Source organism: Pseudomonas sp. LW8 (assembly GCF_041956865.1).
GTDB lineage: Bacteria > Pseudomonadota > Gammaproteobacteria > Pseudomonadales > Pseudomonadaceae > Aquipseudomonas > Aquipseudomonas siliginis.
The window spans coordinates 405,658-521,000 of record NZ_CP168138.1; the positions used below are offsets into that span (position 1 = coordinate 405,658).

Annotated in this window: 89 protein-coding genes, 2 tRNA genes and 1 riboswitch (2 of these 92 only partly in view); of the genes, 63 read left to right on the top strand and 28 right to left on the bottom strand. The window is 60.3% G+C overall.

All coding sequences use genetic code 11. From position 1 onward, the window contains the following. The 12 genes from AB9L16_RS01985 to AB9L16_RS02040 form a co-directional block, all read left to right on the top strand. On the top strand, positions 1–222 hold the 3' end of the coding sequence (locus AB9L16_RS01985) for a lipopolysaccharide kinase InaA family protein (RefSeq protein ID WP_041477623.1). The gene continues 513 nt to the left of window position 1, outside the view; 222 of the gene's 735 nt are visible here — the last part of the coding sequence; its start codon lies beyond the left edge, outside the window; it ends in the stop codon at positions 220–222. Beyond that, complete coding sequence (locus AB9L16_RS01990) at positions 219–971, top strand: lipopolysaccharide kinase InaA family protein (protein WP_041477624.1); 753 nt, start codon at positions 219–221, stop codon at positions 969–971. Before AB9L16_RS01985 ends, AB9L16_RS01990 begins: the two co-directional genes overlap by 4 nt. Beyond that, positions 971–2,422 (top strand): lipopolysaccharide kinase InaA family protein, encoded by a 1,452-nt coding sequence (locus AB9L16_RS01995; protein WP_375123028.1) that lies wholly within the window; start codon positions 971–973, stop codon positions 2,420–2,422. The genes AB9L16_RS01990 and AB9L16_RS01995 overlap by 1 nt, the downstream gene beginning before the upstream one ends. Positions 2,423–2,629: 207 nt before the next feature. Next, positions 2,630–2,932: a YceK/YidQ family lipoprotein gene (locus tag AB9L16_RS02000; protein WP_375123751.1), complete on the top strand. Its 303-nt coding sequence runs from the start codon at positions 2,630–2,632 to the stop codon at positions 2,930–2,932. Then, a complete protein-coding gene (locus AB9L16_RS02005) occupies positions 2,892–3,791 on the top strand; it encodes a DUF3800 domain-containing protein (RefSeq protein WP_252879312.1) in 900 nt (299 codons plus the stop codon). Before AB9L16_RS02000 ends, AB9L16_RS02005 begins: the two co-directional genes overlap by 41 nt. 225 nt (positions 3,792–4,016) lie before the next feature. Further along, complete coding sequence (locus AB9L16_RS02010) at positions 4,017–5,774, top strand: carbamoyltransferase (RefSeq protein WP_024011327.1); 1,758 nt, start codon at positions 4,017–4,019, stop codon at positions 5,772–5,774. Beyond that, a complete protein-coding gene (locus tag AB9L16_RS02015) occupies positions 5,758–6,888 on the top strand; it encodes a glycosyltransferase (protein ID WP_375123029.1) in 1,131 nt (376 codons plus the stop codon). The genes AB9L16_RS02010 and AB9L16_RS02015 overlap by 17 nt, the downstream gene beginning before the upstream one ends. Further along, entirely contained in the window at positions 6,888–7,784 is an 897-nt protein-coding gene (locus AB9L16_RS02020) for an antimicrobial resistance protein Mig-14 (RefSeq protein ID WP_252879313.1), read from the top strand. The genes AB9L16_RS02015 and AB9L16_RS02020 overlap by 1 nt, the downstream gene beginning before the upstream one ends. Before the next feature lie 8 nt (positions 7,785–7,792). Continuing rightward, the gene (locus AB9L16_RS02025) at positions 7,793–9,193 is read left to right on the top strand and encodes a PIG-L deacetylase family protein (protein ID WP_375123752.1); all 1,401 of its coding nucleotides are present in this window, start codon (positions 7,793–7,795) and stop codon (positions 9,191–9,193) included. Between the two features lie 81 nt (positions 9,194–9,274). Then, positions 9,275–10,231 (top strand): glycosyltransferase, encoded by a 957-nt coding sequence (locus tag AB9L16_RS02030; protein WP_375123030.1) that lies wholly within the window; start codon positions 9,275–9,277, stop codon positions 10,229–10,231. A 54-nt stretch (positions 10,232–10,285) separates the two neighbouring features. Further along, positions 10,286–11,047 (top strand): hypothetical protein, encoded by a 762-nt coding sequence (locus AB9L16_RS02035; protein WP_056787489.1) that lies wholly within the window; start codon positions 10,286–10,288, stop codon positions 11,045–11,047. A 54-nt stretch (positions 11,048–11,101) separates the two neighbouring features. After that, positions 11,102–12,196, top strand: a complete 1,095-nt coding sequence (locus AB9L16_RS02040) for a glycosyltransferase family 4 protein (protein ID WP_375123031.1) — start codon at positions 11,102–11,104, stop codon at positions 12,194–12,196. On the opposite strand, the gene AB9L16_RS02045 is transcribed toward AB9L16_RS02040, so the two are convergent. Then, positions 12,191–12,757: a lipopolysaccharide kinase InaA family protein gene (locus tag AB9L16_RS02045; protein ID WP_224787295.1), complete on the bottom strand. Its 567-nt coding sequence runs from the start codon at positions 12,755–12,757 to the stop codon at positions 12,191–12,193. The two genes, AB9L16_RS02040 and AB9L16_RS02045, sit on opposite strands and share 6 nt — an antisense overlap. Before the next feature lie 150 nt (positions 12,758–12,907). Between AB9L16_RS02045 and AB9L16_RS02050 the strand changes: the two genes are divergently transcribed. The 3 genes from AB9L16_RS02050 (at position 12,908) to hldE (ending at position 17,422) form a co-directional block, all read left to right on the top strand. Next, a complete protein-coding gene (locus AB9L16_RS02050) occupies positions 12,908–14,080 on the top strand; it encodes an O-antigen ligase family protein (protein WP_375123032.1) in 1,173 nt (390 codons plus the stop codon). A gap of 15 nt (positions 14,081–14,095) precedes the next feature. After that, a complete protein-coding gene (msbA, locus tag AB9L16_RS02055; protein ID WP_016771984.1) occupies positions 14,096–15,901 on the top strand; it encodes a lipid A export permease/ATP-binding protein MsbA in 1,806 nt (601 codons plus the stop codon). A 99-nt stretch (positions 15,902–16,000) separates the two neighbouring features. After that, positions 16,001–17,422 carry a bifunctional D-glycero-beta-D-manno-heptose-7-phosphate kinase/D-glycero-beta-D-manno-heptose 1-phosphate adenylyltransferase HldE gene (hldE, locus tag AB9L16_RS02060; protein ID WP_041477636.1) on the top strand — a complete coding sequence of 474 codons (1,422 nt, stop codon included), beginning with the start codon at positions 16,001–16,003 and terminating at the stop codon, positions 17,420–17,422. A gap of 84 nt (positions 17,423–17,506) precedes the next feature. Here the strand turns inward: hldE and AB9L16_RS02065 are convergent, their stop codons facing one another. The 4 genes from AB9L16_RS02065 to AB9L16_RS02080 form a co-directional block, all read right to left on the bottom strand. After that, positions 17,507–18,475: a hypothetical protein gene (locus AB9L16_RS02065; RefSeq protein ID WP_041477637.1), complete on the bottom strand. Its 969-nt coding sequence runs from the start codon at positions 18,473–18,475 to the stop codon at positions 17,507–17,509. 32 nt (positions 18,476–18,507) lie between these two features. Further along, on the bottom strand, positions 18,508–19,320 hold the full coding sequence (locus AB9L16_RS02070) for an aldo/keto reductase (RefSeq protein WP_095180984.1): 813 nt from the start codon (positions 19,318–19,320) through the stop codon (positions 18,508–18,510). Then, positions 19,317–20,492, bottom strand: a complete 1,176-nt coding sequence (locus AB9L16_RS02075; RefSeq protein WP_375123033.1) for an NAD(P)/FAD-dependent oxidoreductase — start codon at positions 20,490–20,492, stop codon at positions 19,317–19,319. The genes AB9L16_RS02070 and AB9L16_RS02075 overlap by 4 nt, the downstream gene beginning before the upstream one ends. 202 nt (positions 20,493–20,694) lie before the next feature. Further along, positions 20,695–21,027 carry a multidrug efflux SMR transporter gene (locus tag AB9L16_RS02080; protein WP_150638310.1) on the bottom strand — a complete coding sequence of 111 codons (333 nt, stop codon included), beginning with the start codon at positions 21,025–21,027 and terminating at the stop codon, positions 20,695–20,697. 108 nt (positions 21,028–21,135) lie between these two features. On the opposite strand from AB9L16_RS02080, the gene AB9L16_RS02085 reads away from it, so the two are divergent. Then, the gene (locus AB9L16_RS02085) at positions 21,136–22,032 is read left to right on the top strand and encodes a LysR family transcriptional regulator (RefSeq protein WP_236168145.1); all 897 of its coding nucleotides are present in this window, start codon (positions 21,136–21,138) and stop codon (positions 22,030–22,032) included. Between the two features lie 11 nt (positions 22,033–22,043). Next, on the top strand, positions 22,044–23,318 hold the full coding sequence (gene waaA / locus AB9L16_RS02090; protein ID WP_375123034.1) for a lipid IV(A) 3-deoxy-D-manno-octulosonic acid transferase: 1,275 nt from the start codon (positions 22,044–22,046) through the stop codon (positions 23,316–23,318). Between the two features lie 91 nt (positions 23,319–23,409). Here the strand turns inward: waaA and AB9L16_RS02095 are convergent, their stop codons facing one another. Next, entirely contained in the window at positions 23,410–24,843 is a 1,434-nt protein-coding gene (locus tag AB9L16_RS02095; RefSeq protein WP_122707700.1) for a TolC family outer membrane protein, read from the bottom strand. 204 nt (positions 24,844–25,047) lie between these two features. Further along, positions 25,048–25,153: riboswitch (TPP riboswitch) on the top strand. 145 nt (positions 25,154–25,298) lie between these two features. Here AB9L16_RS02095 and thiC point away from each other — a divergent pair. Together thiC and cytX are read left to right on the top strand one after the other, a co-directional pair. After that, the gene (gene thiC, locus AB9L16_RS02100; protein WP_375123035.1) at positions 25,299–27,188 is read left to right on the top strand and encodes a phosphomethylpyrimidine synthase ThiC; all 1,890 of its coding nucleotides are present in this window, start codon (positions 25,299–25,301) and stop codon (positions 27,186–27,188) included. Positions 27,189–27,328: 140 nt separating this feature from the next. Next, on the top strand, positions 27,329–28,621 hold the full coding sequence (cytX, locus tag AB9L16_RS02105; protein ID WP_310219226.1) for a putative hydroxymethylpyrimidine transporter CytX: 1,293 nt from the start codon (positions 27,329–27,331) through the stop codon (positions 28,619–28,621). Here cytX and AB9L16_RS02110 read toward each other — a convergent pair. Further along, entirely contained in the window at positions 28,590–29,336 is a 747-nt protein-coding gene (locus AB9L16_RS02110) for an RsiV family protein (protein ID WP_016771974.1), read from the bottom strand. The two genes, cytX and AB9L16_RS02110, sit on opposite strands and share 32 nt — an antisense overlap. Positions 29,337–29,563: 227 nt before the next feature. Here AB9L16_RS02110 and AB9L16_RS02115 point away from each other — a divergent pair, with 227 nt between their 5' ends. From AB9L16_RS02115 to AB9L16_RS02155, 9 genes are all read left to right on the top strand, one after another. Further along, entirely contained in the window at positions 29,564–30,181 is a 618-nt protein-coding gene (locus AB9L16_RS02115; RefSeq protein WP_024011344.1) for an NUDIX domain-containing protein, read from the top strand. Next, positions 30,172–30,624 (top strand): DUF1249 domain-containing protein, encoded by a 453-nt coding sequence (locus AB9L16_RS02120; protein ID WP_016771972.1) that lies wholly within the window; start codon positions 30,172–30,174, stop codon positions 30,622–30,624. The genes AB9L16_RS02115 and AB9L16_RS02120 overlap by 10 nt, the downstream gene beginning before the upstream one ends. A gap of 97 nt (positions 30,625–30,721) precedes the next feature. Further along, the gene (gene cpdA, locus AB9L16_RS02125; RefSeq protein WP_056787517.1) at positions 30,722–31,537 is read left to right on the top strand and encodes a 3',5'-cyclic-AMP phosphodiesterase; all 816 of its coding nucleotides are present in this window, start codon (positions 30,722–30,724) and stop codon (positions 31,535–31,537) included. Between the two features lie 290 nt (positions 31,538–31,827). Further along, a complete protein-coding gene (locus AB9L16_RS02130; RefSeq protein ID WP_095180976.1) occupies positions 31,828–32,436 on the top strand; it encodes a YqiA/YcfP family alpha/beta fold hydrolase in 609 nt (202 codons plus the stop codon). Positions 32,437–32,477: 41 nt separating this feature from the next. Further along, positions 32,478–34,385, top strand: a complete 1,908-nt coding sequence (gene parE, locus AB9L16_RS02135; protein WP_095180975.1) for a DNA topoisomerase IV subunit B — start codon at positions 32,478–32,480, stop codon at positions 34,383–34,385. Next, positions 34,385–35,374: an esterase-like activity of phytase family protein gene (locus AB9L16_RS02140; RefSeq protein ID WP_375123036.1), complete on the top strand. Its 990-nt coding sequence runs from the start codon at positions 34,385–34,387 to the stop codon at positions 35,372–35,374. The genes parE and AB9L16_RS02140 overlap by 1 nt, the downstream gene beginning before the upstream one ends. Then, positions 35,371–35,895 carry a TIGR02281 family clan AA aspartic protease gene (locus AB9L16_RS02145; protein ID WP_150741673.1) on the top strand — a complete coding sequence of 175 codons (525 nt, stop codon included), beginning with the start codon at positions 35,371–35,373 and terminating at the stop codon, positions 35,893–35,895. The genes AB9L16_RS02140 and AB9L16_RS02145 overlap by 4 nt, the downstream gene beginning before the upstream one ends. A gap of 7 nt (positions 35,896–35,902) precedes the next feature. After that, complete coding sequence (gene parC, locus AB9L16_RS02150) at positions 35,903–38,167, top strand: DNA topoisomerase IV subunit A (protein ID WP_024011349.1); 2,265 nt, start codon at positions 35,903–35,905, stop codon at positions 38,165–38,167. 185 nt (positions 38,168–38,352) lie between these two features. After that, positions 38,353–39,063, top strand: a complete 711-nt coding sequence (locus AB9L16_RS02155; protein ID WP_024011350.1) for a membrane integrity-associated transporter subunit PqiC — start codon at positions 38,353–38,355, stop codon at positions 39,061–39,063. A 231-nt stretch (positions 39,064–39,294) separates the two neighbouring features. Here the strand turns inward: AB9L16_RS02155 and AB9L16_RS02160 are convergent, their stop codons facing one another. After that, positions 39,295–40,806, bottom strand: coding sequence for an AhpA/YtjB family protein (locus tag AB9L16_RS02160; RefSeq protein WP_095180973.1), 1,512 nt, complete (start codon positions 40,804–40,806; stop codon positions 39,295–39,297). Positions 40,807–40,940: 134 nt separating this feature from the next. Here AB9L16_RS02160 and serB point away from each other — a divergent pair, with 134 nt between their 5' ends. Next, positions 40,941–42,155, top strand: a complete 1,215-nt coding sequence (gene serB, locus AB9L16_RS02165) for a phosphoserine phosphatase SerB (RefSeq protein ID WP_041477650.1) — start codon at positions 40,941–40,943, stop codon at positions 42,153–42,155. Positions 42,156–42,258: 103 nt separating this feature from the next. Here the strand turns inward: serB and AB9L16_RS02170 are convergent, their stop codons facing one another. The 4 genes from AB9L16_RS02170 to AB9L16_RS02185 form a co-directional block, all read right to left on the bottom strand. Next, entirely contained in the window at positions 42,259–44,007 is a 1,749-nt protein-coding gene (locus AB9L16_RS02170) for a molecular chaperone (protein ID WP_375123037.1), read from the bottom strand. Positions 44,008–44,073: 66 nt separating this feature from the next. Continuing rightward, positions 44,074–44,934: an archaetidylserine decarboxylase gene (gene asd / locus AB9L16_RS02175; protein WP_041480743.1), complete on the bottom strand. Its 861-nt coding sequence runs from the start codon at positions 44,932–44,934 to the stop codon at positions 44,074–44,076. An 18-nt stretch (positions 44,935–44,952) separates the two neighbouring features. Continuing rightward, positions 44,953–45,768: a thiosulfate sulfurtransferase gene (rhdA, locus tag AB9L16_RS02180; protein WP_076565369.1), complete on the bottom strand. Its 816-nt coding sequence runs from the start codon at positions 45,766–45,768 to the stop codon at positions 44,953–44,955. Positions 45,769–45,810: 42 nt separating this feature from the next. Continuing rightward, positions 45,811–47,349, bottom strand: coding sequence for an HDOD domain-containing protein (locus AB9L16_RS02185; RefSeq protein WP_353187902.1), 1,539 nt, complete (start codon positions 47,347–47,349; stop codon positions 45,811–45,813). Positions 47,350–47,515: 166 nt separating this feature from the next. Here AB9L16_RS02185 and motA point away from each other — a divergent pair, with 166 nt between their 5' ends. Together motA and motB are read left to right on the top strand one after the other, a co-directional pair. After that, the gene (gene motA, locus AB9L16_RS02190) at positions 47,516–48,367 is read left to right on the top strand and encodes a flagellar motor stator protein MotA (protein ID WP_024011357.1); all 852 of its coding nucleotides are present in this window, start codon (positions 47,516–47,518) and stop codon (positions 48,365–48,367) included. A 3-nt stretch (positions 48,368–48,370) separates the two neighbouring features. Beyond that, positions 48,371–49,411 carry a flagellar motor protein MotB gene (gene motB, locus AB9L16_RS02195; protein WP_073471668.1) on the top strand — a complete coding sequence of 347 codons (1,041 nt, stop codon included), beginning with the start codon at positions 48,371–48,373 and terminating at the stop codon, positions 49,409–49,411. A gap of 59 nt (positions 49,412–49,470) precedes the next feature. On the opposite strand, the gene AB9L16_RS02200 is transcribed toward motB, so the two are convergent. The 3 genes from AB9L16_RS02200 to rsgA form a co-directional block, all read right to left on the bottom strand. Beyond that, positions 49,471–49,956: a toll/interleukin-1 receptor domain-containing protein gene (locus AB9L16_RS02200; protein WP_041480739.1), complete on the bottom strand. Its 486-nt coding sequence runs from the start codon at positions 49,954–49,956 to the stop codon at positions 49,471–49,473. Further along, a complete protein-coding gene (locus AB9L16_RS02205; RefSeq protein WP_375123038.1) occupies positions 49,956–50,915 on the bottom strand; it encodes a caspase domain-containing protein in 960 nt (319 codons plus the stop codon). The genes AB9L16_RS02200 and AB9L16_RS02205 overlap by 1 nt, the downstream gene beginning before the upstream one ends. A gap of 313 nt (positions 50,916–51,228) precedes the next feature. After that, a complete protein-coding gene (rsgA, locus tag AB9L16_RS02210) occupies positions 51,229–52,260 on the bottom strand; it encodes a small ribosomal subunit biogenesis GTPase RsgA (protein WP_024011360.1) in 1,032 nt (343 codons plus the stop codon). Positions 52,261–52,367: 107 nt separating this feature from the next. Here rsgA and orn point away from each other — a divergent pair, with 107 nt between their 5' ends. From orn to AB9L16_RS02240, 6 genes are all read left to right on the top strand, one after another. Next, a complete protein-coding gene (orn, locus tag AB9L16_RS02215; RefSeq protein WP_016771957.1) occupies positions 52,368–52,910 on the top strand; it encodes an oligoribonuclease in 543 nt (180 codons plus the stop codon). A 150-nt stretch (positions 52,911–53,060) separates the two neighbouring features. After that, the gene (locus AB9L16_RS02220) at positions 53,061–53,675 is read left to right on the top strand and encodes a trimeric intracellular cation channel family protein (protein WP_177342722.1); all 615 of its coding nucleotides are present in this window, start codon (positions 53,061–53,063) and stop codon (positions 53,673–53,675) included. 177 nt (positions 53,676–53,852) lie between these two features. Continuing rightward, positions 53,853–54,878, top strand: a complete 1,026-nt coding sequence (locus AB9L16_RS02225) for a hypothetical protein (protein WP_375123039.1) — start codon at positions 53,853–53,855, stop codon at positions 54,876–54,878. 185 nt (positions 54,879–55,063) lie between these two features. Then, on the top strand, positions 55,064–57,583 hold the full coding sequence (locus tag AB9L16_RS02230) for a hypothetical protein (protein ID WP_375123040.1): 2,520 nt from the start codon (positions 55,064–55,066) through the stop codon (positions 57,581–57,583). A gap of 341 nt (positions 57,584–57,924) precedes the next feature. Continuing rightward, entirely contained in the window at positions 57,925–58,911 is a 987-nt protein-coding gene (locus AB9L16_RS02235) for a hypothetical protein (protein ID WP_375123041.1), read from the top strand. An 80-nt stretch (positions 58,912–58,991) separates the two neighbouring features. Continuing rightward, complete coding sequence (locus AB9L16_RS02240; RefSeq protein WP_375123042.1) at positions 58,992–63,734, top strand: RHS repeat domain-containing protein; 4,743 nt, start codon at positions 58,992–58,994, stop codon at positions 63,732–63,734. Between the two features lie 55 nt (positions 63,735–63,789). On the opposite strand, the gene queG is transcribed toward AB9L16_RS02240, so the two are convergent. After that, positions 63,790–64,890, bottom strand: coding sequence for a tRNA epoxyqueuosine(34) reductase QueG (gene queG, locus AB9L16_RS02245; protein ID WP_236168135.1), 1,101 nt, complete (start codon positions 64,888–64,890; stop codon positions 63,790–63,792). A gap of 63 nt (positions 64,891–64,953) precedes the next feature. Here queG and AB9L16_RS02250 point away from each other — a divergent pair, with 63 nt between their 5' ends. The 9 genes from AB9L16_RS02250 (at position 64,954) to hflC (ending at position 75,025) form a co-directional block, all read left to right on the top strand. Next, positions 64,954–66,453 carry an NAD(P)H-hydrate dehydratase gene (locus tag AB9L16_RS02250; protein WP_236168134.1) on the top strand — a complete coding sequence of 500 codons (1,500 nt, stop codon included), beginning with the start codon at positions 64,954–64,956 and terminating at the stop codon, positions 66,451–66,453. Next, the gene (gene tsaE, locus AB9L16_RS02255) at positions 66,441–66,911 is read left to right on the top strand and encodes a tRNA (adenosine(37)-N6)-threonylcarbamoyltransferase complex ATPase subunit type 1 TsaE (RefSeq protein WP_375123043.1); all 471 of its coding nucleotides are present in this window, start codon (positions 66,441–66,443) and stop codon (positions 66,909–66,911) included. Before AB9L16_RS02250 ends, tsaE begins: the two co-directional genes overlap by 13 nt. Before the next feature lie 51 nt (positions 66,912–66,962). Next, positions 66,963–68,342 (top strand): N-acetylmuramoyl-L-alanine amidase, encoded by a 1,380-nt coding sequence (locus AB9L16_RS02260; RefSeq protein ID WP_370593506.1) that lies wholly within the window; start codon positions 66,963–66,965, stop codon positions 68,340–68,342. Next, the gene (gene mutL / locus AB9L16_RS02265) at positions 68,339–70,246 is read left to right on the top strand and encodes a DNA mismatch repair endonuclease MutL (protein ID WP_236168133.1); all 1,908 of its coding nucleotides are present in this window, start codon (positions 68,339–68,341) and stop codon (positions 70,244–70,246) included. Before AB9L16_RS02260 ends, mutL begins: the two co-directional genes overlap by 4 nt. Then, positions 70,246–71,217, top strand: a complete 972-nt coding sequence (gene miaA / locus AB9L16_RS02270) for a tRNA (adenosine(37)-N6)-dimethylallyltransferase MiaA (RefSeq protein WP_150638272.1) — start codon at positions 70,246–70,248, stop codon at positions 71,215–71,217. The genes mutL and miaA overlap by 1 nt, the downstream gene beginning before the upstream one ends. A gap of 95 nt (positions 71,218–71,312) precedes the next feature. Beyond that, on the top strand, positions 71,313–71,579 hold the full coding sequence (hfq, locus tag AB9L16_RS02275) for an RNA chaperone Hfq (protein WP_016771947.1): 267 nt from the start codon (positions 71,313–71,315) through the stop codon (positions 71,577–71,579). Positions 71,580–71,591: 12 nt separating this feature from the next. Next, on the top strand, positions 71,592–72,893 hold the full coding sequence (gene hflX, locus AB9L16_RS02280) for a ribosome rescue GTPase HflX (RefSeq protein WP_041480728.1): 1,302 nt from the start codon (positions 71,592–71,594) through the stop codon (positions 72,891–72,893). 96 nt (positions 72,894–72,989) lie between these two features. Beyond that, on the top strand, positions 72,990–74,156 hold the full coding sequence (gene hflK / locus AB9L16_RS02285) for an FtsH protease activity modulator HflK (protein WP_375123044.1): 1,167 nt from the start codon (positions 72,990–72,992) through the stop codon (positions 74,154–74,156). Next, positions 74,156–75,025 carry a protease modulator HflC gene (gene hflC, locus AB9L16_RS02290; protein ID WP_016771945.1) on the top strand — a complete coding sequence of 290 codons (870 nt, stop codon included), beginning with the start codon at positions 74,156–74,158 and terminating at the stop codon, positions 75,023–75,025. Before hflK ends, hflC begins: the two co-directional genes overlap by 1 nt. Before the next feature lie 17 nt (positions 75,026–75,042). On the opposite strand, the gene AB9L16_RS02295 is transcribed toward hflC, so the two are convergent. Next, entirely contained in the window at positions 75,043–75,249 is a 207-nt protein-coding gene (locus AB9L16_RS02295) for a hypothetical protein (RefSeq protein WP_150638270.1), read from the bottom strand. An 89-nt stretch (positions 75,250–75,338) separates the two neighbouring features. Here AB9L16_RS02295 and AB9L16_RS02300 point away from each other — a divergent pair, with 89 nt between their 5' ends. From AB9L16_RS02300 to AB9L16_RS02310, 3 genes are all read left to right on the top strand, one after another. Beyond that, positions 75,339–76,526 (top strand): ATP phosphoribosyltransferase regulatory subunit, encoded by a 1,188-nt coding sequence (locus AB9L16_RS02300; protein ID WP_016771944.1) that lies wholly within the window; start codon positions 75,339–75,341, stop codon positions 76,524–76,526. 54 nt (positions 76,527–76,580) lie between these two features. After that, entirely contained in the window at positions 76,581–77,870 is a 1,290-nt protein-coding gene (locus AB9L16_RS02305; protein WP_016771943.1) for an adenylosuccinate synthase, read from the top strand. A 139-nt stretch (positions 77,871–78,009) separates the two neighbouring features. After that, positions 78,010–79,944 (top strand): methyl-accepting chemotaxis protein, encoded by a 1,935-nt coding sequence (locus AB9L16_RS02310; protein WP_041480726.1) that lies wholly within the window; start codon positions 78,010–78,012, stop codon positions 79,942–79,944. Between the two features lie 90 nt (positions 79,945–80,034). On the opposite strand, the gene AB9L16_RS02315 is transcribed toward AB9L16_RS02310, so the two are convergent. The 4 genes from AB9L16_RS02315 to AB9L16_RS02330 all read right to left on the bottom strand — a co-directional run bounded on the left by AB9L16_RS02315 (position 80,035) and on the right by AB9L16_RS02330 (position 83,149). Then, positions 80,035–81,600, bottom strand: coding sequence for an ABC transporter permease (locus AB9L16_RS02315; RefSeq protein ID WP_375123045.1), 1,566 nt, complete (start codon positions 81,598–81,600; stop codon positions 80,035–80,037). Continuing rightward, positions 81,600–82,610, bottom strand: coding sequence for an extracellular solute-binding protein (locus AB9L16_RS02320; RefSeq protein WP_375123046.1), 1,011 nt, complete (start codon positions 82,608–82,610; stop codon positions 81,600–81,602). Before AB9L16_RS02320 ends, AB9L16_RS02315 begins: the two co-directional genes overlap by 1 nt. Before the next feature lie 185 nt (positions 82,611–82,795). Continuing rightward, a tRNA-Leu gene (locus AB9L16_RS02325) sits at positions 82,796–82,882 on the bottom strand. Positions 82,883–83,062: 180 nt separating this feature from the next. After that, a tRNA-Leu gene (locus tag AB9L16_RS02330) sits at positions 83,063–83,149 on the bottom strand. Between the two features lie 225 nt (positions 83,150–83,374). On the opposite strand from AB9L16_RS02330, the gene rnr reads away from it, so the two are divergent. The 7 genes from rnr (at position 83,375) to dnaB (ending at position 90,668) form a co-directional block, all read left to right on the top strand. Beyond that, entirely contained in the window at positions 83,375–86,005 is a 2,631-nt protein-coding gene (gene rnr, locus AB9L16_RS02335; protein ID WP_024011371.1) for a ribonuclease R, read from the top strand. Next, on the top strand, positions 86,002–86,766 hold the full coding sequence (gene rlmB, locus AB9L16_RS02340) for a 23S rRNA (guanosine(2251)-2'-O)-methyltransferase RlmB (protein ID WP_024011372.1): 765 nt from the start codon (positions 86,002–86,004) through the stop codon (positions 86,764–86,766). Before rnr ends, rlmB begins: the two co-directional genes overlap by 4 nt. A gap of 306 nt (positions 86,767–87,072) precedes the next feature. Further along, positions 87,073–87,495 (top strand): 30S ribosomal protein S6, encoded by a 423-nt coding sequence (rpsF, locus tag AB9L16_RS02345; RefSeq protein WP_016771938.1) that lies wholly within the window; start codon positions 87,073–87,075, stop codon positions 87,493–87,495. A 29-nt stretch (positions 87,496–87,524) separates the two neighbouring features. Then, positions 87,525–87,755, top strand: a complete 231-nt coding sequence (gene rpsR, locus AB9L16_RS02350; RefSeq protein WP_002551829.1) for a 30S ribosomal protein S18 — start codon at positions 87,525–87,527, stop codon at positions 87,753–87,755. Positions 87,756–87,791: 36 nt separating this feature from the next. Continuing rightward, positions 87,792–88,685: a hypothetical protein gene (locus tag AB9L16_RS02355; RefSeq protein ID WP_016771937.1), complete on the top strand. Its 894-nt coding sequence runs from the start codon at positions 87,792–87,794 to the stop codon at positions 88,683–88,685. 18 nt (positions 88,686–88,703) lie between these two features. Beyond that, entirely contained in the window at positions 88,704–89,150 is a 447-nt protein-coding gene (rplI, locus tag AB9L16_RS02360; RefSeq protein ID WP_003221136.1) for a 50S ribosomal protein L9, read from the top strand. A gap of 120 nt (positions 89,151–89,270) precedes the next feature. Then, positions 89,271–90,668 carry a replicative DNA helicase gene (gene dnaB / locus AB9L16_RS02365; RefSeq protein WP_016771936.1) on the top strand — a complete coding sequence of 466 codons (1,398 nt, stop codon included), beginning with the start codon at positions 89,271–89,273 and terminating at the stop codon, positions 90,666–90,668. Positions 90,669–90,707: 39 nt separating this feature from the next. On the opposite strand, the gene AB9L16_RS02370 is transcribed toward dnaB, so the two are convergent. Further along, a complete protein-coding gene (locus tag AB9L16_RS02370) occupies positions 90,708–95,348 on the bottom strand; it encodes an NEL-type E3 ubiquitin ligase domain-containing protein (protein WP_375123047.1) in 4,641 nt (1,546 codons plus the stop codon). A 3-nt stretch (positions 95,349–95,351) separates the two neighbouring features. After that, positions 95,352–98,057 (bottom strand): hypothetical protein, encoded by a 2,706-nt coding sequence (locus AB9L16_RS02375; protein ID WP_375123048.1) that lies wholly within the window; start codon positions 98,055–98,057, stop codon positions 95,352–95,354. A gap of 229 nt (positions 98,058–98,286) precedes the next feature. Here AB9L16_RS02375 and AB9L16_RS02380 point away from each other — a divergent pair, with 229 nt between their 5' ends. The 4 genes from AB9L16_RS02380 to AB9L16_RS02395 all read left to right on the top strand — a co-directional run bounded on the left by AB9L16_RS02380 (position 98,287) and on the right by AB9L16_RS02395 (position 107,787). Further along, positions 98,287–100,590, top strand: a complete 2,304-nt coding sequence (locus AB9L16_RS02380) for a YgiQ family radical SAM protein (RefSeq protein ID WP_016771932.1) — start codon at positions 98,287–98,289, stop codon at positions 100,588–100,590. Between the two features lie 456 nt (positions 100,591–101,046). Beyond that, entirely contained in the window at positions 101,047–104,322 is a 3,276-nt protein-coding gene (locus AB9L16_RS02385) for a DUF2126 domain-containing protein (RefSeq protein WP_375123049.1), read from the top strand. 88 nt (positions 104,323–104,410) lie between these two features. Then, positions 104,411–106,897, top strand: a complete 2,487-nt coding sequence (locus AB9L16_RS02390) for a circularly permuted type 2 ATP-grasp protein (protein WP_375123050.1) — start codon at positions 104,411–104,413, stop codon at positions 106,895–106,897. Next, on the top strand, positions 106,897–107,787 hold the full coding sequence (locus AB9L16_RS02395; RefSeq protein WP_375123051.1) for a transglutaminase N-terminal domain-containing protein: 891 nt from the start codon (positions 106,897–106,899) through the stop codon (positions 107,785–107,787). The genes AB9L16_RS02390 and AB9L16_RS02395 overlap by 1 nt, the downstream gene beginning before the upstream one ends. 209 nt (positions 107,788–107,996) lie before the next feature. Here AB9L16_RS02395 and AB9L16_RS02400 read toward each other — a convergent pair whose 3' ends face one another. Both AB9L16_RS02400 and AB9L16_RS02405 read right to left on the bottom strand, forming a co-directional pair. Further along, positions 107,997–108,185, bottom strand: a complete 189-nt coding sequence (locus AB9L16_RS02400; protein ID WP_016771927.1) for a hypothetical protein — start codon at positions 108,183–108,185, stop codon at positions 107,997–107,999. Positions 108,186–108,253: 68 nt separating this feature from the next. Beyond that, positions 108,254–108,841, bottom strand: coding sequence for a TIGR00730 family Rossman fold protein (locus tag AB9L16_RS02405; protein ID WP_024011379.1), 588 nt, complete (start codon positions 108,839–108,841; stop codon positions 108,254–108,256). A gap of 342 nt (positions 108,842–109,183) precedes the next feature. Here AB9L16_RS02405 and azu point away from each other — a divergent pair, with 342 nt between their 5' ends. Continuing rightward, positions 109,184–109,627, top strand: a complete 444-nt coding sequence (gene azu / locus AB9L16_RS02410) for an azurin (RefSeq protein ID WP_305382097.1) — start codon at positions 109,184–109,186, stop codon at positions 109,625–109,627. Between the two features lie 124 nt (positions 109,628–109,751). Here the strand turns inward: azu and nadE are convergent, their stop codons facing one another. From nadE to AB9L16_RS02425, 3 genes are all read right to left on the bottom strand, one after another. Beyond that, positions 109,752–110,579: an ammonia-dependent NAD(+) synthetase gene (gene nadE / locus AB9L16_RS02415; protein WP_375123052.1), complete on the bottom strand. Its 828-nt coding sequence runs from the start codon at positions 110,577–110,579 to the stop codon at positions 109,752–109,754. Positions 110,580–110,583: 4 nt separating this feature from the next. Then, complete coding sequence (gene pncB, locus AB9L16_RS02420; protein ID WP_024011382.1) at positions 110,584–111,807, bottom strand: nicotinate phosphoribosyltransferase; 1,224 nt, start codon at positions 111,805–111,807, stop codon at positions 110,584–110,586. A 214-nt stretch (positions 111,808–112,021) separates the two neighbouring features. Next, on the bottom strand, positions 112,022–112,921 hold the full coding sequence (locus AB9L16_RS02425; RefSeq protein ID WP_071174249.1) for a LysR family transcriptional regulator: 900 nt from the start codon (positions 112,919–112,921) through the stop codon (positions 112,022–112,024). A gap of 164 nt (positions 112,922–113,085) precedes the next feature. Between AB9L16_RS02425 and AB9L16_RS02430 the strand changes: the two genes are divergently transcribed. Next, positions 113,086–114,576: an aldehyde dehydrogenase family protein gene (locus AB9L16_RS02430; protein ID WP_024011383.1), complete on the top strand. Its 1,491-nt coding sequence runs from the start codon at positions 113,086–113,088 to the stop codon at positions 114,574–114,576. Positions 114,577–114,773: 197 nt separating this feature from the next. Next, a protein-coding gene (locus AB9L16_RS02435) for an FAD-binding oxidoreductase (RefSeq protein ID WP_310219186.1) crosses the window boundary here: on the top strand, positions 114,774–115,343 show its 5' end (the start). The gene runs 714 nt beyond the window's last position; 570 of the gene's 1,284 nt are visible here — the first part of the coding sequence; it begins with the start codon at positions 114,774–114,776; its stop codon lies off the right edge, out of view.

The window sequence follows — 115,343 nt, forward strand, 5'->3', positions numbered from 1 at the left end:
ATCTTCCTCATCGACTGCCCTAACGGCGAATTCTGGCGCGGCTTCTGGCTCAAGTACCGGATCACCAAGGACCTCGCCTGTCTCGACAAACTGGCCAAATATCACCTGTCCAACACCCAGCGCCTGCGCTTCTACAAGCAGTATCGCCAGTGTGATCGGCTCGATGTCGCCGACAAGAAGCGGATTCGCCACGTGGTGAGATTTTTTGAGGGGCGCGAATGACTGATTTTCTTGCCGAACAGGACCGCGCACTGCTGGAGCGCCACGGTCTCGGCAATTTCGATGCACTGTGGGCCAAACAGCTTGAAGCTGTGGATGAGCCCAACACTGCCGGTGGCGGCTGGAGCAGCGTGTTCCGTCTCGATCTTGAAGGCCAGGGCTATTACCTCAAGCGCCAGAGCAATTATCTGACCCGAACTTTGCAGGCACCGTTTGGCGAACCGAGCTTTGCCCGCGAATTTCGCAACATCAGCCGTTATCGCAAGCTGGGCATTCCGGCGTTGCAGGCGGCGTTTTTCGGTGAGCGCAAGGTCGCTGGGGAAGTACGCGCCATTCTGCTCACCCGTGCACTGGACGGCTGGAGCGACCTGGATTCGTTGCTGGCGCGCTGGACGCAGCTCAGTGCCGCTCAGCATTCGGCGATTCTCAAGGCTTGCGGGCTGCTGGCGCGGCGGCTGCACGGCGCGCGTCAGGTGCATGGCTGTTTCTATCCCAAACATATTTTCCTGCGCGCCACCGGCGACGGCTATGAGGCGCAGCTGATCGATCTGGAGAAAACCCGGCCGTTGCTGTTCGGCATGCGTGATCGGGTCAAGGATCTGGAACCGTTGCAACGGCGAGCGCCGCAATGGAGTGAGGCAGACTTGCGCCAGTTGCTCGCGGCTTATCTCGATCAGCCTACTGACAGCTCGCTGCTCGACAGCTGGCTGAGCCGACTGACAGCGCGGCGCAGCCACAAGGAGACCCGCTGATGCAATTGTCCGAGCTGGCCCGCTCCGGGCGCGCACCTTCACTGCCGCTTACCGTGACCCTGGCGGACGCCGCCGGTGCTGCGGATTTACAGTTGCTGAGCCTGCTGCGGGTGTTGCCCGGGCAGCGCTATGTTGGCGCCGGCGTCTGGCGCGGTCGGCCGGTATTAGCCAAATTGCTGGTAGGCAGCAAGGCCGCCCGGCATTTTCAGCGGGAGCTGGACGGTGTGCGCCTTCTCGCGGCACAAGGCCTGATCACGCCGCTGCTGTTGGCCGATGGACTGAAAGACGGTGAGGGTGGCTGGCTGCTCTTCGAATTCCTCGAGGGCGCCGAGAGCCTCGGTGATGCCTGGGCCGAGGTCGAGTCTCTGCCGGCACTGGCCGATGAGCAGACCGCCGTTCTGGCCGAAGCGCTTGACGCTATCGGTCGGATGCATGGCAAAGGACTCTGGCAGGAGGATCTGCACCTGGACAATCTGCTGCGTCACGGCGGTCAGTTGTACCTGATCGATGGCGCCGGAGTTCGTGCGGAAGCGGCGGGGCAGCCACTGTCCCGACAAAAAGTGCTGGAAAACCTCGGGGTGTTTTTCGCTCAGCTTCCGAAGTCACTCGAGCCGTTCACCGAAGAGTTGCTGGTCTATTACCTGTTGAGCAACAGCGAACATGCTTTGCCGCTGGAGGCTCTGCAGAAACAGATCGACAAGATGCGCAGTTGGCGGCTCAGGGACTACCTGAACAAGGTCGGCCGTGAATGCACGCTGTTTGCCGTGGAGCGCGGTGCATTTGCCCTGCGCGCCGTTCGCCGTGAAGAAGCAGCGGCCATGCTGCCGGTGCTTGATCAGGCCGACGCCTTGCTTGATCGGGGGCATCTGTACAAGACCGGCGGCGCGGCCAGCGTCGGCAGAGTCGAGGTGGCCGGGCGAGCTCTGGTTATCAAGCGCTACAACATCAAGAATTTCGCCCATTGGCTCAAACGCTTCTGGCGCCCGAGCCGGGCCTGGCATTCGTGGCGTGAAGGCAATCGCCTGGCGTTCCTGGGCATCGCCACGCCGAAACCGCTGGCGGTACTGGAAAAGCGTTTTTTGTGGCTGCGCCGCAGTGCCTATCTGGTCACCGAATACCTGCCCGGGCCGGACATCATCGAGCGCTTTGCGCCGTACGTGGAAAATGGCCAGGCGCCGGAAGCCGAGTTGCTGGCGCTTGATCAGCTGTTTGCCCGATTGATCGCCGAGCGCATCAGTCATGGCGACTTCAAAGGCCACAATCTGTTCTGGCAGACGGATCGCTGGGCGCTGATCGATCTCGACTCCATGTGTCAGCACTCATCGGTCGGCAGTTTTGCCCCGGCTTACGCCCGCGATCGCGCGCGGTTCATGCGCAACTGGCCTGAAAGCAGCGCGTTGTATCGAGTCATTGATCAGCGGTTGCCGAAAGAAGTCTCCAGCGCAGGGTGATTCCTTCTCACGAGCAGACTCGTTCTTGCAATGGACCTGGTCCACTGCGAAACGGAGTCTGTGGGCAGTAGCGGACAAAATACAGCGATCTGTCCTACAACTTCTCCAGAAGCCATGAACTGTGCCCTGCTCGGGCTCGATGCTAATTTGCCTGACGATCTCGGAGGGCGAATCTTGAGCATAAAAAAAATTCTGACGCTGGGCGTAATGTCTGCAGTTCTCTCAGGCTGTGGCAGTGTCTCGACCGTTTTGCAGGGCGACGCCGATGCTGCCCGTGACCTGCGCAAAAAGAAGACCTACTGCCAATCGATTCCGCGCATCTACAGTGGTCTGGCCTTCGATTTTTGCACGCTGAATGCGCCGCCTGATCCTACGGGTATGCTGGCGCCCTTTGTGTTGCTCGATCTTCCGCTGTCCGCCGTGTTCGATACCGTTTCCTTGCCCTATACGATTTACCGGCAAATCGAGGATGGCAATCTCAGTATCTATTGGCGCCCGAATCGCGGGTGACGTTGTGCAGTTTTCTCGTTTTGAAAATCGGGGCGAGGTGCGCGAGGTTCTTGAAGGCGTAAAGCCTCAGCACGCCGACGCGAGATACAGTGATTTCGTCATTTATGTTGATGAAAGCGGTGATCACGGAATGCAGCGGTTGGACCCTTACTATCCGATTTTCGTACTCGCCTTTTGTGTGTTTCATAAGCGCCACTATTGCGAAAAGGTCATCCCAGCGGTTCAGAAGTTCAAGTTCAATCACATGGGACATGATCTGATCGGGCTGCATGAGCTTGAGATTAGGAAAGAAAAAGGCGCTTTCTCTAATTTGTTTACCTCAAAGGCGCATAAGCATGCGTTTCTTGCCGAATTGACCGGCATCATTGAGGCCAGCAATTTTGTTTTGATCAGCTGTGTTATCGATAAGGCTCCACTCTGCGAGAGGCAGGGTTCTCTAGAGAATCCGTATCATCTGGCGCTCGGCTTCTGTCTTGAAACTCTGTACGATTTTTTATCTGAGAAGGGTCAGCACCGCGCATCAACGCATGTGATTTTTGAACGCCGAGGAAAGCGGGAAGATAACGAGTTGGAGCTGGAATTTCGCAGAATGTGCGGTGGTGCCAATCGAATGGGCGTGCAACTGCCGTTCGAAATAGTCTTCGCCACAAAGCAGGTCAATTCCACCGGCTTACAGCTGGCTGATCTTGTTGCGAGACCCATTGGTATGAGTGTTTTGAGAGCGGGTCAGGAAAATCGCGCTTTCGAGGTGCTCAAACGCAAGTTTTATTGCAGCGGTGGGCGCATAAACGCTGGAGAAGGTTTCGAAAATTGGGGCTTGAAGATTTTCCCGCCTCCAAAAAGCGAAAAGCCCCGGTGATCTCACCGAGGCATTAGCGCCGACCGGGATCCCCCAGTCCATTTGAGTTGGAGTCTATTGCGACGTCCAAAGGCTGTCAACGTGGCGACTGCCTGTTCCTGCTAGAGGCTTGCGGGCGCTTTTACGCTATAATCCCGCCCTTTAGCTGCCGCTCGCCCTGTGCGAGGGCACATCAATTTTCAAGGCGCATCGCGCCTGCATGCAGACTAAAGAGGCTAGACCCCTGTGGCATTGACGATTCTTGGCCTGTCCGGCGCCCTTAGCCATGATCCTTCCGCAGCCTTGTACATCGACGGCAAGCTGGTCGCGGCGGCTGAGGAAGAGCGCTTCGTACGCGATAAACATGCAAAGAACCGCATGCCCTACGAATCGGCGAAATTCTGCCTCGAGCAGGCCGGTATCAAACCTTCCGACGTTGACGTGGTGGCGATTCCATTCGCCCCGATCAGCCTGTTCGGCAAGGCCCGCTGGCACTACGCCAAGCGCTACTGGTACGCCCCGGATCGTGCTCTCGATGCGATCCTGATGGGCAACCGTCGCTACAAGCGCTATCGCAACAAGATCGTCTGGTGCCTCGAGCAACTGGGCTTTGATCCGAAGAAAATCAAGATCGAGCCGGTCGAGCATCACCTGGCACACGCCTCCAGTGCTTATCACTGCTCCGGTTTCAAGGAAAAAACCGCAATCCTCGGCATCGACGGTAAAGGCGAATACGCCACGACCTTCTTCGGTTACGGCGAAAACGGCAAGATCCACAAGATCAAGGAATTCTTCGACCCGGACTCCCTCGGTGGTCTGTACGGTGCGATCACCGAATTCCTCGGTTTCGAGATGCTCGACGGCGAGTTCAAGGTCATGGGCATGGCGCCATACGGCGATGCCAGCAAGTACGATTTCTCGCGTCTGGCCTCGTTCGAAAATGGCGAGCTGGTGATCAACACCGACTACGCCAACGTGATCGGCCTGCGTCGCTATAAAGAGAAGGGCAAGGGTTTCTACTTCTCGCCGAAGCTGATCGAGTGGCTGGGTCCGAAGCGCGAAGGCGACATTGCCGACGAGCCGTACATCCACTACGCCGCGAGCATGCAAGCACTGTTCGAGAAGCTCGCGTTGCAGATGATCGACCACTATCTGGGCGACGTGCTCAAGGAAACCGGCAAACTGGCTTTCGCTGGTGGCTGTGCGTTGAACGTCAAGCTGAACCAGAAAATCATCGCTCGCGACGACATCAAAGAGCTGTTCGTACAGCCTGCGTCCGGCGATGCCGGCACCGCAGTCGGCGCTGCCGCTTACGTGTCGCACGCCCGTGGCGTACCGGTCGAGAAGATGGAACACGTCTACCTCGGCCCGTCGTACAGCAACGAGGACGTGATTGCCGCGTGTGCCCGGCACGAGAACAAGCCGACCTGGCGCAAGCTCGACAACATGCCGGAGCAGATCGCCCAGATCATGGTCGATGGCAACCCGGTCGCCTGGTTCCAGGGCCGTATGGAATTCGGTCCGCGCGCGTTGGGTGGTCGTTCGATCATCGGTTGCCCGAGCGTGGCCGGTGTCGCCGACCGCATCAACCATCAGATCAAGTTCCGCGAGCGCTGGAGGCCTTTCTGCCCGTCGATGCTCGACACAGTCGCTCCACAGATGATCAAGATCGATCACCCGGCGCCGTTCATGACCTTCACCTTCGAAGTCGCCGAAGAATGGAAAACCCGCGTGCCGGAAGTCGTCCATGAGGACGGTACTTCCCGTGCCCAGGTACTCAAGCGCGAATACAACCCGCGCTACTACGACATGATGAAGGCGCTGGAAAACCTCACCGGTAACGGCGTGTCGCTGAACACTTCGCTCAACCGTCGTGGCGAACCGATGATCTGCTCGCCGACCGACGCGCTGAACATGTTTTTCGGCTCGGATCTGCAGTACCTGATCATGGAAGACATTCTGGTGGTCAAAGAGGGCGCCAACGCTTATGACTCGCTCGGCTGAACGCCATGTGCTGCAGTTCTGTCACGGCTATGACGGGCCGTTCCTGGACTGCGCGCGGCAGTACGCCAGCCTGTTTGCCGGCACCGGCTATCGGGTGACCACGGTGTTTCTGACCGGGGCCGCCGATAGCGAGGTGGCCGCAGCGTGTGCTTCCGATGAAGTGTTGTTCATGGAGTACAGCTCCAAGGCCATTCGTGGCCTGAAACTGGGGGCTATCGGCGATCTGCGCAAGATCGTCGCCTCACGCAATTTCAGTCTTTGCATCGCCCATCGCTTCAAGCCGATCTATATCGCCTTGCTCGGCACATCGCTGCCGGTCATTGGTGTGCACCACGCGTTCGGCGATTACCAGCGTGGGACGCGCAAGTTGTTCGCGCATATTTTCCGCCAGCGCCTGAGCCTTCTCGGCGTGTCGGATGCAGTGCGTGACGACATGCGACGCTGCCTGCCGAAATGGCCGGCAAGCCGAATCCAGACGTTGTACAACCGCATCGATGTGCCTGCACTGCAAGCCCGTCAGGTACCTTCCGAAGAAGCGCGGCAGATCCTCGGGCTGTCGCCGGATGCCTGGATTGTCGGTAACGTCGGCCGCCTGCACCCGGACAAGGATCAGGCCACGTTGCTGCGCGGGTTTGCCCAGGCGCTGCCAGGCCTGCCGGACCACAGTCAGCTGGTCATTCTCGGCAGCGGTCGCCTGGAGCAGGATCTCAAGGCGCTGGCCCGTGAGCTGGGCATTGCCGACCGAGTGCTGTTTCTCGGTCAGGTGCCCGATGCGCGCAATTATTTCCGCGCCTTCGATGTGTTCGCCTTGAGCTCCGATCATGAACCGTTCGGCATGGTCTTGCTGGAGGCCATGGCCGCCGGCTTACCGTTGCTGGCCACCGCGTGCGGCGGGGCGAAGGAAGTGGTGGAGGGTGTGGGCATCCTGTTTCCATTGGGCGATGCCGAATATCTGGCTCAGGGGCTGCAACATCTGGCCGCGATGGATGAGCCGCAGCGTCGTCAATGTGCGCAGATGATGCTCGAGCGACTGCATGAGCGTTTCTCCGACCGTGCGGTGCGCGAGACCTTCTGGCGCCTGCCGCCAGTTACCGATCTGGCAACGAGGGGCTGATGCTCAACCGATTTCAAGGCTGGCGCGAACGTGGCTGGTCGCCCGTTGACGCCTCGACCTACGCCACTGCCTGGCAACGTTATGGCGGCAGTGTCGCGACACATCCGCTGGTCATCGAGCGCCTGGCGGACCTGGCCGGGATCCCGGTGCGTTATCTGGCCTGGCAGCAGCAGGGCGAGGTTAAAGCCGCCATCGCTACCTGGGGGCGCGACCTGGCTCTGTCCAAGGACGTGCTCAAACGCAACGGCAAGAAAGGCCTGTTCGACCTCGGCAATGCCGAGCTGATCCTGCCAGCCGCCGTCGATGCTCAGGCACCGCTGCGGCATCGGGCGCGCTATCTGTCGGCACTCAACGAAGGCCGTTTCAGTGGCCTGAAGTTGCAGGCTGAGCAACTGGCCATGGCCCGCACGCCGGAAGAGTTGTCGAAAAAGTTTCGCTATAACCAGCGTCGAGAGCTGCGTCTGCTGGAAGAAGCGGGCGGTGTGGTGCGAGCGGTCAGCGAGTTTTCCAGCGTTGAGCTGGCCGCGATGTACTGCGATCTGTTTCAGCGCCGCTGGGGCTTTCCGGCGACCGGCGCGGCGCGCATGGCCGAGGTCATCGAGTTGCTGCGCGAGTTGCTGATCGGCTCGGTCATTTTCCTCAACGATGCGCCGATTGCGATTCAATTGGTCTACCGCGTTGAGGCGGCAGAATGGATCAGTGTCGAATACGTGAATGGCGGCGTGGATCCCGAAACCCGCGAGTTCAGCCCCGGCAGCGTGCTGAGCTTTCTCAATACGCAAAGCGCCTGGGAACACGCACGGGCACTCGGCAAGCCGTTGCGTTTTTCGTTCGGTCGCGCTGACCGTGAATACAAGGACCGCTGGTGCAACCCTGTGCCGGTGTTCACCGTATGAGTCAGACCATGAGCCGCAAACAGCAATTGCTCAGACGCCATCGACGCAACAAGCGCGTGGCTGTGTTGGTCGCGCTGGCCGCCATCATCGCGCTGAGCGTACTGGTTGCCTGGTGGCTGGCGCCGGTGTTGCTGGTTGGCGGCTGGATCGCCCATGAGGCGTGGTTTGCCGATCATCTGTTCTACGCGCCCGGCGACGATTACCAATACAGCTTCCCGGCGTATACGCCGCAGCCTAAGGTGCATCTGAGCGGCGAGCAACTGCGTCTGGATGAAGGGGTGATGCTGGCTGACGAAGCCGTGCTGATTCTGGCTGTACAGGTCAAAAGCACTTGGCTGGGACGTTTTCTTGATCCTTTCATCGAGTTGTCGGGCGGCGCCAATCCTGACGTGCAAACCTTTGAACGCGGTGTCGGCGGCCTGCGCTATCTGAACCTGAGCGGTCAGGCGCAAGCGTTGTCCGAAGGAGTATTGCGTCTGCGCGGCCGTTTCTGTCGAGTGTCGGGCGAGCCGGTACTGTGGGCGCTGGAACACGCTGATTATCGTCGCCAGCGGGTCATGGTCATTGCCCCTCACGCCGACGATGCGGAGCTGGCGGCGTTCGGGTTGTACAGTCAGGCCGATGAAGCCTGGATCGTCACCCTGACCGCTGGCGAAATCGAGGCCGAACATTATCAGCAGATGGGCATGGGCAAGGTCGACGCCGCGCGGCTGAAGGGACGCTTGCGCGCCTGGGACAGCCTCACCGTACCGCAATGGGCCGGTGTCCCCCAGGAACGCTGCGTGCAGTTGGGCTATTTCTGCCTGCAACTGGCCGCGATGCGGGACAAGCCGGAGCAACCGGTGGGTTCGCGCGAAGCGGATTTGAGCGATACCCGTCTGTTCCGTCAATTCAATCGGTTTGTTCTGCCAAATGACGCCGATGGCGCGCCGACCTGGAACAATCTGCTGGCTGATCTGCGCGAAACAATGCTGCGCGCGCGTCCGGACGTTATCGTGCTGCCGCATCCGACGCTGGACCCGCACCCCGACCACATCTGTGCGCAGCAGGCTGTACTTGAAGTGTTGGGGGGGCTGGACTGGCAGCCGACGCTGCTCGGTTATGCCAACCATCTGCACGATAACGACCGGTGGCCGATGGGCAATAGTGGCGATGGCGTGGCGCTGCCGCCAGCCTTTGATGCTGGCGTGCCGGTGCAGCCTGTATGCCTGACGTTGTCCGTGGATCAGCAGCGTGACAAGGCAATGGCCCTGGGCATGATGCATGACCTGCAGCCGCCCGCGCCGTTCAAGCGTCGCTTGCGTCGAAGCCTGCAGCGATTGCTGGCTGGGCGCGCCGGTTCGCCTTATGGCGAAAACGAATTTTTCCGCAAGGCGGTTCGGCGACACGAACTGTTCTGGCGTTTGTAGCGACACAGGCGCCCGCGCAAGACTGTCTTGCAGGCGGGCATGTTCAGGTTTGCTCGGGTTGCTGTTGCGGCAAGGAAGACAATGAAAGTTCTATTTCTGGTGCAGAAAGATCAGCGGGCCATCCTCGATCGCTTGTATGAGGGTGTCGCCGCCCATTGTGATTGCGACCTGCGCTGGTTGAGCGGCGAGGAGCAGCGCAATCTGCGGCGATATTTCCGCCGCGAAGTCGACGTTTCCCGCTATGACCGCATCGTATTTTTCCTGCGCTTCAAGCAGGAGATCCGGCAGGTCGGGTTTATCCGCACCATCCCCAATCTGGTGATTCTGGAGCACGATGCCTATCAGAATTACATCCCCTGCAAGTACACCGGCAAGTTCAGTGCGCACTATCGGCGTTTGCCGTGGGCACGGGTGATCAGTTCCGGTTTCGTGGTGGCCGAGCGCCTGCGCTCGGAGGGCTTCGACGCCGTGTTCGTGCCCAAGGGCTACGATCAGACGCAATTGCAGGACCAGGGGCGCGAGCGGGATATCGAACTCGCCTTCGTCGGCAGCACCAACAGTGTGGCCTACAGTGGCCGCAAGGCGCTGCTGGATGAACTGGGCCAGGTCGAGCCGCTGCTGGTGACGCGGACCAAGTCCGGGGCTGAATACCTGGAAACGCTCAACCGTATCCGTTTTTTTGTCAGCGCGGACGTGGGCATGGGCGAGTTCATGATCAAGAACTTCGAAGCCATGGCTTGCGGCTGCGTCCTGCTGGCCTATGATCAAGGCGCCGCCGAAGCTGCGGCGCTGGGTTTGCAGGACATGCACAACGTGGTGTTCTATCAGACGATCGCGCAGTTGCAGGAAAAGCTGGCCACGCTGCGCGAGGATCCGCAACTGGCGCAACGCATCGCTGACAACGGTCGCGAGCTGGCGGTGGAGCAGTTCAGCTTCGCGCGGATCGGTCAGCGCATCGTTGAAGAGCTTGAGCCGTCGTTGCGTGAGCGGGCGCCGCTGAGTCTGCTGGAAAAAATCCGCCTGAAAGTGGGCATTTGACAAGTGTCATATAGCCAGTGATATTGCTGGCGACTTCTGATTAACGAGATATCGGTGCAATTTTCCAAAGAAAGCCAGATTACATTGGTGGTTACCAGCTGCGGTCGACTCGATCTGCTCAAGGCCACTCTCGATAGCTTCGACCGGTACAACACGGCACCCATTCGTGAAGTGTTCATCACCGAAGATGCCGGCGACGAAGGCGTTGCCGGGATTCTGCCTGCCCACTGGAAAGAACATTGCACGGTTTTCGTCAATCGTCCGAAGCTGGGCCAGTTGGCATCGATCGACCTGGCCTACGGACACGTCAGCACCCCCTACATTTTTCATTGCGAAGATGACTGGGAGTTCTATCGTCCGGGGTTCGTCGAAGACTCGATGACCATTCTGCAAGCGCGGCCGGAAATTCTGCAGATCTGGTTGCGCAGCTATAATCACGATCTGCGTGTTCACAGCCCATACATCCACTTGGGCGCGCGCGAGATTGTCGATGGCGTCGCCTGTTATCCGCTGATTTCCGACAAGCCGGAGTGGCAAGGGTTCTCGCTGAACCCGGGGTTGCGCCGACTCGAGGATTATCGGTTGTGTGCGCCTTTCGCCGGACACGGTGGCGAGAAGGCCTTGTCACAGCGCTACTCGCAACTGAACAGGGAGGCCTTGATACTCGAGGCAGACGCGGTCATGCACACCGGTTTTGGTTTGCATGTGCAAACGGATGTCGAGCGTGAACGCAAAGCGCGCCGCAATCGCCGCGAGCAGATTAAATTTGCCTTGTTTCTGTTGCTGGGAGTCTGCATTGGCTGGTTCATCAACTGAGTTCGAGTACGCCGCAGCTTGTCCCCGCAAATCCGTGCAACGGCTTTCTGCCCTATGAATATTCTCAATATCATGTGGGCCGGTGGCGCTCCGTTCGCATCAATTCACAAAGTGCACCAGCAAATACTCTCTCAGGCTGCGCCGTCGGCGGTGGTCAAAACCTGGCTCCTCCAGGGGCAGGGAGCCGAGTGCGGCGTGGATGTCGGTGAGGTCCGGGAGTGGCAGTTATCGTCAGCGCGCCTGAAGGGCCGGCATTTCTGGCGTTTTGCCAAACCCGTGATGCGGGCGAGGTTTCGCCAGGCGCTCGTGGACAGTGACGCTCGATTGCTGCTGCTGGACGGCATGGGCGTTGCCCGCACGTTATTGCCGGTCCTCAAGAAGCTGCCGTATATCCGCGCGGTAGTGATTTTCCACGGTTCGGCGCGATTGAATGCCGGCGACCAGGCTCTATTCCAGGCAATCCCTGCGTCCCAGCTGAAACTGGTTGCCGTTTCCAGCACTCTCGCCGATTCACTGGCCCGCGATCTGCAGATGCCTGTCACCCCGTTGCGAAGTGCGTTCGATCCGGAAGCGTTTCGTGCTGACCTGTTCACCCGCGAGCAAGCCCGGACACGGTTGGGGTTGCCGCAAGGCGATACGCCGGTATTGGGCGCGGTAGGGCGGCTGGTCTCCGAGAAGGGGTTCGGTTATTTGCTGGATGCCTTTGCCGCAGCACTCGACAGCCGCCCGGACTTGCGCCTGGTCATTATCGGCGAAGGCTCCAAACGCGCGGCGCTGGAGCAGCGCATCGACGCGCTTGGCTTGCACGACAAGGTCTTGCTGACCGGGCATCTGAACGAAGCAGCGCAGCTTTATCGTGCGTTCGACTGGGTTGCGATCCCTTCGCTGGAAGAGGGCCTCGGTCTGGTCATGCAGGAAGCGGTGATGGCCGGCGTACCGGTGTTGTGCAGCGATCTGGAGGTGTTCAGCGAACAACTGGGCAGCGCTGGCTGGTATGCCCCGGTCAATGACACAAAGGCCTGGTCCGAGACCATCGACCGCGCCTTCGGTGCCTCATCTCAAGCGATCAATGCCGAGCAGTACCGGATGCTTTCACCGGACGAGGCCTGGGCGAACTTCAGCCAGGCTGCCCGCGCATTGTTTTCATGACGACAAGACCGCGCGCTCAAGTGCCTGCATCGGAAAGCTGTCGTTCAGCTTTTCGCGCGCAATATAGCGTGCGAAGTGTTGCAGGTTGCGTTTGATCAAGCGCTTTGGCAACGGTCCGCGGGTGAAGCGCATGTCGGCGACATCGATCAGGCCCATGCGGTTGTCTGGTGTGACCACGATGTTGCCAAGATGCAGGGAGCGGAAATAGATGCCCGAGCGGTGCAGGCTGCGTATCAGCTCGGCCAGATCCGGCAATGCCTGAGTCCAGTTGAAACCTTGTTTTGCGGCGATCTGGCGCAGCGTTTGCCCTGGCAGAGGCTCATACAGCACGGCGGTCATGCCTGGTTTCTCAAGGCGAAAGAACTGGAGGATCTGCAGCGTCGGTACGCCGAGTTTGTGCAGCTCGACGGCGTTGTCGATGAATCGCTTCGAGTAGGGGCGAAACAAGGCGGATGAAAAAAACCTTTTGCGACGAAACAGTTTGAGAATTTTCCCATCCTGCAGCAGGTAGACTTTCGGCCCATAGCTGTCCGCTTCCAGAACTTTGGCGGCGTCGATCATTTGGTCTAGAGCGGCTTGTGAGAGCCGGGAGCATCGCATCGTAGGAAGCCTTGTCGAAAGTGCGGGGTGTAGTAGCGGGCAATGATGCCGAAAAGTTTCGATTTTAACCATGCCGCGTCGCATGGGCGAACCCTTGTCAGGAGCAGATTGATGCAGGAAACACGCTGGGCGCAACTATGGATGGCGACGGGGCTCTTGTGGTTTTTACTGGCTATTGCCGTAGCGCCCACCAACAAGGTCTACCAGCAGGGGCTGGTGGCTCTCGTCTGGTTGCCGGCGCTAGTGCTGGGCTGGGCCGCGCGGCACCGCGTCAGAGAAGTGCTCCATGAACAACGCTGGATCTACCTGCCATTGCTCGGATTGCTGGTCTGGTCGCTGATCAGTCTGGCATGGACAAACGCACCGGAAACGGGCCGCGAGGCCAAGCGTCTGTTGTATATCGTGGTGTTCCTGCTGTTTTTTCCGGTGTTCGCCAGCGGACGCCCAGAGCGATTGATTCGTCTCATGCAGTGGGGCGGGCTGGGATTGGCAGTAACTGCGCTGGTGGCCATCGTCAGGTTTTACGTCATCGAAGGTAACGCCTGGTCTGCCCGGGTGGAAGGGCTGGGTGAGCTGGCGCATCCGATCCTCGGCGGCTATGTCATCGGCCTGGCGGCGGTGTGGCTGGCCCTGTGGGCGCCGCGTGGCGTGATGTGGCAAGGGGTCTGGACACTGGCGTTGGCGGTGCTGGGTATCTTTGTACTGATGAGTCAGAGTCGAGGCGCGGCGCTGGCGTTGTTTCTGACCATCCTGGCCATGCCGATCTGGTGTCGTGACCGCCACAGCCGAATCGTCGCAGCCGTGGCCCTGGTGGTGGCGATTGTGGCGCTGTGGCTGTTCGAACCGTTGGTGCTGGCGCGCGGAGTTTCCTTTCGTCCGCAGATTCTGATGGCCTCTCTGGATATGATTGCCCAACATCCCTGGGGTGGGTTGGGCCTGGGTGGGGACTACAGGGTTTTCTGGTCGGGCATGACCTTCGATCACGCCCACAATCTGTTCACCCACGTTGCGATCGTGCTGGGTCTGCCGGGACTGCTGTTGTGGTCTGCCGTCTGGTTCGCCGTTATTTTCCAGGCGTGGAAAGTTCGGGAAACGCTGTATGCCCGGGGGATCATCGGTATCTGGCTGTTCTCGACACTGGCGATGCAGTTCGACGCTGCCAGCCTCACCGGCACCCCGCGCGCCGAGTGGTTCATCAGCTGGCTGCCGTTGGGGCTTGCCAGCGTTTTGGTATGGGCGCGGGCCAATGGCAGCGCTTGTGATAAAATTTCGCGTTCTTCTTAACCAGTGAGCTCTACGATGACTGACGCACCGCCCAAAGCGGAACAGGAATCCAGCCTGAAAATCTACTTTCGGCTGTTGGGGTACGTAAAACCCTATATCGGTCTTTTCCTGCTGAGTATCGTGGGCTTCGTGATCTTTGCTTCCACGCAACCAATGCTGGCCGGGATTCTCAAGTATTTTGTCGATGGCCTGAGCAACCCGGAAGCGGTGCTCTTCCCCAACGTTCCCTATCTGCGAGACGTGCAATTGCTGATGGCTGTGCCGTTGCTGATCATCCTGATCGCAGCGTGGCAAGGCCTCGGCTCGTTTCTCGGCAACTATTACCTGGCGAGGGTTTCGTTGGGGCTGGTGCATGACCTGCGTATCGAACTGTTCAACAAGCTGTTGGTACTGCCCAATCGCTATTTCGATACCCATAACTCGGGTCATCTGATCTCGCGCATCACTTTCAACGTGACCATGGTCACCGGCGCCGCCACGGATGCCATCAAAGTGGTGATCCGCGAAGGCCTGACCGTGGTTTTCCTGTTCGCCTATCTGCTGTGGATGAACTGGAAACTGACTCTGGTGATGCTGGCCATTCTGCCGGTGATCGCGTTCATGGTCGGCAACACCAGCAAGAAATTCCGCAAGCAGAGCAAGAAGATTCAAGTGGCCATGGGCGACGTCACCCATGTGGCTTCCGAAACCATTCAAGGCTATCGCGTCGTGCGCAGTTTTGGTGGCGAAGCTTATGAGCAGCAGCGTTTTGCGGCGGCCAGCCAGAGCAACACCGACAAACAGTTGCGTATGACCAAGACTGGCGCGGTGTATACGCCGATGCTGCAGCTGGTGATCTACACCGCCATGGCGGTGTTGATGTTCCTGGTGTTGTTCCTGAGGGGTGATGCAACGGCCGGTGATCTGGTCGCCTACATCACGGCTGCCGGTTTGCTGCCCAAACCGATCCGGCAATTGTCTGAAGTCAGCTCGACCATTCAGAAAGGTGTGGCCGGCGCCGAAAGCATTTTCGAGCAGCTCGATGTCGAGCCGGAAATCGACACCGGTACGATCGAGCGTGATCGGGTCAGTGGCCATCTGGCGGTGAACAACCTCAGCTTCACTTACCCGGGCACTGAACGGGAAGTGCTGAAAAACATCAGCTTCACCGCGTCGCCAGGTCAGATGATCGCCCTGGTCGGGCGTTCCGGCAGCGGCAAATCGACGCTGGCCAGTCTCATTCCGCGCTTCTATCACCACGAGACCGGCGAAATCCTGCTCGATGATGTCGAAATCGAGGACTATCGTCTGCGCAATCTGCGTCGCCATGTAGCGCAAGTGACCCAGCACGTGACGCTGTTCAACGACACCATCGCCAACAACATCGCTTACGGCGATCTGGCAGGCGCGCCTCGCGAAGATATCGAGAAAGCCGCCAGGGATGCATTTGCCATGGACTTCATCGCGCAGATGCCTCAAGGCCTGGATACCCAGGTCGGCGAGAACGGTGTGCTGTTGTCTGGCGGACAGCGTCAGCGCCTGGCGATTGCCCGGGCCTTGCTGAAAAACGCCCCGCTGCTGATCCTCGACGAAGCGACGTCGGCCCTTGATACCGAGTCCGAGCGGCACATTCAGGCGGCACTCGACCATGTCATGAAAGGCCGCACCACGCTGGTGATTGCCCACCGTTTGTCGACCATCGAGAAGGCCGATCTGATCCTCGTCATGGATCAGGGCGAGATCGTCGAACGCGGCACTCATGCCCAACTGCTTGCTCATAATGGCTACTACGCGCGTCTGCATGCGATGGGGCTGGATGCCCCGGCTGAAGACATTGCCTGATCTGCAGATGAGGGTGGGCCAGCCTCACCCTCGTGTATTCCCGGCGCGCGCGATCCTGTTAATATCGCGCCCCTGTTCATTTTGTATGTGGGTTGCTCCATGAAATTGTCGATGCCGCGATTCGATCAAGCCCCTGTCTTGGTGGTCGGCGATGTCATGCTCGACCGTTACTGGCATGGCGGAACCTCACGGATTTCCCCTGAGGCACCGGTGCCGGTGGTCAAGGTCGAGCAGATCGAAGATCGCCCGGGCGGTGCCGCCAACGTGGCGCTGAACATTGCCGCGCTGGGTGCACCGGCATCGCTGGTGGGCGTGACCGGCGATGACGAAGCCGCCGACAGCCTGAGCAACAGTCTCAAGGGCGCGGGCGTGCGCGCCTTGTTTCAGCGCATCGCGCACCAGCCGACCATCGTCAAGCTGCGGGTCATGAGCCGGCACCAGCAGTTGCTGCGTATCGATTTCGAAGAAGTGTTCGCCACCGATGCTCTGGCACTGGCCGCGCAGGTTGACGGGTTGCTTGAAGGCATCAAGGTGCTGGTGTTGTCGGATTACGGTAAAGGCGCACTGAAAAATCACCAGGCCCTGATCCAGGCCGCCCGTGCCAAAGGTATACCGGTATTGGCTGATCCGAAGGGCAAGGACTTTTCGATCTACCGCGGTGCCAGCCTGATCACACCGAATCTCAGCGAGTTCGAAACCATCGTCGGTGGTTGCGCCGATGAGCACGAACTGGTGAGCAAGGGCGCCGTCCTGATGCAGGAGCTCGACCTCGGCGCGCTGCTGGTGACCCGTGGTGAACACGGCATGACCTTGCTGCGTCCGGATCATCCGGCGTTGCATCTGCCGGCCCGCGCCCGCGAAGTGTTCGACGTGACCGGTGCCGGCGATACGGTGATTTCGACCCTGGCCGCGGCCATTGCCGCTGGCGAAGAACTGCCGCACGCCGTGGCGCTGGCCAATCTGGCAGCAGGCATCGTCGTCGGCAAGTTGGGTACCGCCGCGATCAGCGCCCCGGAACTGCGCCGCGCCATTCAGCGCGAAGAAGGTTCGGAGCGAGGCGTGCTGGGACTTGAGCAGCTGCTGCTGGCGGTTGACGATGCCCGTGCGCACAACGAGCGGATTGTCTTCACCAATGGCTGCTTCGATATCCTGCATGCCGGCCACGTGACCTATCTGGAACAGGCCCGCGCTCAGGGCGACCGTCTGATCGTGGCGGTCAACGATGACGCCTCGGTCAGCCGCCTGAAAGGCCCGGGCCGGCCGATCAACAGCGTGGATCGCCGCATGGCGGTACTCGCCGGTCTTGGCGCGGTGGACTGGGTGATCAGCTTCTCTGAAGGCACACCGGAAAACCTGCTGCGCGAGGTCAAGCCGGACGTGCTGGTCAAGGGCGGCGATTACGGCATTGATCAGGTGGTCGGCGCGGATATCGTCACCGCTTACGGCGGCACCGTGAAAGTGCTGGGGCTGGTGGAAAACAGCTCGACGACAGCGATCGTGGAAAAGATCCGCGGCCAATAAGATCAAAAGATCGCAGCCTGCGGCAGCTCCTACACGGGAATACATTCCAATGCAGGAGTCGTCGAAGGCTGCGATTTTTTGCTTTCAGGAATTCACTTTCTTGCGCGGTACGATTTTCTTCAGCAGCTGCCTGGCCTTGCCGCGCAGGCGTGCCAGTCCAGTAGCCTTCTCGGGTGGCGTCAGACCCTGTTGGCGCAACCAGTCCTTCCAGCGAATCCGCTCATCACGCACCAACCAGCCATCCTGTCGCGCGAAGCTTTCGGCCAGATACAGACCGCGGGTACTCGCCGGATACAGTTGATCCTTTTTCAGGGTGTACAACTCAGGCAGCGGCTGGCCGTCGTGCAATGGCATCAAGTACAGGTCTGGCCGTTTGCGATCGAGCCGCGCCACCAGTTGATCGCCTTCCAGACGCTCGTCGACATGAAACAGGCTCAAGGACTTCGCCTCCTTGGGCACGTCCAGGCGCAAGTCATAGATCAATTGCAGGGACGCCGTCGGCAGATGCACGTACGCCCGTGGTCGCTCCAGCAATTGCAGGTTGGCGCAGCGCACCGGACGCGCCGAACCGGACAACGGCGTCAGGCGAAACGGCAACGCCTCACGGTAATGCAGCGCAGCGGAGTAGGGCGCCGGCAACCAAGTCTCGTTGAAACGCCCGCCGAGCCAGCCTTCCGGGGTTTCCAGCAGACACTCTTCGGCAATCTCCTGAATCGCCGTGTGCAGCGGAATATTCAGCTCATGGGCCGGCACGTAGCCGGAAATCAGCTTCAATACCACGTCGCCGCGATCCTGCCGACGCTGGCGCACCAGCACCCAGTAATCGCGATTCTGCCAGTGCAGGGTCAGGCGCACGGACACGCCGAGGTTGGCCAGCTCCAGGGCAAAGCGCTCGCTGTCGGCAACACTGACCGGTTTGCGCCGTTGCAGGGTCTGGGCGAAGTTCAGCGGCATGCCGACGCTCTGATAGCTCAGGCCTTCGGGCGTGGCTTCGACGAACAGCGGCAGTGTTTTGAAGTTGCTCGGGTTCTTGCGGATGAGCGTGCGCGGCATATCGGCTCCTGGCTTAAGGCCGCGGGGCGGCGTCAGTGACTACGCAGGACCTGGGCAACGGTCGCTACGTTATGGGCGAGGTGCAGCGGATTGATCGTGCCGACAATAGCACTGGCAACGCCGGGATGAGTGAACAGCAACTCGAAGCTGGCGCGCACCGGATCGACTCCCGGACTCAGACAGACATGACCGCTGGCCAGGGCTTTTTTCACCAGAATGGCTTTGCCGTGGGCAGCAGCATAGTCAATGACCGCCTTTTCGTTTTGTTCGTTCAGATTGTAGGTGACCATCGCGCAGTCGCCTTGCTCCAGCGCTTTCAAGCCGCCTTCGACGGTTTTGCCGGAAAACCCGAAGCCGCGAATCTTGCCCTCGGCCTTCAGCGCCGCGAGGGTGGCGTAGACCTCTTCGTGCTCGAGGATGGCCATGTCGTTGCCGTCCGAGTGCACGAGGACCAGATCGATAAAATCCGTTTCCAGACGTTGCAGGCTGCGCTCGACCGACATTCGCGTGTGCGCAGCGCTGAAGTCGTGGCGCGACAGGCCATCGGCAAACTCTTCGCCGACCTTGCTGACGATCACCCAGTCCTGACGCTGGCCGCGCAGCAGCGGGCCGAGGCGTTCTTCGCTGCGACCATAGGCCGGTGCGGTGTCGATCAGGTTGATGCCCAGATCGCGCGCCTGGCGCAGCAGCATGCGCGCTTCATCATCGCCGGGAATCTGAAAGCCGTTGGGGTATTTCACCCCTTGATCGCGGCCGAGTTTGACCGTGCCCAGGCCCAGCGGCGAAACCGTCAGGCCGGTGCTACCCAGTGGGCGATGCAGTTCGTGCAGAGTGGCGATGCTCATGGCAGCAGTTGCTCCCACGCGGGTACACCGAGCGGTGGTTTCGGCAGCGGCGGCAGCGGATCAGTCGCCTGCGGCTGGATGCCGTCGCGTTGCAGCGAGGCGATAACGCGGTCGGCGAAGTCCGGCGCCAGTGCCAGTTTGGTCGGCCAGCCGACGAGCAAGCGACCTTCCTCGGCGAGGAATGCGTTGTCCGGACGGGTCAGGCCGGTTTGCAGCGGCTCCGCGCGGTCGACGCGCAGGGTGGCCCATTGCGTGGTGCTGAGGTCGATCCACGGCAGCAATTGGCCGATTTCCTTTTGCGCGGTGGCGATCTGTTCGGCTGGTTCGCGGGCCACGCCTTCGCTTTCGGCGATGTCGCCGCCCATGTACCAGACCCACTGGCCATCAGCCGCCGGATGCGTGGTCACGGTGATGCGCGGCTTGGTCCCGCCGCCCAGGCAGTGCGCGTACAGCGGTTTCAAACCGGGGCCCTTGGCGAGGATCATGTGCAGGGGGCGGCGCTGCATGACCGGACGGCTCAGGCCCAGGGCTTCAAGCAGTTCGGCCGTGCCGGCGCCGGCGCTGAGGACGATGCGCTGAGCGCGGATCTCACGGCCGTCGACTTTCAGGCCGACCAGCACGCCGGCTTCCAGCAGCGGCTCGATGACCTGCCCGGCGAGCAGACCGTCACCGGCCAGATCGGCGAGGCGCTGGATCAGGCTCGGGACATCCACTACCAGTTCGGCGAGGCGATAGACCTTGCCCTTGAAACGCTTGTCTTGCAGGGCCAGCGGCAGTTCATCGCCCTTGACCTGATCGACCCGGCCACGCACGGCTTTGCTGGCGAAGAAACTGGTCAGGTTGCCGGCCAAAGTGCCTGGCGACCACAGGTAATGGGCTTCGGACAGCAGACGTACGCCGGACAGATCCAGCTCACCATTACCGGCCAGCGCCTCGCGCCAGCGGCGCGGCATGTCGGCGATGGCTTCCGAGGCCCCGGTCAGCGCGCCGTGCAGCGCGTACTTGGCACCGCCGTGGATGATGCCCTGGGACTTCACGCTCTGCCCGCCACCGAGGCTGGCGCTTTCCACCAGCACGGTCGAGAAACCCTGACCGCGCAGGCGCGCATTCAGCCAGAGGCCGGCGACACCAGCGCCGACAATCAGAACGTCGGTGGAAATAACGGATGGCATGCAGCGACCTCAGTGCTCAAGACGAGGGCGCAGTATACAGACTCGGGAAAGGGGCGGATTTGTCGATGATCAACATGCCGAACATATGGGCCAATGTGGGAGCGAGCCTGCTCGCGAAGAGGGAATGCCAGTCGACATATGTGTTGACTGATGTACCGCATTCGCGAGCAGGCTCGCTCCCACAGGGGATTGTGTCTGGCAGTTAATGGCCGGCGGTTTTCGAGAACAATTGAATCACCACCACGCCCAGCACGATCAACGCCATCCCCAGCATCGCCGGGATATCCAGCTTCTGCCCATAGATAAACAGTGCCGCCACGCTGACCATCACAATGCCCATACCGGCCCAGACCGCGTAGGCCACGCCGACCGGAACGGTGCGCACTACCAGCGTCAGCATCCAGAATGCAATCCCGTAGCCGACAATCACCAGAATCAGCGGTAGAGGGGTGCTGAAGCCCTTGACCGCTTTCATCGAAACGGTGGCGATCACTTCGGCGCAGATGGCGATGGCCAGATAGACGTAGGCGTTCATGGTTTCGATCCTCAAATAAATCTTTGCTTGCTGAGGCGACATTTTAGGGATTGCTCAGATGGGGTAAAGTCATTACCTATCTGTTCTATAGATGGGTTGGTAGCAAGCATGCAATGGAATCTCGAGCAGCTGCGGGTATTTGTCGACGTCGCCGAACAGCGATCGTTCTCCGCCGTGGCACGTCGACAACGCAAGGCGCAATCGGCGATCAGCAGTGCTGTCGCGATGCTCGAAGAGGATTTGCGCGTGAGCCTGTTCGAGCGCAGCAGTGGCCGTCAGCCCAGTCTCACCGAGGCGGGCGAGGCATTGCTGGAAGAGGCGCGGGAAGTGTTGCGCCAGTGCGAGCGCCTCAACGGCCGCGCGATGGCCATGCTGCGCGGCCAGGAGGCGCAGTTGCGGGTGGCTCAGGACGAGGCGATGCCCTATCAGGCGCTGGTGGAAAGTTTCGGCGAACTGGCCGAGCAGTTTCCCAGCCTGGAAGTGCAACTGACCAGCGCCGCCCAAGGCGAAGTCGCGCGCAAACTGGTCGAACGCCGGGCCGATCTTGGCTTGTTGTTCTATCACGATGAAATCCCCGAAGCCCTTGAGCGGCGCGTACTAGGTCGAGTGGAAATGGTCACGGTCTGTGGCGTCAATCATCCGTTGGCGCAGCAGTCCTATGTGACCTGCCAGCAACTGGCGCAGCACCGGCAATTGCTGATGTCGACGCAGACCAGCGTCTATCCCGGCAACGAGCCGGCCAGCCCACAGGTATGGCGCGCCGACAGTTTTTACGTAATGTCCGAATGGCTGGTGCGCGATCTCGGCTGGGCCTGGTTGCCGCGCCACGTTGTGCAGTACTCGGCGTATCAAGGCCAGATGATTGAGCTCGACAGCGAATGGACGCCGCCAGCGCTGGTGGTGGAACTGGTCTGGCGCCGCGACGAACCGCTCGGCCCGGCCGCGCGCTGGCTGGCGGAACGTTTTGCCGTGCACTTGCGGGCGATCGGCGACAAAAGCCGATAAACTCCGCCGCCATGAATAGAACTCTCTACACCGCGCTGTTTTACCTGGGGCTGCCATTGGTGGCGATTCGGCTATGGCTGCGTGCGCGCAAGGCGCCGGCGTATGCCAAACGGATTGGCGAACGTTTCACTTATCGCATGCCCACCCTGCAGCCCGGTGGCATCTGGGTGCACGCGGTGTCGGTCGGCGAAAGCATTGCCGCCGCGCCGATGATCCGCGCGCTGCTGGACCGCTATCCGACGCTGCCGATCACCGTGACCTGCATGACCCCGACCGGTTCGGAGCGGATTCAGGCACTGTTCGCCAACGAGCCGCGCATTCAACACTGCTATCTGCCGTATGACTTGCCTTGTGCGGCGGCGCGTTTTCTTGATCGCGTGCAGCCCAGGCTTGCAGTGATCATGGAGACCGAGTTGTGGCCTAATCATATTCATCAATGTGCCAAGCGCGGGATTCCGGTGGCGTTGGCCAATGGGCGGTTGTCGCAGCGCTCCGCCAAAGGCTATGGCCGCTTCAGCAAACTCACTGCGCCGATGCTTGCCGAGATGAGCCTGTTGGCGGTGCAGACCGAAGCCGAGGCCCAGCGCTTCCGCGATCTTGGCGCGCGTTCGGAAACCGTTGAAGTCACTGGTTCGATCAAGTTCGACCTGACCATCGACCCGCAACTGTTGCAGCGTGCAGCCGAACTGCGTAGCCAGTGGCAGGCACAGGATCGTCCCGTGTGGATCGCCGCCAGCACTCACGAAGGCGAAGACGAAGTGGTGCTCGACGCCCATCGTCGTTTGCTGGGCAGGCATCCCGATGCGTTGCTGATTCTGGTGCCGCGTCATCCCGAGCGTTTCAATTCGGTGTTCGACTTGTGCCAGCGCGAAGGTTTCGCCACGGTACGTCGCTCGACCGGGGCCAATGTCGATGCGCAGACGAGCGTGCTGCTTGGCGACACCATGGGCGAGTTGCTGTTTCTCTATGCCCTGGCCGACAGCGCATTTGTCGGCGGCAGTCTGGTGCCGAACGGCGGGCACAACCTGCTCGAACCCGCCGCGCTGGCGAAACCGGTACTCAGCGGCCCGCACCTGTTCAACTTCCTCGACATCGCCGCGCAATTGCGCGAAGCCGGGGCGTTGGCCGAAGTGGATGATGCCGAAGGCCTCGCAGTCGAGGTGCAGCGCTTGTTCGAACTGCCACGTGATGCGCAGCGCATGGCCGAGGCCGGGCTGGCGGTGATGCGGCGCAATCAGGGCGCGTTGCAGCGGCTGCTGGATAGCTTGGGCAGATTGATCAAGTAAGCAAAAAGATCGCAGCCTTCGGCAGCTCCTACAGTTGGAATGCATTTCCCTGTAGGAGCTGCCGAAGGCTGCGATCTTTTGTTTTTAACGCTTAAGGCCGGGCCTTGAGCTGCGCCTCAGCCGCCGACGCCAGATCCGGCGGCAGGAAATCCTTGTCCGGGTTGTAATCGGCTTTCAGATAGCGCCGCAGATCTTCCAGATCACCCGGGTTCAGCGTCCCCGCTGCCTGCTTCAGGCGCAGGTTGTCGAGGATGTAGTCGTAGCGGGTGTTGTTGTAGTTGCGCACCGAGGTGTACAGCTGGCGTTGCGCGTCGAGCACGTCGACGATGTTGCGCGTGCCGACCTGATAACCGATTTCCGTAGCTTCCACCGCACTCTGGTTGGAGATGATCGACTGGCGGCGCGCCTGCACCTGCTCGACGTCGGTGTTCACCGCGCGGTGCAGATTGCGGGTGTTTTCAACTACTTGCCGGCGCAGCGATTCGCGCTGCTGTTCGCTCTGATCCAGTTGCGCATAGGACTGACGCACTTGCGAACTTGTCAGCCCGCCGCTGTAGATCGGGATGTTCAGTTGCAGGCCCAGCGTGCTCTGCTCGACGTTGCCGCCATAAGGTGCGCCGAACGAGTTGGGGTTGGCGAAGCCGAGGGCGTCGTTGTCGCCTTTCTCGTATTTCGCCACGGCATCGAGGGTCGGCAAATGGCCGGCCTTGCGCTGCTTGAGCGTCTGCTCGGCGGAGCTGACCGCGTAGTTGCTGGCTAGCAGATTGAGGTTCTGCCGCGCCGCCGTGTCGACCCAGGATTTCGCATCGTTGGGCGAGGGCGGCAGAATCGGCAGCGTGTGGACGATGCCCTGAATCGAGTTGTACTGACGGTTGGTCAGGGTGATCAACGCCTGGAACGCATCATCGACCTGACGCTGGGCGACGATGCGGTTGGCTCGCGCGGTGTCGTAACTGGCTTGCGATTGCAGCACGTCGGTCTTGTCCGAAAGGCCGACATCGAAGCGCTCGTTGGACTGATCGAGCTGACGTTTGAACGCCGCTTCTTCAGCCTTGGTCGAGGCCAGATTGTCCTGGCTGCGCAGCACGTTGAAGTAGCTTTCGGCGCTCTGCAGGATCAGGTTCTGCTCGGTGGCCGAGAGCTGCAGCGCGGCCTGTTCGTTGACGTCTTTGGCTGCTTGATACTGGAACCAGCGATCGGCGCGGAACAGCGGCTGCGCGAGTGTCGCCTGGTAGGAATGCGCGCTGCGGTTGGCGATGGCCGAAGGCTGGTCGATCGAGGTGCGCACGTCAGCAACTTCGGCGCCACCGGACAGGTTCGGCAGCAGACCGGCGCGGGCTTGCGGCACCACTTCTTTCTGCGCGCCATACTGGGCGCGGGCCGCGGCGAGGTCGGCGTTATTGTCGACCGCTTCCTGATAGACGCTGACCAGATCGGTTTTGGTCGACAAGGGTGCTTCCGCTGCCCAGGCCATTGTGTTGGACGCACAGGACACGGCAACAGCCAATGAAAGTTTGCGCAGCATGAGGCGATCCCTAGCATGAATATTATGGAAGTAATCCGGGCGCCAAAGGTAAGGCGCAGCCCACACAGCGTCAAGGCTGGGCAGGCCAAGCGAGTGTAGTTGCGCATTGCTCCGGCAACAATCGGCCAGCCTGGGTATTTACGCCATTCATCATGGCGTTCGCTGCGGTGTTGGCGTTCCTTGATGGTTGTGTCTAGACTGGCCGGGTTCTTGTCGGGGTGCCTTGCTATGAGGCTGAGATCGAATAATTTCGGATCCCGTTGAACCTGATCAGGTTAGCGCCTGCGTAGGGAACAAGATTTCTCGTCACCCGGCGAGTCCTCTTGTGCTTCGTCCGGGATATTGTTCGACAATCGAACGCTCATGACGAATGCACAGCACCGGTCCTGGTGCGTCCGTGCCTTTCAGGTTCTGCTCCGACAATCCACTGCTGGATGCTGTCTGGAGAGCCCGTGATGACAACAAAAGAAAAAAACGCGATCAACCTGAGTGACTCGGCCATGGTCGACGAGCAATCGGTCAAGCCGTTCACCCGTTCGCAAAAAATCTACGTTCAGGGCTCGCGCCCGGACATCCGCGTGCCGATGCGCGAAATCAGCCTCGATGTAACCCCGACCGATTTCGGCGGCGAGATCAATGCGCCGGTCACGGTCTACGACACCTCCGGCCCGTACACCGACCCGAACGTGGTCATCGATGTGCGCAAAGGTCTGGCCGATGTGCGTTCAGCGTGGATCGATGACCGTGGCGATACCGAGCGCCTGCCGGGCCTGAGCTCGAACTTCGGCCAGCAGCGTCTGGCCGATGCCGAGCTGACCAAACTGCGCTTCGCCCACGTCAACAACCCGCGCCGCGCCAAGGCCGGGGCCAACGTCAGCCAGATGCACTACGCGCGCAAAGGCATCATCACCGCCGAGATGGAATACGTTGCCATCCGCGAAAACATGAAACTGCAAGAAGCCCGTGCGGCCGGTTTGCTCAAGCAGCAACATGCCGGCCACAGCTTCGGCGCAAGCATTCCGCAAGAAATCACCCCTGAATTCGTCCGCGAAGAAATCGCCCGTGGCCGCGCGATCATTCCCGCCAACATCAACCACGTCGAACTGGAACCGATGATCATCGGCCGTAACTTCCTGGTGAAGATCAACGGCAACATCGGCAACAGCGCCCTGGGTTCTTCGATCGAAGAAGAAGTGGCGAAACTGACCTGGGGCATTCGCTGGGGCTCGGACACGGTGATGGACCTGTCCACCGGCAAACACATTCACGAAACCCGCGAGTGGATCATCCGCAACTCGCCGGTGCCGATCGGTACCGTGCCGATCTATCAGGCGCTGGAGAAGGTCAACGGCGTCGCTGAAGACCTGACCTGGGAGTTGTTCCGCGACACCCTGATCGAACAGGCCGAGCAGGGCGTCGACTACTTCACCATTCACGCCGGCGTGCTCCTGCGCTACGTGCCGCTGACCGCCAAACGCGTCACCGGCATCGTCTCCCGTGGCGGTTCGATCATGGCCAAGTGGTGCCTGGCGCACCACAAAGAGAACTTCCTCTACACCCACTTCGACGAAATCTGCGAAATCATGAAGGCCTACGACGTCAGCTTCTCGCTGGGCGATGGCCTGCGTCCGGGCTCGATTGCCGACGCCAACGACGAAGCGCAATTCGGCGAACTGGAAACCCTCGGCGAGCTGACCAAGATCGCCTGGAAACACGACGTGCAATGCATGATCGAAGGCCCGGGCCACGTGCCGATGCAATTGATCAAAGAGAACATGGACAAGCAGCTCGAATGCTGCGATGAGGCGCCGTTCTACACCCTCGGCCCGCTGACTACCGACATTGCGCCGGGCTACGACCACATCACTTCCGGTATCGGCGCGGCGATGATCGGCTGGTTCGGTTGCGCGATGCTCTGCTACGTGACGCCGAAGGAGCACTTGGGCCTGCCGAACAAGGATGACGTGAAGACCGGGATCATCACTTACAAGATCGCCGCACACGCAGCGGACCTGGCCAAGGGACACCCGGGCGCGCAGATCCGTGATAACGCACTGAGCAAGGCGCGTTTCGAATTCCGCTGGGAAGACCAGTTCAACCTCGGCCTGGACCCGGACACCGCACGTTCCTATCACGACGAAACCCTGCCGAAGGACTCGGCCAAGGTCGCGCATTTCTGCTCGATGTGCGGGCCGAAATTCTGCTCGATGAAGATCACCCAGGAAGTCCGTGAATACGCGGCCAACCAACGCATCAACGCGGTCGACGTGGACGTCGCCAAAGGCCTCGCGGAACAGGCCGAGCGGTTCAAGAAGGAAGGCAGTCAGCTGTACAAGAAAGTTTGACCCCGTACTGATCGTTCCCGCGCTCCGCGTGGGAATGCAGCCCGTGACGCTCCGCGTCACTGGACGCGGAGCGTCCCGAGAGGCATTCCCACGCAGAGCGTGGGAACGATCACAACAAATGTCCCTTTGAGATAACACCCTTGAGCATTCAACCCGGCACCTATTCCCCCGATCTCGCCGTCCCCGCTGCAAAGCGTGTGTTCGGCGGGCGCGATCTGCTTTCCCTGTGGTTCTCCCTCGGCATCGGCCTGATGGTTTTGCAGACCGGCGCATTGCTCGCGCCGGGTCTGGGTCTGTCCGGTTCTTTGCTGGCGATCTTCCTTGGCACGCTGGTGGGCGTGCTGTTGCTGGCTGCAGTCGGCGTGATCGGCAGCGACACCGGCCTTTCATCGATGGCGGCGCTGAAGCTCAGCCTCGGCAGCAAAGGCGCGAGCCTGCCGGCGCTGCTCAATCTGCTGCAACTGATCGGCTGGGGCTCGTTCGAAATCATCGTCATGCGCGACGCTGCCAGTCTGCTCGGCAGCCGCGCCTTCAGCGAAGGCTCGCTGTGGGCCAATCCGATTCTGTGGACGCTGTTCTTCGGTGCGCTGGCGACCTTGCTCGCGGTGAGCGGGCCGTTGACGTTCGTGCGGCAGATTCTGCGCAAGTGGGGCATCTGGCTGTTGCTCGCCGCGTGCCTGTGGCTGACCTGGAACCTGTTCGCCAAAGCCGACCTCGCGGCGCTGTGGGCGCGCGCCGGTGACGGTTCGATGCCGTTCGCCGTGGGCTTCGACATTGCCATCGCCATGCCGCTGTCGTGGCTGCCGCTGATTGCCGACTACTCGCGTTTCGGCAAGCGTGCGAAGAATGTTTTCGGTGGCACGGCTGTCGGTTTCTTCATCGGTAACTTCTGGCTGATGAGCCTTGGCGTGGCCTACACCCTGGCGTTCGCGCCGAGCGGTGAAGTCAATGCGTTGCTGCTGGCCTTGGCTGGCGCCGGCCTGGGCATTCCGCTGTTGCTGATTCTGCTCGACGAGTCGGAAAACGCTTTTGCCGATATACATTCGGCAGCGGTCTCGAGCGGGATTCTGTTGCGTCTGAAAGTCGAGCATCTGGCCTTGGCCATCGGCGTGATCTGCACGCTGATCGCACTGCTGGCGCCATTGGCGCAGTACCAGAATTTCCTGCTGTTGATCGGCTCGGTGTTCGCGCCGCTGTTCGGCGTGGTGCTGGTGGATCACTTCATCCTGCGCAAACGCAGTGCTCAGGTCGCGTCAGCCGCATTGCGCTGGCCGGCGTTGCTGGCGTGGCTGGGTGGTGTGAGCACCTACCACTTGCTGGCGAATCTGTATCCGGATGTCGGCGCAACCCTGCCGGCGCTGGTGCTGGCAGGATTGCTTCAACTGGTGCTGGGCCGGGCCTTCAGTTACGGCCGGGAAACAGCTCAGGCTTGAGAATGCCGTTCAGGCGCGGGTAAGGGATCTTCAGTTCGACGTGGCCCAGCGCATATGGCGCGATAGTGGTCACGTCGTACTTGAGGATCACGCCGCCGTAGGTCAGCGCCACGTGCGGGGTTTTCACGAACGGCCAGTTCGCGACGAATTCCGCCTCCTGATCGAGTTTGGTACTGATCAGCCAACTGTTGTGCGCCACTTGCGCGGCTTTCCAGAACGCCTCTTCCTGCCCCGGCAGCAACATGTCGGACAGGTTCAGCACCTTGTGCTGCTGGCGCGAATAGTTGATGAAACCGCGACCCGGCGTGCCGTGGGCGCCGCCGGTGTCGAGGTAGCTCGACAGCTCGATGATCACCAGTCCGTCATGCTGCTCGCGTACTTTCGCTTGCAGATAGCTGCTGTTGCGCGGGCCGGCGCTGGCGAGGAACTGCTCGCGGTAGGCGGCCAGGGTTGGCGCTACCGGCGCGTTCTTCTCGGTGCGGGTCATTTGCAGCAGACGTTTTTCGATGATGCCATCCAGCGCCGGTTCGTCCGGGAAGCGCAGGGTGTCGATGTTCACCAGCGGGCAATCGGGGTTGGAACAGCCGGGTTTGAGTTGTTCCGAGGCGTCGCGGGTGGTTTCCAGCGGCGTGCGATAGTTGGGCTGGAACAGGCTGGCACAAGCGCCCAGAGTCAGGGCAATAGCGGCCACAGAGGCAATTTTGAAAAGCGACATGAGCGTCCTTTCGAAAGCAGGGGAAGGCAAAAAGATACCGCTTCGACTCTCAACGGAGCAGTCAGTTCGCCACTAAGCTGATTAGAGTGTGTTTCACCGTCACCGTCCATCCCGCTGACGGTAAAGGGGCTGCATCAAACGGTGCGGGCGCGTTAGGATGGCGCGAAGTCGAGGTTGCCGGTTGTACACAGCAACCTCGTAATGGATGTGCAGTAAAGAGGAAGATTATGACTGACTTTGCCAACGCCATTCCGACCGCCGTCGATATCGTGCGGCGCGAAAAATGCTACGAGGGCTTTTACAAGCTTGACCGTGTGCACCTGCGCCATGAGTTGTTCGCCGGTGGCATGAGCCGCGAGATCAATCGTGAAATCTTCGTGCGCCACGATGCCGTGTGCGTCCTGCCTTACGATCCGCAGCGCGATGAAGTGGTGTTGATCGAGCAGTTTCGTGTCGGCGCCATGGGCAAGGCCGACAACCCGTGGCTGGTCGAACTGGTCGCCGGTCTGATCGACAAGGATGAGCAACCGGAAGAAGTTGCTCACCGCGAGGCGCAGGAGGAAGCTGGGCTGGACATCAAGGCGTTGTGGCCGATGACCAAGTACTTCCCCTCCCCGGGTGGCAGCAACGAATTCGTGCATTTGTATCTGGGGCGTTGCAGCACCGACGGTGTCGGCGGTCTGCACGGGCTGGAAGAAGAGGCCGAAGACATTCGCGTAACGGTCTGGGCATTTGAAGATGCCTTGCAGGCCGTGCGTGACGGACGGATTGCCAACGCGGCGAGCATCATCGCCTTGCAGTGGCTGGCGCTGAACCGCGCCGAAGTGAGGGGGCTATGGTCGTAAACAAGCTGCGCGATCGTTATCGGGTTGACCTCGTAGGGCTGCAAGCCGCCTGCGAGGCCAACTACGCGCGCCTGATGCGACTGCTGCCGGACATGCGCAACGAACCCGAAGCGCGGCGTATCGCCGTGACCCAGGGCGAGCAGATGCTTGGAGTGCTCGCTCTCGAGGTGTTGCAGACCTGCCCGTACACCACGACCTTGCAGGTGCGCCAGGAGCACAGTCTGCCGTGGTTGCCGGTGCCGCAACTGGAAGTGCAGGTCTACCACGACGCGCGCATGGCCGAAGTGGTCAGCGCCGAGCATGCACGACGCTTTCGCGGCATCTATCCTTATCCGAACGCCGCCATGCACCAGCCCGATGAAAAGGCCCAGCTCAATGTGTTTCTGGGCGAATGGCTGAGTCATTGCCTGGCGTTGGGGCACGAGTACGAAGTCGTTCGCTAGTTGTGAACTGCGTCCGCTTCGGCGGTTTCCCCTTTTTGTCATCCCCCAGCATAATTGCCGCACCCATCCATTGCGTGCTTAGCCCCGGGAGAGCGCCTTGCCCAGCGTATCGACATTGACCAGCGCCGACCCGGCGCTGCTGGTGCAGTTGTCCGACAGCCACTTGTTCGCCGAGGCGGACGGCACGCTGCTGGGCATGAAGACCCGCGAGAGCCTGCAAAGGGTCATCGACCTGGTGTTGGCGCAACAGGCGCAGATCGACCTGGTGCTGGCCACCGGCGATATTTCCCAGGACGGCACGCTGCAGTCGTATCAGGCATTCCGCCAACTGAGCGCGCAGATCAGTGCACCCGCGCGCTGGATTCCCGGCAATCACGACGAGCCGATGGTCATGGCCGAGGCGGCGGTGCAAAGCACGCTGCTGGAGCCGGTGGTCGATATTGGCAATTGGCGGGTGACGATGCTGGATTCGGCGGTGCCGGGTTCGGTGCCGGGCTATCTGCAGGATGATCAATTGCAACTGCTCGCCCGCGCGCTGAGCGAGGCGCCTGAGCGCCATCATCTGGTGTGCCTGCATCATCATCCGGTGTCGATCGGCTGCGCGTGGATGGAGCCGATCGGCTTGCGCAACCCGGAAGCGTTCTTTGAAGTGCTGGATCGCTTTCCACAGGTTCGCGCGGTGCTGTGGGGGCATGTGCATCAGGAAATCGATCGCGACCGCAATGGCGTGCGCTTGATGGCCTCGCCCTCGACGTGTATCCAGTTCGAGCCGGGGAGTGCGGATTTCAAAGTGGGCGAGCAGGCGCCGGGGTATCGCTGGTTGCGATTGTTGCCGGACGGGAAATTGGAAACGGGCGTCGAAAGAGTCACCGACTTCGAGTTCACAGTCGATTACGGCTCCAACGGTTACTGAACTGACAATCAAAGACCCTCACCCCAGCCCTCTCCCAGAGGGAGAGGGGGCCGACCGCGGTGTCTTTGGCTGTGCATCGACCTGAAACAGCGATATCGATTATGGATTCGCAGCAAAACGCTCAGGTCGGTGTAGCTCTCGAATATCCCCCAGTCGGTTCCCTCTCCCTCCGGGAGAGGGTTAGGGTGAGGGCAGCTTGTGCTGTCACACCAATTTATTGAACCCACCCCCAATCCCGGTCCTTCTCCCTGTAAACTCCGCTATCTTTCGCCGACAGCCAGGGAGCTCAAATGTCCGGTTCGATCCTCTATATCCACGGTTTCAACAGCGCGCCGGCCTCGAAGAAGGCCTGTCAGCTGGTCGCGGTCATGGAGCAGCTGGGTTTGAGCGGGCAATTGCGCGTGCCGGCGCTGCATCACCATCCGCGTGAAGCCATCGGTCAGCTCGAGCAGGCAATCGCCGAGCTGGGCCGGCCGTTGCTGGTGGGAAGTTCGCTCGGCGGCTACTATGCGACTCACCTGGCCGAGCGCCATGGCCTGAAAGCCCTGCTGGTCAACCCGGCGGTCAGCCCGCACCGGATGTTCGATGGTTATCTGGGCACGCAGCAGAACCTCTACACCGATGAAACCTGGGAACTGACCCACGACCACGTCACGGCGCTGGCCGAACTGGAAGTGCCACCACCGCAGGATCCGCAGCGTTATCAGGTCTGGTTGCAAACCGGCGACGAAACGCTGGATTATCGGCTCGCCCAACAGTATTACCGCGCCTGTGCCCTGCGCATCCAGGCGGGCGGCGACCACAGTTTCCAGGGCTTTGCCGGGCAATTGCCGGCGTTGCTGAGTTTTGCCGGCATGGCTGCCGATATGTATCAGGCAATCGATTTCACCACGCTGTGAAGTCTTGCCCCTCTTTCATGAATGACTGACGACGAGACCTTATGGCCACTCCCAGCGCTAGTTCTTATAACGCCGACGCCATCGAAGTCCTCTCGGGCCTCGACCCGGTGCGCAAACGCCCCGGCATGTACACCGACACCAGTCGGCCGAACCACCTCGCCCAGGAAGTCATCGACAACAGCGTCGACGAAGCCCTGGCCGGCCACGCCAAATCGGTGCAGGTCATCCTGCACGCCGACCATTCGCTGGAAGTCAGCGACGACGGCCGTGGCATGCCGGTCGACATTCACCCGGAAGAGGGTGTGTCCGGCGTCGAACTGATCCTCACCAAGCTGCATGCGGGCGGCAAGTTCTCCAACAAGAACTACCAGTTCTCCGGCGGCTTGCACGGTGTGGGTATTTCCGTGGTCAACGCGCTGTCGACCGAAGTGCGCGTACGGGTCAAACGTGACGGCAACGAATACCAGATGACCTTCAAGGACGGCTTCAAGGCCTCCGAGCTGGAAATCGTCGGCACCGTCGGCAAGCGCAACACCGGCACCAGCGTGTACTTCGCGCCGGACCCGAAATACTTCGACTCACCGAAATTCTCCATCAGCCGCCTCAAGCATGTGCTCAAGGCCAAGGCTGTGTTGTGCCCGGGCTTGCTGGTCAGCTTCGAAGACAAAGGCACCGGCGAGAAAGTCGAGTGGCATTACGAAGATGGCCTGCGCTCCTACCTGGTCGATGCGGTCAGCGAATTCGAACGTCTGCCGAACGAGCCGTTCTGCGGCGCTTTCGCCGGTAATAAAGAAGCGGTCGACTGGGCACTGTTGTGGCTGCCGGAAGGTGGCGACGCGGTGCAGGAAAGCTACGTCAACCTGATCCCGACCGCCCAAGGCGGTACGCACGTCAACGGCCTGCGTCAGGGTCTGCTCGACGCGATGCGCGAGTTCTGCGAGTTCCGCAGCCTGCTGCCACGCGGCGTGAAACTCGCGCCGGAAGACGTCTGGGAGCGCATCGCTTTCGTCCTGTCGATGAAAATGCAGGAGCCGCAATTCTCCGGCCAGACCAAAGAGCGTCTGTCTTCCCGTGAGGCAGCGGCGTTCGTCTCCGGTGTGGTGAAAGACGCTTTCAGCCTGTGGCTCAATGCCAACCCGGAAACCGGTCTGGCCCTGGCCGAATTGGCGATCAACAACGCCGGCCGCCGTCTCAAGGCGAGCAAGAAAGTCGAGCGCAAACGCGTCACCCAAGGTCCGGCGCTGCCGGGCAAACTGGCTGACTGCGCCGGGCAGGACCCGATGCGTTCCGAGCTGTTCCTGGTCGAGGGTGACTCCGCCGGCGGTTCGGCCAAACAGGCGCGGGACAAGGAGTTCCAGGCGATCCTGCCGTTGCGCGGCAAGATCCTCAACACCTGGGAAGTCGACGGCAGCGAAGTGCTCGCCAGCCAGGAAGTGCATAACATCGCCGTGGCCATCGGCGTCGATCCGGGCGCGGCGGACATGAGCCAGCTGCGCTACGGCAAGATCTGCATCCTCGCCGACGCCGACTCCGACGGTCTGCACATTGCGACTTTGCTGTGTGCGCTGTTCGTCCAGCATTTCCGCCCGTTGGTGGATGCCGGTCACGTCTACGTGGCGATGCCGCCGCTGTACCGCATCGACCTCGGCAAAGAGATCTACTACGCCCTCGACGAAGCCGAGCGCGACGGCATTCTCGATCGCCTGGTGGCCGAAAAGAAACGCGGCAAGCCGCAGGTCACCCGATTCAAAGGTCTGGGTGAAATGAACCCGCCGCAGTTGCGTGAAACCACCATGGACCCGAACACGCGGCGTCTGGTGCAGTTGACGCTGGGCGAAGACTTCGCCGAAACCTCGGAAATGATGGATATGCTGCTGGCGAAGAAACGCGCCGGTGACCGCAAGACCTGGCTCGAATCCAAAGGCAACCTCGCCGAGGTGCTGGCCTGATGCAGTTTGGCTGGGCCTTGGCGGGTGCGTTGCTGCTGAGTGCGCTGAGCGTGTCGGCCGAGCCGCTGCAACAATTGCGGCTGCTTTCCGAACACCCGGTCGAAGGCATGCGCGGCGGTAACCTGTCGGGTCTGGCCATGTGCGGCAATGAGCTGTGGACGGTTTCCGATCGCGATGACGAGCAGATCTATCGGCTCGATACCCGCGATCCGGTCTGGCAGGCGCAAACCGTGCACATCGACGTGCCGCCTGTGCCGGAGAGCGGCTTGCCGTGGGGCTTGAGCTCGCGCACTTGGGCGGCGTCGTTCATTCGCGGGGGCGAACTGGATTTCGAAGGCATCAGTTGCGACAGCGCTGGCAATCGCTACATCGTCAGCGAAGCCCATGCGGCGGTGTTGCAGGTGCCGGTCAGTGGCCCGGCGAACTGGCTGAAAATCTCGCCGCTGCTGGTTCGCGAAGCGCGGGCGAGCGGCCTGTTGCTGAAGTTCAATTCGATCTTCGAAGGCCTGGCGATCAACCCGGCCGGTGATCAGATATGGCTGGCCGCCGAACGGCAAAAGCGCGGCCTGCTGCTGATCAAGCGCCAGCAGACGGTGTGGGATTGTGACGGTCGCTGCGTGCTGGTCAGTGAGGGCGGCAAGGAGATGCAGCCGCCACAGTTTCCGAAAGCCAAAGCGGTTCACCGCGACTTTTCCGACATTTCCTTGTTCAACGGCAAGCTGTTTAGCCTGGAACGCAACGCTTTCGAGATCTGCCGTCGCGATGCACAGACGGCCAAGGTCGAGCAATGCTGGTCGTATGCTGGCGAACTGTTGCAGGAAAATCGCCGTTACTCGCAGAACTACGGACTGGAGGAAGCGCTGATCATCGACGTCGAGGGTGCGTGGATCGGCGTCGACAACAATTTTGGCCCGCGTGCCGACGGCGAAGTCCGCCCGGTGGTCTGGCGCTTCGCCGCGCCGGACGGTGGCTGGAGTGCCAGGCCATGAGCCAGCAACCGCCGGGCAAGCGTGCCGGTCGGGTGCTAATGGTCCTCGCCTGGTGCGCGGCACTGTTTCTCGCGACGAAATTTTTTGGGCAGTGGGAGCAGCGCCAGCAGAATCCGAACATCGTGGTCACGTCGGAGCAGGGCGAAGGTTTTATCGAAGTGAAACTGGCGAGCAATGCCCAAGGGCATTTTGTCGCCAGCGGCCAGATCAACGGCGAGCCGGTGGAGTTCATGCTCGACACCGGCGCGACCGATGTCGCGATCCCGGCGGATCTGGCCAAGCGTTTGAAGCTGCAAGAAGGTTTCGGCGTGACCCTGAGCACGGCCAATGGCCTGAGCCAGGGCTATCGAACGAAGATTGCCCGCCTGCAACTGGGCGACATCGTGCTGCGGGATGTCCGCGCACTGGTGGCGCCGGGGCTGCATGGCGACCAGGTGCTGCTCGGCATGAGCGCCCTGAACAAACTTGAATTTACCCAGCGCGGTGGCACCATGCTGCTGCGCCAGACAACGAACCGATGAGGCCCGCATGAGCGACTCCCTTGATCTCAGCCTGGATGGTGTAGAACGCCGCTCGCTGGCTGACTTCACCGAAAATGCCTACCTCAACTACTCCATGTACGTGATCATGGACCGCGCCTTGCCGCATATCGGCGACGGCCTGAAGCCGGTACAGCGGCGTATCGTCTACGCCATGAGCGAACTGGGGCTGGACGCTGATTCCAAGCACAAGAAATCGGCGCGTACCGTCGGTGACGTGCTCGGCAAGTTCCACCCCCACGGCGATTCGGCGTGCTACGAAGCGATGGTGCTGATGGCGCAGCCGTTCAGCTATCGCTACACGCTGGTCGACGGCCAGGGCAACTGGGGTGCGCCGGACGATCCGAAGTCCTTCGCCGCCATGCGTTACACCGAAGCGCGGCTGTCGCGCTATTCCGAAGTGCTGCTCAGCGAACTGGGCCAGGGCACCGCGGACTGGGGGCCGAACTTCGACGGCACCCTGCAGGAGCCGCTGGTGTTGCCGGCGCGCCTGCCGAACATTCTGCTCAACGGCACCACCGGTATCGCCGTGGGCATGGCCACCGATGTGCCGCCGCACAACCTGCGTGAAGTCGCCACCGCCTGCGTGCGCTTGCTGGATGAGCCGAAAGCCACGGTCGAACAGCTCTGCGAACACATTCAGGGTCCGGATTATCCGACCGAAGCGGAAATCATCACGCCGCGCGCCGACCTGCTGAAGATGTACGAAACCGGCAAGGGCTCGGTGCGTATGCGCGCCGTGTACCACGTCGAGGATGGCGACATCATCGTCACCGCGCTGCCGCATCAGGTCTCCGGCGCCAAGGTGCTGGAGCAGATCGCCGCGTTGATGCAGGCCAAACCGTCGAAAGCGCCGCAGATCGCCGATCTGCGTGACGAATCCGACCACGAAAACCCGTGCCGCATCGTGATCATCCCGGTCAACAGCCGCGTCGATCACGAAGCGCTGATGCAGCACCTGTTCGCCAGCACCGAGCTGGAGTCGACCTACCGGGTCAACGTCAACATCATCGGTCTGGACGGCAAGCCGCAGCTGAAAAACCTCCGTGCGCTGCTGGTCGAATGGCTGGAATTCCGCGTGCTGACCGTGCGTCGCCGCCTGCAATTCCGCCTCGACAAGGTCGAGCGTCGCCTGCACCTGTTGGACGGTTTGCTGATCGCCTACCTCAACCTGGATGAAGTGATCCACATCATCCGCACCGAGGAACACCCGAAAGCCAAGCTCATCGAGCGTTTCGCCCTCAGCGAGATCCAGGCCGACTACATTCTCGACACCCGTCTGCGTCAGTTGGCGCGACTGGAAGAAATGAAGCTGCGCGACGAGCAGGACGAACTGCTCAAGGAGCAAGCCAAGCTGCAAGCCCTGCTGGGCAGCGAAGCGAAGCTGAAGAAACTGGTGCGCACCGAGCTGCTCAAAGACGCCGAAACCTACGGCGACGACCGCCGCTCGCCAATCGTCGAGCGCGCCGAAGCCAAGGCGCTGAGCGAACACGATCTGCTGCCGAACGAGAAAGTCACCGTCGTGCTGTCGGAAAAAGGCTGGGTGCGTTCGGCCAAGGGCCACGACATCGACGCTACCGGTCTGTCGTACAAGGCCGGCGATGGCTTCAAGACCTCGGCGGCGGGGCGCTCCAACCAGTTTGCCGTGTTCATCGATTCCACCGGTCGCAGCTACTCGGTTGCCGCGCATACCTTGCCGTCGGCCCGTGGCCAGGGCGAACCCTTGACCGGCCGTCTGACGCCGCCACCGGGCGCTTCGTTCGAATGCGTGCTGATGCCCGAAGACGATGCGCTGTACGTGATTGCGTCCGATGCCGGTTACGGCTTCGTGGTCAAAGGCGAAGACCTGCAAGCGAAGAACAAGGCCGGCAAGGCCCTGTTGAGCCTGCCGAACAACGCCAAGGTCATCGCGCCGCGCCCTGTGGCCGATCGTGAGCAGAACTGGCTGGCCTCGGTCACGACCGAAGGTCGCCTGCTGATCTTCAAAATCAGCGATCTGCCACAATTAGGTAAGGGCAAAGGCAACAAGATCATCGGTATATCCGGTGAACGCGTGGCCAGTCGCGAAGAATATGTCACGGACATCGCCGTCCTGCCGGAAGGCGCCACCCTGGTATTGCAGGCTGGCAAACGGACCCTGTCGCTGAAAGCCGACGACCTCGAGCACTACAAAGGTGAGCGTGGACGGCGCGGAAACAAACTTCCGCGGGGCTTCCAGAGAGTGGATGCGCTGCTCGTCGAAAACCTCAATTAGGCGAGAACGCCTTCCTAGAGCGTTCGATCTGCGATTAAACGCGTAGATCGACGCTTTGGCGCTGGAGTCGGAACGCATATTCACGGATGATATGGCCTTTCAAGCGCCGGCGTGGCCGAGCGTTCTTCATATTTATTGAGTATTTTCACTGTGGTCAGCCTTGTGGCGGCCACCTGGACGGGATGATGACTGCTCTACGCCCCCTTATTTTGTTGCTCGCCGGCGTTCTTGGCCTGGCGGGTTGCAGCGTTCACCAGCCGGTGTCGCTGTACCAACTGGACAGCGGAAGTCCGGTTCAGCCTGCGCAAAGCGCAGGCATGGCGGTTTTGCTGGGGCCGGTAGTTGTTGCCGATTACCTGCAACGCGAAACCCTGCTGCAACGTCAACCCGACGGCAGCCTGCAAGCGGCGACCGACGGTCGTTGGGCTGGCAGCCTTTCGTCGGATATCGATCAACTGCTGATGCGTCAGGTCGCCGGTCACCTGGACAGTCAGCGTGTGGTGCTGGCGCCTGCTACTGCCGGATTCACGCCGGATGTGCAGGTTCTGCTGACCATCACCCGTCTGGATTCCGGGGCGAAACAACCGGCGATTCTCGATGCGCAATGGCGTTTGATCGATCGTCGCGGCAAGGTGCGCGATAACCGCATCATTCACCTGCAGGAAACGCACGCCGGCAGCACCGCGTCCCAGGTGCAGGCACAAGGGGTTCTGTTGCAGCGTCTGGCCGAGCAGTTGTCGGTGGCGCTCAAGCCACTGGCCAACCAGCCGCCCGTGGCCGAGGCACCGCGTAAAGCCGCGCCGAAACCCGCAGCGCCAGCGGCGGATGCCGAGAAACAGCCGAAGATTCCAATGGCCTCGCCGATTCGTACCGATATGGAAGTGTTTCGCTTCTGAGGCTGGAACGAGTCAGAACAGAGCCCGCCTTGTGCGGGCTTTGTTGTATCTGGGGGGCAGAGATTATTCGTCTTCAACGCTGGCCACTTCGCGAGCAGGCTCGCTCCCACATTTGATCGGCGGCGAGCAGACCTGGTGGGAGCGAGCCTGCTCGCGAAGGGGCCAGCGCAGGCAACAAAAAGCCCGCAGACAATCACTCGTCTGCGGGCTTTTGCGTATCGGGCCTAAGCCTTACGCCCGGCGCTCATGCATCCGCGCCAGTTGCCGCTCCAGCATCGACGGATACGGCTCCATCAACCGCTCCACACAGCAAGCGCCCTCAGGGCTGGCGATCGGCCGGATCCGCGCACGCTGGCGGATCAGCGTGTCATCGCTGATCTTGCGCTCGACCAGCAGCAGATTGCGGCTGTGTTGCGACAAGGCCAGTGCATCCTGGGCCGAATCGGTCAGCAGCAGATCAATCTGGCTCAGACCGAACAACTCATCGCCCAAGGTCAGGCCCAGCTGCAATTGCAGGGTGATGCCGCTGTCTGCGACCTCGATCTGCAACTGATGACCCAGAGCACGCAGCAATTCGCCGCAGCAGATGGCATTGGTCAGGTAGTCGTCGCCGCAATCTTCGGTATGGAACAGCAACAGCGTGCTGCCATCGTTGAGGGTTTCGATTTCGCCCTGATACAGCGACGCGGCCTGCTCGAGGCAGTCGCGATAGCGTTCCTGCAATTCTTCCAGACGTGCGCGAGGCAAACGACGCAATTGTTCCTGCGAACCCAGTTGCACGGCCAGTACGGCGGTGTGCTGTGGCACGTCAGGGCTCGGTTTGCGCGTCAGCGGTTGGGCGGCGCCGTTCAGCGATTCGTCGCGCAGGTCGGCGAAAGCGTCATCGTCATCATCGTCTTCGACGGTGCTGACCAGGTGACGCGGTGCCGGTTTCTTCGCGGCCAGCGGGCGGCTTTCGTCGAAGCTCGGATCGCGCAGGTTACGCACCTCGAATTCAGGCTCGTCTTCTTCCTCGGCGAATTCCGGCTCGGGTTCGGGCTCAGGCTCCGGTTCCGGGGCGTAGCTGGCATGCAGCTGGCGCGCCAGATCGCCGATTTCATCCTGGCGGTCGATGCCCGGGGTGTGCGCGTCGATGCGGCGCAGCCACACGCGCAATTGCAGCAACGGCGTCGACAGATAGCGGCCCATGCGCAGACTCAGAGCCAATGACAGCGCCAGCAGAATTGCGCTCAGAATGCCCATGCTTTGCAGGCTGATGGTCATCGGCTGCTGGAACTGATCCATGTCCAGGCTGATGCGCAGTTGCCCGGCAGTCACGTCCTGGAAAGTGATCTTGCTCTCGTACATGCCCTCGGCTTCGCCCAGCAGGCTGTGCTTGGGACGCTGACCGGACTCGGCGAGGATGCGGTTGTCCACACTGTAGATTGCCGCGTGGGCGACCAGTTTGTTCTTGGTCAGGTTGTTGAGCAGCACGTTGAGGCTGAGGATGTCGTTGGACACCAGCAGCTCGGTGGCGGAGGTGGCGGTCTGCGTGGTCAGGCTTTCGCCCAGCGCATCGGCCTGCTCGTGCATGGCCTGCTTGAATTGCAGCCCCATCACCCCGGCATAGATCACCAGGGCCAGAGCGACCAGGATCACGTTGTGGCTGGCAATGCGCAATGCAATCGGTACACGGCGATGGCGCAGTGCACGGAAGATCAGCAGGAAGAAGTTATCGGTTTTGACTGGCGTGGGCCGGTTCACTTGAGCTCGGCTCTTTGTCCGTGAAGTTGACGCGCAGTATAGCGACAGGCCCCAGACCGGCAAAGCGCTCGCGGTGCCCGATGGTCACTGAAAGTGGGTAGAATGCGGTTTTTTTCCAGTTGCGGGGGTGCGCGTTGCGCGAAATCGTCCTGATTAACATCACGGGAGTCGACCGTCCCGGTCTGACAGCGGCCATCACCGGTGTTCTGGCACAAGGTGGTGTGAACATTCTCGACATCGGTCAGGCGGTGATCCACGACACCCTGTCGTTCGGCATCCTGGTTGAAATTCCCGATTCCGAACAGGGCAAGTCAGTGCTCAAGGACATCCTGTTTAAGGGCTACGAACTGGATCAGCAAGTGCGTTTCACCCCGGTGTCCGAAGAGGATTACCAGCAGTGGGTGGGCAATCAGGGCAAGAAACGCCATATCGTCACCTTGCTGACGCGCAAAGTCACTGCCGGCCAGTTGCAGGCGGTCAGCGCCATCACCGCCAAATATGGCTTGAACATCGACCATATCGACCGTCTGTCGGGGCGCATGCCGCTGGACACGCCGGCCGACAAGGGCAAGGGTTGCATCGAGTTTTCCGTGCGCGGCGAAGCCGCCGATCCGCAGGCTTTGCGCGCCGAATTCCTCAGCGTTGCCCAGGAATTGAACGTCGACATCGCCTTCCAGGAAGACTCGCTGTTTCGCCGCAACCGGCGTCTGGCGGTGTTCGACATGGACTCGACGCTGATCGAAGCGGAAGTCATCGATGAGCTGGCCAAAGCGGCCGGCGTGGGTGACCGGGTTTCGGAAATCACCGAGCGCGCCATGGCCGGTGAACTGGATTTCCGCGCCAGCTTCAAGGAGCGTCTGGCGCTGCTCAAGGGCCTCGACGTCAGCGTGCTCGACTCGATCGGCGCCTCGCTGCGCCTGACCGAAGGCGCCGAAACCCTGTTCGCCGAACTCAAGCGCCTTGGCTACAAAACCGCCATCCTGTCCGGCGGCTTCACTTATTTCGCCAAGCAGCTGCAAGCCAGGCTGGGCATCGACTACGTGTTTGCCAACGAGCTGGAAGTGGTCGACGGCAAGTGCACCGGCGTGGCGATCGAGCCGATTGTCGATGCGCAGCGCAAGGCTGATCTGCTCAAGGAGCTGGCGCACAAGGAAGGGCTGCGTCTGGAGCAGACCATTGCCGTCGGCGACGGCGCCAACGACTTGCCGATGCTGGCGATTGCCGGGCTGGGCGTGGCGTTCCGCGCCAAACCGTTGGTCAAGCAGTCGGCGAAGCAGGCGATTTCAACGCTGGGGCTGGATGGTGTGTTGTATCTGCTGGGTTTCCGGGATCGCGACGGGCAGCTCTGAGATCTCCATAAGCTGATCTGGCCTCTTCGCGAGCAGGCTCGCTCCCACAGGAAATCTCATTCCAGTGTGGGAGCGAGCCTGCTCGCGAAGGCCGCGCCTCGGTCTAGAGCGAATTCCACAACGAATCAAAATCCTCCTCACCCCCGCCATTCTGCGCAGGATCCAGCGAGCGATAGGCGAACTGGTTGAAGCTGTGCGTACTCGCCACCCGCCGATCCAGCCCGGCGCGGTGTTCTTCGCCCTGGGTGTTGATCAACACCTTGTTGCCTTCCTGAAACGGCAGGCGCGGCGCAAGCACGGTGGCCGGCACATCGATCGCGCTGATCTCCGGCAACAGCAAACCGCGCAGATAATGGCTGTGATCGTCCTTGGAACGAACCAGTTGCAGCCCGCACGGCTGCGCGTGTGGCGCGACCAGTTCAATGCCCATCTGCGTGCCGCTGCCGCGCACCTGGCGGATCCAGCGAATCACCGCAATGCTCCAGCCTTTGCCCTCGCTGTCCTGAATGCCGAGCATTTCCCCGGCCTGCAATTCCGCCGGCACCTCGCTCGGCCAGGCCAGGCAATAGCCGCCGGGGCTATGGTTGATCACCGGCAAGGCGTAAGTCGGATAGTTCGGCGAGTTGCCGGGGCCTTCATCCTCGCTCAACTGGTCGTACTGGATTTCCTCGTACGGCAACAGCTCATCGTTACTTTGCGGGGCAGCGTCGAACGCCTGACTCCAGCTGTCCTTTTCGCCGTTGGCCACCACGCTGCTGAAATTTGCCGCGCGGGCACCGGGATGTTTGAGCAACTCGCTGAAGGTGCGCTCGCCGCCGAGGTAGAAGTGCAGGGCGCTCATGCCGACGCACACGGTCAATGTGCCCTGGCCGGCGCTGCGCTGAAAACTGCGTTCGGCAGCCTGGCCCCAGGTCGCGTGCAGATGTTGCAGGGTATCGATGCTGAGACCGGCGGAAACAGGCAGGGGGGGCGAAGTCGGCTGCTGCAGCAGGTGCGTTTCGAGCTGCTTGACCAAGGGCTGCGGGTCGAAGCCCAGGAGCGCGCTCTGTTGTTCACTGCGAAACATTTTGCGGTAGCGCGGGCCGACATCGAGTTCCGGACTGACCGCAAACAAGCCGTCGTCGGCGCTGTCGGGATGCAGCTTGAGCAGGGCGCTCCATGGCTCGATCACCTCGGCCAGACGAGCAATCTGGCTCTGGCGTAATTGATTGCAACGGGCACTGCCCAATAGCAGTGCGGCGATGTAGGTCTGTTCGACGCTCAGTTCGCTGGTCAAAAACGCCAGATCATCGCGCAGCCGCCGTTGTTGCAGCTGCAATTGCGCCGCGCTGCGATACAGCTGATGCAATTCGAACCACACGTGTTCCGGCGGTGAACTGTACAGCTGCGTGGCGCGCACCAGTTGCGCCTTGAGGGCATGCGCGGCGCGTTGCAAGGCGGTGCCGACCAACGTCGCGCGATCCTTGCTGTATTTGGGCAGGATGCGCAGAACGATCTGTTTATAGCCGATGGCCAACTGACCTTGCAGCGCCTGACACAGGTTGCTGACTTTGCGCGAACGCTCGTCGAGCATGATCGCCTGATGCAGAAAATGCCGTTCCAGATGCTGGCAGACGAAATACACCTCGGGCCGCAGCAGCTCAAGCAATTGCAGGCGATTGTCGCTGGGAGTGAGCAACAGGTTCAGTTCGCCGAGGCCTTGATACAGCAGGCGGGCGGTTTCGCCGATGTTGGCTTTGGGCAGGCCGGCGATCCAGCGCTTGAGGTCGCGCGGGCTGGCGTCGCAGAACGACAGGCGTGTTTGCGTGGGAGTCGGAGCGCGCAGCTTGGGAGAAAAGTTGGTCTGGCTCATGAGCAAAACCATAGCAGCAAATGCCGCAGTTTGCGGAAGCAGCCTCGGCTGCTTCCGCGAACAGAGTCACGCTTTTGGCAGTGCCAGACCTTGGCCCATCCGCACGGGTGAACCGGCCACCAGCTCTTCCGCCCACTTCACCTGATCCGGGCCAAACAGCACGATCGCCGTCGAACCCAGCTTGAAGCGCCCAAGTTCCGCGCCTTTTTCCAGATGAATCGGTGCGCGTGCGGCTTCGTCGTAGCGGAAGGTTTTCAGCTCGCGCTTCGGTGGGGTGACCAGACCGGCCCACACGGTTTCGATCGAAGCGACAATCATCGCACCGACCAGCACCACGGCCATCGGCCCGCGTTCGGTGTCGAAAATGCACGCCACGCGCTCGTTGCGGGCGAACAGCTCCGGGACGTTTTCGGCAGTGGTCTGGTTCACCGAAAAAATGCGGCCCGGGATGTAGACCATTTCGCGCAGGGTGCCGGCCAGCGGCATGTGCACGCGGTGGTAGTCCTTAGGCGACAGGTAAATGGTAGCGAAGTCGCCGCCCATGAACGGCGCCGCGTTGGCCGCATCCCCGCCGAGCAACTCCAGCACGCTGAAGCTGTGGCCCTTGGCCTGGAACACACGACCGTGCTCGATCGGGCCGAGCTGGCTGACCGCACCGTCGGCCGGGCTGAGGATTGCGCCCGGGGTCTCGTCCAGTGGACGCGCGCCGTCTTTCAGGGCACGCGTGAAGAAGGCGTTGAAGTGCTCGTAAGCGGTCAGGTCTTCGACCAGCGCTTGCGACATGTCCACTTGATAACGCTTGGCAAACCATTGGGTGAAGGCATTCTTGAACCAGCGCACGCGGCATTCGGCGATGCAGCCGGCCAGGCGCGACAGCAGGTGATGCGGCAGCAGGTACTGGCTGAGGATAAACAGACGCTCTTTCATTAGTTGTCCTTAAAAACCTTAAATCTCGACTGGCGTGTCAGGGTGGTTGCCCCATTCGCCCCAGGAACCGGCGTAGCCCTTGACCCGCGGATAACCGAGGGCTTTGGCCACCAGATAAGTGAAGCCCGACCGGTGATGGGTCTGGCAGTGGGTAATGATTTCCTTGTCCTTGGTGATCCCGAGGTTTTCGAGGATCTGCGGCATGTCGCTGCGGATACGCAACTGACGCGTCTGGTCCATGCCGGCAGTCCATTCGAAATTGACCGCACCGGGGATGTGGCCACCCTTGGCGGCGAGGACTTTCTCGCCGGAATATTCCAGCGGCCCACGCGCGTCCCAGATCGCCAGATCGGCCGCGCCGAGACGGCTTTGCAGGTATTCGCGGGTGGCGGTCGGTTCGTCGTGCAGGGTCAGCGACACTGGGCCACCGACGGCGGCCGGCACTTGAATCGACATGGGCATGCCGTCCGCCAGCCAGGCCGGAAGACCACCGTCTATATAGTGGTACTTGTCGTGGCCAATGACATCGAGCAGCCAGATGAAACGCCCGGCCCAGCCGCCGCCCTCATCGTCATACACCACGTAGACCGCGTCTTTGCGATGACCGAGCTCACCAAACAACGCTTCCAGATCGGCCTTCGCCGGCATCAGCCCGGGGGCCGGTGGCTGGCCGAGCTGGGTGCGTTTCGGGTCGACAAAACGTGCGCCGGGCAAGTGACCTTCGGCATACCGGGCAGGGCTGGTCAGGTCCACCAGGATCAGTTCCGGGGACTCCAGACGCGGCAGCAGGTCGCTCGGCTCGATGACAAGCGGCAAGCCAGAGAAGTCAGACATGTGAGGTCTCCAGAGCACAAAGGGGAGGATTGTAGCGCAGGCTCATTGGCCACGGCTGCTAAAGCTGTGCAGGGCTTTTTCGATGCACTGCGCGGTTTTGCCGAAGGCTTGCACAGTGATGTCGGCGAAGGGGCCGCCGCCCTGATCGGCAACGACGATCATGATCACCCGACCATTGTTGACCAATGAACGCAGAAACAGATGTTCGCCACGAAACAGCGTGCGCAGGCTCGCCGGTAACAAGGCCGAGAATTGTGCGTTGTTCTCCGGCGTGATCCGCACCTGCGCCTGCTGAGCGAGCAGGCGTTGCAGGACTTTGCTCTGGCTGACGACAAAACTCAGCGCCGCCGCATCCTTCGGCAAACCGGCGGTCTGGTGTACGCGCAGGGTCGAGTGCGTGCGGTCGGCCATCAGAATTATCACCCGGCGCATGCCGCTGGCCACCAGTGCCTCGCGGGCGGCGACGGTCAGGCTCATGGCATTGGTGAAGCGGCTGGGCTCGGCGAGCAGTTCGGCGCATTGCCGACGCCATTGGCCCAGATCATCCGCATTCGGCGCTGCGGCCGGGAGCATGCCGGCCGGCAAGCGACGAGTGCCCCACGGCCAGATCAGCGAAACCGCCGGGTGCCACAGATCAGGCATCGCATGCTGACGCGCGCTGTTCGCCGCTTGCTGGTGCAACTGTTGCTGCACTTCGTCCATGGAAATCTGCAGATAGAGACTGGTCAGGTACTGCCAGCGCTTGCTGTGCGGACTGTCCCAGGCCTGTTGCGCCGACAGCGCCAGCCCATTGGCCAGCAGCACGGTATTCGCCGGCTGGTTGAGCCAGCGGCGCAATGTCGGGTCATCGTCGAGGCGATTCTGCTGGCGCAGCGGGTGTTCACTGTCGCGGGCGATGCGCAGCACTTTGACCAGTTCGCGTTGTTCGCTGAGCAGCAATTTGTAGCCTTGCTCGACCCAGATCGGCAGATGCCAGGCGTGGACCAGTGCCTCGGCGATCTTCAACAGGCGCACGCCGAACAATTGCTTTTCGACCACACGTGCCGACTCGCCCTTGTGGATCACGCGCAGTTCCCACTCCTCGAGCAACTGCGGATACGTCAGTGCCAAGGGCCACAGCGGCGACAAAAACAGCAAGCTGCCCCAATGAATGTCCTGCCACAGCCGCGCGAGGCGACTGGCAAAAAAACCGTTGGCCTGTTGTGTCGCGTGTTGGCTGATCAGTTGCAATTGGCGCAAAGCCTTGGGGATTTGCCGGTGCGGTTCGGCGGGCAGGCGCGCGAGCAATTCTTCGGTGCGGGCAAGGCCCAGGCGATTGATTGCCACCTCAAGATTTTCCGCCGGCGCGGCCATGGTGCCGTGGGTGTGACGATTCGCCTCACGGATGACGCTCAAGGCCAGCGCCGGGCTGTCCTGCATCAGATCGGCGATGTCGCGCAGCGAGCTGCGATTGTCGCGGATCGCCCGGCAGACTTTGTCGTGAGCCTCTTGTGGTACGGGCAGGCGGACGCTGTCGAGCAGCTTGACCCAAGCCTGGAGCGTGGTCGGTATTACCGATGGAATGTTCGTTTCATTAGCCATGTCTGGACGAGATCTTCACTGACTGTAGACGCGCCCGGCATGGGCTAAATTGGCTTTTCGCCTGAACTGGCTATAGTCTGGCGCAGTTTTGCCGATAAGTAGAAGAAGAGATTTTTTAACTTCCGAATATGACCTTGAACCCGACTTAAACAAGTACCTTCTACCTATGGCTAAAATTATCGGCATCATCGTCGTATTCGCGAGCGTGCTCGGCGGATACGTGCTCTCCCACGGCAAGATTGCCGCTCTGATCCAGCCCTTCGAGGTGATGATCATCGGCGGTGCGGCCCTCGGCGCATTTCTCCAGGCCAACCCCGGTTACATGACGATGCACGTGCTCAAGAAATCCCTGAGCATGTTCGGTTCGCGCTTCACCCACACCTTCTACCTGGAAGTGCTCGGGCTGATCTACGAAATCCTCAACAAGAGCCGCCGTGAAGGCATGATGGCAATCGAAGGCGACATCGAAGATGCCGCCGCGAGCCCGATCTTCGCCAAGTACCCGGCGGTGCTCAAGGATGAACGCATGACCGCGTTCGTCTGCGATTACCTGCGCATCATGTCCTCCGGCAACATGGCTCCGCACGAACTGGAAGGCCTGTTCGACATGGAACTGTACAGCCTCAAGGAAGACCTCGAGCACCCATCGCACGCAGTCAACGGCATCGCCGACGGCATGCCCGGTTTCGGTATCGTTGCGGCGGTACTCGGTATCGTGGTGACCATGGCCTCGCTGGGCGAGGGCGACCAGGCGTCGATCGGTCTGCACGTGGGTGCGGCACTGGTCGGTACCTTCTTCGGTATTCTCGCGGCATACGGTTTCTTCGGTCCGCTGGCGCATTCCCTGGCCCACGATGCCAAGGAAGAGCTCAACGTCTACGAAGCCATCAAGGCCTCGCTGGTGGCTTCGGCGTCCGGCATGCCGCCGTCGCTGGCGGTCGAGTTCGGGCGCAAGGTTCTGTACCCGGCGCACCGTCCAAGCTTCGCCGAGCTGGAACAAGCGGTTCGCGGTCGCTAAGTCATGGAAAATAATCAGCCGATCATCGTCAAGCGCGTCAAGCGCATTGCCGCCGGGCACCACGGCGGGGCGTGGAAAATCGCCTTCGCCGACTTTGCCACGGCGATGATGGCGTTCTTCCTCGTGCTGTGGCTGCTGTCCACCGCTACGCCGGAACAGAAGATCGCCATCGCCGGTTATTTCAAGGACCCGGTCGGCTTCTCCGAAAGCGGCACGCCGTACATCATCGACTTGGGTGGCACGCCGACCCTGGCGCCGGAAAACACCCTCAACCCGGAAGTGAAGTCGCAACCGCAACCGGACAAGGTTACGGTCGACACCGATCAGGTTGAAGGCATGGCCGAGCAGGTCGAGAAGGAGCGTCTCGAACTGCTCCTGCAAGAACTGCAGAACAAGGTCGACGAGAACCCGCAACTGCAGAAGTTCAAGGATCAGATCCTCTTCGAAATCACCCCGAACGGCTTGCGCATCCAGATCATGGACGCCGAGAACCGGCCGATGTTCGACTCCGGTTCCGCACGCCTGAAGCCGTACTTCGAAGACATCCTGCTGGCCATGGCCGACACCATCAAAGCGGTGCCGAACAAGATCAGCATCAGCGGCCACACCGACGCCAAGCCGTACATTGGCACTGGCGACTACGGCAACTGGGAGCTCTCGGCCAACCGCGCCAACGCGGCTCGCCGTGCCTTGGTCGCGGGCAGCTATCCGGATGCGCAGGTGGCGCGGGTGGTCGGTTATGCCTCATCGGCGTTGTTCGATCGGGAAAATCCGTTCAACCCGGTCAACCGCCGGATCGATATTGTCGTGCTGACCAAGAAAGCCCAGGCCGCCATCGAAGGTGCGCAGGGGCCTGAGGCAGCGAAACCGGCGGATCAGGGGCAGAACGGTGCTGCTCCGGCAGCCCCGGTTGATCCGAATGCGTTGCCGGCGGACAAACAGCCAGTGCCGGCTCACGAGTTGCGCGAGCGGTTGAATCTGTTTGACGATGCGGCGCCGAAACCGGCTGAGCCGGGTGGGGCGGCGCCTGCGCCGAAGCAGTGAGTGAAAAAAAGCCGACAGTGATGTCGGCTTTTTTGTGGCTATCACAGGCCGGCACAGTCTCAGAATCCCCGACGAATCCGGTTCTTCAGCTGTTCATGAAACATCTCTGCATCGCGCTTGTAAGCCCCTTTGACCGATTCGCTGATCGAATCCAGCGCCATCGACCGCTTGTTCGACACCTCATCACGATACGCATCGATAAAGAAATCCAGATCGCTGGCCGTGCTCAGCTTCGGCCATTTGTCCAGATAGATCGGCAGTTGCGCAGGTCCGGTCTTGAACGTACAGATCCGCCGATTGCTGATCGTCGCCTCGCCAATTTCGAACGGCACCCACCACGACAGTGCAGTTGTCTCCGATACCACCGCCAGCAGATGCGTGCACTCGGTGATGTTGCGGGTAATGACCCCGGTAATGTCGTCCGTGGTCTGCGATTCCGGATCGAGGACATCGAGATATGTCCTGATCTTCGCTTGGGTCAGGCGGGTGTTGATGGCGATCGCATGGGCGCGATCCATGTGGCGATAGCTGATAAAGACTGGCATCAGAAATGTCCTTTGAGGGCGAGTTCGCGGTAATAGGCGCCGAGTGCCGTCAGGCGGCAGCCGGTGGAGTTGAGGGCGGCGTAGTACATGTGCTCGGCGTCGACCGGCTCGATCAGGCTGTGGCGGTTGCACTTCTGCAACTGGGCAAAGACCTCGCCATGTTTAGGCACGAACGCCTTTTCGGTGGGCTCATGGCTGGGGTCGAGCGGGTAGACCGATTCGGCTTCGGCAAACCAGTCGGGCAATTTGCGCAGGATCTCCTTGGGGATCAGCGGCGAGACTTCGCGCAGGGAAATGAACTGCGACACATTGGTCTTGAACACCGGACGCTGTTCCCAGGCGCCGAGGGCGTTGTCGACAAAGGAATACAGACTGCCGGGGGTGATTTTGCCGAGGATATTCGCCGCGCCGCCGTGCAGCGCTTGCAGGAGCAGGCCGGTGAACACGCCGTGCTGCGCGCCCTCCATTGCCGGCTCGGCTTTTTTGCAGGCGGTGAGGATCGTCATACCCTCGCTGACCATGCTGCTCTCGCTGCGCAAGGCGCGCACTTCGCCGGCCGAACCGCTTTCGCAGCAGTCGAGGATAATCACTTTGTTTTTGATCCGCGTGGCCTTGTCCGCCCAGTTGAGGATGTCGCTGATGCGGATGCCGTCCTTGGCGTTGCGGTAGTCCTGGGGTATCAGCATGCCTTCGTCAGTGTCGGCGTCGAAACCGCCATGGCCGGCGAAATACAGCAGGGCGACGTTGCAGTCACCGGAAAACAACTCGCGGATCTGATCTTCGAGTTTTTGCCGGCTCAAATAATCCTCGGCGGACGTCAACACGACATTCTTGAAGTTGGGGTCGCCGTTGGCATTGGTTTTCAGCACCGAAGCCATGGCCATGGCGTCGTTGCAACAGCCGCTCAGGCCGCCGATATGCGTGTAATCGTTGATGCCGATGAACAGTGCCTTGCGCATGCTCATACCACCGTGTGCAGGCGGATCGCGCCGACGATGCTGTGGGCACTGCACGCGTGGATGTAGCGAGACGAATGGCGGATGAATAAAACACAGGTTGGCATGGCTTTCCTCGAAGGTCGCTGTGAGCGAAGGAGGAAAGGAATGTAGGCCGCTGGCTCAGGCCTACAAGGTCTGCGCGGCAAAACAGAAAGGTCCTGCAAGCAGCCGCGCAAAAGCCTACAGCAGAGGCTTATGTTTAAGTGGGGGAGAACTGATTCAGATGCGGTCCGACAACCGGCAGCCCGTGGTGCGGGGCTGCCGGCGCGACGGTTTAATAACCGTTTTCGGGCAGGCTGGCGATGATCGAGCGATAGCTGTTCATCCGTTGCTGCTGGATGCGGCCATCTTCCAGCGCCTTGAGCAGCGCGCAACCCGGTTCGCGGTCGTGCTTGCAGTCGCGGAAACGGCAAGTGCCGAGCAGGTCATCGAACTCGATGAAACCGGCTTCGACATCGGCGCGGCTGACGTGGCCCAGACCGAATTCACGGATGCCCGGGGAGTCGATCAGTTCGCCGCCGCCAGGGAAGTGGAACAGGCGCGCGGTGGTGGTGGTGTGCGTGCCCTGACCGGACAATTCCGACAACGGCCCGACGCGGGTTTCGACTTCCGGCAGCAGGCTGTTGACCAGCGACGACTTGCCGACGCCGGACTGACCTACGAACACGCTGATGCGCCCGTCGAGCTGCTTTTGCAGCTGCTCCATGCCATCGCCGTGGTGAGCCGAGACTTCCAGCACCGGATAACCCAGCGTGCGGTACACCGCCAGCAACGCGTTCAGCGCCGGGGCGTTCTGCTCGTCGATCAGGTCGAATTTGTTCAGCAGCAGAAGCGGGCGGATGCCGGCATGTTCGGCGGCGACCAGATAGCGGTCGATCAGGTTGGCGTGAGGCTCGGGCAGCGGCGCGAAAACGATGACGATCATGTCGACGTTGGCGGCAACCGGCTTGAGCTGGCCACGACTGTCGGGGCGGCACAGTTCGGTGCTGCGCGGCAGTTGCGCGACGATCACGCCAATGCCTTGGTTGCCGGCGCGCCAGACCACTTTGTCGCCAGTGACCAGCGCTGGCAGGTTGGCGCGCAAGTGGCAGCGGAACACTTGACCGGCGAGTTCGCCGTCAACGGCTTCGACTTCGACCTGCACGCCGAAGTGGGCGATCACCAGGCCGTGTTGCTCTGGGCCAAGGTCGCCGCCCTCGAGGGCTTCGACCGCCGAGGACTCGCGTTTGGCGGCGCGTGCGGCGCGCTCGCCCTGGATCTTTTCGATGCGCCAGTTTTGACGACGATTGAGTTGGCGTTTGGCCATGGGTGTTCCGTCTGAAGAATGCAGCGATTAGGTAAAACGGCCGCGAGTTTAGCACGCCCGGCCACCGGCCTAGGCTAAACTGCGCAGCATTGCCTAGGAGCCCGAATATGCAAAATCCGCAGAACCTGATCTGGATCGACCTGGAAATGACCGGTCTGGACCCGGACAACGACGTCATCATCGAAATGGCCACCATCGTCACCGACAGTGAGCTGAATACATTGGCCGAAGGCCCGGTGATTGCCATCCATCACAGCGATGAAGTGCTCGCGCGCATGGACGAGTGGAACACCCGCACCCACGGCAACTCCGGTCTGACCCAGCGTGTGCGCGACAGCCGCATCAGCATGGCTGAGGCAGAAGCTGAGACCATCGCCTTTCTGGAAAAGTGGGTGCCGAAGGGCAAGTCGCCGATCTGCGGCAATAGCATCTGCCAGGATCGTCGCTTCCTTTATACCCACATGAAGGCGCTGGAAAGCTACTTCCACTATCGCAACCTCGACGTCTCCACGCTCAAGGAACTGGCCGCGCGCTGGGCGCCGGATGTGCGCGACAGCTTCAAGAAGGGCAGCACCCACCTGGCTTTGGATGACATCCGCGAATCGATCGCCGAGCTGCAGCACTACCGCAAGCACTTCATCAAGTTCTGAGGCGGCGGCATCAGCCCTGACTCTTTCGCGAGCAGGCTCGCTCCCACATGGAATGCGGCTTATTTGGACGCGAGCCGGCCGCGAGAGGCGCGCCCTCTTCTGGTGCGGCGCCGAAATGGCTAGACTGCGCGCCTTCCTGCCTGGACCGCCATCATGTTGCTGATGCTCTATCTGATCGCCATTACCGCCGAAGCCATGACTGGCGCGCTGTCCGCCGGACGACGTGGCATGGACTGGTTCGGCGTGGTGCTGATCGCCTGCATCACCGCGCTCGGTGGCGGTTCGGTGCGCGACGTGTTGCTCGGGCACTACCCGCTGACCTGGGTCAAACATCCAGAATATCTGGTGCTGACCTCGGTGGCAGCGATGTTCACCGTATTCGCTGCGCGCTGGATGCGCCACCTGCGCTCGCTGTTTCTGGTGCTCGACGCGGTGGGGCTGGTGGCGTTCACCTTGATCGGCTGCATGACCGCGCTGGAAATGGGTCACGGCATGCTGGTGGCCTCGGTCAGCGGCGTCATCACCGGTGTGTTCGGCGGCATCCTGCGCGACATTTTCTGCAATGACATTCCGCTGATATTTCGCCGCGAACTTTATGCCAGTGTTTCATTCGCTGCGGCATGGTGCTACATGTTTTGTCTCTATATAAATGTGCCGGGCGAACAAGCCATTCTGATCACTTTATTTGGCGGGTTCCTGTTACGTCTGCTGGCCATCCGTTTCCATTGGGAAATGCCGAAGTTCGTCTATAACGACGAACATTGATCATTCTTGCGTTGGTGTATTGGAGGCTGGTTTAAAGGCATATGAGTTGCCGGCGGCTGGTGCGCGCATATTTCTTACACTTTTCACTTTGATATTTTCTTGGTGGGTATGTAACTTTTTTTGCTGACATGTTTTCGATGTCACTATCAAGTTATATTCTCACAGAGGAGCTGTATTATGAGTGAAAGCATGGATGCTACAGGTAATCAACAAAGCACTTCGCCCGTTCTTGTGGGGTTGTCCAGTCTGAAGGTCAAGTTTGACGCCAGTGATAACACTCAAAGCAGGGCACTTTTTGCTAATGGCCGGATGCAAGTCAAAGTTCAGGTGCTCGTTGCCGGAGTAGACGCCGACGGCAACGCTGTGCATGTACCGGAAGATGTAATGGAAAGCATCCAGCTTATTCATTACGCGACCGGCAAGACCTTGCGCGATGGTTGGGTCGCGAGCGCAGTCCAAGGGCGGTTTACGCGTGAGGCACGGCCTGCACCGGATGCCTTGGACAGGCACGATGATGAACTTGAGAATGACAGCGTTCATCCACAGGTGCGTACGTTTTGGGTTTCCTCGTCGAGCGCCGGAACGACTGAGGTCGGTGCGCGCCTGTCTCTCAACGGGGAGAGGATTTTGAGCAACGGAACCACCCCTGCCAGTGTTTATTACAGCAGCGTGACTCTGGAGGCTGAAAAGCCCGCGACATATGGAGTCTTTCAGTTGTATCAGAACAGGATTGGTAATGAGTCGCCTGGTAATCGTATCTGGAAGTACCATCTGGGGCTGTACCCGGACGGGAAGCAAATCCGCCTGGTCGATTGGATGGTCGAGGGGGCTGAAGAGGGCGAAAACCTCGATTTTGCGGGCGGGAACAGGCTTAACGAAATCAAAACAAATTATATGAAGTGCATTTTCGTCCGTCCCGAAAAAACCAGTGTGACCGTCACCTTGCCTGATAGGGGTGATCCGTTTGTATATGCTTTCACCGGCGATGCGCAAACATGGAATCACAAGCATTACAAAGTAAATACGCAAAGCGACGGAGAACTCACTATTGTGCAGGCGTTATCCGAATACTCGGAAAATACCGGCGCGCAAAAATATGGAAGTGTCCTCTACTTTATCGCTATCGATGAATATGGTACCGGGCATAAGTTGGCGATTCGCGTGAGTTTTTATGAGCGCAATTTGTCTCTTCAGCGAGGCTGAGTTTCATCATCCATTGATGCAATGTCCTGGGATGTAGTAGCTGTATATGCGTTTGGCATCGCGGCTGCAGATAAGCTGCCATGTTCGATGATCAGGCATATGCACGAAAGTGCTTTATCTGATGTCTTGCGCTGGCCCCGCAGCGATGTGTGGCCAGCGTCACCACTCCTCAAGGATGAGCATTCATGACTGGCAAACCGCCGAAAATCAAACCTGTATCTGCCCCAACCAGACCCATCGAGTCCAGCGGGGATGGCCTGCCCCGGGCTCTGAACCCGTCTTCGACAATGCCGCATTCGACTGTTGCACATCATCAGGGACCCTTGCCTTCGCTATCTTCTTCAGATTCGCTTGCAGTGATGCCTGTCATCAGTGTGAGCACGAGGCCGAAATATTCCACGATCGACGAGTTCGCAAGTGTGTCCGCAAGGAATTCGCTGGAGAACTACTGGATACCCACGCAAGAGCGTCTCGACGAGACCGATGCATGGGGCATCGCAATCATGAAGCAGCGTCAGTATGTTGCCGTCGCTGACAATCACATCGTACAAGTGGTCCGAGACCCCGAGAGCGGCCTGTTTCGCGCCACACATGCCAGAGAACTGCATCCTTCCGGTCCGCTGTTGAGGCCTGACAGCGAGGGCCGTTTGTGGCATCCGCTGGATGATCCTGAGTCGGCCAATCCAGTTGCAACTGTCTTTACCGGACAAAATCGCACGACAGAGCTTCCCGGCACGGAGTATTCAATAAAGGATTTTCCTCCACTGGTGACCCAACGCATATTTGCCGTGAGCGGCGTCGACGCGATGATGGCGCACAGGTCCGACATTCATCCCGCTTCGCTGGCATTGCTGCAGGACACAGCGAGGCGCTTCGCCCTCGATCAAAAGATCCGCCATTTCATCACCCAAGTGCAACATTCCGATCCGACCGTGCGTGCGCAGGCCGATTCACAACTGCAGGCTTTGTTAACGCTACAGGCAACTGATCTGAGCGAGCGCGTTATCGAACAGTCCCGCGCTTTGCTCTTTGAGCAGAGCGAGCGGGCGTTCGAACTCGATTGCGATGACAATACGTTGCAGATACGACGGATTTTTCCTCATCTGCCCAAGACGATTGCTCAGGCGTTGTGGCGAGAGGCCAGTGCCGCCGACCATAGGCATTTGCGCCTGCGGCCGGGAATGCCGAGGCACATGGCAGAAAAAACGCTGGTGGCGCTACGCGAGGTGCGTCTCGCCAGGGCGTGCGAAGGAATCTATCTGGATGCGGTAGCCAGCCTGGACAGTGACCAACTGGCTTTGCAGATGCTCGGGCAGCTTGATCAGTGGCCGCGACAGATTCGTATCGAGATTCGTCTGCAAGCGTCAGAGGGTGAGTCATTGAGTGCTATTGGCGATGCTCGATCGCCAGTGCGTCACATATTGATTCGTCAGCATGAAGGCTACGTTATCCAACGCAGCGGCATCGCGTCCCCCCAGGATCGGATGGATCTGTATGCCGCCGTCTGGCGCCTTTTACTGCCCGGGCAGCGCCAGTTGCTCGGTGTAGCGCAGGGCGGTGGTGCGGCGCTGCGGCAACTGGTACGCGCACAGCCATTGCCGTCGCGCCAACGCGTGAGCGAATTGTTGGGACTGGCACCGGTGCAGGTAACGGCTGTTCCGGCCAGCGCCCAATACGCGCAAGCGGGGCTGCGAGGCGGCGGCGATGTCAACCCGATGTTGACAGGATCCGTTGTGGAACGTGTCCGTAGCCTCTATCCGCAGCTTGCTGACAAGGAGTTGGCCGCGTTCGTTTCCGAGCGCCTGGGATCTGAGCCGTCCACAGTTTTAGCGCGCCTGGAGACAGACCTCGCAATATTGCGCAATGAATTGGCGATCTGGAGTGCGGAAGGATTATCGACCCAAGCGGACTCTTTGCAGGACGCAATGCAGATCGCAGAACAGCGCCAGGCTCGCGAGCAATTTAGCGCAAAACTGCAAGATATCTGGCGACGCAAGTCGGTTTCCAGGTGGGGTTACGGTGACTATCATTTTTCCCATCATGTCGATTTTACTGGTGAGTTACCAAGATTATCCGCCAGGTTCGACTATGTAACAGAGTTGATATTGACTGTGGAAACGCCAGGCGCACGCATCGGCGCTTTTTTTGACAGTTTTCCCAATGTTCAATATTTGATGGTCACTGGCATAAAAATGGAGGACTTCCCGTCAGGGATATTCCAAATGCGCCAGTTGCGTCAACTGGTGCTGGACGATTGCTCGCTTGAATTATCTGAAGCGACGGCTGAAGGTGTGTCCAGGATCGAGACACTCACTTTGTTGAATCTGGCCAACAACCCTCTGACAGTTGCTCCGCATGTAGGCTTCATGACAGGTTTGACCGAGTTGATGCTATATAACGCCAATCTCTCCAGCCTGCCTTCCGGTATAGACAGGCTTGGAGATCTTCGGGTCATGGCGTTACAGGATAATAATATCTCAGACATAGGGGGCGATCTGTTCGATATTCCGGATACTCAAGATCTATATGTTGGTTTATTGAACAATCCGCTGAGTGACGAGTCGATGCGGCGGATTAATCAATATCTTGAAAATTCCAGTATGGACCGGAAAGTGGAAATCCAAACGGAAGAAACAGTTTCAGACGTTGATTCCGATAGTGAGTCATCGGAGAGCGGATTTTCGACAGGTCCAGATAGCGACTGAGTGTTGTCGAAAGTAACGGATCGATCACGCTGCCAACATGATTTGGCAAACATAAGCTACTCGCTGACTCCCCTTCCGGTTCGGGTTGATTGAATTCGGAAGGGGTAACAGGCCTTCGTGGGCCAGAATCAAAGGGGCGAAAGGCTTAGTGTTGAATCTCGTAACATGCAGATCGCATTTTTTGAAGTTATTAGCATCTGTGTGAATTATTAAAGATGATGTTGAAAGTTTGCTTTTTCACAAAATGTCAAATGTCGCGGCTGTTTATATTTAAATTCGACGTTAATACTTTGCCCAGCCCTTGAAGGGCGAAATATATTAATCGGCTGAGGTGTTATCAGATGTTTGATGAGCAAGTTGGTATTTCCCGTATCGAGGTAAAGCTCGACGCCACAAATCATGGCCAGCACAAAGTGCTTTATGCCAACGGTCGCATGCAGGTGCGTGTATTGGTGCTTCTGCACGGTATCGATAACAATGGCGACGGCGTATCGCTGCATGGACATCCTGCATTGCCGTCATTGCGGCTGATTGCCTACAACGGTGCTCGGCCTCTGGAGGGAGACTGGAGTGTTTCGATTCAGGAAAATCGTTACGCTCACGAAATGTCGGGTGGGGCAACGCGCCTGACAGAAGTCCCGCGGGTCAGTGACAACCAGGTAAGCAACGCCGCAGATCCGGTACAGATTTTCCAGTTCTGGGTCTCGGCTTCCCGACCTGGAATTATGGAAGTGGCTGCCGAGATCTCCTTGAATGGCGTGGTATTGCGAAGTAATGGGGTTGGTTTCGACAGCAGTGTCACGCTGGAGGCGATTCCTCCAAAAGAGTACTCGCTGAGCAGCTTTTCATTGAGCAAGTATGATGAGAAACGGCAGAGGGGTCGATACGATTCGATTCAGCATTATCATATTGCCCTGCGCGCTGAAGGCAGGCAGATTCACCTCCTTGACTGGTACAGCAGTGAGGTGAAACTTGATCCTTATGATTCCGAAGAGGCGGTGCAAGTCTATGTGTCCGGTAATATCCCCGGAATACAAGGTAGTCGCAAAGTTTTTTATGGCTATATGGCACCGATATATGGCGTGCAAGCAACATTCCGCAGTCCCCTGAGCTACGTTACCGTCCCTATCAATAAGGTGCCTGGGCAATTAACCCTTGTTCAGTATCTTTCCGCTGACCCGCAAGCAGCACGGGAAAATGAAAGCGCATTCGAGTTTGCCGTGTTCGATGAGTTCGGTACGGAGCACCGCCTTTGTATCGATGGTGATAAAGAGCGGCTCACTTTTATTCTGGATCAATCCAGGCGGTCAATGAAGCAGCTTAGCTGACTTCGTTGTGTGGTCGGCGCTTTTTGCTGGCCAGTTTTAACTGCTCAACCTAAGTCTGGAAATAAAAGGACGGTTTACCAATGGAAAGTAATTTCTCTCCCTCTGTTCATTCAAACGCTTTCAACTTTGGTGAATTTGTTTCAGGAGGCGTTGATCCCCGCACGGGCATGTACACCTGCGCATTTTCGCTTGGCAAGTTGCACTCGGCGGATCTCAATGGTCCGGAGCTTGCACTTTCAGTGGGCTTTAATCCGCTCAATCAGGCGGATAGTGGTTTCGGCGTTGGCTGGTCTTTGACACTGACCAATTATGACTTGCGCAGCAAAGTGATGACCTTGTCCAACGGTGAGCGCTACAAGGCTGTCGAGACGTCTACCGGCCTTAAGTTCAAGGAAATGAAACTGCAAACGGCGAAAGTGTCAGTCGCTGGAGCAGGGCGCTATGAAGTTCGATACAAGGATGGCCGGCGTGAACTGCTCAAAGTCCTGGCCGGCACTCAGGTCGCCGTCGCGGAAAAAATAATAGCGGCGAACGGTGTGAGCATTACGCTGAAGCATGAGTTGTTCAACCAGTTTCCCCGATTGGCCGAAGTCCGTGATGCCAAGCGCTGCCTGTTGAAAATCACCCGCGCGGCTGGCCAGGTGACGCTGTCCCGGCATCCCGACACTACTTCCAGTTCCAACTACAAGCTGATCTTGAAAAACTCTCGAGTGACGGCCATCGAGCTGCCGGTTGGTAAGGGTTGGGACCTTGAGTATGAAGTCATCGCTGGAGCCAGCTATGTTCATCGCATCGTCAATCCGCTGCGCGGGGTCGAAATCATTCGCTACAAGCGGCACGGCCACCGCTTCATCAGCGGTGTGGAACGGACACTGCCGTTTGTGATTGCTCACGATGTCTACCCAGGGCGCGGCCAGCCCCGACTTTGCAAGACCTACACGTACTCCGACCATAACTTCCTTGGGCAGGGCCTCCTTCCTGCCAAGGATAGTGACCTGGATCCTCTCTATCTTGCGCCCGGCCACTACGTCTACACCTCGGACGAGCACTTGCTGGTCAGCGGCAAAGTACATACCCGCATCAAACGCACCTACAACAAATTCCATCTGTTGGTGGCTGAGGTTACAACCTGTGGTGACGCTCAGATCGCCACCACCACGGAGTATCACTGTTCCATTACCAAGCCATTCAGTGAGCAGGTGGCTCAGTTCCGCATGCCTAAAGTCCACACGGTGACGCACCTTGATCGGCGCACCCAACAGCAGCGTGTGGAAACCACCGTCACCGAGTTCGATGACGAAGGTAACTTGCTCAAGCAGGTCGAGCCCACAGGGGTGACGACGACCACGGAATTTTATCCGGCCAGTGGTGGAGATAACTGCCCAGAGGATCCGCTGGGCTTTTCCAGATTCCCGAAAAAAAGGACGGTGACTGCTGCCGCATCCGATGGTGCTTCGACAGTCACCTACTACGACTACGCGCTGCATCCGGCGCTGGACGGTGCGGAACTGGCATCCGTGTTACCGGTCGAGGAGCGTTTTTGTGAAGTGTTGGAAGGCGTTGAGGTATTGCGTTCGAAAACCGCACGCAGTTATTTGAATACGCCCGGGGATCCACTCAAGCATGGAGCCACGAAAGAGCAGAGTGTCATCCTGAATGATAAAAAAACCGCTATCGAGTTTTCCTATGAACTTGAGGGTGACAGGTTGCGAGTCAGGTCCAGCACGCGCGGATTTGACGGCACGCTGCAGACCAGTGAGAAAGTGCTGTCGACGCTGACCGGATTACAGGTCTCTGAAGTCGGTGTCGATGGCGAGCACATCGAGCATGAGTACGACGCAATCGGTCGGGCAGTGGGCAAAACGGTTGCTGGCGGCACCCCATATGCGGCCGTTACCCGGTGGACCTATCTGGCTGCCAGCAAACAGCATCCGGCGACAATGGTGACCACGGATCCTGCTGGCGGCGAGCAAAAAGTGACTTATGACGGGATGGAACGGGTGATCACCGTTCATGAAAAGGACTGCGACCATCCCGACAAGGACGGTCTGATTCAGACACGCACGCTTTATTCTGCGCTGCATGATTCGGTCGGCCACAAGGTGAAAGTGACGCTGACTGATTGGCGTGATGGCAAGCCTTATCCGGTCAGCACCGGCTACGAATTCGATTCCTGGGGCCAGGTCAGCAAGACGCTGCACGATGATGGGCGTATCGAACACAGCGAGGCGGACCCGGTTCTTCGCCGGCAGACCCATTGGTTCCAGGGGATGGGCAAGACGATCACCCTCGTCAATGATTTCGGTAAACCGCTGAGCGTCGAGAGCTTCAATCTGAAGAACAAGAGTCTCGGCAAAACCGTTTACACCTATGACGGCTACGGGCGCACAACCAGTCAGACAGACCCTGTCGGCAATACCAGTCGATATGAGTACGACGTTTTTGACCGGATAACCCGCAGTGTCCTGCCCGACGCCACTGCGGTCGTGACCGACTACGCCGGGCACAGTGATGAAGGTCTGCCGATCAACATCAAGGTCGCTGACAAAGTGTTGGGGCAGCAAACTTATGACGGTCTGGGTCGCTTGATCCGAAGTACCGTGGGCGGACGTAAGTCCGAGGCTGGTTATGAAGCGGGCTTCACCCAGCCGCAGTGGTACAGGAGTGCTGATGGCAAAAAAACCGAATTCACTTATTTGCGGGAACTGGGCGGCCTGCTGACTGAGCGCAAGGCAGGGGATCTGGTCACGACCATGACGTATGACCCCCTCAGTGGCAATCCCTTGACCTGTACCGAAAACGGCAGACAGCGCAATTTCGCCTATCACCCCTCCGGGCGTGTGAAAACCGAAACGACGACCCTCGGCGCTATCACCAAAGCAACCTCCAGTACCTGGTCCCTGCAGGGGCGACCGATCGCGCATGTCGATGTGCTCGGAGTCGAAAGCACATCCGAATACGATAAGCACGGCCGCCTGCTATCCACCTCTCAAGGCTCGCTTAAAACCGAATTCCACTACAACGCGCAGACGGGGATGCTGGACTGGACGCAAACCGAAGAAACGTCCATCAAGCGTCAAATGCTCACCCGGTTTGCCTATGACGATATCGGGCGTGAAACCCGCCGTACTTTCGAGATTCAGGGTCAGCCAGACCAGACCCTGGAATCGACTTACACGCTGGCTGGCAAACTGGCGCAGAAAGTGTCCAGACGTGGCACTCAAGTGTTACGTGATGAACAGTTCACCTACGATGTGCGCGGGCGCTTGATCCAGTACGACTGTGCCGGCACGCAAAAGCCGCGCGATCCGTATGGCAAGGAAATTGTCCGCCAGACATTCACCTTCGATGCATTGGATAACATCCTCACCGTGCAGACGAAGTTCCCGCTGGGGATGAATCTGACCACCTTCAGTTACGACAACCCTGATCCTGCACAGCTCAGCGCCGTCAAACATTCCCACGTCGACTATCCCTCGGCAGTGACGCTGGAATACGACGCCAACGGCAGGATGATCAAGGACGACCAGGCGCGAACGCTGGCCTATGACGCGTTCGGACGTCTCGAGCAGCTGTCCAGCGCAGGGGGATCAGTGATTCGTGGCTACCATTACGACGGTTTCGACGATCTGGTGGAGCTGTCGCAACCCGAAAAAGCAATTGTGCAGCGTTACTACTACGCAGGCCGGGTTGCCAACGAGGTGCGTGGTGAAAGTTCAACGAGTGTTGTGCGTCACGGTGGAGCGCTCGTGGGGCAACAGCAATCGGGGTTGAACCCCGACACGCAGCTATACGCCACCGATCAGCAGCAAAGTGTGCTGGCAACGCTGGGCAAGGAGCAGCTCACCGATTGCGCCTACAGCCCTTATGGGCATCGTCCCGCCGAAGGTGGATTGTTCAGCGTTGCAGGGTTCAACGGCGAACAGCTGGATCCGGTTACCGGGCTGTATCTGCTGGGCAACGGTTACAGGGCTTATAGTCCGACACTGATGCGCTTTCTCGCCCCCGACAGCATGAGTCCATTTGGCGCGGGCGGATTGAATGCCTACAGTTATTGCCTGGGCGACCCTGTCAATCGTGTCGACCCTACCGGGCATATCTCCTGGCAATCGATCCTGGGCATCGGCCTCAGTGTTCTCGGAATTGTTGCCAGCGTGGTGACGATGGGCGCGGCGACGCCATGGGCAGTGGCGGCATTGGGGCTGGCGGTTGCTTCAGGCCTGGCGGGTATTGCCAGCGAGGTGGTCAATGAACTCGCACCGGGTTCTCAAGCGGGCGAGATATTGGGCTGGATCAGTTTTGGTCTTGGGCTGGCTTCGGTGGGGGCAGGGCTGGCAGCTGGTGCCAAAGCGGGCATCAATGCTGGCAGGAAACTGGCTGGCGCCTTCAAGCAGGGCCTGAGTAGTAAAGGCTCCAAAGCAGCGGGTCAAGAGATGGCCCGAGGCATGATCAAGGGTAAGGGAAACAAGGCGGCGGCCAAGGCGAAGGCGAAGGCCAGCGCGGCCGTTCAGGAAGAGGCCGAGAAACCATGGTCACTCGTCAGGGTCGACCCCAAAAAGAACATCCTTGAGAAAGAGGGCCTTACCGGCTTGCTTGAAAAGGCCGAAACCTTCATGCAGCACATTGAGGCGGGTAACTCCCCGACGTCCTCTGCAGCGCTGATTCATGCCAAATACACGCCGATGCATGGTCCATCCGGCTCAGCATCAAAGCCGATGCATCTCTATCTGTCGCAAGGAGACCGAATATATATGACCGAAAACGCCAAGGAGCGGATCGCGGTCATCAACCAGCTGGGTGGTCATTTAAAGGAAAAAAAGTAAGTCGGAGCACGCAACGAAACGATACAAGGCGAAAGCAGGAACACTCAAGGTCCGGCTACGATTTGAACAGTGCGCTTGCCGGTTTTGCGAGCGCGCGGTGGGCGTGCTGTTCCAGTGCCCACTCGACATGTTCCCTGACCAACTCTGACGGATAATCACGTCGCGCCTTCAACGCTTCCAGCACAGGAATCGATGAAGGCGCATTCCCCAGCCCCACCGCCAGATTGCGTAACCAGCGCTCGTACCCGGCACGCCGCAACGGTGAACCTTCGGTGCTGTTCAAGAACTTTTCTTCATCCCACATGAACAGTTCAGCCAGCTCGGCATTATCGAGATTGTGCCGTGGTTTGAAATCGCTTTCTCCAGTCGGCCGGGCGAAGCGGTTCCATGGGCAGACGATCTGGCAGTCATCGCAGCCAAATACCCGATTGCCTATCAATGGCCGCAATTCTTCGGGAATCGCGGTTTTCAGCTCAATGGTCAAATAGGAAATGCAGCGCCGGGCGTCCAGCACGTACGGGCCGACAAAGGCGTTGGTCGGGCAGATATCCAGGCATGCGGTGCAACGCCCGCAATGTTCAGTGCTGTGCGGTTCGTCCACCGGTAGCGGCAGGTCGACGAACAGTTCGCTCAGGAAGAAATAACTGCCGGCCTTGCGGTTCAACACCAAGGTGTTTTTACCGATCCAGCCCAGTCCAGCCTGTTCGGCGATGGCTTTTTCCAGCACCGGTGCGCTGTCGACAAACGCACGAAAGCCGAACGGGCCGATCTCCGCCTGGATCTTGTCGGCCAATTGTTGAACACGTTTACGGATCAATTTGTGGTAATCGCGGCCCAAGGCATAACGCGACACGTAAGCCTTCTCCGGCTCAGCCAGGCGTTTGGCCATTTCGGTATCGCCTGGCAAGTAGTCCATGCGCAGGGAAACCACGCGCAACGTGCCCGGCACCAGCTCTTCCGGGTGCGAACGTTTGCTGCCATGGGCGCCCATGTAGTCCATGTCGCCGTGGTAGCCGGCCTCGAGCCAGCGCTGCAGATGCTGCTCGTGTTCGGCCAGGTCCAGACCGCTGATGCCGACTTGCTGGAAGCCCAGCTCGCGGCCCCAATCCTTGATCGATTGGGCGAGGGCGGGCAGGTCTGTGGTGATGGCGGACATGAGGCGAGAGAAACCGGAGCTGAGGTGCGTATAATTCTGCCAGACATCGGAGCCCGAAGACGCATGCCGCAGACGAAAGATGAATTACCCGACGCGCTGTACCGCGCCGCGCAGGTGCGCGAACTCGACGCGCGGCTGATCGCCGCCGGCACGCCGGGCTTCGAATTGATGCAACGCGCCGCCCGCGCGACGTGGCGCGCACTGGTGCGCAAATGGCCGGGCGCGAACGAGCTGACCGTGCTCGCCGGCCATGGCAACAATGCCGGTGACGGTTATCTGGTGGCCGGGTTGGCGCTGCGGGCCGGCTGGACCGTGCGCGTTCTCGCCGTCGGCGATCCGCAACGTTTGCAGGGCGATGCCGCACTGGCCCATGCCGAATCCGTGGCTGCTGGTGTTGTGGTGCAAGGCTGGCAGGCGCAAAGCGAGCTGTGCGGTGTCGTCCTCGATGCCTTGCTCGGCACTGGCCTGAGCGGCGAAGTGCGTGAGCCCTATGCCTCGGCGATCAAGGCGATCAACGCCTGCGGTTTGCCGGTAGCAGCGGTCGATATTCCTTCCGGGCTGTGTGCCGATACCGGGTGTGAACTGGGTGTCGCGGTATGCGCCGATCTAACGGTGACCTTCATTGGTATGAAGGTCGGACTGTTGACCGGTGATGCTGCGGATCATATCGGTGAGCTGGTCTTCAGCGACCTGCAAGCCCCCGACGAAATTTTCAGTGACATTCCTGTCTGCGCTCAGCGCCTGAGCGCCCCTAATCTTCCAGCACTTGCGCCGCGCGCGCCGACCTCGCACAAGGGCCGCTTTGGCCATGTGTTGCTGATCGGCGGCGATCACGGTTTCGGCGGAGCGATTCTGCTCAGCACGGAAATGGCCTTGCGCGGCGGCGCGGGCATGGTCTCGCTGGCGACTCGCCCAGAGCATGTGCCGGCGGCGCTGACTCGGGTCCCGGAGGCGATGGCGCTCGGCACTTCGTCAGCCAATCAACTGATGGGGCTGCTGGAAAAGGTTTCGGTGCTGGTGGTCGGACCGGGTCTCGGTCAGGGCAGTTGGGGCCGTGCCCTGTTGTCGGCGGCCGCCAATGCTGCGTTGCCGCAAGTGTGGGACGCTGACGCGTTGAACCTGCTGGCCAGCGATTTTGTCCAGTTGCCCAAGGATAGCGTGATCACCCCGCATCCGGGTGAAGCGGCGCGCTTGCTTGGCATCAGTACCGCCGAAGTGCAGGCCGATCGCCCGGCCGCTGCTCTGGCGTTGAGCAAAAAGTATTCAGCGGTAGTGGTTCTGAAAGGGGCCGGCAGTCTGATCGCCCATCCCGATGGGCGTCTGGCCCTGTGTCATCAGGGCCATCCGGCGATGGCCACGGGCGGTTTGGGGGATGTGCTGGCCGGTCTCACCGGCGCATTGCTGGCCCAGGACATGGACGCGTTCGATGGGGCATGCCTGGCCGTCTGGCTGCACGCCAACGCGGGTATGCAACAAGGCAAATTCGGCCGTGGGCTGGCGGCCAGTGATCTGATTCCAGCCATTCGTCAGTTGTTGGAGGAGCAAGCACCGTGTCTGAAGTAACCCTGTACCTGGCCGATGAACAGGCAATGAGCGACTTTGGCGCACGGATCGCCCGCGTCACCCAGGGCCATGGCCTGATTTTTCTTGAAGGTAATCTGGGTATGGGCAAAACCACCCTGTCACGGGGCATCATTCGTGGGCTGGGGCATGTCGGCGCGGTAAAAAGTCCGACCTTCACATTGGTCGAGCCCTACGAGATCGGTGACATACGTGCCTTCCACTTCGACCTCTATCGTTTGGTCGATCCCGAGGAGCTGGAGTTTCTCGGCATCCGCGACTACTTCGAAGACGATGTCCTGTGCCTGATCGAATGGCCCGATAAAGGTGCAGGCTTTTTGCCAAAGCCTGACCTGACCATTACCATTAGCCCGCAAGACAGCGGGCGTTCGCTGAAAATTTTAGCCCAGGGCTCGCGTGGCGAGGCCTGGTGTGCCGCTTTGGCATTGGAATCCAATTAAATGATGGGGTTTGGTATGCGCTTTCGCGCGTTGGTGGCTGCCGCTGGACTGATGTTGATGGCAGTAACCGTCAACGCTGTGGCCGATTCAAAGGTCAACAGCGTGCGCCTGTGGCGTGCGCCGGACAATACGCGACTGGTCTTTGACCTCAGCGGGCCGGTGCAGCACAGCGTTTTCACCCTGACAGCCCCTGATCGGCTGGTGATCGACATCAACGGCGCCACCCTCGGCGCGCCGTTGAACGTGCAGACCGCGAACACGCCTATCACCGCGATGCGCTCAGCCCAGCGCACGCCGACCGACCTGCGGGTGGTCATCGACCTGAAAAAAGCCGTCACCCCGAAAAGCTTCTCGCTGGCGCCGAACGCGCAGTACGGCAACCGTCTGGTGGTCGATCTGTTCGACAACCCGGCCGATGCCGCGCCGCCGCCAGCCCCGACGCCATCGGTGGCGACCGTGCCGGCGGTGCCGGTGACTCCGACCGAACCGGCGATCAAGTTGCCGCCAGCCCCGGCCGGCAAGCGCGACATTATCGTTGTCATCGACGCCGGCCACGGTGGCGAAGACCCGGGCGCGTCAGGCTCGCGCGGCCAGCGTGAGAAAGACGTGGTGCTGCAGATCGCCCGCGAATTGCAGCGTCAGGTCAACGGCATGAAAGGCTTCCGCGCCGAGCTGACCCGTACCGGCGACTACTTCATTCCATTGCGCGGGCGAACCGAAATCGCCCGCAAGAAGGGCGCCGACCTGTTCGTCTCGATCCACGCCGACGCCGCGCCGTCCGCAGCCGCTTTCGGTGCTTCGGTGTTCGCCCTGTCCGATCGTGGCGCTACGTCCGAGACCGCCCGTTGGCTGGCCGACAGTGAAAACCGATCCGACCTGATCGGTGGTGCCGGCAACGTCAGCCTCGACGACAAGGACCGCATGCTCGCCGGCGTTTTGCTCGACCTGTCGATGACTGCGTCGCTGACCTCCAGTCTCAACGTCGGCCAGAAGGTTCTGACCAACATCGGTCGCGTTACGCCGCTGCACAAACAGCGCGTGGAACAGGCCGGCTTCATGGTGTTGAAGTCGCCGGACATCCCGTCGATCCTGGTCGAAACCGGCTTTATCTCCAACGCCAACGAAGCGAACAAACTGTCCGCATCCAGCCACCAGCAAGCGCTGGCCCGTTCGATCAGCAGCGGCGTGCGCCAGTTCTTCCAGCAGAATCCGCCGCCGGGCACCTACATCGCCTGGCTGCGTGATTCCGGCAAGATTGCTCAAGGCCCGCGCGACCACCGTGTCGGCCCGGGGGAAACCCTGGCGATGATCGGCGTGCGCTATCAGGTTTCGCCGGCCACCTTGCGCGCCGCCAACAATCTGAAAAGCGATGAGCTGAAAGTCGGTCAGCACCTGACCATTCCAGGCACCGAACTGGCGTCCAAAGAATGAACCAGGTATTGAACACTGCGCGCATCGAGCTGCTCAGCCCCCGGCTGGCGAACCAAATTGCCGCCGGTGAGGTGGTTGAGCGCCCGGCTTCGGTGATCAAGGAGTTGCTGGAAAACAGCCTCGACTCCGGCGCCAAGCGTATTGACGTCGATGTCGAGCAGGGCGGCGTCAAGTTGCTGCGCGTGCGCGATGACGGCAGCGGTATTTCCGCCGATGACCTGCCGCTCGCCCTGGCCCGTCACGCCACCAGCAAGATTCGCAATCTTGAGGATCTCGAACAGGTGATGAGCCTGGGTTTCCGTGGCGAGGCGCTGGCGTCGATCAGCTCCGTGGCGCGTCTGACCCTGACCTCGCGCACCCGCGATGCCGATCAGGCCTGGCAGGTCGAAACCGAAGGCCGGGACATGGCGCCGCGCGTGCAGCCGGCGGCGCATCCGGTCGGCACTTCGGTGGAAGTCCGCGACCTGTTCTTCAACACCCCGGCCCGGCGCAAATTTCTCAAGACCGAAAAAACCGAATTCGATCACCTGCAGGAAGTGATCAAGCGTCTGGCGCTGGCGCGGTTCGACGTGGCTTTTCATCTGCGCCACAACGGCAAGACCATCCTCAGCCTGCACGAGGCCCACGATGATGCGGCCCGCGCACGGCGTGTGGCGGCGATCTGCGGTTCGGGTTTCCTTGAGCAGGCGTTGCCGATCGAGATCGAACGCAATGGCTTGCACCTGTGGGGCTGGGTCGGTTTGCCAACCTTCAACCGTAGCCAGGCTGACTTGCAGTATTTCTTTGTGAACGGGCGGGCGGTGCGCGACAAACTGGTGGCGCACGCGGTACGCCAGGCTTATCGCGACGTGCTGTTCAACGGTCGGCATCCGACCTTCGCACTGTTTTTCGAGGTCGATCCGGCAGCAGTAGACGTCAACGTGCACCCGACCAAGCACGAAGTACGCTTCCGTGACGGGCGCATGGTCCACGATTTCCTGTATGGCACGCTGCACCGTGCGCTGGGCGATGTGCGTCCGGAAGATCAATTGGCCGGCTCGGTCACCACGGCGATCGTTCGGCCGAGCGGGATCGAGGCGGGCGAGTTTGGCCCACAGGGCGAGATGCGTCTGGCCGCCAATGCGCTGCTGGAGCAGCCGCAGGCGCAACCGGCGTTCAACACGTCATCCGGCGCCAGCGCTGGCGGCGCTTATCAGTATCAATACACGCCGCGTCCGCAATCGGCGGTGCCTGCTGCCGAGGCGCAAGCCGCATACAAGGAATTTTTCGCGCCGCTGCCTGAAGCCAATGCCAGCGCACTGCCGACCGGTCAGGAAGATATTCCGCCGCTCGGCTATGCACTGGCGCAGCTAAAAGGCATCTATATCTTGTCCGAAAACGCCCATGGCCTGGTGCTGGTGGACATGCATGCCGCCCACGAGCGGATCATGTACGAGCGCCTGAAAATCGCCATGGCCAGCGAAGGTCTCAGTGGCCAGCCGTTGCTGGTGCCGGAATCGCTGGCGGTCAGTCAGCGCGAGGCCGATTGCGCTGAAGAACACACCGCCTGGTTTCAGCGTCTTGGTTTTGAATTGCAGCGACTGGGGCCGGAAACCCTGGCGATCCGGCAGATTCCCGCTTTGCTCAAGCAGGCCGAAGCCAATCGACTGGTCGGCGACGTGCTCTCTGACCTGATGGAATACGGCACCAGTGACCGTATCCAGGCGCACCTCAACGAACTGCTCGGCACCATGGCCTGCCACGGCGCGATCCGCGCCAACCGGCGTCTGGCCCTGCCGGAAATGAACGGTCTGCTGCGCGATATGGAAAACACCGAGCGCAGTGGTCAATGCAACCATGGCCGACCGACCTGGACCCAATTGGGCCTGGACGATCTGGACAAACTGTTCCTGCGCGGTCGTTGATGAGCCAGCTGCCTCCAGCGATTTTTCTGATGGGCCCGACCGCTGCGGGCAAGACCGATCTGGCCATCGAGCTGACCAAGGTGCTGCCGTGCGAGTTGATCAGTGTCGATTCGGCGCTGGTCTACCGCGGCATGGACATCGGCACGGCCAAGCCTTCGAAAGAGTTGTTGGCCGAATACCCGCACCGGCTGATCGACATCCTCGACCCCGCTGAAGCGTATTCCGCTGCCGATTTCCGTCGCGACGCGTTGCAGGCCATGGCCGAAATCACTGGGCGAGGAAAGATCCCGCTGCTGGTCGGCGGCACCATGCTCTATTACAAGGCTCTGGTCGAAGGTCTGGCGGACATGCCGGCAGCCGATCCCGAGGTCCGCGCGCAGATCGAGGAAGAAGCTGCACGCCTCGGCTGGCAAGCCCTGCACGAACAGTTGGCGCAGATCGATCCGGTGTCGGCGGCGCGCATCCATCCCAATGATCCGCAACGCTTGAGTCGGGCACTGGAAGTGTATCGAGTCAGCGGGCAGAGCATGACCGCTCTGCGCGAGCAACAATCTGTGCAAAGTACTGAAGCAGCCGCTTCGGGACGGCAACAATTGCCCTATACTGTCGCGAACCTGGCCATTGCTCCGGCGAATCGTCAGGTTCTGCACCAGCGAATTGAACAAAGATTCACAAATATGTTGGAACAGGGATTCATCGACGAGGTCGTAGCCCTGCGTAAAAGAAGTGACCTGCATTCGGGGTTGCCGTCTATACGTGCGGTAGGCTACCGCCAAGTCTGGGATTACCTGGACGGCAAGCTGACATTGGCCCAGATGCAGGAGCGGGGCATCATCGCCACGCGCCAATTGGCCAAACGCCAGTTTACCTGGCTGCGCAGCTGGGACGATTTGCATTGGCTGGACAGTCTTGATTGCGACAATCTGCCACGCGCCTTGAAATACCTCGGGACCATCTCCATATTGAGCTGAGTCCTTGCAATTGCCGTCTATCCTTGGGGGTGTGACGGCCGAAGCCATCTGAATTTACCTGTTTTTATTATTGAATCCTTAAAGGAGTGCGGCACATGTCAAAAGGGCATTCGCTACAAGACCCTTACCTGAACACTTTACGTAAAGAGAAAGTCGGGGTTTCCATCTACCTGGTCAACGGTATCAAGCTGCAAGGGACGATCGAGTCGTTCGACCAGTTCGTGATCCTGCTGAAAAACACCGTAAGCCAGATGGTCTACAAACACGCTATCTCGACCGTCGTGCCGGTTCGTCCAATTCGTCTGCCTAGCGCAACCGAAAACGAACAGGGCGATGCCGATGCAGCGCCGGGTAACGCCTGATAGGAGTCTCCTTTGTTCTTTGAGCGCCACGGTGGTGGTGAGCGAGTCATCCTCGTTCACTTGGATGGACAGGACCCTGAGGCGCGCGAAGATCCGCAGGAGTTTCAGGAGTTGGCAAATTCGGCTGGCGCCGAGACCGTCGCGTTTTTTAACGTGCCGCGTCATCGGCCAACCGCCAAATATCTGATCGGCAGCGGCAAGGTCGAGGAACTGCGCGACCTGGTCAAGGCTGAAGAAGCCGATCTGGTGATTTTCAATCACATCCTCACGCCCAGTCAGGAACGCAACCTTGAACGTGTCTTCGAGTGTCGCGTGATCGACCGCACCGGGCTGATTCTCGATATTTTCGCCCAACGCGCACGCACCCATGAGGGCAAGCTGCAGGTCGAACTGGCCCAGCTTGACCACATGAGCACGCGGCTGGTTCGCGGCTGGACTCACCTTGAGCGTCAGGGTGGCGGTATCGGTATGCGCGGTCCGGGTGAAACCCAGCTGGAAACCGACCGCCGTCTGCTGCGGGTTCGCCTGCGTCAGATCAAGGGGCGGCTGGAGAAGGTGCGCAGTCAGCGCGAGCAGTCGCGCCGTGGCCGATCCCGTGCGGACATCCCTACCGTTTCGCTGGTGGGATACACCAACGCCGGAAAATCGACACTCTTCAACAACGTGACGAAGTCCGAGGTGTACGCGGCCGATCAGTTGTTCGCCACGCTCGACCCGACCCTGCGCCGGCTGGAGCTTGACGACCTCGGTCCGATCGTCCTCGCCGACACCGTGGGGTTCATTCGTCACCTGCCACACAAGCTGGTCGAGGCATTTCGGTCTACGCTCGAAGAGTCGAGCAATTCCGACCTGCTGTTGCACGTGATCGATGCGGCTGAACCGGATCGCATGTTGCAGATCGAGCAGGTGATGGTGGTGCTGGGCGAGATTGGTGCCCAGGACTTGCCGATCCTCGAGGTCTATAACAAACTCGATTTGCTTGAAGGCGTCGAGCCGCAGATCCAGCGCGATGCCGATGGCAAGCCGCAACGGGTCTGGCTCTCGGCGCGTGATGGCAGCGGTCTGGAATTGCTTGAACAGGCCATCGCCGAGTTGCTCGGCAGTGATCTGTTCGTCGGTACCTTGCGCTTGCCGCAACGATTCGCTCGGCTGCGTGCGCAGTTCTTCGAACTCGGGGCGGTGCAGAAAGAAGAATACGATGATGAAGGTGTCAGCCTGCTGGCCGTTCGTTTGCCCCGGATCGAGTTGAATCGATTGGTAAGCCGCGAAGGATTGCAGCCGATGGAATTCATCGAGCAACACACTTTGCAATAAAAGCCTGACAAAGCGGTTGTGCCGCAACGGCAGGCATTCTGTAGCATTGGTCGGCGCGCCGTGGGTGCGTCTTTGCTTTATCAGATGGAGAGCGCTATGGCTTGGAATGAGCCGGGTGGCAACTCGAATAATCAGGATCCCTGGGGTGGCAAGCGCCGCAATAACGGCGACCGCAAGGGGCCACCGGATCTCGACGAGGCCTTCCGAAAGCTGCAGGAAAGCCTGAACGGGTTGTTCGGTGGTGGTAAGAAACGCGGTGATGACGGCGGCGGGTCGGGGCGCAGCAGTGGCGGCTTCGGCGGTCTGCTCGGCATCGGCCTGGTCGTGCTGGCGGCTGTCTGGCTGTACAGCGCGGTCTACGTGGTGGACGAGCAGGAGCAAGCCGTTGTGCTGCGCTTCGGCAAGTACTACGAGACTGTCGGCCCGGGCCTGAACATCTACTTCCCGCCGATCGACAAGAAGTACATGGAGAACGTGACGCGTGAGCGTGCGTACACCAAGCAGGGCCAGATGCTGACTGAAGACGAGAACATCGTCGAAGTGCCGCTGACCGTGCAGTACAAGATCAGCAACCTGCAGGACTTCGTGCTGAACGTCGATCAGCCGGAAATCAGTCTGCAGCACGCGACCGAAAGTGCACTGCGTCACGTGGTCGGTTCCACCGCCATGGACCAGGTGCTGACCGAAGGTCGTGAATTGATGGCCAGCGAAATCAAGGAGCGTCTGCAACGTTTCCTCGATACCTATCGCACCGGTATCACCGTCACCCAGGTCAACGTACAGAGCGCAGCGGCACCGCGTGAAGTGCAGGAAGCTTTCGATGACGTGATCCGCGCCCGTGAAGACGAGCAGCGTTCGCGCAACCAGGCTGAAACCTACGCCAACGGCGTTGTGCCGGAAGCCCGTGGTCAGGCCCAGCGCATCATCGAAGATGCCAACGGTTATCGCGACGAGACCATCTTGCGCGCCAAGGGTGAGGCCGATCGTTTCACCAAGCTGGTCGCCGAGTATCGCAAGGCACCTGAAGTCACCCGCGAGCGTCTGTACCTGGACACCATGCAGGAAGTCTTCAGCAATACCAGCAAGGTACTCGTGACCGGCAACAAGAACGGCCAGAGCAATCTGCTTTACCTGCCGTTGGACAAAATGATCCAGAACAGCTCGGGCAACGCACCGGTGACCGGTTCGGCCGCCAGTAACAATACGGACGTCACGCCGCATGTCACTGACGTGCCGCAGACGCGTACAAGGGAGACCCGCTGATGAGCAATAAATCGCTGATCGCCCTGATCGTTGGCGTCGTTGTGGTACTGGTGGGCTGGAATTGCTTCTACATCGTCGCTCAGACCGAGCGCGCGGTGCTGCTGCAATTCGGTCGCGTGGTTCAGGCGGATGTCCAGCCGGGTCTGCATGTGAAAGTGCCTTACGTCAACCAGGTGCGCAAATTCGACGCGCGTCTGCTGACGCTGGATGCACCGACGCAGCGCTTCCTGACCCTGGAAAAGAAAGCCGTGATGGTCGATGCCTACGCCAAGTGGCGGGTGAAGGATGCCGAGCGCTTCTACACCGCGACTTCGGGTCTGAAGCAGATTGCCGACGAACGTCTGTCCCGTCGTCTCGAATCGGGCCTGCGTGACCAGTTCGGCAAGCGCACCCTGCACGAAGTGGTGTCGGGTGAGCGTGATGCGCTGATGGCTGACATCACTGCATCGCTGAACAAGATGGCGGAAAAAGAGCTGGGTATCGAAGTGGTTGATGTCCGGGTCAAGGCCATCGATCTGCCGAAGGAAGTGAACCGCAGCGTGTTCGAGCGTATGAGCACCGAGCGTGAGCGTGAAGCTCGCGAGCACCGCGCCAAGGGTAACGAGCTGGCCGAAGGCATCCGTGCCGACGCCGATCGTCAACGCCGCGTGCTGCTGGCCGAAGCCTATCGTGAATCCGAAGAGGTTCGCGGTGACGGTGACGCCCAGGCAGCTGCGATCTACTCCAAGGCCTACGGTCAGGATCAGGAGTTCTACGGTTTCTACCGTAGCCTGCGTGCCTACCGTGAAAGCTTTGCGAACAAATCCGACGTCCTGGTCCTCGACCCAAGCAGCGACTTCTTCCGTTACCTGGAAAAAGCCAAACCTTGATACGACGTTGACCTGAATCAGTCCGCCCGGCGGCTAAAACCTCGGGCGGGGTGATCCTTTCGGAAAACGTGTGTATGATGCGGCAGCCGGGAAATTCCCGGCTTTTTTGCGTCTGCACGTTTGATTGCTGTTTTTGTTGCAGGCATCGGGTTTGAATAGCCCGAGCGTTTTTCGAGGAAAGTGATGGGCGAAGCCGCCAGCCGGCCTTTCGCTGCGTCGTTCATGCGCGTGCGTTTTGAACGACCCGGTCATTTTCTGCTTCACTCAAGGCTCGCCCTCGTGCTGGCCGCCCGGATCAAAGGGGAATGGCGTAATGGCAACGGTAGACCGCTGGCTGCTGCCAGATGGCATCGAAGAAGTACTGCCACCGGAGGCGGCGCGCATTGAAGTCGCGCGTCGTCAGGTGTTGGATCTGTTCCAGAGCTGGGGTTACGAGTTCGTCGTGACTCCCCATATCGAGTACCTGGAATCCCTGCTGACCGGCGCGGGCCAGGACCTGGATCTGCGTACCTTCAAGGTCATCGACCCGCAATCGGGCCGGCAGATGGGTTTCCGCGCCGACATCACGCCGCAAGTGGCGCGCATCGATGCGCACACCCTGCGCCGCGAAGGCCCGAGCCGTCTGTGCTACGCAGGCAGTGTCCTGCATGCCCAGCCGCGTGCATTGTCGTCCTCGCGCAGCCCGATCCAGCTGGGCGCCGAGCTGTACGGCGACGCCAGCCCGAGCAGCGACGTCGAAGTGATCAGCCTGATGCTGGCCATGCTGCAACTGGCCGATGTGCCGGACGTGCACATGGACCTCGGCCATGTCGGCATCTACCGTGGTCTGGCGCGCGCCGCCGGTCTGTCCGGTGAAGTCGAGCAGCAGTTGTTCGATGCCCTGCAGCGCAAGGCCATCGATGAAGTGATTACCCTGACCGAAGGTCTCCCGGCCGATCTGTCGGGGATGCTGCGTGCCTTGGTTGATCTGTGCGGCGGCCGTGAAGTATTGAGCGCTGCCCGCGAGCGTCTGGCCAATGCCCCGGCGCCGGTGCTGGCGGCGCTGGAAGATCTGCTGGCGATCGCCGAACGTCTTTCCGTGCGCTTCCCGCAGCTGCCGCTGTATTTCGACCTCGGCGAGTTGCGCGGCTACCACTACCACACCGGTGTGGTGTTCGCGGTGTTCGTGCCGGGCGTTGGCCAGTCCATCGCTCAGGGCGGTCGTTACGATGACATCGGCGCTGACTTCGGCCGCGCCCGTCCGGCGACCGGTTTCTCTACCGATTTGAAAACCCTGGTGACCCTGGGGCGTGCTGAGATCGAGCTACCGTCTGGCGGTATCTGGATGCCTGACAGTACGGATGCGGCACTCTGGCAGCAGGTTTGCCAGTTGCGCAGTGAGGGTCAGCGTGTCGTTCAGGCCTTGCCTGGACAACCTTTGGCCGCCGCCCGTGATGCGGACTGCGACCGGCAATTGATTCAGCAGAACGGGCTTTGGCAAGTATCGCCACTGGCTTCTTGAGTTTTCCTGCCGGCCATCGCCGGCACCAAGTTTGCGCGAATGAGGACAAGTGTTATGGGTAAGAATGTCGTAGTCCTGGGCACCCAGTGGGGTGATGAGGGCAAAGGCAAGATCGTTGATCTGCTGACCGAACATGCTGCCGCCGTAGTGCGCTACCAGGGTGGCCACAACGCGGGTCACACGCTGGTGATCGACGGCGAGAAAACCGTCTTGCACCTGATTCCGTCGGGCGTGCTGCGCGAAGGCGTGCAATGCCTGATCGGCAACGGCGTGGTGGTTGCACCTGACGCCCTGCTGCGCGAGATCACCAAGCTGGAAGAGAAAGGCGTACCGGTGCGCGAGCGCTTGCGTATCAGCCCGTCCTGCCCGCTGATCCTGTCCTTCCACGTCGCGCTGGACCAGGCCCGTGAAAAGGCCCGTGGCGAGCTGAAGATCGGTACTACCGGTCGCGGCATCGGCCCGGCGTACGAAGATAAAGTTGCCCGTCGTGGCCTGCGTGTCGGCGACTTGCTGAACATGCCACGCTTCGAAGACAAGCTGCGTGAACTGGTGGATTACCACAACTTCATGCTGGTCGGTTACTACAAAGAGCCAGCCATCGAATTCGAAAAGACCCTGGCCGAGTGCAAGGAATACGCTGAGCTGCTCAAGCCGCTGATGCTCGACGTGACTGCCGAGCTGCACGACCTGCGTCGTGCCGGCAAGGACATCATGTTCGAAGGCGCGCAAGGTTCGTTGCTCGACATCGACCACGGCACCTACCCGTACGTGACCAGCTCCAACACCACTGCGGGTGGCGTGGCGACCGGTTCGGGCGTTGGTCCGATGTTCCTCGACTACATCCTGGGCATCACCAAGGCTTACACCACTCGCGTCGGTTCCGGTCCGTTCCCGACCGAGCTGTTTGACGAAGTCGGTGCACACCTGGCCAAGCAGGGTCACGAGTTCGGCGCTACCACCGGCCGTGCCCGTCGCTGCGGCTGGTTTGACGCCGTCATCCTGCGTCGCGCTATCGATGTGAACAGCATCTCGGGCATCTGCCTGACCAAGCTGGACGTACTCGACGGTCTGGAAACCATCAACATCTGCGTCGGCTACAAAGACGCGCAAGGCAATGCTGTTGCCCCGACCGATGCTGACAGCTACGTAGGCCTGCAGCCTGTGTACGAAGAAGTGCCAGGCTGGAGCGAATCGACCGTGGGTGCAAAAACCCTGGAAGAGCTGCCGGCCAATGCTCGTGCCTACATCAAACGCGTTGAAGAGTTGATCGGCGCGCCGATCGACATTATTTCGACGGGCCCGGACCGCAACGAAACCATCGTTCTGCGTCATCCGTTTGCTTGATAAGTCGTTGATGTAAAAAACAAAGGCTCCTTAATCGGGGCCTTTGTCGTTTATGCCTGTTGGACGGCATGACCTTTGCTGTGAATCTGTCTACAAGAGTGCCATCAAATTAATGGCGTCAGAAGTAGAGGGATTTAAAGTGTCAGCCGTTCTCTCACTGTTACAAAGCCGTTTGTTGCGGCCAGTGTTCGTTACCCTTGGTATCGCCCTTTTGGTGCAGGTGTTGGTGGCGGTTGCCCTGACGCGGAGCACGGTGACCGCGCTGGAAGCCGATCTGGCCGTGCGCCTGGGTGCCGACAGCCAGAAGCTCTCCGGTGAGCTGGAGCAGGCCGGGCGTGAAGTCACTTCAAGTCTTGATGCGTTATCGGCCAGCACTCGTCAGCGCCTGACGGTCGGCCTGTCCGCGCGTCTGAAAGAAGAGCAGGCGCAGCTGCGAGCGACGCTGGAAAAGGATCTGAAGGATTCGGCCAACGACATGGCGCAGTTGCTTGCATCCGTAGCGCCGCGTGCCATGTGGGACAGCGACGTGCCGACGCTCTCGGAGTTCGCTCGTCGCGCCCAGCGCAATCCCAACGTGTTGTTCGTGGTGTATGACGACGCCACCGGCCAGCATCTGACCCGTTATCTCAATCGTGAAAACCCGATCAACAAGGCCTTGCTGGAAAAAGGTCAGGGTGAGCGTGCGCTGGATAAAGTGCTGGATGCGGCGAAGAACGATCCCTCAGTCTATTACCTCGAAGCCTCGATCAATCCCAATGGCGTGGAGATCGGCAAAGTGCTGATGGGCGTTTCCACAGCCTCGGTGGAAACCGATCTGGCCGAGCTCGACAAGCGCTTCCTGGCGCTGATTGCCAGCAGCGATCAACTGGTCGGCGACAGCCTCAAAGGCGCAGCGGCGGACAGCGCCAAAGCGATGCAGGCGCGCCTGCAATCGGCGCAAGCCACCGCTGGTGAAATGAAAGCCAACACCGCACAAACCGTTCAGGAAGCTGCCGCCACTCTTCGCTGGCGCATTGGCCTTGGCCTGGCGCTGGTCGGTTGCGGCGTGCTGCTGTTGCTGGCCGTGGTGCTCGGTCATCGCGTGGTCAATCGCCTGAAAATGCTCAATGCGGCGATGGACGATCTGGCGGCGGGCGAGGGCGACCTGACCAAGCGTGTGCAGATCAACAGCAAGGATGAAATCGGCGACATGGCGTCGGCGGTCAATCGCTTCGTCGACAAGCTGCAGCCGATCGTGCGCGAGGCGGGCGATGTCGCGCAGCGCACTGGCGTGGAAATTGGCGCGATGACTTTGCGCAACGCTGGCGCCGATGCGGCTGCCGGAATGCAGCGCGATGAAGTTGCAGAAAGCCTGCGCGCGCTGTCGCAAATGGCAGACGAGGCGCAGTCGGAAAGTCAGGCAATGCAGGCGGCGCTCAAGCAGGTTGTCGATATTCGTCAGGCCACCGATGAGAACACCCGGACTTCGGCGAAGGTTGGCAGCCTGATCGAAGCGCTGGCCGGGCAGGTCGATACCGGGGCGAAGGTTATCGAGCGACTGGCGCAGCAGAGCGAGCAGATTGAGGTGGTGCTGACGGTGATTCACGGCATCGCCGAACAGACCAACCTGCTGGCGTTGAACGCTGCGATCGAGGCGGCGCGGGCCGGTGAAACCGGGCGTGGGTTTGCCGTGGTGGCGGATGAAGTGCGGGCACTGGCGAGCAAAACGCAGAGCTCGACGGGCGATATTCAAGCGCACATCGTCGCTCTGCAGCAGGGCGCACGTGAGGCAGTCGAGGCGATTGGCCAGGCCGGACGGCAGGCCAGCGAAGGTTTGCTGGTCTTGCGCGACAGTGCGCGCTTGCAGCAATCGGTGCAGGCTTCGGTCGAGCAGGTGCATGCGGCGATAGGTCTGGCGACGCAAGCAGCAGCGCATCAGGCGCAGGGTGCACAGGCAGTGCGTGGGCGCGTCGAAACGATTCATGCACAGGCCGAGAAAGCGGCTCAGGCAGTGGTGGAAACCACGGCCAGTGGCAAGGTGCTGGATGGTCTGGCGGCGCAGTTGAAGGCTAGCCTGGGGCAGTTTCGCGCTTGATGTTATCCGGGCTGGCATCTTCGCGAGCAGGCTCGCTCCCACAGGGAAACTCAATCCATTGTGGGAGCGAGCCTGCTCGCGAAAGCGGTATCAGCGGCTCAGATACATCCGCGTCGTCAGCAGATAAACCGGCAGCCCGGACACCACGATCAACAACGCCGCATAAGGCGCCGCCGCCGCAAACTCGACATTCGCTGTATGCGCCCAGACCTCGGTCGCCAGCGTATTCAGTCCGGTTGGGCTGAGCAGCAACGTCGCCGTCAATTCCTTCATCGCATCGAGAAACACCAGCGCAAACGCCGCGCCCAGTGCCGGGAAAATGATCGGTAATGTCACCCGGCAAAACGCCGTGAACGACGATGCGCCCAAGGTCCGCGCCGCTTCTTCCAGCTGTGGCGCAGCCTTGTTCAGTGCCGTACGAATCGGCGCCTGCGCCAGTGGCAGAAACAGCAGCGCATAGGCGATCAGCAGCAAGCCCGACGTCTGATACAGCACCGGTACGTAATGCAGGGCGAAATACACCAGCGTCAACGCAATCACCAGGCCCGGCAGCGCGTGCAGCAGATAAGGCAGGCGTTCGGCCCAGATTGCCAATTGGCCTTTATAGCGCACCACCAGCAGCCCGACCGGCACTGCCAGCGCCAGGCACAACGCCGCGCCGCCCAACGACAATGCCAGCGATGACAGCAGCGCCTCAGTGATCGCTGCTACCGGGAATGCCGCCGACGAACCGACCGCCAGCCAGTAGGCCAACATGCCCAGCGGAACGCCGCTGCCGATAATCGCCAGCAACAGGCAATACAACTGACCTGCCGCAGCCCATGGCCCAAGCTTTACTTGCTCAGCCTGTCGCGCTGCACCTTGGCCGGTGCGCACATGCCGGCCCTTGCCGCGCACCCGCAGTTCCAGCCACAACAGCAGCAGGCACAGCGCCAGCAACACCGCCGAAAGCATCGCTGCGTTGGCGTTACTGAATTCCAGTTCGAATTGCTGGTAGATCGCCGTGGTAAAGGTCTGCAAACCGATGATCGACAGCGCGCCGAATTCCACCAGCATGTGCAGGGCAATCAGCAGCGAGCCGGCCAACAGCGATGGCCACAACAGCGGCAGGGTGACGCGGAAAAACACGCCCCAGCGATTCTGTCCCAATGTGCGGGCGGATTCTTCGAGAGAGGGATCGAGATTGCGCAGGGTCGCCGCGACTGGCAGGAAGATCAGCGGATACTTCGACAGGCTCATCACCAGAATCGCTCCGCCGAGGCCTTCGAACTGCGCACTCAGCGACACCCAGGTGAAGCTGCTGACAAACGCCGGCACCGCAAACGGCAGGCACAGGATCACGCCCCACAGGCGTCGACCCGGCAGATTGCTGCGTTCCAGTAGCCATGCCAGCGACAGGCCGATCACGGCGCAGGTGATCGTCACGCCGACCATCAGTGCCAAGGTGTTGCGCAACAGGCCAAACACATACGGGCGCCACAGCAAATGCAGCGCCTCGGCCCAGCCGGCCTGCCAGGCTTTCACCCCGACGTAGGCCAGTGGCAACAGGCTCAGTAACACCAGTAGCAATACCGGCAGCACCAGCCAGATCGACGGCCGTTTGCGTCTTGGTACGTAACCCCCGCGCGCGGCGGGGGCCGATAACGATGCTGCCATCAGTTCAGGCCAACTTCGCGTTCCAGTTCCAGCGCTTCTTCAGCGTTGCCCAGGTCCGCCGGGGTAACGTTCGGCGCTTCCAGTTCGCTGAACGGCTTGAGACCGCGATCCGATTCCATGCCTTTGTGCAGCGGGTATTCGGCGGTGGTCTGAGTGATCACGCGCTGACCTTCTTCGCTGGCCATGAAGGCGAGGAATTGCTGGGCTTCTTTTGGATGTTTGCTGGATTTCAGCACGGCAGCACTGGACACGGTGATCAAGCCGCCAGCGTCGCCGCCGGTGAAGTAATGCAATTTGGAATCGAGCTTGCCTTTCTCGCGTTGCAGGGCGAACCAGTAGTAGTTGTTCACCAGTACGGTGGCGACTTCACCGTTTTCCACCGCTTTGAGCGCGACCATGTTGTTGCTGTAGGTCTTGCCGAATGCGCGCAGGCCGGTCAGCCATTCTTCGGCGGCGTCACGACCGTGCAGCTTGATGATCGCTACGGCCTGCTCCTGGAAGGCGCCGCTGGTCGGAACGAAGCCGACCTTGCCCTGCCACTGCGGCTCGGAAAATTCCATCACCGATTTCGGCAGGTCTTTTTCATCGATCAGTTTCGGATTAAACGCGACCACGCGTACGCGGGCGGTAACGCCGATCCAGGTGCCATTGGCGGCGACGTATTTTTCCGGCAGAACTGCCAGCGTGGCGTCATCGGCCTGGGCCAGCAGACCCTGTTCGCCGAGGTTATTCAGCGGCGGCGACTCTTCGGTGTAGATCACATCGGCGGGGGAGCGGTCGCCTTCTTCGATGATCTGGCTGGCGAGCTGGTTGCTGCTGCCTTTGCGCACGTTGACGTGGATGCCGGTCTTGGCTTCGAAAGCCTTGGCAATCGCGTCGCCGACTTCCTTGTGCTGGCCGTTGTAGAGAGTCAGGGAAACCGCATCGGCAGCCTGGGAGAGGGGAGTGGCGAGTGCCAGGCCGAGGAGGGTGAAGGTCAGGCCTCGGCGCAGGGTATTTCGAAACGTCATTCGCAGGGTTCCTCACTGTCGCATTGCAAAAACTTGCAACAATGATAAACGATATTGTTTCTCAAGTGCGCCTTGTGGGGCGACTGGCGATCCTGTAGGGATGGCGAAATTCAGGAAGCCAGAAACGCAAAAACCCGCTTTCGCGGGTTTTTTTGAAATCCAAGGCGTGAACCTTGAATTTGAATTGGTGCCCAGAAGAAGACTCGAACTTCCACGACCGTAAGGTCACCAGCACCTGAAGCTGGCGTGTCTACCAATTTCACCATCTGGGCAATCATCGCAAGCGTTGCCGCTGTTGATGTGGCGCACTATACGGAGGCCTTTTTGATCTGTAAACCCCTGATTTGGTTTTAATAAATCAGTGTGAACAAAAGCTTTCCCGCAAATGCAAAAAACCCGCTTTCGCGGGTTTTGTGTGAGTCTTGAAACTGATCTAGTCTCAAACTCGAAATTGGTGCCCAGGAGAAGACTCGAACTTCCACGACCGTAAGGTCACCAGCACCTGAAGCTGGCGTGTCTACCAATTTCACCACCTGGGCATCATCGAAAGCGCTTGTGCGTCGTCGATGGCGCGCACTATACGGAGCGCCTTTTTAACTGTAAACCCCTGCTGCAGAAAAAACTGAATTTTTTTACCAGCGGCGTTCAAAACCCTATCAGAGCGTCGATACAGGGCCATGCAAAGCCTTATAGAAGCGGAAATTTCCCGTTTCCCGGCGCCTATGCCAAACTAACCCGCATATAGACAAGGTGAAAACTCTCTAATGGCCGATTGGCAGTCCCTCGATCCCGAGGCCGCTCGTGAAGCGGAAAAATACGAAAACCCTATTCCCAGCCGCGAACTGATCCTGGCGCACCTCGCCGATCGGGGTTCGCCTGCTGCCCGCGAGCAACTGGTCGAAGAGTTTGGTCTGACCACCGAAGACCAGATCGAGGCCCTGCGCCGCCGCTTGCGCGCCATGGAGCGCGACGCTCAACTGATCTACACCCGCCGTGGCACTTACGCGCCGGTGGACAAGCTCGACCTGATCCTCGGCCGCATCAGCGGTCACCGTGACGGTTTCGGCTTCCTGGTGCCGGACGACGGCAGCGACGACCTGTTCATGAGCCCGGCGCAAATGCGTCTGGTGTTCGACGGTGACCGCGCGCTGGCCAGGGTTTCCGGGCTCGACCGTCGTGGTCGCCGTGAAGGCGTGATCGTCGAAGTGGTTTCCCGCGCTCACGAAACCATCGTCGGCCGCTACTTCGAAGAAGGCGGCATCGGTTTCGTCGTTGCCGACAATCCGAAGATCCAGCAGGAAGTGCTGGTCACCCCGGGCCGCAACGCCAATGCGCAGATCGGTCAGTTCGTCGAGGTGAAAATCACCCACTGGCCAACGCCGCGTTTCCAGCCGCAAGGCGATGTGGTCGAAGTGGTCGGCAACTATATGGCGCCGGGCATGGAAATCGACGTTGCTCTGCGCACGTACGATATTCCGCACGTCTGGCCTGAGGCGGTTGTGAAAGAAGCCGCCAAGCTCAAGCCGGAAGTCGAAGAAAAAGACAAAGAAAAGCGCATCGACCTGCGTCATCTGCCGTTCGTCACCATCGACGGCGAAGACGCCCGCGACTTCGACGATGCGGTCTACTGCGAAGCCAAACCGGGCAAGCTGCGTCTGTTCTCCGGTGGCTGGAAGTTGTACGTGGCGATTGCCGACGTTTCCAGTTACGTGAAGATCGGCTCGGCGCTGGACAACGAAGCTCAGGTTCGCGGCAACTCGGTGTACTTCCCCGAGCGCGTGATTCCGATGCTGCCCGAGCAACTGTCCAACGGCCTGTGCTCGCTGAACCCGCAAGTCGATCGTCTGGCCATGGTTTGCGAGATGACCATCTCCAAGTCCGGCGAAATGACCGACTACTGCTTCTATGAAGCGGTGATCCATTCCCACGCCCGTCTGACCTACAACAAGGTCAGCGCGATGCTGGAAACGCCGAAGGCTACCGAAGCGCGCAAATTGCGTGGCGAGTACACCGACGTCGTCCCGCACCTCAAGCAGCTCTACGCGTTGTACAAGGTATTGCTGGCCGCCCGTCACGTGCGTGGCGCGATCGATTTCGAAACCCAGGAAACCCGGATCATCTTCGGCTCCGAGCGCAAGATCGCGGAAATCCGTCCGACCGTGCGCAACGATGCGCACAAGCTGATCGAGGAGTGCATGCTGGCCGCCAACGTGGCCACTGCCGAATTCCTCAAGAAGCACGAAATCCCTGCGCTGTATCGCGTTCACGCCGGTCCGCCGCCAGAGCGTCTGGAAAAGCTGCGCGCGTTCCTTGGTGAGCTCGGCCTGTCCCTGCACAAGGGCAAGGACGGTCCGTCGCCGAAGGATTATCAGGCTTTGCTCGCGAGCATCAAGGATCGTCCGGATTTCCACCTGATCCAGACTGTGATGCTGCGTTCGTTGAGTCAGGCGGTGTACAGCGCTGAAAACGACGGCCACTTCGGCCTGAATTACGAAGCCTATACCCACTTCACTTCGCCGATCCGTCGTTATCCGGACCTGCTCACGCACCGCGCGATCCGCAGCGTGATCCATTCGAAACAGGACACCCCGCACGTTCGTCGTGCCGGTGCGATGACCATTCCGAAAGCGCGCATCTATCCGTACGACGAAGCGGCGCTGGAGCAGCTTGGCGAGCAGTGCTCGATGAGCGAGCGTCGTGCCGACGAAGCGACCCGTGACGTGGTGAACTGGCTCAAGTGCGAGTTCATGAAGGATCGCGTGGGCGAATCGTTCCCGGGCGTAATCACCGCTGTTACCGGTTTTGGTCTGTTCGTCGAGCTGACCGATATCTACGTCGAAGGCCTGGTGCATGTCACCGCGCTGCCGGGCGATTACTACCACTTCGATCCTGTGCATCACCGCTTGGCGGGCGAGCGCACCGGTCGCAGTTTCCGTCTTGGCGACACCGTTGAAGTACGCGTCATGCGCGTCGACCTTGATGAGCGCAAGATTGACTTCGAGATGGCCGAGAAAACCATCAGCGCGCCGATCGGTCGCAAGAAACGTGGCGCCGAAACCGCTGCGCCTGCTGCCAAGGCTGCGGAAGAAAAGGCTCCAGCGAAAACCGCCAGCCGTCGTCCGGCCAAGGAAAAGGTTGCCGAAGCCTATCGTCCGAGCGATGCCGTGGCGAAAAACGCCGAGCTGCGCAAAAGCCGTGAATTGAAGAAGGCCTTGCTGGCCGATGCGAAAAACGGTGGTAAAGCGGCGTCCGGGGGAAAGACCGGACGGTCGGCGCCTGACAGGGCGACCGACGGCAAGCCAGCCAAGCCGAGCAAACACCGTAAGGGCCCGCCAAAAGCGGGTTCCGCTCCAGCCAAAAGTGGCGGGGCGCGTAAACCGAAGGCGAAGTCATGAGTCAGTTGGAAAAAATCTACGGCGTTCACGCGGTAGAAGCGTTGCTGCGTCACCACCCCAAGCGCGTCAAGCAGATCTGGCTGGCGGAAAGCCGCAACGATCCGCGCGTGCAGACGCTGGTCGAGCTGGCCAATGAAAACCGTGTTCAGGTCGGCCAGGCCGAGCGTCGCGAAATGGACGCCTGGGTTGAAGGCGTGCATCAGGGCGTTGTCGCTGAAGTCAGCCCGAGTCAGGTCTGGGGCGAGGCGATGCTCGACGAGTTGCTCGATCGCACCGAAGGCGCGCCGCTGTTGCTGGTGCTCGACGGTGTGACCGATCCGCACAACCTCGGCGCCTGCCTGCGTTCGGCCGATGCGGCCGGTGCGCTGGCGGTGATCGTGCCGAAGGACAAGTCGGCCACGCTGACCCCGGTGGTGCGTAAAGTTGCCTGCGGCGCGGCGGAAGTGATCCCGCTGGTGGCCGTGACCAACCTGGCGCGCACGTTGGAAAAACTTCAGCAGCGCGGTTTGTGGGTAGTCGGCACCGCTGGTGAAGCCGAGGTCAGCATCTATGACCAGGACCTGACCGGCCCGACCATTCTGATCATGGGCGCCGAAGGCAAAGGCATGCGTCGCCTGACCCGCGAGCATTGCGACTATCTAGTGAACCTGCCGATGGCCGGCAGCGTCAGCAGCCTCAACGTCTCGGTCGCCACCGGCGTGTGCCTGTTCGAAGCCCAGCGCCAGCGCGGTGCGAAGGCCAAGGCTGCCGCGAAGAAATAAGCTTAACGCAATCAACTGTGGGAGCGAGCCTGCTCGCGAAGAGGGAGTGTCAGTCGACGTCATTGTTGCCTGGCAGGCCGCATTCGCGAGCAGGCTCGCTCCCACATTCGTTTACGGTGTCTGGAAGATCGGTGGTTGTTCAAATATTCACCAATTGCCTTGCGCGCCCGCAGTCCCTTCTCTACAATTGCGCCCCTTGCTGTGACGGCAGGCACGCCAGTGCCCCGCGCCAGCAAGTCCATAAGTGTCATTCACTCCTTGTCTGACCGTTTTTGAGCGGCAGGCTACAACCCGTAAGGAGCATTCATGCGTCATTACGAAATCATCTTTCTGGTCCACCCGGATCAGAGCGAGCAAGTCGGCGGCATGGTTGAGCGTTACACCAAGCTGATCGAAGAAGACGGCGGCAAAATCCACCGTCTGGAAGACTGGGGCCGTCGTCAACTGGCCTACGCAATCAACAATGTTCACAAGGCTCACTACGTGATGCTGAACGTTGAGTGCACTGGCAAGGCCCTGGCCGAGCTGGAAGACAACTTCCGCTACAACGATGCAGTGATCCGTAACCTGGTCATCCGTCGCGACGAAGCCGTTACCGGCCAGTCCGAGATGCTCAAGGCTGAAGAAAACCGCAGTGAGCGCCGTGAGCGTCGCGACCGTCCTGAGCACGAAGGCGCCGAAGGCACCGACAGTGATGACAGCGACAACAGCGATAACGCTGACGAGTAATCCACGGACCTTATTAAGGAGCCTATCAAATGGCACGTTTCTTCCGTCGTCGTAAATTCTGCCGCTTCACCGCTGAAGACGTGAAAGAGATCGATTACAAAGATCTCAACACTCTGAAAGCCTACGTATCCGAGACCGGCAAAATCGTTCCAAGCCGCATCACCGGTACCAAAGCTCGTTATCAGCGTCAGCTGGCCACCGCTATCAAGCGCGCCCGCTTCCTGGCCCTGCTGGCCTACACCGACAGCCACGGCCGCTGAGACCGGGCAGTCGACAAGTAGCAAAGGATTGAATGCATGCGCGCCTTAGCTGAGTTCATCATGCGAGGCCGAATGCAGGCCACTCTCGTGGTGGCCGGATGTGCAACATTGCCGTTGTTGTATTGGTTGGGTGCTGCCGCCGGGAGCCTTGTGCTGCTGCGGCGCGGATTGACGGACGCCCTTGGCGTTCTGTCACTGGGACTGCTGCCGGCCTTGATCTGGTGGCTGTATGCCGACGACCCACGGGCACTTCTGGTGCTGCTGGGGTCTTCGGGGCTTGCGTTGGTTTTGCGCGCAAGCGAATCCTGGGTCCGCACGCTGCTGGTCAGCGTAGTGATCGGAGTGGTGTTTTCAGTGGTGCTCGGGGTCGCGTTTGCGGCCCAGATCGAGATGCTCGCGCAGGCCCTCATAAAGGTCATGCCGGCACTTCTCGGTGAGACCTACAAGCAATTGTCGGTCGATGAGCAAGCGCGTTTCGCGTCCCTGATTGCACCGGTCCTGACCGGACTGATTGCGGCCTTGTTGCAGATCGTCAGCGTGCTGAGCCTGATTGTCGGGCGGCATTGGCAGGCGTTGTTGTACAACCCGGGTGGTTTCGGTCGCGAGTTTCGCGCCATCCGCATCCCGCTGGGGCCGGCGATGTTACTGCTGGCGTTGATGCTTCTGGGCCCGAATCTCGGTGCACAGATGGCCATGTTGACGCCGTTGTGCAGTGTACCGCTGGTGTTCGCCGGGCTGGCCCTGATTCACGGGCTGGTCGGGCAGAAGCGACTGGCCGGTTTCTGGCTGGTGGGGTTGTACGTCACGCTGCTGTTGTTCATGCAGCTGATCTATCCGTTGCTCGTGGTTCTGGCCATTGTCGACAGCCTGATTGATTTTCGCGGTCGTCACGTGTCGAAAGACACCGACAGCGCGAACGGTGAAGGTTAAAAGTTAGAGGATTTTCACATGCAACTGATCCTTCTGGAAAAAATCGCCAACCTGGGCAACCTGGGCGACAAAGTAAACGTTAAGGCCGGTTACGGCCGTAACTACCTGCTGCCTTTCGGCAAGGCTACCGCTGCGACCGCTGCCAACCTGGCTGCGTTCGAAGAGCGTCGCGCCGAGCTGGAAAAAGCCGCCGCAGACCGTAAGGCATCGGCTGAAAGCCGTGCTGCCCAACTGGCTGAGCTGGAAGTGACCATCACTGCCACCGCTGGCGACGAAGGCAAGCTGTTCGGTTCGATCGGTACTCACGACATCGCTGACGCACTGACCGCCTCCGGCGTTGAAGTGCAGAAGAGCGAAGTTCGTCTGCCGAACGGCACCATCCGCAACGTGGGTGAATTCGACGTGGCCGTGCACCTGCACGCCGAAGTTGAAGCCACCGTACGCGTTGTCGTGGTAGCAGCTTAAGCAACATCGATCGGCTGGCGGCTTGTCCGTCAGACGGTTAACATCGGGCACGATCCTGTTTACAGGTCGTGCCCTTTGTCTTTCTGAATTCCCTGCTTTTCATCCAACACTCAAGTGGCCATGAACGATATCTCCGCTCCCGAGCAATACGATCTGCAAACCGCTGCCCTGAAGGTGCCGCCGCATTCCATCGAGGCCGAACAGGCCGTACTCGGTGGTCTGATGCTGGACAACAACGCCTGGGAACGCGTGCTCGATCAAGTCTCCGATGGCGATTTCTATCGACATGACCACCGTCTGATCTTCCGAGCGATCGCCAAACTGGCTGATCAGAACTCGCCGATCGACGTCGTGACCCTTGCCGAACAGCTGGACAAGGAAGGTCAGACGTCGCAAGTCGGCGGCCTCGGCTATCTTGGCGAACTGGCGAAAAACACCCCGTCCGTCGCCAACATCAAGGCCTATGCGCAGATCGTCCGTCAGCGTGCGACGTTGCGCCAACTGATCGGCATCAGTACCGAGATCGCCGACAGCGCCTTCAACCCCGAAGGCCGCACCGCCGAAGAGATCCTCGATGAAGCCGAACGGCAGATCTTCCAGATCGCCGAAGCGCGGCCGAAGACCGGCGGCCCGGTCGGCGTCAATGAGTTGCTGACCAAGGCTATCGACCGGATCGATACCCTGTTCAACACCGCCGACGCCATCACCGGCCTGTCTACGGGTTACACCGACCTCGATGAAAAGACCAGCGGCTTGCAGCCGTCCGACCTGATTATCGTCGCCGGCCGTCCATCGATGGGTAAAACCACCTTCGCGATGAACCTGGTGGAAAACGCCGTGTTGCGCAGCGAAAAGGCTGTCCTGGTTTACTCCCTCGAGATGCCAGGCGAATCGCTGATCATGCGTATGCTGTCTTCGCTCGGCCGAATCGACCAGACCAAGGTGCGTTCCGGCCAGCTCGAAGATGACGACTGGCCGCGCCTGACGTCAGCGGTGAACCTGCTCAACGATCGCAAACTGTTCATCGATGACACCGCCGGTATCAGCCCTTCGGAAATGCGCGCGCGGACCCGGCGTCTGGTGCGTGAGCACGGCGATGTCGGCTTGATCATGATCGACTACCTGCAACTGATGCAGATCCCCGGTTCCAGCGGTGACAACCGCACCAACGAAATTTCCGAGATTTCGCGATCGCTGAAAGCGCTGGCCAAGGAATTCAACTGCCCGGTAGTCGCCCTGTCGCAGCTCAACCGCTCCCTCGAACAACGCCCCAACAAACGCCCGGTCAACTCCGACTTGCGCGAATCCGGAGCGATCGAGCAGGACGCCGACGTGATCATGTTCGTTTATCGCGACGAGGTGTATCACCCGGAAACCGAGCACAAGGGCATTGCCGAAATCATCATCGGCAAACAGCGTAACGGCCCGATCGGGTTTATTCGGCTGGCGTTCATCGGCAAGTACACGCGCTTCGAAAACCTCGCGCCGGGCAGTTACAACTTCGACGACGACGAGTAACAGCAGACCGGATCATCCGGCCTGCTGTCGTGGTCGGTTTCAATCGGCCGAAGCTGCCGTCTCGCTGCTTGCAGTTGTTTCGACTCCGTCACCGGGGCGAATTTCCTCGCGGGTCAGTGCCTGGATCAGCGTCGCTTCGCTGATGGCCAGCTGTGCTGTGACGTCATTGGTTTGCGCCTGATATTCGGTTTCGGTCAGGGCATTTGTCGCAGACTGCGCGTCCAGTGCGGCCTGTTTCTGTTGATAGGGCTGACGTGCGGCGTCGAACCGGGACGAGTATTTGTGCGTGATGAAGTCCTGCCAGAAATCCATCGATACCAGAGCCTGAAACTCATCGGGGGAGTCGTTCAAGGCGATGACCTTTCGGTAGGCCACTTCCAGCATCGGCGATGTGACGCCGGCCATGCCGATAAAGGACAGTGTCTGCGGCTGAAACGGTAACTGCAGCCGATCCTTGAGCCCAAAGCGGTAGGCCATCGTCATCTCGTGCGGGTCGCGCAAGCGCAGCTGATGGATATTGCGCTCCCTCGCTGAAGTTTGCGGATCGTCGACGATTGCCCTGCTCGCAGCGATTTCGGCTGCGGCCAGATCATCGACCTGTCTGAGTCTGAACAGGCTTCTGGACAGGTCCACCAATCGAGCACCATCGCCGTCTTGCCTCGCCTGCATTCGCGCCTTGTGCGTCATGGTCAGTACTTGCATGTCTGTAAACGTGGCAGCGGCAAGGTCAGTGCAGCCAGCCTCGCAGGCGCGATCAAAAACGTCTCTGCGCAGCGCACGTGTCTGCACGCTGTTCTCGCTGATCGCATCGACCACGTCCCAGATCTGTCGGCGGAAATCGGCATGGTGGGCGAGCTTGGAAATGATGTTGAAAAAGCCATCTGAGCCCACCTGTGCTTTGAGCCTGTTCAATTGCTCGGCGCGAATCATCGCCTCGTCTGCCGTCATGCCGACGGTCAACTGCGGATAGACCGAAACAGAGTTCGTTGCCACTGCTTGCGGGTGGGCTGCCGAAAGAGAAGTCGTCAGCAGGTTCAATGGATTGTAGAGCGATGCTGCGGAGCGGTTCAGCCATTCACCGTAGCCGGCCAGGCGTTCTCGTGTGTATGCGCTCAGGGGATTACCGCTTATCTGAGTGCCACTGTTGACCTGAATCGAATGCGTCAGGCGATCCGCTGCCGGTGCGACGACAAAGTCGGGCAGACTCGTGATCCGGTTGTCGTTCAGATGGACCTTGCCCAGCAGGGGCTGATCGAACAGTCCGGTTGGCCAGCTTTCGATGCCCGTATTGGACATGTCGACCTCGCGCATGTCAGTGATCGCACTGAAATCCGGGCTCACGCTCAAGTGCGGGTTGTCGTGAATCCACAAGGCCCTCAGAGTGGTTCTCCCGGCCAGTATCTGCGCGGTCTCGGCGGTGAGTTCCAGTTGATTGCCCTGCAGGAACAACCGCGTCATCCCGTGCATCTCGCCGATGGCCGGAGGGAGATCCCTGAGTCGATTGTTCGCCATGTTCAGCCAGCGCAAATGCCGGAAGCGGGTCAGGAAACCTTCCGGGGATTCGGTGAGATTCATGTTGTTGAGTTTGAGTGAGCCGACATGGCTGAAGTCGCTGCTCAGATCCGGCAGGGTTGGCAGTGTCAAACCGCTCAAATCCAGTTCAAGACCTATCGGCGTGCCGTCGAAGGCGTGTTGCTCGGGCGTTTCACGTCGCCAGCAACTGATGATCCGGTCACGTGCCTCGATGCGCTCATTGCGGGTTTGAGTGTTGGCGTGCAATTGATTGACGCGGATATAGCGCAGACGATTGCTGCCTCCGGAAAAAACCCAGTCATCCAACTGGTTTTTCAGCACGGCGAAATCCTGCTCGAGCGCCAACAGCCTGGTCGCGACAGTGCCCTTGTCATGGCTCCAGATAAAATCCCGGCAGGCCTTGATGTTTTTGCCCGGAAACAGTCTTCGGTAGCGTTGCGCTCGCGAGTTCTCAGTATCGAATACGGCGGGGTGGGCTGGAGTCATCAACTCGGGATGCAGTTCATTGAGTCTTCGCCAGTAGCCATCGAACTTTCTCCAGTAAGGCGAAGGGAAGTCGTTGCCCTCAATCAGCGTGCGGTTGTTGATCCGCGCGACCACGGCCAATTGATCGGCAGGCGGGTTGATATGCGCGTCGGGGACGATGCGCAGTTTATTGTTGCTGAGGTCGACGCCGGTCAAGGTGGTCTTGTCAGCCAGCCCGAGGGGCCACTCGCTGATTCCGGTGTTCCTCAGCTCCAGTGTCTGCAGTCCGGACATCGCGCTGAAATCGGGCGGTATCTGCAGTGGGTTGTCAGAGAGCTTGACGGTAACCAGCTGATGCAATGCACTCAATGCACCAGCGCTGTGCTCATCGAGTTTTATCTGGTTTTCAGTCAGATTGAGGTGGGCGAGCCGGCTCATCCCGCTGATGGCTGCGGGCAATTTTTTCAGGCCGGAGCGGGTGATCGTCAGAATGTCCAGATCAGGCAACCGCGACAGGAACGTGTCGGCAGTGTCGGACCAGACGACGTTATTGAGGATGAGCATTTTCAACCGACTGAAGTCGGCCGTCAGTGACGGTAGCGGTCCGTTCACTGCTGGCAGCATGAGCGACGTCGATTCCTGGAGCCAGCAGTCCTTGATAGTCCGGGCAATGTATTCTGCCCGAAGCTTTTCCTGGCCGGCGGCGCTGGATGCTGCCGACGTGCTGTCGGCGACGTAAGCCTGCAGCTGTGCGTCGAGCACCTTGAACTCCTCGAAACGCCGGCTGATCGTGGCTTCTGCATCATCCCCCAGACCGATCAGGTATTCCCGGGCAGTTTGCGGGGTTCTCTCTGGATGCATCCGCAGCAGCATGGCGACTTCTGGAATGTCGCCATCAATCCGGAATGCAGCCGTGCGTGCGCTGGTAATCAGTGCCGGGTATTGCGCCGTAACCCGCTGCCAATAGACTTCCAGCCGCCGCCAATAACCGCTGGCGAAGGGATTGCCTTCGATCAGGGTGACGCGGTTGATGTTGGCGATGTCGAGCAACTGATCACTCGCCGGATTGATGATCGCCTGCGGAATTTCGCGCAATCGGTTGTTGCGCAGATCGATTGACTCTATCGCTAGCTGATCTCGCAGCCCGGTTGGCCATTCATCCAGCCCGGTGTTGCGCAGACTCACGGTCTTGAGCTGGAGCATGCCGCTGAAGTCCAGGGTCTTGCCCAGCGGGTTGTCCGACAGATCAAGGCTTTCCAGTTGGCTGAGCGAAGCCAGCTCGCCGGCGGTTTGCTCGCTCAGTTCAATGCGGTTCGCTCGCAGGTCCAGTTCCTTCAGGCCGGGCATCTGCGTGAGGTTCGCCGGCGGTGTATCGAGCGCCGAAGCGTTGATTTTCAAGCGCTCAAGGGCTGTGAACCGCTTGAGAAAAGTTTCGGAGCCCGCCGACCATGCCACCGCCTGCAAGTGCAGCGTGCGTACATGGCTGAAATCTGCCGAGAGCGCAGCGATGCCGGCGCCGCCAAGATCCAGCTGCAGCGTTGTTCCCGTCTGCCGTTTCCAGCAACGCTTGATCTCTTGCGCGGCGCGCTCCACCGAGGGATGGGCCGCCCCGCCGGCCAGCGTACTGGTCTTCAGCCACGTCGCGAGTTCCAGCTTCAAGGTCTTGTATTCAGTCTCGACGCGGGTCAAGAAGCCTTGTACATCGTCGCCGTGGGGGCTCAGCAGCGTGCGGATCTGCTCGCTGTCCAGAGAGGGATAAAGTTTTCGCAGTCGCGATTGTGGCGTGCGCAGTCGGTTGAACGCGGTGTTGAGCCGTTCCCGCAGCCCCGGTGAAGCCGGTTGGTCGGGACTGCCACGCTGCATTCCGCCGGCTCCGCCGACTACGATGCCTTGCCAGCCCTGACGGGCATCGAACACCACAGGCTCGGATCTGCCCGGGCGCGTAGCGCTGTAGATGTTGTCGATGTCGGCGGCGACAGGATCTTGCGGGCGAACGATGCGCATCACTTCGGCCAGAGGCGTCGACGCATCGGGATCGTGCAAGACCTGATAGCCGTGATTATCGATCACTGCATAGAGCTTGCCGTCATGGCGGTGCAGCCCGTCGCTGTCGGGTGAGCTGGTGCTGAAGTCGAGCGGCGTGCGAAACGCCTGCAGACGCGCCCCCGATAAAGCGAAGGTGCTTGGTTGCGAAAATTCCAGCGCATGCCATCGACCACTCTCGGGGTCGTGCAGCATCAGCGGTCCGGAGGGGATCGATTCACTGGCCAGCCTGGCGCGCCAGAGGCCGCTCTGCGCATCCTTGCCCACCTGCACGAAGCCACCATCGGTCATTTCCACGTAATGGCGGCCCTTGAATGTTCTCAGGCCTTCAGCGTCGGCATCGGGCAAGCCGATCGTTGCACTGAGCCGGTAATGCTCAGGCGGGTGGCCCACATGAGCGAAGGCGTCATGCATTGAAGCAATCGCCTGCACTGTGACGTTGGGAGCAGGAACGATTGCATCAGGATCGATACCGTCTGTGGGCCTGTTCGCGCGGATTGACGGGCCGCTCAACGTGGTCGGATCCAGGCCGGGGCGCGGGGTCAGGTTGAGGCGTGGCGGGGGCGTATCCATGGATGTGTCCGGTCGAATATGTGAATGACCGGGAAGCGTCACTTTCGACGGCGGTTTGCTTGGCATGTCTTACATTCCTTGTAGTCGTTGCACGGTAGCTTCTTCAGCGGAAGCTGCCGGCCTGTTCGGCGTCATTGCCTTAGGCTGTGTCATCGGGTGAGCGGAGGCGGCGGCCAGGTCGAAGATTTTTTGCGCTGTGCGTCCATCGAGATATTCGCGCCAGACAGGTTGATGCGGCCGCTGCGCCAGTTCTTCCCTGCGCTGCGATTGAATACCCCTGCTGCTTTGTTCAAGGGTTTTCAAATGCGCGCCGCGCACGTTGAAATTCAAGTCCGGGGAATCCTGTCTCGCATAATGGAAATGTGCGTGCCAGAGGGGATCGTGGGTATGTGCATCGGTGACTAGATAAATGTCGAGATATTGCCGGTCCGAACCCTTGCCACGTTTCAATCGGCTCTCGATTTTCCGGGCGTTCACGTGGCCCTTGTCGATCAGGTACAGCAGTCGGTCGACGTTCAGAACATGCTTGTCCTTATAGATTCGCAGGCGGATGTTTTCGCCCTCATTGCGCAGACGTTCACTGGCGTCCTGCAGGCGCCGAATCAGCGCGGCGCTCTCATCATGGGCCAGTTCCGCCCGCTGCAACTGCAATACGGTGTCATCCATTGCCCCGGCGCTGCTTTCGAGCATCTCGACAATGTTGTCCGGATGGTTTCTTTGCCGTTCTTCGTGCAGGGCAGCGCGAACATGCGCGTCGACACGGTCAAGGTGCCGAGTGGCTTCGGCAACCAATGACGGCAAGCTCCTCTGCGGCGTTGTCCGCGGCGAACGCCATTCACCGCGTCCTCGGTCATAGGTCTGTGACGGCTGCCTGGGATTGTGGAGGTCGCGGACCTCAATCACCTCTTCGTTTTGCGCGGTGCGTCGAGACTCGCCGACATTGAGCTTGTAGACGCCGTTTTTCTTTGCCCGAAAGATGAGCTTGGGCGGCGGTTGGAGACCGCTTCTGTCCTGGGCCGGAATGAACTCGAAATCAATGTTCTGCTGGTCGAACGTCAGCACCGGACGGTCAGCCTGATGGAGAAACTGGTTCAAGCGGCCTACCAGCGTCTGCTCGAATATTTCGATTTCCGCAGTGATCTCCCTGCGTGAAGTGGCGTGCTGCTCCCCCGGTGCCAGATCAAGGCGTTCGAACCAGTGGCGGATGGCTGTGCATTCCTGGAACAGGTTATTCAATACGGCAGGGTGGGAAACTTCGGGAACTGCGCCAAGCGCTCCATAAACAAAGGTCACCTGACCAAAGCGGGTGGCCAGTTCCGATGCAAGAGGGGCGTTGCCGGCCGATTGTGGGGTATCCAGCATCAGACTTTTGGTCAGGACCCAGGAGGCAACAACGTTATGGGTGTCCATTGGTGAAAGAACATCCGCGCTGAACTCGTCTGGAGAGACCCGCCATTTGTTCACCAGATTGTCGGCGATTTGCTGGCGCTCTTTCAGATGACTCAGCATCCTGCCCAGAACGTTGACTGTTCGCGGAAGCCGCTCCGGGTCGAGGTCGATCATCGGACCCTCCAGGGCGTGGCGCGTCAAGCCGCATTCGATCAGTTGCTGATAGGCGAGCATCTGTTTTTTTTGCAGCCTGATTATGTTGTTCAGGTAAGCGTCCTGCTTCATGAAGCGCTTGATCGAGGATTTTTGCTCCTCGTAGTATTTCAGCGCCTTTCCAAGGTGTTTCAGTTCTTTGTGGCAGTGAACCTCGCGATCAAGCAGCGCCATTGTTTCGCGTCGAACGGTTTGCGCATGCTCTCCCTGCGCGTTACTCGCCTCCAGCCAGGCGTTTATCAGCTGTTCACGTTTATCCTGATCCTGCTTGATCCGCTTGTTGATACCCTCGAGTGCGACTGTCACCTCCAGATGCAGCCATAAGTCTGAGGGTCGCGCCGCTGCCCCTCTCGGCATTCCGGCTACACCTGTCAAGGAGGTTCCGCGCCAGCCGGATTGAGCATTGAAAGTAATCGCTTCCGACCTGCCGGGACGTGATGCGACGTAAACGTTTGTCGCATCGGCGGCGATCGGATCTTCAGGGCGAACGATGCGCATCACCGCTCTGTGCGGTGTCGAGGCGTCGAGATCATGCAGAACCTGATAGGCGTAGCTCTCGATCTGCACATAGAGTTTGCCGTTGAAGCGCAACAGGCCATCGCCGTCCGGCTCGACCGTGCTGAAATCCAGATCGGTGCGAAACGCCTCCAGCCGGGTCGTGGACAAGGGGTAGGTGGAGGGCGCCGAGGTGTCGATGGGCTGCCAGAGACGGCTGTCGGTATCGAAGCGCAATAGCGGTCCCGACGCGTGCAATTCGCTGGGCAATTTTGCCCGGTAGAAACCGCTGGCCGAGTCCAGACTCACCTGTACGGTGCCACCCTCCGGTACCTGGACATACTGGCGTCCATTGAGCGTCGACATGCCTTCGGCATCGGCCGCCGGCAGCACAACCAGCGAAGTGATCCAGTAATCCTTCAAAGGGCGGTCGTGCACAAAGGCAACAGATTGCGCTACCGCCGCCGTTCTGACCGCCGCCCGCGCAGGCATGGGGATAATGTGGTTGAGCACGTGATCGATCGCTGTTGCGATCGTTGTCGTCGGGCGCGTGGGAATCCTGAGCCCCGACGTGCCATCGAAGGACAGGGGGAAACCAGGCCGGGTTAGCGAATAATCGGGTCGCGGATTATGGATCGAGACGGTAGTGATGCCTCTGATTGGCGGTTTGGGTGACATTGCCTGTCTTCCTTTACGTTGAATGCCCCGTTACTCCCGGGGGAGTGCTGCGGGCGGGCGGCTTCCTTGCCGTTTTGGTGCGTCGTACGCTCAGCGAAAACTCGTGATGTGTCGCGGGCTGGCTGCGCGAGACCAGCTCGCAGAGAAACCGACCACCGTCGTCGGAATTGGTCAAAATTTGTGCTATATTCCGCGCCCGCGAATTTTCACTTCAGCACCGGTCGTCGACATGCAAGCAGCCAAGCCGTTATTTGACTATCCAAAATATTGGGCCGAATGTTTCGGGCCAGCGCCATTCCTGCCGATGAGCAGGGAGGAGATGGATCAGCTCGGCTGGGATTCGTGCGACATCATCATTGTTACCGGTGATGCCTACGTCGATCATCCGTCGTTCGGCATGGCGATCATCGGCCGGCTGCTGGAGTCGCAAGGTTTCCGCGTCGGGATCATCGCGCAGCCGAACTGGCAGTCCAAAGACGACTTCATGAAGCTCGGCGAGCCGAACCTGTTCTTCGGCGTCGCGGCGGGCAACATGGACTCGATGATCAATCGTTACACCGCGGACAAGAAAATCCGTTCCGATGACGCGTACACGCCCGGCGGCATGGCCGGCAAGCGTCCGGATCGCGCCAGCCTGGTCTACAGCCAGCGCTGCAAGGAAGCCTACAAGCATGTGCCGATCGTGCTCGGCGGCATTGAAGCCTCGCTGCGCCGCATCGCCCACTACGACTATTGGCAGGATCGCGTGCGCAACTCGATCCTGATCGACGCCAGCGCCGACATTCTGCTGTACGGCAACGCCGAGCGGGCCATTGTCGAAGTTGCCCAGCGTCTGTCGTGGGGCCACAAGATCGAAGACATCACCGATGTGCGCGGCACCGCGTTCATCCGTCGCGACACGCCGCAGGGCTGGTACGAAGTCGACTCCACGCGCATCGACCGTCCGGGCAAGGTCGACAAGATCATCAACCCGTACGTGAATACCCAGGACACCCAGGCCTGCGCCATCGAGCAGGAAAAAGGCCCGGTCGAAGATCCGCAGGAAGCCAAGGTCGTGCAGATCCTGGCCAGCCCGCGCATGACCCGTGACAAGACCGTGATTCGTCTGCCGTCGATGGAGAAGGTGCGCAACGACCCGGTTCTTTACGCCCACGCCAACCGCGTGTTGCACCTGGAAACCAACCCGGGCAACGCCCGTGCGCTGGTGCAGAAGCATGGCGAGCTCGATGTCTGGTTCAACCCGCCGCCGATTCCGATGACCACCGAAGAAATGGACTACGTGTTCGGCATGCCTTACGCCCGTGTGCCGCACCCGGCGTACGGCAAGGAGAAGATCCCGGCCTACGACATGATCCGTTTCTCGGTGAACATCATGCGTGGCTGCTTTGGTGGCTGCACCTTCTGCTCGATCACCGAGCACGAAGGCCGCATCATCCAGAACCGTTCCGAAGAGTCGATCATTCGCGAAATCGAAGAGATCCGCGACAAGGTGCCGGGTTTCACCGGCGTGATTTCCGACCTCGGCGGCCCGACTGCGAACATGTACCGCATCGCCTGCAAGAGCCCGGAAATCGAATCCGCCTGCCGCAAGCCTTCGTGCGTGTTCCCCGGTATCTGCCCGAACCTGAACACCGACCACTCGTCGCTGATCCAGCTGTATCGCAGCGCCCGCGCCCTGCCGGGTGTGAAGAAGATCCTGATCGCCTCCGGTTTGCGTTACGACCTCGCCGTCGAGTCGCCGGAATACGTCAAGGAGCTGGTGACTCACCATGTCGGCGGTTATCTGAAGATCGCCCCGGAGCACACCGAGGAAGGTCCGCTCAACCAGATGATGAAGCCGGGCATCGGCAGCTATGACAAGTTCAAGCGCATGTTCGAGAAGTACACCAAGGAAGCGGGCAAGGAGCAGTACCTGATTCCGTACTTCATCGCTGCCCACCCGGGCACCACCGACGAAGACATGATGAACCTTGCTTTGTGGCTCAAGGGCAATGGCTTCCGCGCCGATCAGGTGCAGGCGTTCTACCCGTCGCCGATGGCCACCGCCACGGCGATGTACCACTCGGGCAAGAACCCGCTGCGCAAGGTGACGTACAAGAGCGACGGCGTGACCATCGTCAAGAGCGAAGATCAGCGTCGTCTGCACAAGGCGTTCTTGCGTTATCACGACCCGAAAGGCTGGCCGATGCTGCGTGAAGCGCTGATCCGCATGGGCCGCGCCGATCTGATCGGCCCGGGCAAGGATCAACTGATTCCGGCGCATCAGCCGGCCACCGACAGCTACCAGAGCGCCCGCCGCAAGAACTCGACTCCGGCCGGCAGCCACAAGGTCGCCAAAGAGAAGACCACCAAGATTCTCACTCAGCACACCGGTCTGCCGCCGCGTGCCAGTGATGGCGGTAATCCGTGGGACAAGCGTGAACAGGCCAAGGCTGCGGCATTCGCCCGCAACCAGCAGGCGGCCAAGGAGCGCAAGGATGCGGCCAAAGGCAAAGGGCCGAAGCCGACACGCAAGCCGGTCGTGCCGCGCTAAACACTGCTTGAGCTGAACAGAACGCCAACCTTCGGGTTGGCGTTTTGCTGATCGTTCCCACGCTCCGCGTGGGAATGCCTCTCGGGACGCTCCGCGTTCCAGCCGTTACTCGCAGTATTGTCGAACATGGTTGTGACGCGGAGCGTCACGGGCTGCATTCCCACGCAGAGCGTGGGAATGATCAAGTTGTTGCCGCTGGCCTCTTCGCGAGCAGGCTCGCTCCCACGGGGGAACGCATTCCAAATGTGGGAGCGAGCCTGCTCGCGAAAGCGTCCGATCAAACACCGCAAGAATCAGCGTCCGCAACATTTGCGTGCAACTGAGTCCAAGCATTTCCTCGCATCGCCCGGTTTTGGTGCTGTACTGCCTTGAGCATTTCGCGAAAGCGCGCAAGCCTGTGCATGGCATAAGTCTTGCGCGCTTTCCCATACGCCCAAGGCTCGCAGGAGGCACGCCGTGTCGATTCATGTCGCATTGCATCACGTCACGCATTATCGCTACGACCGCGCTGTCGAACTCGGCCCGCAGATCGTCCGCCTGCGCCCGGCGCCCCACAGCCGCACGCGAATTCTTTCCTATGCGCTGAAAGTCTCGCCCGAGCAGCATTTCATCAACTGGCAGCAGGACCCCCAGGGCAATTACTTGGCACGTCTGGTGTTCCCCGAAAAAACCGCAGAGCTGCGCATCGAAGTCGATCTGGTCGCGGAAATGGCGGTGTTCAATCCGTTCGACTTCTTCCTCGAACCGTACGCCGAGAGAATTCCGTTCAGCTACGCCGCCGATGAACGCAAGGAGCTGGCGCCGTACCTCGAAACCCTGCCGCTGACGCCAACGTTCAAGGCTTACCTGGACAGCATCGACCGCACGCCGCTGCCTGCGGTGGATTTTCTGGTGGCGCTCAACCAGCGCCTCAGCGAAGACATCGGCTACCTGATCCGCATGGAGCCCGGCGTGCAGACTCCTGAGCACACACTGCAACACGCCTCCGGTTCCTGCCGTGATTCGGCATGGTTGCTGGTGCAGCTGTTGCGCAATCTCGGTCTGGCGGCACGGTTTGTTTCCGGTTACCTGATTCAACTGACCGCCGACGTGAAAAGCCTCGACGGCCCGTCCGGCACTGAAGTCGACTTCACCGACCTGCATGCCTGGTGCGAGGTGTATTTGCCGGGTGCCGGCTGGATTGGCCTTGATGCGACGTCCGGGTTGTTCGCCGGGGAAGGGCATATTCCGTTGGCCTGCAGTCCCGATCCGTCCTCGGCGGCGCCGATCAGTGGTCTGGTCGAACCTTGCGAGACACAGTTCAGCCATGAAATGTCGGTCGAGCGAATCTGGGAAGCGCCGCGCGTCACCAAGCCTTACACCGATGAACAGTGGCGGGCGATCCAGGCACTGGGCCGGCAGATCGATGCCGATCTGCTCGAAGGCGATGTGCGCCTGACCATGGGCGGCGAACCGACCTTCGTCTCCATCGACGACCCGGACGGCGCCGAATGGAACACCGCCGCACTGGGGCCGGACAAGCGCCGGCTGTCCGCCGAACTGTTTCAACGCCTACGCAAGCAATACGCGCCGCAGGGGCTGGTGCATTTCGGTCAGGGCAAGTGGTATCCCGGCGAGCAATTGCCGCGCTGGTCGCTCAATTGTTACTGGCGCCGCGACGGTCAGCCGATCTGGCACAACGACGCATTGATCGCCGACGAACAGCAGGACTATGGCGCCGACGGCGAACTGGCCGGACGCTTTCTCGCCAGCGTCGCCGAGCGCCTGAAGTTGCCTGCGCGCTTCGTCTTCCCGGCTTACGAGGATCATCTCTATTACCTCTGGCGCGAGGGCGCGTTACCCGGCAACGTCAGCGCCGAAGATTCGCGTCTGGAAGAGCCATTGGAGCGCGCGCGGTTGCGCAAGGTCTTCAGTCAGGGCCTGAACAAGGTGATCGGCCAGGTGCTGCCACTGGCGCGCACGGCCAAGGGCGATCAATGGCAGAGCGGGCGCTGGTATCTGCGCGATGAGCACTGTCGCTTGGTGCCGGGGGATTCGCCGCTGGGTTACCGCTTGCCGCTGGCCTCGCAGCCGTGGGTGAAAGCGGCGGAATATCCGTTCATCCATCCCAACGATCCGAATCAGGACTTCGCTGAACTGCCGGATCCGGCGCAGCTCGGTGTGCACGGCGAACCTGCTGCGCTGGATGAGCGGGTGCCGAAAATCGATGAGTCCGCCGACTGGCTGACCCGTACCGCATTCTGCGCCGAGGCCCGCGAAGGCCGGCTGTATCTGTTCATGCCGCCGCTGGAGCGGGTCGAGGATTATCTGGAACTGGTCTCGGCCATTGAGGCCACTGCCGAAGAATTGCATTGCCCGGTGCTGCTGGAAGGCTATGAACCACCAAGTGATCCGCGCCTGAGCAACTTCCGTGTCACTCCGGACCCGGGCGTGATCGAGGTCAACGTGCAGCCATCGGCAAGCTGGGACGAGTTGGTCGAGCGCACCGAGTTTCTCTATGAACAGGCACGGCAAACCCGCCTGACCACCGAAAAGTTCATGATCGACGGGCGCCACACCGGTACCGGCGGCGGCAATCATTTCGTCCTCGGCGGCGCGACACCAGCGGACTCACCGTTTCTGCGGCGGCCGGATCTGCTGCGCAGCCTGATCAGTTACTGGCACAACCATCCTTCGCTGTCGTACCTGTTTTCCGGGCTGTTCATTGGTCCGACGTCCCAGGCTCCACGGGTTGATGAGGCGCGCAATGACGCCTTGTACGAACTGGAAATCGCCTTTGCGCAAATGCCGGAACCGGGCGAGGAATGTGCACCGTGGCTGGTCGATCGACTGCTGCGCAATTTGCTGATCGACGTCACCGGCAATACCCATCGCGCCGAATTCTGCATCGACAAACTGTATTCACCGGACGGCGCCACCGGGCGTCTTGGCTTGCTGGAACTGCGCGCTTTTGAAATGCCGCCCCATGCGCGCATGAGTCTGGCTCAGCAGTTGTTGCTGCGGGCGCTGGTCGCGCGGTTCTGGCGCGAGCCTTACGCGCCGGCGAAACTGGCGCGCTGGGGCACCGAGCTGCACGACCGCTTTCTGCTGCCGCACTTTATCGAAGAGGATTTCGCCGACGTTATCGTCGAACTCAACAACGCTGGCTACCCGTTGCGCGCCGAGTGGTTCGCGGCGCATCTGGAATTTCGTTTTCCCAAGGTCGGCGACTACGCCGTCAATGGCATCGAGCTGGAGCTGCGTCAGGCGCTTGAACCCTGGCATGTGCTGGGCGAGGAGGGCTCGGCGGGCGGCACGGTGCGCTACGTCGATTCATCGCTGGAGCGCTTGCAGGTCAAGCTCAACGGCCTGCCGCCACAGCGCTATCTGCTGACCTGTAATGGCGTCGCGGTGCCGTTGCACCCGACCGGACGAGTAGGCGAGTTTGTCGCCGGGGTGCGCTTTCGGGCCTGGCAACCAGCCAACTGTCTGCATCCGACCATAGCGGTGCACGCACCATTGGTATTCGACCTGCTCGATACCTGGATGGGGCGTTCGCTGGGCGGTTGCCAGTATCACGTGGCCCATCCCGGCGGGCGCAATTACGAAACCTTGCCGGTCAATGCTAATGAAGCGGAGAGCCGGCGCATGGCGCGGTTTTTCCGCCTCGGACACACGCCGGGGAAACTTCCCGTACCCAAAGTAGAAATCAATGACGAGCTACCGATGACCATCGATCTGCGCCGTTTCTAGAGCCTACGCAACACGCGGATTTTTCGTATATCCGCGTGTCATGTGCCTGCGTTAGTCTGACCGTTCCCTGCTGTCTGCCGAGCTTTCCATGCCTGACCTGCTAGACCGCTACCCGCTGACCGCGGGCACCTATCACGAACTGCTCGACGGCAGCGGCGCGGTGCGCTCGCATTGGCAGCGCCTGTTCGATCAGTTGCAGCGCAGCAGTCCGGCGCAACTGGTGCAGCGCCAAGCCTTGCTGGCGCGGCAGATTCAGGAAAACGGCGTCACCTACAACGTCTATGCCGATCCCAAGGGCGCTGACCGGCCGTGGGAGCTGGATCTGCTGCCCCATGTGATCGCGGCAGATGAATGGCAGCAATTGTCCGCCGGCATCGCTCAGCGTGCGCGCTTGCTCAATGCAGTGCTGGCGGATCTGTACGGTCCGCAGCGGTTGATCAGCGAAGGCCTGCTGCCCGCCGAGCTGGTATTCGGACACAACAATTTTCTCTGGCCCTGTCAGGGCATTGCCCCGCCCGAATCAGCCTTTTTGCATTTGTATGCCGTGGATCTGGCGCGCACACCGGATGGTCGCTGGTGGGTCACTGCCGATCGCACCCAGGCGCCTTCCGGGGCCGGCTATGCGCTGGAAAACCGCACCATCGTCTCCCGCGCCTTTCCCGATTTGTACCGGGATCTTAAGGTCCAGCATCTGGCCGGTTTCTTCCGCACCTTGCAGGAAACTTTGGCCCGTCAGGCACCGGAGGGCGATGACGCACCGCTGGTGGTGCTGCTGACACCGGGGCGGTTCAATGAAAGTTATTTCGAACATCTGTATCTGGCGCGCCAGCTCGGCTATCCGCTGGTCGAGGGCGGCGATCTGACGGTGCGCAATGCCACCGTTTACTTGAAAACCCTCAGTGGCCTGCGCCGGGTGCACGCGATCATGCGCCGCCTCGACGATGATTTCTGCGACCCGCTGGAACTGCGTACCGACTCGGCGCTTGGCGTCCCCGGTCTGCTTGAGGCGGTGCGGCAGGGGCGGGTGCTGGTGGCCAATGCGCTCGGCAGCGGCATGCTGGAATCGCCGGGCCTGCTGGGGTTTCTGCCGAAGATCAATCAGTTCCTGTTCGGCGAAGAACTGATCCTGCCGTCGATCGCCACCTGGTGGTGCGGTGAGGCGCCGGTGCTGGCGCAGGCGCTGGAAAAACTCCCGGAGCTGTTGATCAAACCGGCGTTCCCGTCGCAGAGCTTCGCGCCTGTTTTCGGCCGTGATTTGAGTGAAAGCCAGCGCCTGGAACTGGCGCAGCGTATGCAGGCGCGGCCTTATGCCTACGTCGCGCAAGAACTCGCGCAACTGTCGCAGGCGCCGGTGTGGCAAGCCGAAGACGGTCATCTGCAACCCCGCGCGATCGGCATGCGCATGTATGCGGTGGCCAGCCACGATGGCTACCGCGTATTGCCGGGTGGTCTGACCCGAGTGGCGGCCGACGCCGATGCCGAGGTGGTGTCGATGCAGCGCGGCGGGGCGAGCAAGGACACTTGGGTGCTCAGCGACCGTGCACCGAGCGGCGAGCAGTGGAAGGCGCAGCGCAATGTCGGCGTGCACGATCTGGTGCGGCGCGATCCGTACCTGCCGTCGCGGGTGGTGGAGAATCTGTTCTGGTTCGGCCGCTACTGCGAGCGCTGTGACGACAGCGCGCGGCTGCTGCGCATCATGCTCACGCGTTACGTCGATGGCGATGATCCGCAGGCGCTGCAAGCAGCGGTCGATCTCGGCGAGCGGCTGGCGCTGTTGCCGGATGAGGGCGAACTGCCGGAGCGCCTGCTCGCTGCGTTGCTGGGCGAGGATTGGTCGTTCAGCCTGCGCTCCAACTTGCAACGCCTGCAATGGGCCGCCTCGCAAGTGCGCGGCAAGCTGTCCCGGGAAAACTGGCAGGCGCTGGTCGAATTGCAGCGCGAGGCGCTGGAGCTGGAAGTCGATGAACCGGACTTCGGCGAACTGCTGGATTTTCTCAACCGTCTGGTGATGTCGCTGGCAGCGCTGTCGGGGTTTGCGCTGGATGACATGACCCGCGATGAAGGCTGGCGCTTTCTGATGATTGGCCGGCGCATCGAACGCCTGCAATTTCTCAGCAGCAGCCTCGCCGCATTTCTGCGCGGTGCGGGTGCTTTCGATCAGGCCGGGCTTGAGTGGTTGCTGGAGTTGGGTAACAGCAGCATCACCTATCGCTCGCGCTATCTGGCGGTGGCGCAACTGATTCCGGTGCTCGATCTGCTGTTGCTGGATGAGCAGAACCCCCACGCGGTGCTGTTTCAGCTGAAACTGGTGACCCGCACGCTGAAACGCTTGAACGACGACTTCGGCGCACCTCGCGAAACTGCGTTGCCACAGTTGGTCGAACGTCTGTCGCGGTTTGATCTCGGTTGTCTGGAGAACCCGCTGTTCGGCAAATCCAGCGTACGTGCCGCGCTGGATGGTCTGGCCGATCTGTTGCAGGAAATCGCCGAAGCCAGCGGCCAGGTATCGGATCGTCTGGCCCTGCGCCATTTCGCCCATGTCGATGATGTCAGCCAGCGAACGGTGTCCGTGTGATGAGCGCTCAGTACCAGATCTTTCACGACACCTGTTATCACTACGACAGCCCGGTCTCCCTCGCGCAGCAACTGGCGCACCTGTGGCCGCGCGAATGCAGCTGGCAACGCTGCACCGAGCAGCAGTTGCTGATCAGCCCCGAACCGACCATGCGCCGGGATGAGCTGGATGTTTTCGGCAATCCGCTGACGCGGTTGGCCTTTGAGCGGCCCCATGACCAATTGCAGGTCAACGCCCGGCTGACGGTCGAAGTGCTGGCGCGACCGGCGCTGGATTTCAATCAGTCGCCGGCGTGGGAGCAGACCCGCGATGCGCTGACCTACAGCAGTCAGCCGTTGTCCGCCGAGTTGCTCGAAGCCTGTCGCTACCGGTTCCAGTCACCTTATGTGCATTTGAAGCGCAGCTTCGTCGAGTTCTCGCAAAGCTGTTTTCCGCCAGGGCGACCGTTGCTGCTCGGCGTGCAGGCGCTGATGCAGAAGATCTTCAGCGAATTCACCTTCGATGCCGAAGCCACCCAGGTGGCGACGCCGCTGGTGGAAGTGCTGGAGCGTCGACGCGGCGTGTGTCAGGACTTCGCTCATCTGATGCTGGCCTGTGTGCGCTCGCGCGGTCTGGCGGCGCGTTATGTCAGCGGCTACCTGCTGACCCAGCCGCCGCCGGGACAGCCACGCCTGATCGGCGCCGACGCCTCGCATGCGTGGGTATCGGTGTTCTGTCCGGTATCGGGCTGGGTGGATTTCGATCCGACCAACAATGTGCGGCCGGCGCTGGAACACATCACGTTGGCGTGGGGGAGGGATTTTTCCGATGTGTCGCCGTTGCGGGGGGTGATTCTCGGTGGCGGTAATCACGACCCGGAAGTGCGAGTTACGGTGATGCCTCAGAATTGATGAGTCTTCAAATGTGGGAGCGAGCCTGCTCGCGAAAGCGTCAGGTCAGCCAATAGATTTGTAACAGATATATCGCATTCGCGAGCAGGCTCGCTCCCACAGGGGATTTTGGTGTTTCAGGGAAAGCAGGGCTGTGAGGGCCGGCAGCAGAACTGCCAGCCCCGTCACAAATCCGCAGGGTCTGATTCGATCATCAAACCCGGTGGGGCTCAGGCGTCGGGCGTCTGATCTTTCGGTGCATCGGATGCATCAACATCATCATCGGTCGCCACTTCACCGTCAGGGTTCAGTGCCGCTTCTTCAGCGGTTTGCTTCTTGCGCTGAAGCTTTTCCTCTTTCTTCTGTTCCTTTGCCAGGTCTCGTTGACGTTTGGCGAAGGAGTAATTGGGTTTGGCCATGGGCGATCCTCTGGGGTCGAAGGTGAGGTTGAGCGGCGCGTATTCTGCCCTGTATCGGTGTCCGGGGGTTAACCGGGTTTTTGGTCGACCCACTTGGGCGTGACGGTCGGCTGCCACTGATCGAGGGCGTCGAGCAGGGAATCTGGCGATTCGCTCACTTGCAGCATGTCACGGTGTGGCGCGCGAACGAAGCCTTCGCCGACGATATGATCGAGAAAAGCTGTGAGTTTGCTGTAAAAACCGTTCACTTCCAGCAGGCCCAAAGGCTTGCCGTGATAGCCGAGCTGACCCCAGGTCCAGACTTCGAACAGCTCTTCCAGCGTGCCAAGGCCGCCGGGCAGGGCGATGAATGCATCGCTGAGTTCGGCCATCCGCGCCTTGCGCGCATGCATGCCGTCGACCACTTCCAGGCGCGTCAGGCTTTTGTGGCCGATCTCCTTGTCCATCAGGCTTTGCGGAATGATACCGATTACTTCGCCGCCAGCGGCCAGCGCGGCATCAGCCACAATGCCCATCAAGCCGACCGCGCCGCCGCCGTAGACCAGCGTCAGATTTCGCTCGGCCAATGCCCGGCCAAGGGCCACGGCAGCTTCAGTGTAGGCCGGCACGGTACCGGCATTGGCACCGCAAAACACACAGACGGATTTCAGCGACATGCGTTACTCCTGAGTCGATCAGGCGCACAGGGTAACGGCTGGCACGCTGCGCTCCAAGGACTAGACTTCGCGTTCGGGTGATTCAAAAGTACCGCTGGCGCCACAGGCGTAGGCGGCGAGCAAGCTGCACAACAGACCGTTAAAGAACATGACTGGCACTCCGTTTCAGTAGGTGGGCCGATCATAGGGCTGGCCGTACGAAATGGCCGTTAGATTGTGTCGATGGGTGTCATAGCCTGAAAGTTGTATACAATTTTTTACTCAAGTCATATGAACTTGCGATGATTTCAGGCAGTCTTTCCACCACTAGTGTTTTTGTTAACCCTGCCTTGGAGATTCACCATGTTTTCCAAAGTTGTTGCGGTATCCCTGCTGGCGCTGGCCAGCAGCCAATTGATGGCTGCCGAGTGCAAAACCACCGTTGATTCCACCGATCAGATGACCTTCAACACCAAGGAAATCGTGATCGACAAGAGCTGCAAGACCTTCACCGTCGAACTGACCCACTCCGGCAGCCTGCCGAAGAACGTCATGGGCCATAACCTGGTGATCAGCAAAGAAGCTGACATGCAGCCAATCGCTACCGACGGCCTGGCAGCCGGTATCGACAAGAACTACCTGAAAGATGGCGACGCCCGCATCATCGCCCACACCAAGATCATCGGCGCCAAGGAAACCGATTCGGTGACCTTTGATGTGGCCAAGGTGGCTGACGGTAGCTACGGCTTCTTCTGCTCGTTCCCTGGGCACATCTCGATGATGAAAGGCACTATCGTCGTCAAGTAATCAGGGCCAATGTGGGAGCGAGCCTGCTCGCGAAGAGGCCATCTGCTTCACCGAAAGACTGATGGCCAAAGAAAAAGCCCGCTTAGGATCACTCCTCAGCGGGCTTTTTCATGCCTTTGAAAAATCAAGGCGCAAACGGCATGACCCGCTTGTGATGAGTCTTGTTGTACGTATCGACAATGATCTTCGCCGCCTCGTCCCGCACCGTTTCACCGTGCAGGAATGCATCGATCTCGGCATAGGTCACGCCGTGCGCCGCTTCGTCCGGCTTGCCCGGCGACAAGTCTTCCAGGTCAGCCGTCGGCACTTTCTCGACCAACGATTCCGGCGCGCCAAAGCTGCGGGCAATCGCACGCACCTGATTTTTCACCAGGCCGCTGAGCGGGGCGAGGTCGCAGGCGCCGTCGCCGAATTTGGTGAAGAAGCCCATCACCGCTTCTGCCGCATGGTCGGTGCCAATCACCAGACCGCCCGCCACTCCGGCAATCGTGTACTGCGCCACCATGCGCATCCGCGCCTTGGTATTGCCCAGCACGAAATCCACCGACGCCGCCGGTTTGCCTTCGAACGCCGACACCTGAGCCGCCAGTGCCTTGACCGCCGGGCCGATGTTCACGGTGTGAGTTTCGTCAGGGGCGATGCAATCGAGCGAGGCCTTGGCGTCGTGCTCGTCGAACTGGGTTTCATACGGCAGGCGCACGGCGATGAATTTGTAGCGGTCGTCGCCGGTTTTTTCGCGCAGTTCACGTACCGCGCGCTGGGCCAGGAGGCCGGCGGTCAGTGAGTCGACGCCGCCGCTGATGCCCAGCACCAGGGTCTTGAGCCCGGAATTGACCAGACATTCCTGGATGAACGTCAGGCGCCGGGTGACTTCGGCCTGCAGGGCCTGATCGTCGGCGAACGGTGGTTGCACCTTGAGCTGCTCAGCAATCTCACGCTGTACGGCTTGCATGAATTCACTCCTTGCTAGATAGACTGGATTCGGCAGGAACCTGAAACACATGTCGCAAATAGGCGACGAAATTCGGATCTTTGCAGTGGGTCTTGCCAGGCTCGTCGGAGATCTTCGCCACCGGCTGGCCGTTGCAGGCGGTCATTTTAAGCACGATGCTCATCGGTTCGACACCCGGGATATCACAAGTGAGGTTGGTACCGATGCCGAAGCTCACATTGATGCGACCGTGCAGCGCGCGGAAAATCTCCAGCGATTTGGGCAGGGTCAGACTGTCGGAAAACACCAGGGTCTTGCTCATCGGGTCGATGCCGAGCTTGTGGTAGTGCGCGATGCACTTTTCACCCCACGCTACCGGGTCCCCGGAATCGTGGCGCAGACCGTCGAAGAGCTTGGCAAAGAACAGATCGAAATCGCCAAGAAACGCATCGGTGGTAATGCAGTCGGTGAGGGCGATACCGAGCAGGCCACGGTATTCGCGAACCCAGCAATCGAGCGCGGCGATCTGGCTGTCGATCAGGCGCGGGCCGAGTTGCTGATGGGCCATGATCCACTCGTGGGCCATGGTGCCCAGCGGTTTCATGTCCAGCTCGCGGGACAGATGCACGTTGCTGGTACCGACGAAACGCCCGGGAAAATCATGCTTGAGCACGTTGACCACTTCGGCCTGCACGCCAAAGGAAAAGCGCCGGCGCGTGCCGAAATCGGCGACCTGCAATTGCGACAGCTCATCGGCCGAAGCATTGGCGGTCAGCCAGTCGAACTTGCGATACAGCTGTTCGCGTGCCTGCTCCAGCGAAGTCTCCCGGTAGCGATAGCGATTGCGCACTTCGCTGACGATCGCCAGCAGCGGCACTTCGTAGAGGATCACATGCAGCCACGGCCCGCGCAGGCGGATGAACAACTCTCCGTTCTCGATGCCGGTGTGCAGGTAGCGCAGGTTGAAGCGGAACAGGCCGAGGAAGCGCAGAAAATCTGGTTTCAGAAAACTGATGCGCTCAAGGAAACTCAACTGATCGGCACTCAGGCTCAGCTCGGCCAGACGCTCGATCTGGTGGCGGATCTCGGCCAGATACGGACGCAGATCCTCGGCGTTGCGGCAGCGGAACTCCCATTCGACTTCGACGTTGGGGTAGTTGTGCAGCACCGCCTGCATCATCGTCAGCTTGTAGAAGTCGGTGTCGAGCAGGTTCTGCACGATGCGATCGGCAAACACACTCTCGCTCATAAACGGGTCTCCAGTTGCGCCGCGCCTGGCGCGGTCTATATCGATGGCGCTAGTGGCGCATATCGGCGGTGGGGATTGCCAGCATTTTTTCAGAGCGCCGCAGATCCACTGTGGGAGCGAGCCTGCTCGCGAATGCGGTGTGTCAGTTAAAGATGATGTGGCTGACCCGACGCTTTCGCGAGCAGGCTCGCTCCCACAGGGATCCCGGTTGACCTCACACCGGGCTATCGATTTGTTCAAGCATCCATTTCACAAAATCCCGCACCTTCGGCACTTCCGCCGCGTGCTCCGGGTAGGCCAGGTAATAGGCATCGCTGCTGGGCATCGCATGCTGCCAGGGTATGACCAGTTTGCCTTCGGCCAATTCCTCTTCCACCAGAAACCGTGGCAGCAGCGCCACGCCACAGCCGACCTGGGCGGCGCGGATGCACATGTAAAAGGTTTCGAAACGCGGCCCGTGATAGCTGTGTTCGGTGTGGTAGCCCTGACTGTCGAACCAGTCGTGCCAGGCCTGCGGTCGCGAGGCATTTTGCAGCAGTACCAGGTCGGTGAGTTGCGTCGGGTCAGTGAATGGCGTGTCCGGCAGGCTGCCCGGGGCGCAGACCGGCACCAGTTGTTCGCCGAACAATTTCAGGCATTCGGTGCCCGGACGCGAAGCCTGGCCGAAATAGAAGGCCAGATCGCTGCGCCCCTGCAACAGATCGTCGGCTTCCTGCTCGTTACACAGATCCAGATGAATCGACGGATGGCGCAGGCGCCAGCCTTTCAGGCGCGGCACCAGCCAACGGGCGCCGAAGGTTGACGGGGTGGAGACGCGCAAGACTTCGGTTTCGCCGCCGTAGGAACGCAGGTAATGCGTCGACATCTCCACTTGGCTGAGGATTTTTCTGACCTCGACCAGATACAAATCCCCGGCCGGCGTCATCTGCAAGCGCCGACGCACGCGGCGGAACAGCAAGTGCTGCAACAGTTCTTCAAGCTGTGCGACCTGTTTGCTCACCGCACTCTGGGTCAGGTTCAGCTCTTCGGCGGCGCGGGTAAAACTCAGGTGCCGGGTCACGGCCTCGAAGCATTGCAGCGCGGTGATCGAGGGCAAGTGGCGTTTGTTCAGCATGGCCAGTCCTTTTTCTTGTCTTTCTCAAGGCAGCATGAATAAACGGAATGATATCTGGCGTAAAGGTCGTTTGTTGCATCGCCGCAGTGAGGCTACAACTAAAGGCCTGCCCGGCCATGCAAAGGATGGCCGCACACATTCTGTTTTTGCTTGAGGAGAGACCGATGGTAGCCGCATTGCTTGATCGTCTGGGAGTCAACCCGGCCCTGTACCAGAACGGCAAGGTGCCGGTGCATTCGCCCATCGATGGCAGTGAAATTGCCTCGGTGAACTGGGAGGGCGCTGCCGAAGTCGAGCAACACATCAGTCGCGCAGATCATGCATTCGAGCACTGGCGCAAGGTGCCGGCGCCGCGTCGCGGTGAGCTGGTGCGTCAGTTCGGTGAAGTGTTGCGCGAGTACAAGGCCGATCTCGGCGAGCTGGTGTCGTGGGAGGCGGGCAAGATCACTCAGGAAGGCCTGGGTGAAGTACAGGAGATGATCGACATCTGCGATTTCGCCGTTGGCCTGTCGCGCCAGTTGTACGGTCTGACCATCGCCTCCGAGCGCCCGGGCCACCATATGCGTGAAACCTGGCATCCGCTCGGCGTGGTCGGCGTCATCAGCGCGTTCAACTTCCCGGTCGCAGTGTGGGCGTGGAACACCACCCTGGCGCTGGTCTGCGGCAACCCGGTGGTGTGGAAGCCATCAGAGAAAACCCCGCTGACCGCGCTGGCCTGTCAGGCGCTGTTTGATCGCGTAGTGAAAAATTTCAGTGATGCCCCACCGAGCCTGTGCCAGGTGGTGATCGGCGGTCGCGATGCCGGCGAAGCGCTGGTCGATGATCCGCGTGTTGCGCTGATCAGCGCCACCGGCAGCACGCGCATGGGCCGCGAAGTGGCGCCGAAAGTCGCCGCGCGTTTCGCCCGCAGCATTCTCGAACTGGGCGGCAACAACGCGATGATCCTCGGCCCGAGCGCCGATCTGGACATGGCAGTGCGCGCGATTCTGTTCAGCGCCGTCGGCACCGCCGGGCAACGCTGCACCACCTTGCGCCGTCTGATCGCTCATGAATCGGTGAAGGAAGAAATCGTCACCCGCCTCAAGGCTGCCTATTCGAAAGTACGCATCGGCCATCCGCTGCAAGGCAATCTGGTCGGCCCGCTGATCGACAGGCACAGCTTCGAAAACATGCAGGATGCGCTGGAACAGGCGCTGAGCGAAGGCGGCCGGGTGTTCGGTGGCAAGCGCCAACTGGAAGAGCAATTCCCCAATGCTTATTACGTGTCGCCGGCCATCGTGGAAATGCCCGAGCAGAGCGATGTGGTCTGCAGCGAAACCTTTGCGCCGATTCTCTACGTGGTCGGCTACAGCGATTTCGAGGAAGCGCTGCGCCTGAACAATGCCGTGCCGCAAGGCCTGTCATCGTGCATTTTCACCACCGATGTGCGTGAGGCCGAGCGGTTCATGTCGGCGGTCGGCAGCGACTGCGGCATCGCCAACGTCAACATCGGCCCGAGCGGCGCGGAAATCGGCGGCGCCTTTGGTGGCGAGAAAGAAACCGGCGGCGGCCGTGAGTCCGGCTCCGATGCCTGGCGCGCGTACATGCGGCGGCAGACCAATACCGTCAACTACTCGCTGGAATTGCCGTTGGCGCAGGGCATTACATTCGACTGACAGGTGGAGATCCTCTGTAGGAGTGAGCACTGTGGCGAGGGGATTTATCCCCGTTCGGCTGCGAAGCAGTCGTCGCTTTTGAAATTTTGGGGCCGCTCCGCGACCCAGCGGGGCGGTGCGACGTTTCGCTAAATCCCCTCGCCACAGGGGGCTCACTCAGGTTTGTGTGTTTGTTGGGTTTCTGTTGGAGTCTGGCAATGCCGTTACGCGAAGAATGTCTGTGGGAAACGCTCACGCCACAACGCCCGGATAACACCGCGCTCAAGGGCGAGGTCAAGGTCGATGTCTGTGTGATCGGCGCCGGGTTCACCGGGTTGTCAGCGGCGCTGCATCTGTTGGAAAAAGGCAAAAGCGTCTGCGTGCTGGAAGCGCATCGCGCAGGGCACGGTGGCTCCGGGCGCAATGTCGGGCTGGTCAACGCCGGCATGTGGATTCCTCCGGACGAGATCGAAGCGGGGTTCGGCGAGGCGGTCGGCAGTCAGCTCAACCGCATGCTCGGTGCGGCGCCGGCGCTGGTGTTCAGCCTTGTGGATAAATACGCTATCGATTGCCAATTGCGCCGCGAAGGCACTTTGCACATGGCGCATAACGCCAAGGGCGAGGCGGATCTGCGCAGTCGCGAGCAGCAGTGGAAACGTCGTGGCGCGCCGGTCGAACTGCTGACCGGCAAGGCTTGCGAGCAAGCCACTGGCACGCAAAAGATCGCCGCGGCTTTGCTCGATCGCCGCGCCGGCACGCTCAATCCGATGGCCTATGTCACCGGGCTG

Coding starts and splice junctions, on each gene's coding strand:
- AB9L16_RS02430 (WP_024011383.1), top strand. CDS start 113,086: ATGGTAGCCGCATTGCTTGATCGTCTGGGAGTCAACCCGGCCCTGTAC.
- AB9L16_RS02375 (WP_375123048.1), bottom strand. CDS start 98,057: ATGTCACCCAAACCGCCAATCAGAGGCATCACTACCGTCTCGATCCAT.
- pncB (WP_024011382.1), bottom strand. CDS start 111,807: ATGAGCGAGAGTGTGTTTGCCGATCGCATCGTGCAGAACCTGCTCGAC.
- rplI (WP_003221136.1), top strand. CDS start 88,704: ATGCAACTGATCCTTCTGGAAAAAATCGCCAACCTGGGCAACCTGGGC.
- AB9L16_RS02260 (WP_370593506.1), top strand. CDS start 66,963: ATGTTGATGGCAGTAACCGTCAACGCTGTGGCCGATTCAAAGGTCAAC.
- AB9L16_RS02320 (WP_375123046.1), bottom strand. CDS start 82,610: ATGACGTTTCGAAATACCCTGCGCCGAGGCCTGACCTTCACCCTCCTC.
- AB9L16_RS02095 (WP_122707700.1), bottom strand. CDS start 24,843: ATGCTGCGCAAACTTTCATTGGCTGTTGCCGTGTCCTGTGCGTCCAAC.
- hflC (WP_016771945.1), top strand. CDS start 74,156: ATGAGCAATAAATCGCTGATCGCCCTGATCGTTGGCGTCGTTGTGGTA.
- hflK (WP_375123044.1), top strand. CDS start 72,990: ATGGCTTGGAATGAGCCGGGTGGCAACTCGAATAATCAGGATCCCTGG.
- AB9L16_RS02015 (WP_375123029.1), top strand. CDS start 5,758: ATGACTCGCTCGGCTGAACGCCATGTGCTGCAGTTCTGTCACGGCTAT.
- azu (WP_305382097.1), top strand. CDS start 109,184: ATGTTTTCCAAAGTTGTTGCGGTATCCCTGCTGGCGCTGGCCAGCAGC.
- hldE (WP_041477636.1), top strand. CDS start 16,001: ATGAAATTGTCGATGCCGCGATTCGATCAAGCCCCTGTCTTGGTGGTC.
- AB9L16_RS02025 (WP_375123752.1), top strand. CDS start 7,793: ATGAGCCGCAAACAGCAATTGCTCAGACGCCATCGACGCAACAAGCGC.
- AB9L16_RS02230 (WP_375123040.1), top strand. CDS start 55,064: ATGACTGGCAAACCGCCGAAAATCAAACCTGTATCTGCCCCAACCAGA.
- AB9L16_RS02225 (WP_375123039.1), top strand. CDS start 53,853: ATGAGTGAAAGCATGGATGCTACAGGTAATCAACAAAGCACTTCGCCC.
- rpsF (WP_016771938.1), top strand. CDS start 87,073: ATGCGTCATTACGAAATCATCTTTCTGGTCCACCCGGATCAGAGCGAG.
- AB9L16_RS02005 (WP_252879312.1), top strand. CDS start 2,892: ATGGCAATCTCAGTATCTATTGGCGCCCGAATCGCGGGTGACGTTGTG.
- dnaB (WP_016771936.1), top strand. CDS start 89,271: ATGAACGATATCTCCGCTCCCGAGCAATACGATCTGCAAACCGCTGCC.
- rhdA (WP_076565369.1), bottom strand. CDS start 45,768: ATGTCTGACTTCTCTGGCTTGCCGCTTGTCATCGAGCCGAGCGACCTG.
- AB9L16_RS02205 (WP_375123038.1), bottom strand. CDS start 50,915: ATGCGCAAGGCACTGTTCATCGGCATCAACGATTACACGCATATCGGC.
- AB9L16_RS02155 (WP_024011350.1), top strand. CDS start 38,353: ATGACTGCTCTACGCCCCCTTATTTTGTTGCTCGCCGGCGTTCTTGGC.
- AB9L16_RS02085 (WP_236168145.1), top strand. CDS start 21,136: ATGCAATGGAATCTCGAGCAGCTGCGGGTATTTGTCGACGTCGCCGAA.
- miaA (WP_150638272.1), top strand. CDS start 70,246: ATGAGCCAGCTGCCTCCAGCGATTTTTCTGATGGGCCCGACCGCTGCG.
- AB9L16_RS02370 (WP_375123047.1), bottom strand. CDS start 95,348: ATGCCAAGCAAACCGCCGTCGAAAGTGACGCTTCCCGGTCATTCACAT.
- parC (WP_024011349.1), top strand. CDS start 35,903: ATGAGCGACTCCCTTGATCTCAGCCTGGATGGTGTAGAACGCCGCTCG.
- rnr (WP_024011371.1), top strand. CDS start 83,375: ATGGCCGATTGGCAGTCCCTCGATCCCGAGGCCGCTCGTGAAGCGGAA.
- AB9L16_RS02050 (WP_375123032.1), top strand. CDS start 12,908: ATGCAGGAAACACGCTGGGCGCAACTATGGATGGCGACGGGGCTCTTG.
- AB9L16_RS02400 (WP_016771927.1), bottom strand. CDS start 108,185: ATGGCCAAACCCAATTACTCCTTCGCCAAACGTCAACGAGACCTGGCA.
- AB9L16_RS02200 (WP_041480739.1), bottom strand. CDS start 49,956: ATGCCAGTCTTTATCAGCTATCGCCACATGGATCGCGCCCATGCGATC.
- AB9L16_RS02425 (WP_071174249.1), bottom strand. CDS start 112,921: ATGCTGAACAAACGCCACTTGCCCTCGATCACCGCGCTGCAATGCTTC.
- nadE (WP_375123052.1), bottom strand. CDS start 110,579: ATGCAAGCCGTACAGCGTGAGATTGCTGAGCAGCTCAAGGTGCAACCA.
- AB9L16_RS02065 (WP_041477637.1), bottom strand. CDS start 18,475: ATGCCGCGCACGCTCATCCGCAAGAACCCGAGCAACTTCAAAACACTG.
- rpsR (WP_002551829.1), top strand. CDS start 87,525: ATGGCACGTTTCTTCCGTCGTCGTAAATTCTGCCGCTTCACCGCTGAA.
- AB9L16_RS02305 (WP_016771943.1), top strand. CDS start 76,581: ATGGGTAAGAATGTCGTAGTCCTGGGCACCCAGTGGGGTGATGAGGGC.
- AB9L16_RS02185 (WP_353187902.1), bottom strand. CDS start 47,349: ATGGCTAATGAAACGAACATTCCATCGGTAATACCGACCACGCTCCAG.
- AB9L16_RS02235 (WP_375123041.1), top strand. CDS start 57,925: ATGTTTGATGAGCAAGTTGGTATTTCCCGTATCGAGGTAAAGCTCGAC.
- AB9L16_RS02145 (WP_150741673.1), top strand. CDS start 35,371: ATGAGCCAGCAACCGCCGGGCAAGCGTGCCGGTCGGGTGCTAATGGTC.
- AB9L16_RS02070 (WP_095180984.1), bottom strand. CDS start 19,320: ATGAGCATCGCCACTCTGCACGAACTGCATCGCCCACTGGGTAGCACC.
- AB9L16_RS02140 (WP_375123036.1), top strand. CDS start 34,385: ATGCAGTTTGGCTGGGCCTTGGCGGGTGCGTTGCTGCTGAGTGCGCTG.
- parE (WP_095180975.1), top strand. CDS start 32,478: ATGGCCACTCCCAGCGCTAGTTCTTATAACGCCGACGCCATCGAAGTC.
- msbA (WP_016771984.1), top strand. CDS start 14,096: ATGACTGACGCACCGCCCAAAGCGGAACAGGAATCCAGCCTGAAAATC.
- AB9L16_RS02115 (WP_024011344.1), top strand. CDS start 29,564: ATGACTGACTTTGCCAACGCCATTCCGACCGCCGTCGATATCGTGCGG.
- AB9L16_RS02020 (WP_252879313.1), top strand. CDS start 6,888: ATGCTCAACCGATTTCAAGGCTGGCGCGAACGTGGCTGGTCGCCCGTT.
- AB9L16_RS02080 (WP_150638310.1), bottom strand. CDS start 21,027: ATGAACGCCTACGTCTATCTGGCCATCGCCATCTGCGCCGAAGTGATC.
- rsgA (WP_024011360.1), bottom strand. CDS start 52,260: ATGGCCAAACGCCAACTCAATCGTCGTCAAAACTGGCGCATCGAAAAG.
- AB9L16_RS02315 (WP_375123045.1), bottom strand. CDS start 81,600: ATGGCAGCATCGTTATCGGCCCCCGCCGCGCGCGGGGGTTACGTACCA.
- AB9L16_RS02040 (WP_375123031.1), top strand. CDS start 11,102: ATGAATATTCTCAATATCATGTGGGCCGGTGGCGCTCCGTTCGCATCA.
- AB9L16_RS02395 (WP_375123051.1), top strand. CDS start 106,897: ATGAGCGCTCAGTACCAGATCTTTCACGACACCTGTTATCACTACGAC.
- rlmB (WP_024011372.1), top strand. CDS start 86,002: ATGAGTCAGTTGGAAAAAATCTACGGCGTTCACGCGGTAGAAGCGTTG.
- AB9L16_RS02030 (WP_375123030.1), top strand. CDS start 9,275: ATGAAAGTTCTATTTCTGGTGCAGAAAGATCAGCGGGCCATCCTCGAT.
- AB9L16_RS02295 (WP_150638270.1), bottom strand. CDS start 75,249: ATGAACGACGCAGCGAAAGGCCGGCTGGCGGCTTCGCCCATCACTTTC.
- hfq (WP_016771947.1), top strand. CDS start 71,313: ATGTCAAAAGGGCATTCGCTACAAGACCCTTACCTGAACACTTTACGT.
- motA (WP_024011357.1), top strand. CDS start 47,516: ATGGCTAAAATTATCGGCATCATCGTCGTATTCGCGAGCGTGCTCGGC.
- AB9L16_RS02130 (WP_095180976.1), top strand. CDS start 31,828: ATGTCCGGTTCGATCCTCTATATCCACGGTTTCAACAGCGCGCCGGCC.
- AB9L16_RS02405 (WP_024011379.1), bottom strand. CDS start 108,841: ATGTCGCTGAAATCCGTCTGTGTGTTTTGCGGTGCCAATGCCGGTACC.
- orn (WP_016771957.1), top strand. CDS start 52,368: ATGCAAAATCCGCAGAACCTGATCTGGATCGACCTGGAAATGACCGGT.
- AB9L16_RS02250 (WP_236168134.1), top strand. CDS start 64,954: ATGCCGCAGACGAAAGATGAATTACCCGACGCGCTGTACCGCGCCGCG.
- AB9L16_RS02110 (WP_016771974.1), bottom strand. CDS start 29,336: ATGTCGCTTTTCAAAATTGCCTCTGTGGCCGCTATTGCCCTGACTCTG.
- mutL (WP_236168133.1), top strand. CDS start 68,339: ATGAACCAGGTATTGAACACTGCGCGCATCGAGCTGCTCAGCCCCCGG.
- AB9L16_RS02390 (WP_375123050.1), top strand. CDS start 104,411: ATGCCTGACCTGCTAGACCGCTACCCGCTGACCGCGGGCACCTATCAC.
- AB9L16_RS02240 (WP_375123042.1), top strand. CDS start 58,992: ATGGAAAGTAATTTCTCTCCCTCTGTTCATTCAAACGCTTTCAACTTT.
- AB9L16_RS02000 (WP_375123751.1), top strand. CDS start 2,630: ATGTCTGCAGTTCTCTCAGGCTGTGGCAGTGTCTCGACCGTTTTGCAG.
- AB9L16_RS02355 (WP_016771937.1), top strand. CDS start 87,792: ATGCGCGCCTTAGCTGAGTTCATCATGCGAGGCCGAATGCAGGCCACT.
- AB9L16_RS02045 (WP_224787295.1), bottom strand. CDS start 12,757: ATGATCGACGCCGCCAAAGTTCTGGAAGCGGACAGCTATGGGCCGAAA.
- motB (WP_073471668.1), top strand. CDS start 48,371: ATGGAAAATAATCAGCCGATCATCGTCAAGCGCGTCAAGCGCATTGCC.
- waaA (WP_375123034.1), top strand. CDS start 22,044: ATGAATAGAACTCTCTACACCGCGCTGTTTTACCTGGGGCTGCCATTG.
- queG (WP_236168135.1), bottom strand. CDS start 64,890: ATGTCCGCCATCACCACAGACCTGCCCGCCCTCGCCCAATCGATCAAG.
- AB9L16_RS01990 (WP_041477624.1), top strand. CDS start 219: ATGACTGATTTTCTTGCCGAACAGGACCGCGCACTGCTGGAGCGCCAC.
- asd (WP_041480743.1), bottom strand. CDS start 44,934: ATGAAAGAGCGTCTGTTTATCCTCAGCCAGTACCTGCTGCCGCATCAC.
- AB9L16_RS02075 (WP_375123033.1), bottom strand. CDS start 20,492: ATGCCATCCGTTATTTCCACCGACGTTCTGATTGTCGGCGCTGGTGTC.
- thiC (WP_375123035.1), top strand. CDS start 25,299: ATGACAACAAAAGAAAAAAACGCGATCAACCTGAGTGACTCGGCCATG.
- AB9L16_RS02380 (WP_016771932.1), top strand. CDS start 98,287: ATGCAAGCAGCCAAGCCGTTATTTGACTATCCAAAATATTGGGCCGAA.
- AB9L16_RS02120 (WP_016771972.1), top strand. CDS start 30,172: ATGGTCGTAAACAAGCTGCGCGATCGTTATCGGGTTGACCTCGTAGGG.
- AB9L16_RS02300 (WP_016771944.1), top strand. CDS start 75,339: ATGGCAACGGTAGACCGCTGGCTGCTGCCAGATGGCATCGAAGAAGTA.
- AB9L16_RS02170 (WP_375123037.1), bottom strand. CDS start 44,007: ATGAGCCAGACCAACTTTTCTCCCAAGCTGCGCGCTCCGACTCCCACG.
- AB9L16_RS01995 (WP_375123028.1), top strand. CDS start 971: ATGCAATTGTCCGAGCTGGCCCGCTCCGGGCGCGCACCTTCACTGCCG.